This window comes from Epilithonimonas zeae (assembly GCF_900141765.1).
GTDB lineage: Bacteria > Bacteroidota > Bacteroidia > Flavobacteriales > Weeksellaceae > Epilithonimonas > Epilithonimonas zeae.
In genome coordinates this window covers 2,249,185-2,364,527 of the sequence record NZ_FSRK01000001.1, presented here as the reverse complement: position 1 = coordinate 2,364,527, position 115,343 = coordinate 2,249,185, and the positions used below count along the sequence as shown (strand labels likewise).

Below are 115,343 nucleotides of genomic sequence, written 5' to 3'. Positions count from 1 at the left end.
TTACGAATTACTGAAACCAGAAGACATCGTGATTTTAGATTACGATGCCAATGTCGTTGAAGGAAATTTAAGACCATCTTCCGATACCAAAACCCACGCTTATCTCTATAAAAACTGGGACAAAATCGGCGGAATCTCACATACACACGCCATCTATTCCGTAGCTTGGGCACAGGCACAGTTGGACATCCCGATTTTCGGAACGACCCACGCAGACCATCTGACAACAGATATTCCTTGCGCACCGCCGATGCGAGACGATTTAATCGAAGGAAATTATGAATACAATACGGGAATCCAGATTCTCGACTGTTTTAAAGAAAAAGATTTGTCTTACGAAGAAGTGGAAATGGTACTCATAGGAAATCACGGACCGTTCACCTGGGGTAAAAATGCAGACAAAGCCGTTTACAACAGCAAAGTTCTCGAAACCATTGCAGAAATGGCGTATCGCACAAAACAAATCAACCCGGATGCACCACGCCTTAAAGATTCGCTCATCAAAAAACATTACGAACGAAAACACGGCAAAAACGCCTATTACGGACAGTAAACGGCTATTAGCTTTTGGCAATTAGCATCTAGATTTTAAAATCAATCAACAATCAACCAAAAACCATCAACTAAATATATGTTAACACCTCTCAATACAAAAGAAATCTGGTTCATTACCGGAAGCCAGCATTTATACGGACCTGAAACCTTAGCTCAGGTTGCGGAACATTCAGCAAGAATCGTAGAAGCACTCAATGCTTCTTCACAAATTCCTGTAAAAGTTATTTTAAAGCCAACGGTAAAAACAACAGAAGAAATTTTCGAAACATTAACTGCCGCCAATTTCTCAAAAGACTGCATCGGAATTGTAACCTGGATGCACACATTCTCACCCGCAAAAATGTGGATTCGCGGACTGACCGCTTTACAAAAACCAATGTTGCATCTTCACACACAGTTCAATCAGGATATTCCTTGGGCTACGATGGATATGGACTTTATGAACCTTAATCAGGCAGCGCACGGCGACAGGGAGTTCGGATTTATGGTAAGCCGTCTGCGTAAAAACAGAAAAGTAGTCGTAGGACATTGGGCTGAAGAAAGAGTTCAGAAACAAATTGGAGAATGGAGTAGAGTTGCCGCAGGCTGGGATGATTGGCAAGGTGCAAAGTTCGCCCGTTTTGGGGATAATATGAGATTTGTAGCCGTTACCGACGGAGATAAAGTAGAAGCGGAAACCCAGTTTGGTTTTTCGGTAAACACTTGGGGAATCGGGGATTTGGTAAGCGTTGTCAATTCAATTGGTGATGGCGAAATCAAAACCTTAATTGAAGAATATGAGGCTTCATACAAAATGGCAGAATCCCTTCTTTCCGGAGGTTCAAACAGAAAATCTCTGGAAGTTGCTGCAAGAATTGAATTAGGTTTAGAAAAATTCCTGAAAGACGGAAATTTCAAAGGTTTTTCCGATACTTTCGAAGACCTTCACGGTTTAGAACAATTGCCAGGAATTGCCGTTCAGAGATTAATGCAAAAAGGTTACGGATTTGCCGGAGAAGGCGATTGGAAAACTGCCGCTTTGGTTCGTGCGATGAAAACGATGGGACAAGGCCTTGAAGGCGGAAATGCCTTTATGGAAGATTATACATATCATTTAAATCCTTCAAATCCTTCGATTTTAGGTTCGCATATGTTGGAAGTTGACCCTGTTTTGGCGATTGACAAACCATCTTGTGAAATTCATCCATTGGGAATTGGCGGAAAAGCTGATCCGGTTCGTTTGGTTTTCAATTCAAGAGGAAATATCGATTCTTTAAATGCCGCTTTGATGGATTTCGGAAATCATTTCAGACTTTTAATCAATAAAACAAAAGCGTTGGAAATTACCGAAGAATTGCCAAAACTTCCTGTTGCGAGAGTTCTTTGGAAACCGCTTCCTGACCTGTACACGGCAGCTGAAGTCTGGATTTTGGCAGGTGGAGCGCATCACACGTGTTACAGTGAGAATATCAGCGTGGAACAATTGGAAGATTTTGCGGAGATTGCAGGTATCGAATCGCTTGTTATTGATGAAGATACAAAAATCCGTGATTTTAAGAACACTCTTCGCTGGAATGAAATATATTATCGTTAAACTTGCAAAACTTCTAAAAAATGAGAAAAACAAGTATAAACTTGATAATTCTTTTTGCCGTTTTATGTATTTTCGGGTGCAATAAAAAAGAAAATCAATCAAAAACTCAACCGGAAACAATGGAAAACATACAGGTTTCAGATTACGGAGTCACATCAAAGGGGGATTCTATCAAAAAATACACTTTAACCAACAAAAACGGGATGAAGGTGGAAGTCATTAACTTCGGTGGAATTATCACTTCACTTACTGCTCCCGATAAAAACGGAAAATACGAAGATGTTGTTTTAGGATTTACCAAACCTGAAGATTATTTTAACGGAAATCCTTACTATTTTGGAGCATTAATTGGTCGTTACGGAAACAGAATTGCCAATGCCAAATTCACTTTGGAAGGTAAATCGTATGACATCGACAAAAACGACGGTCTGAACAGTCTTCACGGCGGAAAAGAAGGATTCCATACCAAATTCTGGAATATCGAATCGGTGAAAGATGCCAAGTTCCCAACCTTGAAACTGACTTACACCAGCGCAGACGGTGAAGAAGGCTATCCTGGAAAATTAACGACAACGGTTTTGTATACTTTGACGGACGACAACGCTTTGGAAATTTTTTACGAAGCGGAAACCGATAAACCGACTGTGGTGAATTTGACTCAGCATTCGTATTTCAATCTTTCAGGGAATTTTTCAAAAACCATTCTTGACCACGAATTGCAGATTAATGCAGATAAATTTTTACCGGTAAATGAAACTTTGATTCCTACAGGTGAACAAAAAGCCGTGAAAGGAAGTGCATTCGATTTCACAGTTTCAAAAGCTATTGGAAGAGACATCAATGCTGATGACGACCAACTGAAAAAAGGAAAAGGTTACGACCACAACTGGATTCTGAACGGAAGCGGATTGAGAAGCATTGCCAAAGTTTACCACCCGGAATCGGGGAGAGTAATGGAAGTTTTGACGGATGAACCGGGCGTCCAGTTCTATTCCGGAAACTTTTTGGATGGAAAATTTGATACAAAGACAGGCGGAAAAAATGAATTCAGAACAGGTTTTTGCTTGGAAACACAACATTTTCCGGATTCACCAAACCAGACTTCTTTCCCTTCTACAGAACTGAAGCCGGGACAAAAATACCAGTCGAAAACAATTTACAAATTCTCAGTTAAACAATAAAGTATGGGAAATTTAGCAACTATTGATATCATTATATTTCTGATTTATTTTGTGGTGGTAGCCGGTTACGGAATCTGGATTTATAACAAAAAAAAATCAGCAGCAACAGGCAGTAAAGATTATTTCCTTGCGGAAGGTTCACTAACCTGGTGGGCGATTGGAGCGAGTTTGATTGCTTCCAACATTTCGGCAGAACAGTTCATCGGGATGTCCGGTGAAGGGTTTTTCGTCGGCGTAGCAGTGGCAGCTTATGAATGGATTGCAGCATTGGCGCTCATCATTATTGCCATTTGGTTCATTCCGATTTATCTTAAAAACAAAATTTATACGATGCCGCAATTTTTGGAAACCCGTTACAACAAATCGGTTTCCCTGATTATGGCGGTGTTCTGGCTGTTTTTATATGTGATTGTCAACCTTACTTCCATTCTTTATTTAGGAGCTTTGGCTATTGATACGCTGTTGGGCGGCGGTCATCTTCATATCATTATGATTGGATTGCTTTTAATGGCATTATTAATCGGTCTTGGCGGAATGAAAGTAATCGGTTACACCGACGTAATTCAGGTGGCGGTTTTAATTATCGGAGGTTTTGCTACGGTTTATATGGCACTTCAGATTGTTGACCAGAGAATCAACGGAGCGGCTGTAGGAAATGCTTTGACAGGTTTTCAGACCTTGATGAACGAAGCACCACAACATTTCAAATTAATGCTTGAAAAACCGGTTAAAACAACGACAACTTTAGCAATGCCTGAAAATTTGGACGTTCAGAAATATGTTGTCCTTCCGGGCTTAGCAATGTATTTTGCAGGACAGTGGATTGTTAATTTAAATTATTGGGGTTGTAACCAGTACATCACACAAAGAGCTCTGGGAGCTGATTTGAAAACAGCGAGAACTGGGATTTTATTCGCAGGATTCCTTAAATTATTTATGCCGATTATCGTAATGCTTCCGGGAATTGCGGCTTACGTTTTGTATACGAAAGGTCACTTACCTGGTTTTAACGGAGTGAAAGACGGAGCATATTCTGCAATATTAGGTTTTTTACCGGTTGGTCTGAAAGGTCTTGCTGTAGCAGCTTTGACGGCAGCAATCGTTGCTTCACTGGCAGGAAAAGTAAACAGTATCTCAACGATTTTCACATTAGATATTTATAAAAAATATTTGAAGGCTGATGCGACGGAAATTCAAATGGTAAGAACCGGAAGATGGGCGATTATTATTGCAATGTTTGTAGCTTTGGCATTTACCTGGACAGATGTTTTAGGTATCGGTGGTGAAGGTGGATTTACTTTCATTCAGAAATATACAGGATTTATCAGTCCGGGCGTTTTTGCGATGTTCCTTTTAGGAATGTTCTGGAAAAGAACAACCGGAACTGCAGCTTTGGTAGGCGTAATTTTAGGATTTGTTCTGGCAATTTTCTTCAATAGTTTTGCTGTGGAAATTTTCGGAAAAGAAACTTGGCTATACACAGCTTTTACTTATGAAAAACTGGAAAATGGTGTAGTTCATACCATTACTGAAATTCCGTTCCTGATTAATATGGGCTGGTCATTCTTTTTCACGATTGTAGCAATGATCCTGATAAGTCTTGTAGGACCGAAAGTGAACCCGAAAGCATTTGCAATCGATGCATCAATGTTCAAAGTGGATAACAGAACATTGGTTTTAATTGTTGTAACGTTACTTTTATTAACTGCACTTTACGTGAGATTTTGGTAAATTTTAAGGTATTATAAAAAAGATGTCATTTGAGGCATCCTTTTTTATTTTTTTATAATTTTGATTGTATTTTGAAAACCTATTTTCTTTTCATCGATACCGAAACTACGGGAATCCCGAAACGATGGAGTCTGCCTTATTCTGAGAAAGATAATTGGCCTTCCGCAGTTCAGGTGGCCTGGGTTATTTATGACGAAAATGCCCAGGAAGTTAAACGTGAAAATTTTTATATTTTTAATGAGGATTTGAAAATCAGTTCGAAGTCATTGAAAATCCACGGTATTACCAAAGAATTCTTAAGTAAAAACGGACAGGAAAGAACGTTGGTTTTAGAAAAGCTTTCAACGGATATAAAAGAATTTCAACCATTGATTACGGGACATTTTACAGAGTTTGATATTCACACACTAAGCGCCGATTTTTACAGGGCAAACCTGGAAAATCCTTTTCTGCATAGTCATTTCTACTGCACAATGCTTAAAAGTAAAGGGTATGCTGTTAATCCGGAAGCTGATTATTTTAAACTGCCTCAGCTTTACGAGTTTCTTTTTAATGAAAAAATGGAACATCTCCACAATGCGATGATCGATGCAGAAATAACTGCAAAATGTTTTTTTGAAATCCGGAAAAGGGGAGAGATTTCAGAAGCTGACTTTCAGAATATTCATCAGAAAATCGAATCCGGTTTAAAGTTTTTAACCCATAAAATGAAATAACTATGATGCAGGAAAAAATTATTTCACTTTTAAAAATAACAGAACCTTTTCACCTTTTACCCGAAACCGTTCTTGCAGAAATCTCAGAAACGCTCACAAAAACGGAATTTTCTAAAGATACGTTGGTCTATCGTCAGGAAGTGACGGAAATGAGAGGGGTAGACATTATTGAATCCGGAGAATACGAAACATTTTTTTTCGATGCAGCGGAAAACAAAAGATGTATTTCGATACACGATTCGCCTTATTGTTTTGGGGGAATATCTGTGGTTCTGAACAGAATACGTGCATTGAAATCGGCGATTGCCAAAAAGGGAACTGTTGTTTATACATTGCCAAAAAAGGAATTCTACGAGCTGTGTAACGCGTATGAAGACTTTTTCCACTATTTTACATCAGATTTCGGCAAAAAAATGCTGGATGAAGAATTTTCTCATTTTGTGAAAACCCCTGCAACGTTTGAAGAAAGTTATTTTGCGGCCGACCAGCTTTATTCCAGAAAAATAAAAGGAATTACCTACAAAAGTATCGTTTCCTGCGAAGAAAATACTCCTGTTTTTGAGGCGGCTCAAATGATGGCAACTCATAAAGTAAGCTGCATCTTTGTGAAAAAATCAGCAAATGAGGAAATTATCGGCTATGCGACAGATATTACCTTGCGAGATAATGTTATTGCCCGCTGCCTGGATTCCAGAATTGCAATTTATGAGGTGATGGATAATCCCATTGTAAGTATTTCAATCGACGCTTATCTTTATGAAGCGGTTCTGATGATGTTTAAAACTAAATCAAGATATCTTCTTGTAAAAGATAATGGCGAGTATGTAGGTTTTCTGAGCAGAAATCGCCTGTTGAGCGAGCAAGGGCAGAGTCCGCTTGTTTTTATACAATCTGTAAAACAGGCTGAAAGTGTAGAAGAACTTAAGAAAAAATGGAAACAGGTTCCGGATATTATTACTCAATTATTGGGAAGGGGAGTGCACGGGGAGATTGCCAGTCAGGTCATCACAACAATTGCTGATACAATAACAGGAAAAGTAATAGAAAAAGTTATCAGGCAGATAGGAAAACCTCCTGCAAAATTTGCGTTTATCGTGACCGGGAGCGAAGGCCGGAAAGAACAGACTCTAAGCACAGACCAGGACAACGGAATTATCTACGAGGATAAAGCCAATGAACACCGTGAAATGGTAAGGGAATATTTTCTGGATTTTGCCAAAAAAGTTTCGGATGATCTCAATACTATTGGGTTTGAATACTGCAAAGGAAATTTTATGGCAAGCAATCCCAAATGGACTCATTCTCTTTCTCACTGGAAAAGAAATTACAACCAATGGATCGAAGAATCGGTGCCGGAAACCGCAATGAAGCTTTCCACTTTTTTCGATTTCCGTTTTATTTATGGTGAAGAAAATATTGTGAAAGAACTGAAAACCTTTATTAAGGAAAAATTGGTTTCGCCCAATCAGCTGTTTTTTGCTCATATTGCTAAAAATGCTCTACAGTACGAACCGCCTTTGACTTTTCTCAAAAGAATTAAAACCCAGACCATCGGGAAATCAGAGGTTTTTGATATCAAAACTGCGATGTCGCCAATTGTAGATTTACTCCGTGTGTATGCGTTGAAAAACCAGTTGGAAATAGAGAATACCGGCGAACGAATGAAAAAACTGACGGAAATAGGAGTTTTCACGCAACAGCAATACAATGAAATGCATCAGTCTTACTATTATCTGATGGCACTTCGGCTAAAAAATCAGGCAAACCAGATCAATATTGATAAAAAGCATCCTGATAATTATATCGAAATCAGTAAACTTACCAAAATAGAGCGTGTCACTTTAATCGAAATTTTTAAAACCATTGCTAATTTCCAGCTGGGAATCAAAGTGAAGTTTACAGGAAGTTTTTAAGTTTAAATCTTAAACATAAATCCTTCCGCAATTTTCTTATTGTATTTTTCTTCGTCAAAAGTGTAAAGAAAAGAACCTTTTTTAGACGAACTCATATCTTTTCCTTCCGTTTTCACAAGAATATCCAGCGCATTGATTTTGCTGATGAAATTCCGCTTGTCATACTGTTCGTTGAAGATGGCTTCGTATAAAGTCTGCAGATCTTTCATCGTGAATTTTTCCGGCAGAAGCTCAAAACCGATAGGTCTTGTAGATGCTCTTCTTCTCAGCCTCAGAACCGCATCTTTCACCATTTCATTATGGTCGAAAATTAAGGTCGGAAAATCCTGCAGGTCAAACCATTTTGCGCTATATTTTTCATTGATCTGAATATTTTTTTCAATATTGATCAGTGCATAATATGAAATCGACATAATTCTCGCCGTCGGTTCACGGTCGATTTGAGTGTAGGAATTAAGCTGTTCAAGATAGATATTTTCCAGTCCGGTAAGTGTGTTCAGGACACGCTGTGCCGCTTCATCAGAGGTTTCTTCGTCCCCGATAAAACCGCCCATTAATGACCATTCTCCCATTTTCGGTTCAAAATTCCTTTGTACCAGAAGGATTTTAAGATTTTCGCCATCGAACCCGAAAATAATGCAGTCAACAGCTACCAGATGTCGTGGAAAATGAGAATAGTCTTGTGTCATCGATTATAATTTTTATGCAAAGTTAATGCTTTTAGGCGTTGATTTTACAGTTGAAACCACATAAATGTATTTTATACACTTTATTTTATTTTTTATTTTTAAAAAATCCAATTTTCATCATTTACCTTAATATTTTGGGAGCAATTATTAGCTCTGAAGCTTACATTTTATTCACTAAAAACATTAAAAACAGATGAACTCAACGTTAAAAATATGTTAAAATTAAGTTTCCTTTCATTTTAAATTTACCCAAAAACTATAGTCAAGGCTTAGTCTTAAAAATACGATAAGTTATTTATATAAATTACTGACGCCTTCACTCGGTATTCCGTATTCATTTTTATACAAGCGATTTAGCCGTATGGTTCTGATTATCGTGATTTTTAATAATCTTAATTTTTATGATAAGTCTTTGCTGTTTTTAGCTTTTTTCTAAGACTTTAAAATATACTTTTTTTTGATTCTATCGGCTTATTCTGCAAAATTCTTTGCCATATTGATTCTTTCTTTTATTTTTAAAAATGTTGAATAGACATTTATTAATGAACAAAAAATCACTGATATTATTTTTAAGCTTTACTTCGCTTGCTTTTGGGCAGGTAAAGAAAAATGTTAGCTACTTTCCGCTTAACAAGGTTCATCTGTCCAAAAGTGTTTTCAGCAAGGCAATGCAGACCGATGAAAAATATATCCTTTCGATGGATGCAGACCGACTTCTTGCACCTTATCTAAAAGAAGCAGGACTGAAACCTAAAAAAGAAAACTATCCCAATTGGGAAAATACTGGGCTTGACGGTCATATCGGCGGTCATTACATTTCAGCTTTGGCGTTAATGTATGCTTCCACAGGCGATCCAAAAGTCAAGCAGCGTTTGGATTATATGATTAATGAATTGGAACGTTGCCAGAATCTTTCAGAAAACGGTTATCTTTCAGGTGTTCCGAACGGTAAAAAAATCTGGAAGGAAATTGCCGATGGAAACATTCGTGCTGCAACTTTCGGTTTGAACGACCGTTGGGTTCCTTTATATAATATTCATAAGATTTATTCAGGTTTGCGCGATGCCTATTGGTATGCAGATAGTGAGAAAGCAAAAAAAATGCTGATAAAACTCACGGATTGGATGGCTGATGAAGTTTCCGGACTTTCCGATGAACAGATTCAGGATATGTTGCGCAGCGAGCACGGCGGTCTGAATGAAGTTTTTGCCGACGTTTACGACATCACAAAAAATCCGAAATACCTCAAGCTTGCCCATCGTTTTTCACATCTCGCCATTTTAAACCCATTGCTGAATGGTGAAGACAAACTCACAGGAATCCACGCTAATACACAGATTCCGAAAGTGATTGGTTTCAAAAGAATTGCAGATTTAGAAAATAATAAAGAATGGAGCAATGCTGCCGATTTTTTCTGGACGAATGTCACGCAAAAAAGATCAGCGATTATCGGAGGAAACAGTGTGAGCGAGCATTTCAATCCCATCAATGATTTCAGCGGAATGATTAAAAGTATCGAAGGTCCCGAAACCTGCAATACGTATAATATGCTGAAACTTTCCAAAGAATTGTATGTGACAAATCCAAAATCATCTTACGTAGATTATTACGAAAGAGCTTTGTACAATCATATTCTTTCCACCCAAAATCCCGAAAAAGGCGGTTTTGTCTATTTCACGCCGATGCGTCCCGGCCATTACAGGGTTTATTCCCAGCCGGAAACCAGCTTTTGGTGCTGCGTAGGTTCGGGAATGGAAAATCACGCCAAATACGGTGAAATGATTTATGCTTATTCTGATGAAGATTTATACGTGAATCTATTTATTCCTTCCATTTTAAAGTGGTCTGAAAAGAAATTGGTTTTGAGACAGGAAAATAATTTCCCTGAAAATCCATCGACAAAATTAGTTTTTGATGTTGCTCCGAAATCAAATATAAATTTAAAATTAAGATCTCCTGAATGGGCAAATGCTTCTGAAATTACAATTTCAATCAATGGTAAAAATATCAATGTTCCGGTTGATGCCGAAGGCTATTTTACCATTAATAAAAAATGGAAAAAAGGAGATGTTATCGAAATGAAAATGCCGATGCATCTTTCCGCAGAGCAGCTTCCTGATCATTCGGACTATTTTGCGTTTAAATATGGCCCGATTGTTTTGGCTGCGAGATACGGAAAAGAAAATCAGGACGGACTTTTCGCTGATGACAGCAGAGGCGGACATATCGCGCACGGACCACAAATTCCTTTGAATGAAATTCCTGCCATTTTGGGAAGTTCAGATTCGGTTTTAAGCCATTTGGAAACGGTGAATGATAAGGATTTGACTTTCAGATTAAAAGGTTTGTATCCTCAGAATAAGTTCAGTAACGGATTAGAATTGGTTCCGTTTTATAAAATTCAGGAAGAACGTTATATTATTTATTTTCCGCAGGCGAATCAGGATAAAATCGAAATGATTCAGAAACAAAAAGCCAAAGAAGAAGAGGAAATCAGAAAACTGGACAACATCACAACTGATAAAATTCAGTTAGGAGAACAGCAGCCGGAATCCGACCATTTCATCGACAGTAAAGATTCCAACACCGGTTATATGGAGGACCGCCATTTCCGTGAGGCAAAAGGTTGGTTCAGCTATCAGATGAGAAACAAAGATAAGAATGCAAAGTACCTTTATCTTATTTATTTTGATGCCAACAATAACAGAACTTTAAATGTAGAAATCAATGGAAAAAAAGCAATTTCTAAAAATTTCGACGGAAAAATGGGTGGCTCTCCACAATCATTATTAATCCCGATTCCTGAATCTGAAAGTAGGAAAGAGATTCTTAATGTAAAATTTAATACAAATGAAAAATCGCTTACACCGAAAATCATCGAGGTAAGATTGCTGACCCAAATGCCAGATAAAAACTAAAAATAAACTGCAGAATTCAAACTTGCTATGAAAAATAGAATCTTTTTTAAAATATTAATTTTATTCGTAGGCTCATTATGCATTTCGTTCATTGAAGCCAAAATCACACTTCCGGCACTGGTTTCAGATGGAATGGTTTTACAGCGCAACCAGAAATTAAATATCTGGGGAAAAGCCGATGCCGGAGAAAAAGTGGAAGTGAAATTCCTCAATAAAAATTACAAAATCACCGCTGACCAAACCGGAAACTGGAAAATCTCACTTCCCGAACAGAAAGCCGGAGGTCCTTACACGATGACCATCAATGAAATTATATTGAAAGATATTCTGATTGGTGACGTTTGGCTCGCTTCCGGACAATCGAATATGGAATTGCCAATGCGCAGACTGACTCCGCTTTACGCCGATGAAATTAAAAATGCAAATAACCAGAACATCAGGTTTTTTACAGTTCCTCAAAAATATAATTTTAAGTCACCTCAGACCGAGCTTGATGGCGGAAAATGGGAAGCTACAAATCCACAAACGATTCTTAATTTTTCCGGAGTTGCCTATTTTTTTGCTAAAGAATTAAGTCAGAAAAATAAAGTGGCCATTGGAATTATCCACGCAAGTTTGGGTGGTTCTCCGATTCAGGCGTGGATGGATGAAAATTCTCTGAAAAAATACCCTGAATATCTGGACGAAGCCAAAAAATGGCAAAATGATGATTTGATAAAATCTACCGAATCTAGCGAACAGGCCTTGAGCAAAGCTTGGTACACAGAGCTCGACCAAAGCGATATCGGATTAAACCAACATTGGGAAAATTTCGACCTAAACGATTCTGACTGGAAAACAATGAATATTCCCGGTTCTTGGGAAGATAAAGAGGGTTCTTTCGAAGGCTCGGTTTGGTTCCGAAAAGAAATTAATTTAACTAAAAATCAGGCAGGAAAAGCCGCTTTTTTAAATTTAGGAAGAATAAAAGATGCGGATGTTACCTACATCAACGGCGTAAAAGTAGGAAATGTAACCTATGAATATCCGCCGCGTTGGTACGATATTCCGGCAGGAGTTTTAAAAGAAGGTAAAAACGTCATTGCTGTAAGGATTACCAACGGGAGCGGAAAAGGACAGTTCATTGCAGACAAACCTTATTACCTCGAAATTGACGGAAATAAAATCGATTTAAAAACCGAATGGAAATATAAAATCGGTGCTAAAATGGGAAAAATGGCTCCCGGAACTACTTTTATCCGCTGGAAACCTACAGGGCTGTACAATGCAATGATTAATCCGATCATCAATTATAATATTAAAGGGGCAATTTGGTACCAAGGGGAAAGCAATACCGGAAAACCAAAAGAATACGGCGATTTGCTGACCACAATGATTCTGGATTGGCGAAATAAATGGAATCAGAAAGAGATGCCTTTTTTCACCGTACAATTAGCCAATTTTATGGAGCCAAAAGCGCAGCCTATTGAAAGCAATTGGGCAGAATTAAGAGACCAGCAGCGTCAGGTTTCGCTGAAAGTTCCGAACACAGGATTGGCTGTAATTATTGATATAGGAGAGTGGAGCGACATTCATCCATTAAATAAGAAAACAGTCGGTGACCGATTGGCTTTACAGGCGCTGAAAGTTGCCGATAAGAAAAATATCATCGCAGACGGACCGATTTATCAGTCGATGAAAGTGGAAGGAAATAAAATTATTCTTTCCTTTAAAAATGGAACTGATGATTTTGCACCGGTTTCAGAACTGAAAGGCTTCGCCATCAAAGGAAAAGACGGAAAATACGAATGGGCAAAAGCAAAAATGGAAGGCAATAAAATTATTGTCTGGAACGAGACTATTTCAAATCCAGTTTCAGTAAGATACGACTGGGCAGACAATCCAGACGGAAATCTGAAAAATAAAACCGGACTCCCCGCTTCACCATTTACTACAGAATAATCAATTATCATTTATCAATTATAAATTATTAAAATGAACAACTCATCTCAAAAAATATCTGTCGTTGAAAAAATCGGCTACAGTTTAGGCGATTTAGCCGCCAATCTGGTTTTCCAGACTTTGGTAACGTATTTAGCCTATTTTTATACAGATATTTACGGATTAAAACCGGAAGATGCATCCATCATTACACTTACGGTCGGTTTATTGGCTGGTTTTGTTTTTAATCCGATGGTTGGAGCTTTGGCAGACAGAACCCGCACAAAATGGGGGAAATTCCGTCCTTGGATTTTATTAACGGCAATTCCGTTGGGTGCTGCGGCACTTTTTGCGTTCAGCACACCCGATTTTTCTTATAAAGGAAAAATGATTTATGCAGCAGTTACTTACTCTGTTTTATTATTGCTTTATGCAGCCAATAATTTACCTTACGCAGCTCTAAGTGGCGTAATTACAGGTGATATGAGCGAAAGAAACAGTATTTCTTCCTATCGTTTTGTTGCCGTTATGTTTGCGCAGTTTTTTGTTCAGGTATTTATGTTGCCGATTATTTTGTCTGCGGGACACGGTGACAAAGCAGCCGGAATCGAGGTGGTAATGACCTGGCTTGCAATTATCGGAACGGTAATGTTGCTCATCACTTTTCTCACAACTAAAGAAAGAGTGATTCCAAAACCGGAGCAGGAATCTACTTTAGGAGCTGATTTAAAAGATTTAAAGAAAAACAAGCCGTGGATTATTATGTTAACGGTTACTGCGTTGATTTTCATTACATTGGCAATGAAAGGCGGTTCGTATGTGTATTATTTTAACAATTATGTAGATGAAACTTCGCTTCAGCAATTTATATCACCGATTACCAATTTCTTCAATTCCATTGGGATGAATTTCTTCGGAGAAGACCCTCGTTCAGCAGGTTTCGGGTTATTCAATGCAGGTGGAATCATTATGATGATTGTTGGAATCACTTTCTCGAAAAAGTTTGCAGATAAATATGGCAAAAGAGATGCATTCATCGCTTCACTTTTTATTTCAACACTATTCGTTTTAGCATTTATCTTTTATCCGCCAAAATCAGTCGGATTGATGTTTTTATCCCAGATTTTACACGGTTTCTTCTACGGAACCGGAACACCATTACTTTGGGCGATGATTGCCGACGTTGCCGATTATTCAGAATGGAAGAACAACAGACGTGCGACAGCAATTATTTTCTCGGCAATGATGGTCGGTTTGAAAGTTGGTTTAAGCATTGGAAGTTCATTAGTTGCATTAATTATCGGAAAATATGGTTACATTTCCTCAGAAGGTACAGTCAACGTGATACAGCCGGAAACCGTTTCCACAGGTGCCAAAATGCTGGTCAGCGTATTCCCGTCAATCCCATTCTTTTTAGCGTGCGGATTGCTGATGTTCTACGAAATCAATAAGAAGAAAGAAATCGAAATCGAGCACGACCTTAAAGAAAGAAGAAAAGCGAAAGATTAATGATATAATAAAAATTTGGGCAGCTTTTCCGTCTTCCACTCCTAATCTTTTTTGCCAAAGTTTTTCCAGCCGCAAAAAAAGGATTTCCGTTCAAGCCGGGCTGCGAGTGATTCGTATTCAAAAAATCGTGATAAGATTAATTGGAAAATCAATAGGAACGGGCTTTAGCCCGTTTAATACAAGACAAGGAAAAAGGCTTTAGCCAAAATTTATAATAAGTTTCGGCTAAAAGCCAAATGAAAATAAGAATTTTATGAAAAAAATAGCAACATTATTAGGAATTTTAACCTTAACTGTTTCGTGCAAGACAGCCAACACGGCAACTTCCAACGATTCCCTGAAAAATGCATTCAAAAATAAATTCTATATCGGAACAGCGATGAGTCTTCCGCAGATTTATGAGAAAGATGTAAGGTCTGTAGAAATTATTAAAAATCAGTTCAGTTCCATTGTTGCCGAAAACTGTATGAAATCGATGTTTTTGCAGCCGGAGGAAGGAAAGTTCTTTTTTGATGATGCCGATAAATTTGTGGCTTTTGGGGAGAAAAACAAAATGTTCATCATCGGTCATACTTTGATTTGGCATTCGCAGTTACCCAAATGGTTTTTCGTAGACAAAGACGGAAAAGATGTTTCTCCGGAAGTTTTAAAACAAAGAATGAAAAATCATATTACCACTGTTGTTACCAGATACAAAGGCCGAGTAAAAGGCTGGGATGTGGTTAATGAAGCTATTATGGAAGATGGAACTTACCGTAAAAGTAAATTTTATGAGATCCTTGGCGAAGAATTTATTCCGTTGGCTTTCCAATATGCGCAGGAAGCAGACCCGAATGCAGAACTCTATTACAATGATTATAACGAATGGCATCCCGGAAAAGTTAAAACTGTAAGCAAAATGGTTCAGACTTTAAAATCCAGGGGAATCCGAATCGATGGAGTAGGAATGCAGACCCACGTTGGTCTTGATACACCAACCCTTGACGAATACGAAAAAGCAATTCTTGACTACACAGCAAACGGCGTAAAAGTAAATATTACTGAAATGGAAATCAGCGCACTTCCTTCTCCTTGGGGAACTTCTGCCAACGTTTCCGATAAAGTAGAATATGAAGCAAAAATGAATCCTTATACGGCCGGACTTCCCGAAAATGTAAAAACAGAATGGGAAAACCGTTATCTGGATTTTTTCAGATTATTCCTGAAACATCAGGATAAAATCAGAAGAGTAACCTTGTGGGGAACTACTGATGCACAATCCTGGAAAAACGATTTTCCGGTAAAAGGCAGAACCGATTATCCGTTACTTTTCGACCGGAATAATCAGGCAAAACCTGTAGTAGAAAAAATCATTCAGTTAACAAAAGAAAAATAATGCAGCTTCAAACCTTATAGGTTTTCAATACCTATAAGGTTAAAAAATAATCTGCAAATCACAAAAATATTTCTCTCGCAGACTTAGCAAATTAAGTAGATTTTTATTTAAATAATCTGAAAAACTGCGAGAAAATAAAATCTATCAGTCTATTATCTTAACATCTAAATTAAAATGAAAAAAGCAAAATATCTATTCCCGAAAGATTATATGGCAGACCCGTCCGTACACGTTTTTGAAGGCAAAATTTACATTTATCCATCACACGACCGTGAAAGCGGCATCGAAGAAAATGACAACGGAGACCATTTCGATATGAACGATTATCACGTTTTCTCGTTGGATGATGTAGAAAACGGCGAAATCACAGACCACGGTGTTGTCCTTTCGGTAAAAGATATTCCTTGGTCGGGAAGGCAATTGTGGGATTGTGATGTGGCATTCAAAAATGGAAAATATTATATGTATTTTCCGTTAAAAGATAAAAATGACATCTTCAGAATCGGTGTTGCGGTAAGTGACAAACCTTACGGACCATTTATTCCGGAGAAACATCCGATGTTGGGAAGTTATAGCATCGACCCTTGTATTTTTGAAGAAAACGGAAGACATTATATGTATTTTGGTGGAATCTGGGGTGGACAATTGCAGCGTTACAGAAACAACAAAGCCTTAGAATCTGCAGTAATTCCAAATGATAACGAACCGGCAATTCCTTCAAAAGTTGTTTTATTGAGCGATGATATGCTGGAGTTTGAAGAAGAGCCGAAAGATGTTTTAATTCTTGACGAAAATGGAAATCCATTGCTTCACGGCGACAAACACCGCTTTTTCGAAGCGTCCTGGATGCATAAATACAACAGCAAATATTATTTCTCATATTCTACCGGCGATACGCATTTGATTTGTTATGCCACAGGCGACAGTCCTTATGGTCCCTTTACTTTTCAGGGAGAAATTCTGACGCCTGTCATTGGATGGACAACTCATCACAGCATTGCTGAATTCAAAGGAAAATGGTATCTGTTTTTCCACGACTCTGTTCCGAGTGAAGGAAAAACCTGGCTCAGAAGTATGAAGGTAATCGAATTGGAATATGACAACGATGGTAAAATTAAAACCATTGAAGGTTTAGAAGAATAATCTATAAAAAGTCCCGAAGGGACGATTTAACGAAGGATAGGATGAAATCCTATTATCAATAGGAACGGGCTTTAGCCCGTTTAAAGATGAAGAGATACAATTTGGCTTTAGCCAAAACTTATTTAAATAAAAATTAAAAGAAAATCTAATGCGCTATTTCCGACTGTATATCCTATTATTTCTAATGATTCCATTAACCATTTTCGCAGAAGACGGCAGTCAGCTTTGGCTTCGGTTTCCGGCAAGGAACGGAATTTCGACAGAGAAAATTATTTCCAAAGGAAACAATCCGACTTTGAATGTCGCCAAAAAAGAATTAATGAATCATTGGCAAGGTCAGGAAATTGAACTTCGAACCGACAAATCATTAAAAAATCTGAAAGGCGGTTATACCATAAAATCAGTTCAGAATAAACTGGTCATTTCTGCCGAAAAAGAAATCGGATTGTTGTATGGGGTTTATCATATTTTACGTTTGCAGCAAACAAAATCTGGATTAACAAATCTGAATATTACCGAAAAACCTTCCTACGATGTCAGAATTCTCAACCATTGGGATAATCTTGACGGAACGATTGAGCGTGGTTATGCAGGACATTCGCTTTGGAAATGGGAAGATTTGCCGAATGCAATTTCTCCGAGATACGAAGAATATGCTAGAGCAAATGCCTCAATCGGGATTAATGCAACTGTTCTCAACAACGTGAATGCTTCACCAAATATGCTCCGCAAAGACTATCTTGAAAAAGTAAAAATTCTCGCAGATATTTTCAGACCTTACGGAATCAAAGTTTATTTATCAGTCAATTTTTCGTCGCCTAAAGTTTTGGACGGATTGGAAAATTCTGATCCTTTAAATAAAGATGTTCAAAAATGGTGGAAAGACAAAGCATCAGAAATTTATAAATTAATTCCTGACTTCGGAGGATTTTTAGTGAAAGCCAATTCGGAAGGACAGCCGGGACCGCAGGATTACGGAAGAACGCACGCTGATGGCGCTAATATGATGGCAGATGTCTTGAAGCCTTATGGCGGAATTGTAATGTGGAGAGCGTTTGTGTACAGTCCGAGTAAAGAAGACCGAGCAAAACAGGCTTATCTGGAATTTGTTCCGCTAGACGGGAAATTCAGAGATAATGTGATTGTTCAGATTAAAAACGGACCTGTTGATTTTCAGCCTCGTGAAGCTTTTAATCCACTTTTCGGAGCATTGAAAAAAACTTCCGAAATGGTAGAGTTCCAAATTACTCAGGAATATTTAGGGCAAGCCAATCATCTTGTTTACCTTGCTCCTTTATTCAAGGAAACTTTGGACAGTGATACGTATTCTGACGGAAAAGGTTCTACAATTGCGAAAATTACAGACGGAACTTTAAGACCTGCAAAAATTTCGGCTATTTCGGCAGTTGCCAATATTGGAGAAGATAAAAACTGGACGGGACATCATTTTGCACAGGCCAATTGGTATGCTTTCGGACGTTTAGCTTGGAACCACGATTTGACTTCGGAACAGATTGCCGACGAATGGATTAAAATGACCTTCACTGACAACGAAAAATTCCTCAATCCTGTAAAACAAATGATGCTCACTTCAAGGGAAACGGCGGTAGATTATATGATGCCACTTGGTTTACACCATATTTTTGCCGGAATGCACCATTACGGACCGGAACCGTGGGGTGACTATAAAGGTACGAGAGCAGACTGGTCACCGGTATACTATCATCAGGCAAATACGCAGGGTTTAGGTTTTGACAGAACCAAAACGGGAAGCAATGCTGTTTCACAATATTTTCCTCCACTCAACGACATCTACGGAAATATCAAAACGACTCCCGAAAACCTTATTCTCTGGTTTCATCACGTTCCGTGGGATTATCAGATGAAAGACGGTAAAACTTTGTGGGAAGAACTATCATACAAATATGATACAGGTGTAAAAAATGTCAGAGATTATCAGAAAATCTGGGACAAAATGCAGCCTTATGTTGATGAAAAAAGATTTACCGAAGTTCAATCAAAATTAAAGATTCAGGCAAAAGATGCCGTTTGGTGGAAAGATGCGTGTCTGCTGTATTTCCAGACGTTTTCAAAAATGCCGATTCCTTATGATATCGAAAGACCCTTGAACGAACTGGAAGATTTGAAGAAAATCAAACTCCCAATGGGTCATCACAATTAAATAAAAATTTAAGCAACAACTTTCTGAATCTTTTTAAGACAGGAAATTGTTTGTTTTATTTATTAAGTGTAAATTTAACACTTAAAATACAATTTAAAATATAAACATTCACTTTGATAAATTATAATCAAATTTCAACAACACCTTTGTCATTCCGTAGGAATCTAAACTGCTTTATTCTTGCTGTGTTGAGATTCCTACGGAATGACAAAAGAGTGCTGAATGGAATGAAATAATCAAACCTAATAACTGAACTAATAACAAATAAAAATCTACATATGAAATTTTTTATCGACACTGCCAATTTAGAGCAGATTAGAGAAGCTAACGACCTTGGAATTCTGGATGGCGTTACAACTAATCCATCCTTGATGGCAAAAGAAGGAATCAGCGGAACAGAAGCTATCTTGCAACATTACAAATATATTTGCGAGATTGTAGACGGAGATATTTCTGCGGAAGTCTTATCCACAACTTACGAAGAAATGATTGCCGAAGGCGAAATTCTTGCCGCAATTCATCCAAATATCGTTGTGAAAATTCCAATGATAAAAGATGGTGTAAAAGCTCTCAAATATTTTTCCAGCAAAGGAATCAAAACCAATTGCACCTTGATTTTCTCTGCCGGACAAGCTCTTTTAGCCGCAAAAGCAGGTGCGAGTTACGTTTCTCCGTTTTTGGGAAGACTGGATGATATTTCAACAGACAGTTTGAATCTTATTGAAGAAATCCGTCTTATTTTTGATAATTATGGTTACGAAACAGAAATTTTGGCAGCCTCTGTAAGACACAGTATGCACATCATCAATTGTGCAAAAATCGGCGCTGATGTCGTGACTTGTCCGATTCAGCCGATTCTTTCCTTGCTAAAACATCCCTTGACAGATTCGGGATTGGAGCAGTTCATCAAAGATTCACAAAAAATGCAATAATTTATGCAGCACGATATTTCAAAACTTAATCACATCGCTTCGCAGGTCAGAAGGGATATTGTAAGAATGGTTCACGCCTGTCAATCCGGTCATCCCGGCGGTTCGTTGGGTTGCACAGACTTTCTGGTCGCTCTTTATTTTGATGCGATGAAAAGAAAAGAAGGATTCGATATGAAGGGTAAAGATGAAGACGTTTTTTACCTGTCCAACGGTCATATTTCGCCTGTTTTTTACAGTGTTTTGGCGCACGCAGGTTATTTTGATAAGTCAGAACTGGCAACTTTCAGAAAACTGAATTCAAGATTACAGGGACATCCCACCACGCACGAGCATCTTCCGGGCGTTCGTATTGCTTCCGGTTCTCTGGGGCAAGGAATGTCTGTGGCAATTGGTCACGCAGTCGGAAAAAAAATAAATAAAGATAAAAATCTTGTGTTCACCCTTCACGGCGACGGCGAATTGCAGGAAGGGCAGAACTGGGAAGCCATAATGTATGCCTCTCACAATAAGGTTGATAATTTGATTGCAACCATCGATTACAATGGTCAGCAGATTGATGGCCCGACTTCAAAAGTCCTTTCTTTGGGTAATCTTAAAACCAAATTCGAAGCCTTCGACTGGAAAGTTCTCGAAGTGGAAAACGGAAACGATATGGAAGAAATTCTTAACGTTCTGGACGAAGCAAAATCATTGACCGGACAAGGGCAGCCGATTTGTATTCTCCTGAAAACCGGAATGGGTCACGGTGTCGATTATATGATGGGAAGCCACGCGTGGCACGGAAAAGCGCCTAACGATGAGCAACTGGCAAAAGCATTAGACCAGTTAGAGGAAACTTTAGGCGATTATTAGACTTTAAATTATTTGGGCAGCTTTATCCGCCTTCCGCTCCCGCTTTTTTGCAAATTCCCAAGGCTTTTTCCATTGTTGAATTTGCAAAAAGAGCTCCACTCAAGTCGGGCTGCGAGCGATTCGCTGTTCAAAAAAATATCTAACATCTAAAGATTAAATTCCTTTGCTGAGCGAAGCGCCTTTGCGAACGAAAAATATTCCCAATAAGCTAAAAAAATCTTTGCGCTCTTTGCGTTTAAATAACCATCAACAGATAAAAACAATGAAAAAATATACATACACAGAAAAAAAAGACACCAGAAGTGGTTTCGGAGCCGGTCTTGCAGAACTGGCGGACAAAAATCCTGATGTCGTAGCACTTTGCGCCGACCTTATCGGTTCTTTGAAAATGGAAAAATTCATCGAAAAAGTACCGGAACGTTTTTTCCAGATCGGAATTGCCGAAGCCAATATGATTGGAATCGCCGCAGGATTAGCCATTGAAGGAAAAATTCCATTCACAGGAACTTTTGCCAACTTTTCTACCGGAAGAGTGTACGACCAGATTCGTCAGTCCGTGGCGTATTCTGATAAAAACGTAAAAATCTGTGCTTCTCACGCCGGATTGACTTTAGGTGAAGATGGTGCAACACACCAGATTCTGGAAGACATCGGATTAATGAAAATGCTTCCCGGAATGACAGTCATCAACACTTGCGATTACAACCAGACCAAAGCGGCAACAATTGCCATTGCTGATTATGAAGGTCCGGTTTATCTGCGTTTCGGAAGACCTGTGATTCCTGTTTTTACAGACGAAAATCAAACATTCGAAATAGGGAAAGCCTGGATGGTCAACGAAGGAAAAGACGTAACCATAATCGCCACTGGACATTTGGTTTGGGAAGCGATAAAAGCCGGGGAAATCCTGGAAGAGCAGGGAATTGATGCCGAAATTATTAATATCCATACCATCAAACCTTTGGATACTGAAGCAATTTTAAAATCAGTAAAGAAAACAGGTTGCGTTGTAACTGCCGAAGAACACAACAGATTAGGCGGTTTAGGCGACAGCGTTGCTCAACTTTTGATTACAGAATATCTTGCACCTCAGGAATATGTAGCTGTAAACGACAGCTTCGGAGAAAGCGGAACTCCAGACCAACTGATGGAAAAATATGGATTGACCGCCAATGACATTGTTGAAGCCGCAAAAAAAGTAATGAAAAGGAAATAATAATTTTTAAATATTGATTACTAATAATACACAAAGGCTTCGATAAGCTCAGCGTGACATTTCTACTACAAGCATCCGATTTTAAGCGGTGTCAGGCTGAGCTTGTCGAAGCCTTATGCGTTTTTCTATTTAAACATTACTAGAATATCAATAGAAACGGGCTTTAGCCTGTTTTTAATATGAATAATTAAATTGGCTTTAGCCAAAATATATTATAAAAAAGCCATAAATTGCAGTCATCTATGAAGGAGAAATTAATCAATCATACAACAGAAGCATTCCAGACTTTCTTCCAATCAGAACCGGAAAATATTTTTCTGGCACCGGGAAGAATTAATATTATCGGTGAACACGTTGATTACAGCGATGGCTTCGTACTTCCTGCCGCCATCGACAAACATATTTGTTTTGCTGTCAAAAAGGTGGAAGACTCAGAAATCTGTACTTTTTTTGCAAAAGATTTTAATGAATTCTTCAGTTTTAATATTCATCAAAAGCAGACTCCGGTTGAGCAAACCTGGGCTAATTATTTGCTGGGTGTTTTCAACGCAATCCAGGAAAGCGGTAAAGAGATTGGCGGTTTGCAGGTTGCCTTCAGCAGTACGATTCCGATGGGTTCCGGCTTGTCGTCTTCGGCAGCTTTGGAATGTGGGTTTGCCTATATTCTTAATCAGGTTTTCGATTTAAATTTATCTAAAAAAGATTTGGCGCTGATTGGTCAGAAATCCGAACATACCTTTGTTGGTGTAAAGTGCGGAATTATGGACCAATTTGCATCCGTTTTCGGTAAAGAACACCAAGTAATTATGCTCGACTGCAATTCTCTGGAACATCAGTATTTTGAAGCTAATATCGAAGGTTACAGTCTGGTGCTTTTCGACAGTTGTGTAAAACATACGCATCTTACTTCCGGCTACAACGACCGAAGAAAAGATGTTGATAACGGGAAAAAAGTTTTGTGGGAAAAGTTTCCTGAAATAGAGAAATTCAGAGATTTCAGCTTTTCAATGCTGGATGAAGTGAGGGCAGAAATAGGAGAGACGTCTTACAAAAGATGCCTTTATCTTCTAAAAGAAATAAAAAGAGTAGAAAAAGCTGCAAAAGCTTTATCAGAAGGCGATGTGGAATATTTAGGAGAACTTCTTATCGAAACGCATTCCGGACTTTCTACTGAATTTGAAGTGAGTTGTGAAGAACTCGATTTTATGGTGGAAGAAACTTTAAAAGAAAACGGCGTTTTGGGTGCAAGAATAATGGGCGGTGGTTTCGGCGGATGCAGCATCAATCTTATAAAAGATGAAAATGTGGATGAAGTGATTAAAAACATCAGCGCAAAATACAAAGCAGATTTTGCCATCGAAATGAAAGTGTACCGTGTAAAAATATCAGATGGAATTAGAGAATACAAAAGAAATGAATTCGTCGTTTAATCAAAAGCAGCACCCTCACAGAAGATACAATCCGCTTTTGGATGAGTGGATTTTGGTGTCTCCGCAAAGAGCCAACCGACCTTGGCAGGGACAAACTGAAAAAGTTACCGAAGAAAAACTTCCTTCTCACGACCCAAATTGCTACTTGTGTTCAGGAAATGTACGTGTGAATGGTGATAAAAATCCTGATTACAAAGGTGTTTTTGTTTTCGAAAATGACTTCGGTTCTTTGATGAAAGATAATGTTGAATTCTCTTATGAAAAGTCTGATTTTTTTACATTAAAACCGGAGCGAGGAATTAATAGAGTCATTTGCTTTTCTGAAAATCATAGCCTTACTTTGCCTGAAATGGAAGTTGATGATATCAAAAAAGTGGTAGATGTCTGGCAAGAGCAATATAAAGATTTAGGTTCTGAAGATTACATCAACCACGTGCAGATTTTTGAAAATAAAGGAAGCGTGATGGGATGCAGCAATCCGCATCCGCACGGACAAATCTGGGCGCAGTCTTCGATTCCTTCGACAGTTTTGAGAACACAGGAAAATCTGAAAAAATACTTTGATAAAAACGGAAGGTCACTATTAGAAGACTATGTTAAAAAAGAATTAGAAGCCGAAGAAAGAATCATTCTTGAAAATGAAGATTTTGTCGTATTAGTTCCGTTTTGGGCAGTATGGCCCTACGAAACAATGATTATCAGCAAAAGAAAAGCAGAAAATATCCTTGAGTTTTCGGATTCGGAAAAGTTTTCATTGGCTGAGATTATTAAAAATTTAACCACAAAATATGACAATCTTTTTGAGATTTCTTTTCCATATTCAGCAGGGATTCACCAATCAGCAACCGATGGAAAACCCCATCCAGAGTGGCATTTTCATATGCATTTCTACCCGCCTTTGCTACGTAATGCAGAAGTCAAAAAATTTATGGTAGGCTACGAAATGCTGGCAGAACCGCAACGAGACATTACACCTGAACAAAGCGCTGAAATCTTAAATAATCTTTCCACCATTCATTATAAAAGTATGTAAAAAGATAGTTTTATCTTTGTGTAGCTTTTATTAATCATAGAAAATCAGGCGATTTTTCTATAAAATTAAATTTATGAACGACATTAAACTGATTGTCACCGATATGGACGGGACTTTTCTTAATTCTCAATATGAAGTAAGTCCTGATTTTCCTCGGATTTACCAAGAATTGAAAAAAAGAAATATCCTTTTCGTGCCTGCAAGCGGAAGACAAATGCCCGGAATTACGCAGTATTTTACAGAAATTGAAGATGAAATCGGTTTTATTGCGGAAAACGGCGGTTATGTGGTTTATAAAAATGAAGAATTGTTTGCAGACAAATTAGAACATCAATTTGTCATCGATATCATTAAAACAATTCGTGAAATTCCTGGCGCAAGAGCGGTGCTTTCTGCGAAGAAAAAAGCGTATTATGAAAGTGATGATAAGACATTTGTTAATTATTTCACTAGATATTACACAGAAAATCAGAAGGTTGATGATTTGACTTTGGAAGTTGATGATGATGCTTTTAAAATTGCCATCTATCATCCGGAAGGTGCTGAGAAAAATATTTATCCATATTTAAAACATTTCGAAGATGAAAATCTGGAAGTTGTAGTTTCGGGGCAATATTGGGTTGATATAATGAATAGAAATATTAATAAAGGAAAAGCTTTAGAAATAATCCAAAAAAAACTGAATATCCTTCCGTCTCAAACAATGGCTTTTGGTGATTATATGAATGATATCGAAATGCTTAAAAATTCAAAATATTCTTATGCGATGCAAAATGCACATCCTTCTGTGAAAGAAGCTGCCAATTATGAGGCTGGAAATAATGATAGTTTTGGGGTTTTAGAAGTTATTAGTGCGTATCTAAATCTTGATTATAAAAGAGTAATAAAAGTCTGAATTAAAAAATATAGAGACAGCGACAGAAGCTGATGTTAAAGTTCAAAATAAAAATGAATTTAGAATAGTGTTGATTGAAAATTTTGGTAACTATCTACTACCCTAAAAATGAAAAACCTCTTAAAATCAAAGATTTAAGAAGTTTTTTGTACCCAGTGCCGGAATCGAACCGGCACATCTTTCGATACTAGAGTTTGAGTCTAGCGCGTCTACCAATTCCGCCAACTGGGCCGATGTTTGTTTTAAATTGGTGTGCAAATATAGGATTATTTTCTAACCGATGAAAATGAATTTGAATTATTTTTCTCATTAATTCGTAACATTGTGTTAATCAGAAAAATATTTTTATCAAAATTCTATTTCCAAACCATCATAAGCCAAATGAATATGGTCCGGAAGCTCGTTTTCGACTTCCTCGTGGAAACCAAGATGATGACTAATGTGAATCAAATATGTTTTTTTCGGTTGAAGTTCTTCTACCAATTCCAAAACCTGTGGCAAAATAAAATGTGAATGATGAGGTTCTGTTTTTCTCAGGCAATTAATAATAAAAAAATCTAAGTCCTTCAGTTTCTCTTTTTCCTTATCATCAATTTTACTTGCATCTGTTATGTAAGCTAGATTTTTAAATTTAAAACCAAGAATATTTATCTCAGAATGGATAATATCAATTGGCTGAACTTTCACTTCATCAAAAAGTGTAAACTGATTATCAATTTCAAATAAATCGAAACTTGGTGCTCCTGGATATTTGTGGTCTTGAAAAGCGTAAGGAAAACGGTCTTTGATTTCTTTAGCAACACGGGAATTACAATAAATTGGCATTGAAGCTTTGTTTTTGAAAATCAAAGGTCGCAAGTCATCAAGACCAATTATATGGTCATTATGTTCGTGCGTAATCAGCACCGCATCGATTTGCTCCTCCTGATTCGTCAACATTTGCTGACGAAAATCGGGACCACAATCAATTAATATTTTCTTTCCAGAGTCGGAAGTTACGATGGCAGAAGTGCGTAAACGCTTATCTTTTTGGTCTTTTGAAAGACAGACAGGATGATGGCTACCAATAACAGGAATGCCTTGTGAAGTACCAGTTCCTAAAAATTTTAAAAGCATTTTTGTTTTTGCTGTTATTTTGGTAAATTTACAAAATAAATCTAATTCTTTGTGATAAAGCCAAAACTTACCCCAAAACAGAAAGCTTTAGCTATTAATCTCGATTCTTCAATTTACGGAACTTTTGCAGAGATAGGCGCGGGACAGGAAACTGTTCGTCATTTTTTCAGAGCTGGCGGCGCTTCTCAAACTATTGCAAAGGCGATGTCTGCTTACGATAAGGACTTTTCTGATGCCATCTATGGTAAGGAAGCTAAAAACCGATACGTAACTCAGAACAGACTCAGAAAAATGTTGCGTTATGAGGTGGCGCTTATTGAGGAAAGAATCCCAAGAGAGAACAATCCCGGTAAAAAATTCTTTTCTTATGCCAATACCGTTACAACCATCAATTTTGATAAAACGACCAAAGGTCACGGTTGGGTAGGAGTAAGGTTTCAAAATTCTGAAAATGAGGAGTATAACGAAATAATCATCCACGTAAAATTCAAAGAAACCAATCCGACTTTGCAACAGGAAACATTGGGAAGTTTGGGTGTTAATTTGATTTATGGTGCTTATTTTTATACAGATAATCCCAGAATTCTTGTAGAATCTTTGTACGACGACCTTTCTTTGGACAGACTAGAGATTGATATGATAGATTTCAGCGGACCGGCTTTCAAATATGTTGACAATCGTTTGATGAGTCTTCAGCTGGTGAAATTGGGGATGACAGATGCTGTTATTTTCAATTCTGAGGGAAACAATATGTTACCGGCGGATATTCTTTACAAGAAAAATATTTTTGCGGTAAGAGGTAGTTTTCGACCCGTAACACGAGTGAATATTGATATGTTTGAGCACGGTTTGGAAATGTTCAATCAGGATAATTCCTGCGACCACGAGAATACACAGATTCTTTTCGAAATTACGATTTCGAATCTACGAGCTGCTGGAGATATTGACGAAAGAGATTTCTTAGATAGAGTTGATATTTTGGGAACTTTGGGCTACACAGTAATGATTTCCAATTTCTCAGAGTATTACCGAATGGTAGATTATTTCTCTACATTTACCAATCAGCATATTGGTGTTGCAATGGGAGTTAATAACCTTTTAGATGTTTTCGATGAGGAATATTACAAAAATCTTCCGGGAGGAATTTTGGAGGCGTTTGGTAAGTTCTTCAAAAAGGATATGCGCGTTTATCTTTATCCTTACAAAAACCCTGAAGATGGCGAGTTGCTGACTTCTGAAAATCTGAAAGTTCAGGATAATCTGAAAGAATTATACAAATATTTCAAACTCAATAAGAGAATTGTAGACATTCATAATTACAATCCAAAATTCCTGGAAATCTATTCCAGAGAGATTCTTAAAAAAATCGTTACACACGAATTGGGTTGGGAAGAAGAGTTGCCGAAAAGTGTGGCAGAAATGATAAAAGAACGCGGAATGTTCGGTTACAAAGAATTAACTTTTGAAGGATTAAATTAACAACAATGGTAGAACTTAAAAAAAGACTTTCAGTAATCTTGGAAAGTCCACAAGATACAAACGTAAAACTTCTGAAAATCTGTCAGCTTTTGGATAAAGAAATTGATTATTACAACTGGACAGGTTTCTATTTTAAAAACGGCGACAAAGACGAGTTAGCTCTTGGACCTTATGTTGGCGCAGTTACAGATCATGTGATTATTCCTTTTGGAAAAGGGATTTGTGGGCAAGTAGCGGTTTCAGGAGAGACTTTCGTAGTTCCGGATGTTCATTCTCAGGATAATTATTTGTCTTGCTCCATTGATACAAAAGCAGAAATTGTAGTTCCAATCTTCAAAAACGGAGAAAATATTGGACAAATCGATATCGATTCTCATACCATTGACCCATTTACAAAAGAAGATGAAGAAATGCTGAAATGGCTTTGTGACGAGGTTGCGAAGATTTTGTAATTAAATTTTCTATAAAATATTAAAGTCGCATCTACTGCGACTTTTTTATTGATTGATTTTTGTCAAAAGGTCTCGATAATATTCCCCACACTTCGCAAGATGTGTCCCATACCAAGAAAAAGCTTCGCCGTCAACAATCCTAATTTTTTGATTTTGACAAACTTCTTTGATTTCATCAATATGTTTTTCTTTGAAAGGAAAAGGCTCTGACGAAAGAAAAATCAAATCTGCATCTTTCAAATCTTCTAACTGGATTTCCAGATATCGTTTCTGGTTTTTAAACAAATTCTCAAATCCCAGCTCGTCTAAAATCCTAGAAATAAAAGTATCGCCACCAACTGTCATATAGGGATTTTTCCAGATCAAATAAGCAACTTTTAACCTTTTTCCGGATTTAATAATATCAAAAGCTTCATAAGTTTTCAGGTTGAAAAACTGCGCTTTTTCTTCTTTCCCGAATAGATGCCCGAGTTGTTTCAGTAAATAATAATTGTCTTCCAAAGTTTCAACATTCGTGACTAAAACTTTGAAATCTTTCATCAATTCCTCAACTTGTTCTTTGGTATTTTCCTCTTTGTTGGCAATGATGAAGTCTGGTTTTAGTGATTTGATTTTATCTAGGTTAAGGTTTTTTGTACCACCAATCATTTCAACTTTATCAACCACATCTTTTGGATGGATGCAGAATTTTGTCCGACCAACAATTTCGTCAGTCGTCAAACCCAAATCAAACAAAGCTTCCGTAATCGAAGGAACTAATGAAATAATTCTCATAAATAAAACGCTTTGATTTCGCTCAGTGTGACAATAATTAATTTCTCGAGATTGAGGCTCTCGAAGACCTTAAATATAAAAAAAACTCTCTCGAAAACAAGAATTTCTGAGAGAGTTTAATATTGTAAAATTAATAATGATAAATGAATTGAGGAATTTTCAAATCATCAAATCAACTTATTATCATATCAAATTAATCTTCTTTTTTAGTCGCTTTTTTAGCAGCAGGCTTTTTAGCTGAGGCTTTTTCTTCTTTAGCTTCTTCTGTTTTTTCAGCAGTCTTTTTTGCAGGAGCTTTTTTAGCAGCAGGTTTTTTCTCTGCTTTTTCAGCTTTCTCTTCAGCTTTTGGCTCTTCAGCAACTTCTACAGAAGGAGTTTCAGGTTTTACAAAACTTTCAGGTGTGATGTAACCCGCTTTTTGAAGCAAGTTGTACCATTGAGCCAATTTTTTGATATCAGACTCATAAACTCTTTCTACATCATAGTTAGGAAGAGATTCAGCCATAAAAGCTCTTAATTCTTCACTGGAAGATTTGTGGTTAATCGTTGGTTTGTAGTCGTATTTTTTTGCAATATTTTCAAAAACTTCGAACAAAGGAACTTCTTTATCAAATGTGAACATTGCGATGTTGTCAAGAAGACTTACTTGGCTAGAGTTCGAGATGCTCGCTTTTTTCTTAGTCGTGATGTCCTCAACGATAAAACCGTTTTTAAGTTGAGAAACCAATTTGAAAAGTCCCGGTTTTCCGGAGATTGAAATAATTTTTTCTAACTGCATTTTAATATTTTTCTTTAGTATATTTTATTTTAATTTGTCTGATGTTCGATGATGGATATAAGATGTTTTCTAAGTTACAGGCTTCAACCTTACTTCGGAAATCTCATTTTATAACTCACTGATACTTCGCCATTAGCAATTTTCTGAAGTTTTCCTTTCACGATTTTTTTCTTCAATGCACTCAGGTGGTCTGTAAAAAGAATTCCCTCGATGTGGTCATATTCGTGTTGAATAACTCTTGCCCTGATGTCGGAAAATGTATCGGTATGTTTAACGAAATTTTCGTCGTAATATTCTATTTTGATGGTCGATTTACGTTTCACATCTTCTCGAACCTCTGGGATGCTTAAACAACCTTCGTTGAATTTCCATTCTTCTCCAGATTCTTCTAGAATTTTAGCATTGATGAAAACCTTTTTGAAGTCTTTCAGTTCATCAGCAATATCTTCGTAATCTTCGTCATCTGAAAGTGGAGAAACATCCACAATGAAAAGTCTGATGTCCAAACCAACTTGAGGCGCAGCCAAACCAATTCCGTTCGCTCCGTTCATCGTTTCAAACATATTATCGATTAGGGTTTGCAACTCAGGATAATCTTTTTCGATTTCGTGAGCTTTTTTTCTCAAAACGTTGTCGCCAAAGGCTCTAATTGGTAGAATCATCTTTTCTGGTCTAAAAAATTTTGCAACAATATCGTCGCACTTACTTTGTCAATCAATCCTTTTTCCTGTCTTTGTTTTTTGTTTTTTCCGCTTTGACTAATATAAAAAGAAGCCATTTTGGAAGTAAAACGTTCATCCAGACGATTGATTTTTTTATCCGGGAAATCCTTTTCAAACACTGAAATAAATTTCTGAATATCAGTTTCGATTTCGGACATATTTCCTTTCAAATCTGTGGGAAGTCCTATGACAACTTCGTCTACACTATTTTCAGAAAAATACTTTTTCAGAAAATCGACAAGTTTCGGAGTTTCAACCGTCGTCAGCCCGCTTGCAATAATTTGTAAGTCGTCTGTTGCAGCAATTCCTGTTCTTGCTTTTCCGTAGTCTATTGCTAGGATTTGTCCCATAAGTCTGCAAATTTACAAAAATTTTCAGCTTATGAAAATTAAAAAAAGCCCTGTAAAGTTGATAGGCTTTACAGAGCTTTTTGCTAGATGGATTTGAGTTAATTTTGTTTCATTTCCTCAACCAACAATTTGATTTTATCGATGTATTTTCCATAAAAATGTCTAAACCACCAGTTTCCAATAAAATATAGCAAAGACAATCCAAAAAGAACTGACCCGATAAAAACTAATGTTAAATAACCATTGGTGTAATGATGTGTATGTGGAATAGACTCTATCACGATAATCATTTCACAAACGAAAAATGGGACAAAGCTTAAGTAAAAAGACAAATAATATTGTTTGTTCAGTTCAAATTGATGCAATAAATCTTTTAACGAATCGTAAGTTCCCAAAGTCGGATTACTTATTTCCTTATACAGCTTAAAGAATTTGCCAAAGAAAAATACAGTTACCAAAACCATAGAAACAACCAAAATTTCGATGTATAAAGTGAATCTAAAAGGCAGCGGGAAAAACCAGATAGCAATCAAAACAAAAGGCATCAAAACTACAGTTGACCAAAATTCATAGCGCATATTTTTCCTAATCCTTTCCAAAGGATGGTGTATTTGTCTCTGTTTTTCTGGCGAAATCTCCGGTGTCTCGGAAACATCTTCTTTATTCCAAAGGGTTTTAAGATTATCTAGGTCCATATCTTTGATAGTTGATAGTTGATAGTTGATAGTTGATAGTTGATAGTTGATAGTTGTTTGCTGTTAGGCTGAGGCTCTCGAAGCCTGTTTATTAATTAATTCCTTTAACTTTTCTTTCGCACGGTTCAGTTTTACTCTTGCATTGCCTTCCGAGATTCCCATTTGTTCCGCCATTTCTTTTCCTGAAAAATCTTCCAGATAATAGAAAATCAAAGCTTTGTCAATTGGGTTCAGTTGTTGGATAGATTCATACATCAGCTTTAGGTTTTGTTCGTCTTCAAAGTTGTATTCCTCTTCTTTTATTTTGTAGAGCGAGACATCATCGTTTTGGATAAAAGTCCGTCTTTTCTTAGATTTCAGGAAGATGATTGCTGTGTTCAGAGCGATTCTGTAAAGCCAAGTCGAGAATTCTGCTTTTCCTTCAAAACTCGAAAAAGACTTCCAAACCTGATAAACAATTTCCTGAAAAAGGTCATTCTGGTCATCACGATTATCCATATACATTTTAGAAATCTTAAAGATGATTCCTTTATGCTTATCGACTTTCTCTAAAAATTCTTTCTCAGACGAACCCATTTTTGTTTAACTCTATTCGGTTAGTAATGATATCAAAAATTTGTTACAAAAAATAATTCTTGAATTTGATTTGGGCGCCTTTATCCGCCCTCCGTTCCCGCTTTTTTCTTTTTTCTCAAAAAAGAAAAAGAGCTCCACTCAGGTCGGGGCGCGCTTCGCCAAGTTTAAACATTTGTCTTTCAATTGACATTTTCTCAACTATCCAGGTTTTCATATCCTTAATCATAATATTTGTCCGTAGGAACCTCAACCGTTTAGATTCTTTCAGAATGACAAGGTTTGCGTTTAATTCTTCTCTGAGCGAAGCGTCTTTGCGAATCTTAAATAGTTTCAATCAATTCAAATAATCTTTGCGGACTTTGCGTTCAAAAAGATGCAGTAATTTTCATATTTTTGTAAAGATTAAAAATCACTCATAACTCATCACTCATAACTAACTCGATGTCTTTAAAAATTTCAGGACTTACCAAAAAATTCGGAGAACAAGTTGCTCTCAATGATATCAATATAACAATCGCTAACAACGAAATCATCGGATTACTCGGCCCAAACGGTGCTGGAAAATCCACCTTGATGAAATCCATCACAGGTGTTCTGAAAATCGATGAAGGCGAAATTCTCCTCGATGAAAAAAACATTTCAGAAAACGAAATCGAATCGAAAAAGAAAATCGGTTTCCTTCCGGAGAACAATCCACTTTACAACGAGATGTTTGTGAAAGAATATTTGCAATTCGTGGCGAATCTTCATAATATTAAAAAAGAAAGAGTAGAACAGGTCATAAATTTGGTTGGAATTACGCCGGAAAAATCAAAGAAAATTGGTCAGCTTTCCAAAGGTTACAAACAACGTGTTGGATTAGCGCAAGCCATTCTTCACGAACCGGATTTATTGATTCTCGACGAACCAACCAACGGACTCGACCCCAATCAAATTGTAGAAATCCGAAATGTCATCAAAGAAATCGGAAAAGCAAAAACTGTGATTCTTTCTACACACATTATGCAGGAAGTTGAAGCACTTTGTTCACGTGTGATTTTAATTCATCAAGGTAATATCATCCAAGATTCTCCGATTTCAGAATTCAAAGGAAAATTTGCAAGTCTGGAAGAAGCTTTCCAAAGTTATACAGTTTAATTATCGTTTAAACGCTTCGACTCCGCTCAGCGTGAAAATGCTAAATAATCAACTTGATTTCTTGTCAGTCCGAGCGGAGTCGAAGACTTTTAATATATCTCATTAATTTACCATAATCAATCAAAATTGCAATTTGCTCAAATCATTCTTCCACTCAATCTCAAAGGAACTTTCACGTACAAAGTTCCAGCAGATTTTTTGGATAAAATCGAAGTTGGAATGCGGGTTTTGGTTCCGTTTCGTGGAAAGAAAATCTACACGGGAATTGTTGCGGAATTGTTCAACGATTTTGAAGAAACTTTTGTTCCAAAAGAAATCATCAATCTGTTAGACAATAAACCGATTGTTCCAAAACAACAATTGGATTTTTGGAATTGGATGAGTTCTTATTATCTCTGCAATTTGGGCGAAATTTACCGTTTGGCTTTTCCTTCTTCTCTTAAATTGGAAAGTGAAACTTATGTCAGATTATTGTCAGAAAGAACAATTGATTGGCAAAATCTGGATGCAAACGAAACTTATCTTCTACAAGCTTTGGAAGTTCGACAAATTTTGAATTTACAAGAAATTGAAGCCTTCATTCCAAAAAAAGAAATCATCAAAACCATCAATGCGCTGATTGATGAACGATATATTTCTGTTGACGAAAAAATAACAGAAAAATATAAGGCAAAAGAAATTGCTTACCTGAAAATCAATGATGAAGCTTTGGTTTCAGAGAATTTGGCAATGATTCTTTTAAAGCTTGATAAAGCTAAAAAACAAAAAGACCTTTTCCTCAATATTCTTTCAAAACAAATTGATAATCCTGAAAATCCAATTCGCAAATCTTTGGTTTTTGATGAAGGGAATTTTGTTAATCAACAACTCAAATCCTTGATAGAAAAAGGTTGGGTTACAGAATATTATCTGGAAAAAGACAGAATCGATTCTTATGACGGCGAAATCGAAGAAATCGAGGAACTGACAGATAATCAGAAATCAGCAATTTCGGAAATCAATCGGGCTTTTGATGAAGATAAAAATGTTTTGCTTCACGGTGTGACTTCGTCTGGGAAAACGCATATTTATCTTGAGAAAATTGAAGATTGTATCAATGCTGGGCAAAATGTGCTATTGCTTTTGCCGGAAATTGCTTTGACCAAACAAATTACAATTCGTCTCGAAAAAAAATATGGTAAAAAACTCGGGTTTTATCATAATAAATTGACGGATTTTGAAAGAGTAGAAGTCTGGAGAAAAATCAAGAAAAATGAACTTAATATACTGATTGGAACTCGAAATTCTTTGTTTTTACCTTTTGAAAATCTGGGATTGATTATTGTGGACGAAGAACACGATTCGGCTTACAGACCAAGAGACCAGCACTTCTTTTTCAATGCGAAAGATTCAGCAATGATGTTGGCAGAATTTTATAATTCAAGAGTTATTCTCGGTTCGGCAACGCCTTCTTTGGAAAGTTATGATTTGGCGATGAGAGATAAATTGCGTTATGTTTCTATTAATGAAAGGTTTGGGAAAGTTGATTTGCCAAAATTTGAAATTATTGATGTTAAAGAAGCGCAAAATCAGAAAAAGATTGTCGGAAATTTCAGTCAAAAAATGGTTGACGAAATCAATCTTCAATTAGACCATAAAAAACAAACGATTATTCTTCACAATCGCCGTGGTTATGCCAATGTCATCGAATGTGAAACTTGTGGTCACGTGACTTATTGCAGTAATTGTGATGTTGTGATGACCTATCACAAAGCTTCGAATGAGCTGAAATGTCACTATTGCGGACATCGTGCAGGAAAACCAACCAATTGCCCAAGCTGTAACAGCGACAATCTGAATACAAAAGGCGTTGGGGTAGAACAAATCGAAGAGGAAACGCAAAAGATATTTTCTAATGCCGAAGTTGACAGAATGGACGTTGACGTGATGCGAAAGAAATTCGCTTACGAAAAACTTTACGAAAAATTGGAAAACGGAGAAACCGATATTTTGGTTGGAACACAGATGATTTCCAAAGGTTTGGACTTTGATAACATAGAATTGGTGGCGATTCCAAAAGCCGATTCTTTGATTCACGTTCAAGATTTCCGTGCGGAAGAACGAGCTTACCAATTGATTACGCAGGTTGCAGGGCGAGCAGGAAGAACTTCTGGAAATGGGAAAATTCTGATCCAGACCTATAATCCGTCGCATTCTGTTTTTGAATTAATTAAAAATCAGAATGTTAAAGAGATTTATAATTATTTTCTTGATGAAAGGAAAAAGTTTCTCTATCCGCCATTTGTGAAATTAATAATGATTGAACTGAAACACAGGAAAGAAGATAAAATCAACAGAGCCTCTCAGTTCTTGGGTTCGATTCTTAGAAAATATATTCCGGAAGAATGTATTCTTGGACCGGAGAAATCGCCTATTGCAAGGCTAAACAATCTTTATCAATATCAGATCCTTCTTAAATTTCCAAAAAACAAAAACTACAGAATCTATAAAGAATTACTTCTGAAGTCTTTTGATGAATTTGATGAAATCACGGCTTATAAATCTGTGAAAAAGGATTTATTTGTTGATTTTTAACAATTTTTAACGGCTTTTCAGATTTTTTATTACGGTTAAACCATAAATCGACGGCAATATTCTCTAACTTTACTTAGTTATGATAAAAAGATTAGACAATCTTAAACCTTAATTAATAAAAATTCAATAAAAATTGTAATTGTTTTGAGAATGAATAAAATCAAAAATTATTTTTCAATCATCGCAATTGGTTTTTCCTCATTTGTATTTTCGCAAGGGAGCGTCGCAGTTTCTACATTTCCACAAGTTGCTGATCAGCAAAGTCTTGTAAAGGATATTACCGCAGAAAAGGCGCTGTTGTCTCCGAAAGAACAAATTGAGTTCAATATCAATAAGATGTTTACAGACCCGGTTCTGAGAAATGCCAATTGGGGGTTTGTGGTTTACGACCCCAAAACAGAAAAAATTGTAACGGCGTACAACGAAACAGCACCGCTGATTCCTGCTTCTACAACCAAATTATTAACAACAGAAACGGCATTTTCTTTATTAGGAACGCAGTACAGATGGAACACCCAGTTGGAATATTCTGGCAGTATTGATGTTGAAGGCGTGTTGACAGGAAATCTCTATATCGTCGGAAGTGGCGACCCTTCTTTAGGTGGAAATAGAGGCGGCGCAGCAAGTTATACGCAGATTGTTAATCAGTATCTTGATGCTATCAAAGAAAAGGGTATTAGAAAAGTTACGGGAGATATTATCATCCAGACGGCAATTTTCAAAGAGAATAAAAAGCAGGAACTTCCGCAAAATATCGTTTGGTTAGAGCAGGCTAATTATTTTCTACCAGTTGGAACAACCAAAGATATTGATCCGAAAAATGAAAAGTTACTTATTAGTCAATCTAATAATCCATTTAATCAAGCAAAAAAGTATTTCTATGTTTCGCCTTATACCAACAAGGCTGTCTATGCCGATAAATTTGAAGGTGCTTGGGTAACGACAAAAGTGGCTGAACCACCTGCTTTTTTGGCTAATAAATTGAGAGAAGGTCTTGTTAAAAATAAAATCACCGTTTCTGGAAAAGTGACTCCCAAAATTGTTGACAGAGAACCGGAACCAAGAGAAATTTTGACGATTTATAAATCGCCGACTTTAGCTGAAATTGTTAATTATACCAACCAAAGAAGTGATAATGGTTATGCAGAGGCTTTGTTGAAGTCTAACGGCTTTCAGAAATTAGGCGACCAAACGGTAGAATCTGGAAGATTAGCTGTAACTGACCATTTGCAATCTATTGGTTTTGATTTGAATGGCCTTAATTTTATGGATGGAAGCGGACTTTCAAAAGCTCATACTGTTACGCCAATTTCACAAGCTAAGTTTTTAGCTAAAATGATGAAGTCACCTTACTATAAAGAATATTTTGAATCACTACCAATTGCTGGACAATCCGGAACGTTGAAACATATGTTTATGGTGAATTCCAATGGACAGATTTTTGCTAAAACAGGAACTTTAAATGGTGTGAAATGTTTAGCAGGATATATCAAAACAAGAAATAACAAAACGCTTGCTTTTTCTTTATTGATTAACAAATTTTCAGGTTCTGTTGCTCAAGTAAAGGACAGAATGGAACAGTTGCTGGATCCGACTTTAGATTTGTAATAATCAATGTTTTATAAATTAAAAACTCATCTCGTCGGGATGAGTTTTTTTTGTAGATTTGAGGTAAAATTTTTAAATAAAATGAAACATTTTTACACATTAATAATTACTTGTTTAACGATTAATATTATTTTTGGACAAATTCATAATATTGATCGAAAAGGTTTGATAGAATCTGAAAAAAAATCTGCCTCCCGCTCGATTTTGGATGTAAATGTGAATCCGAATACATTAAATTATGATTTACAATATGTTAGAGTAGAATTTGATCTTGATCCCACTCAGCAGTTCGTTTCCGGAACTATGACTTCCCATTTTAAGATGCTAGCGAATTCCGCTACTATTTATTTTGACTTGGCAAAGATTCTGACAGTTTCTACGGTAAAATATCACGGTCAGAATTTAACCTTTCAGCAATTGAGTTCAGATGAAATTAAAATTAATTTCCCGGTAGCTTTAACAGCCCAGACTACAGATTCTTTATCAATAACATATAGCGGAGTTCCTGTCAATACAGGTGCCTTTGCCAGTTTTGAAGCAGGAACTACACCTGCCGGAGATCCGGTTTTAGCAACATTGTCTGAGCCTTATGGGGCAAAAGGTTGGTGGCCAACCAAACAAAGTATGAATGATAAAATAGAGAAAATGGATATCAAAGTGACCACTCCTGCTCAATATACAGTAGGTTCAAATGGAAAACTGATGTCTGAAACTATCTTAGGAAACGGAAAAAAGCTGACTTATTGGCAAACTAATTATCCAATTCCTGCTTATCTTTTTGCGTTAGGAATTTCCAATTATACAAAAATGAATTCCACTATTACAACTACAGAAAGTTCTTTTCCTTTCCTGAATTACGTTTATCCAGCTTATGCGAATGCAAATACCCAAGCAAGTCTCGACTGGACTACAAGTTCTATGCAAACTTTTGAAGACCATTTTGGATTATACCCTTACAGAAATGAAAAATATGGTCATATGATGTTTAACTGGGGCGGAGGAATGGAACATGCAACAATGACATCTATGGTTAATTTTGGGCAGGGATTGATTGCTCATGAGTTGGCTCATCAATGGTTTGGAGATAAATTGACATGTGGTGCATGGAATGACATCTGGCTTAATGAAGGTTTTGCAACATTTGGTGAGCATTTGACTTATGAAAAATTATTAATGAGCTCTTCTCAGTTTCAAAATTATCTTGCAAATGAGATAAGTGATATTACAAGTAGCCCTGGCGGAAGTGTATACGTTCCTGATGCTGGATTGAGTGATATCGGCAGAGTTTTCGACGGAAGATTAACTTATGCTAAAGGAGGTTTTGTTTTAAGGATGATAAAATGGATTCTTGGTGATAGCCAGTTCTATGCGATGTTAAAAGCTTATCAGAACAATCCTGCTTTTGCTTACAATTATGTAAAGACTAATGATTTCAGAGATTTTTTAAGTTCTTTTACAGGAAAAGATTTCACAGAATTTTTTAATGACTGGATCTATGGTGAAGGTTATCCGAGCTATCAGATCAGGTGGACTCAGAATACCACAACCAAAAAACTGACTTTCCGTGTCGGGCAGACAAGAAGCAGTTCTACTGTCAGCTTTTTTGAGATGCCGCTTCCAATCAAAGTGACAGGATCTGGAGGACAGACCGCTTATTTTGTTTTGGATCATACTTCCAACAATCAATATTTCACACAAGATGTGACTTTTGATGTGACAAGTGTTGAATTTAATTATGAAAAACAAATCATTACAAAAGGTTCTACGGTGACCAAAGATAATAATCTGGCTGTTAATGACATTAATCAAAAAAACATCAGTGTCTATCCAAATCCGGCAAAATCTTTCATCAAAATTTCTGGTTTACAAAAATCAACAGATTATGAAATTCTTTCAATCGATGGAAAATTAATCAAGAAGGGAATTTCAAATCCAGATTCAGAAATCAATATTTCTACCTTAGTTAAAGGAACTTACATTTTGAAATTTAATAATCAATCAGTTAAAATTATTAAAGAATAACTCAAAAGATAATTTATTAAAAAAAAGCACTTTATTACAGTGCTTTTTTTATTTTTGTTAAAATCGAAAATCAATAAAAATGATATCACAAAAATTTCTTGAGAACATCACAAACGAATTAACAAACATAGAAAACGACGGACTTTTCAAAAGAGAAAGAATCATCACATCACAACAGAGTGCCGAGATAGAAGTTGCTGGGAAAAAACTTTTGAACTTTTGTGCCAACAATTATTTGGGATTATCCAATAATCCGGAGGTGATGAAAGCTTCTCAAGATGCTATAGAATCTCACGGTTATGGGATGTCGTCGGTTCGTTTCATTTGTGGAACACAGGATATTCATAAAGATTTGGAAGCTAAGATTTCCAATTTCTTAGGAATGGAAGATACCATTCTTTATGCCGCTTGTTTTGATGCGAATGGCGGTGTTTTCGAACCATTATTCTCAGAAGAGGACGCAATCATTTCCGATGAACTGAATCACGCTTCGATTATCGATGGAGTAAGGTTGTGTAAATCTGCAAGATACCGTTACAAAAACAATAATATGGAAGATTTGGAAGCACAATTGATTGCCGCTTCTGAAAAAAATCACAGATTTAAAATCATTGTGACTGATGGTGTTTTCTCAATGGACGGAATTGTTGCAGACCTAAAAGGTGTTTGTGATTTAGCGGATAAATATGATGCTTTAGTTATGGTAGATGATTCTCACGCAACAGGGTTCATTGGAAAAACAGGTCGTGGAACGCACGAGGCGAATGATGTGATCGGAAGAGTCGATATCATTACTTCAACTTTGGGAAAAGCTTTAGGTGGTGCTTTAGGTGGATTTACTTCTGGGAAAAAGGAAATTATTGATATGTTGAGACAACGTTCTCGTCCTTATTTATTCTCAAATTCATTAGCACCCGGAATCGTCGGAGCGGCTTCCAAAGTTTTGGATATGATTTCTGATGACACTTCTTTGAGAGATAAAGTGATGGAAAACGCAGAATATTTCCGAAAAGAAATGAAGGCTAAAGGTTTTGATATTCCGGATGGCGATGCAGCGATTGTTCCGGTTATGCTTTATGATGCGAAATTATCTCAGGAAATGGCCGAGAAACTTCTGGCAGAAGGGATTTACGTTATCGGATTCTTCTATCCGGTTGTTCCGAAAGGAAAGGCGAGAATTAGAGTTCAGTTATCTGCAGCTCATACCAGAGAACATTTGGACAAAGCTATTGCAGGTTTTGAAAAAGTAGGGAAAGAGTTAGGAATTATCTAAGATAAAAGGAAAGCTTACAAAAATTTGTAAGCTTTTATTTCACAAAAAAACCAGCAAATAGTTTTGCTGGTTTTGTATTTTTCGAGAAAGTCTCAAGATTATTTCTTAGCGTAAGACTTATCCTTGATTCTTGCTTTCTTACCTCTAAGATCACGGAAGTAGTAGATTCTAGCTCTTCTAACTTTACCTTGTCTGTTAACTTCAATTTTCTGAAGTGCAGGCATGTTGATTGGGAAAACTCTCTCTACTCCAACATCACCAGACATTTTTCTGATTGTGAAAGTTTTTGTAGCTCCAGTTCCTCTCAATTGGATAACAACACCTTTGAAGAACTGAGTTCTGGTTTTGTTACCCTCTTTAATTTCTGTGTACACAGTGATGGTGTCACCGGCTTTGAATTCTGGGAATTCTTTTTTCGTAATGTACTTATCTTGTACGTACTTTAATAAATCCATTTTTTATAATAAAAAATTTGTTTTGTCAAGCTAAGCAACATTCACGTCCTTCGTCAGAGGTTGATTAACAGGTTGCAAAAATATAAATAATTTTCATAACTGCAATACAATCTGAGAATTAAATTCTAATTATTTAATTTCCAATAACTCCACGTCAAAAACCAAAGTACTGTTGGGACCAATTTCTTTGCTGACTTCCTGCTGTCCATAAGCCAAATGTGGCGGAATCGTAAACCTGAATTTACTTCCAACAGACATCAACTGCAAACCTTCTGTCCAACCTTTGATAACTCTATTAAGAGGGAATGATGCTGGTTTTCCACGTTTTACAGAACTGTCAAAAACTTTGCTTGTAATGGTCGTCCCGTGATAATGACATTTCACTGTGCTTTTAGCTGTTGGTTTTGGACCTTCTGTTTCTACAAGGATTTCGTATTGCAAACCGCTTGGTAAAATCGTTACACTTTCTCTTTTTCCATTTTCAACCAAATAATCCTGACCATCTCTCAAGTTTTTTTCGGCCAATTCTTTTTTTCTTTTCAATAATAAATCCGCTACACCCATTTCTAAATTTTTTCCAAAGGTATTTATTCTCAGTCGATTCATCAAAAAATTGCAATTATTTCCCGTAACTTTGATGAGATAAGAAAAGATAAAGCAATAAATTAGGAGCTTAATCCCGCTGTCCACTATATCTTTTTTATTTTTTTACAAGTTTTGTCACTTCGATTGAATCGAAGTCCATAAAAAATAAAAAAGGATGCCGTTTCCATCGGGGCTAGGTGTTTCGTCAACGATTCAAGTTTTGTTATTAATAGTAAGATTTGTCAAAAGATTAAAATTAAAAAGCATTAAAAAGTCAAAATCAACAACCAGTTTGTCATTAAGTTTTACGTCTTCGCGAGCCTTAAAAATATTTTCAATAATGTCCAAAAAATCTTTGCGGACTTTGCATTAAAATTATTAGATTATACATTATGAACAAAGAAACCGAAAACAAACTCATCCACAAAAATACCAAACCAACAAGTATGAGAATTCTGGTCTACGATTTTCTGAGTTCCCAACCATTTGCCACCTCACTATCCGAAATCGAAAACCATTTTCAGAATGCCGACCGAACCACCATTTACCGAACCTTGAAAACCTTCGAAGAAAAAGGAATCGTTCACAGCATTCAGGAAAATGCAACCACAAAATATAAGCTTTGCCACGATGATTGTGACGAGAAAACACACAAAGACTGGCATCTCCATTTCTACTGCAAAATCTGCAAACAGACCACCTGCAAAGAAGATATTTCGTTCCCCGAAAGTATGAAAACCAATTTCAGGATTGATGAAATCAGACTTTTCGCTAAAGGCATCTGCGAAAATTGCCTCGAATCGACTTTCAACAATTAAGTAATTTGTATAAGTCTGAGGCCCTCGAAGATATTATTCCATAAAACTTTGCAATAGCATTGCATTTGCAATAGCAATATCTTTGTTAAAAATTATTTCGATATGGAAGAGTGTTGCAGTACAAAACCGAAGAAAGAGCACAACCACGGAGCTCACGACCACAGTGACCACGACCATTCTCACGGTAATTCAAAAATTGCATTATACATCAGTTTAATCATATTTTTCTCTGGACTCATTTTAGATTTCTGGATTAAAGCCGATTGGTTTACCAACAACGTTTGGCTGAGATTTAGCTGGTATTTCGTGTCTTATATATTAGTGGCGTTCACAGTTTTCAAAGAAGCGTTGGAACTGGCAAAGAATTTAGATTTCTTCAATGAGTTTTCATTGATGGGAATTGCAACAATTGGCGCTTTTGCAATTGGCGAATTTCCCGAAGGTGTTGCCGTGATGCTATTTTATACAATCGGCGAAATGTTCCAGGAATCTGCAGTTAACAGAGCTCGAAATAATATCAAATCATTATTAGATGTTCGTCCGAAAGAAGCCACCGTTTTCCGAGATGGAAATTGGAAAACTATTGCTCCAGATGATGTCAAAATCGGGGAAAAGATTCAGGTGAAAGTAGGAGAGAAGATTCCGTTGGATGGTGTTTTGTTGTCGGAAAAAGCAAGTCTCAACACATCAGCTTTAACAGGAGAAAGTAAACCCTCATCAATCCAAAAATTGGAAGAAGTTCTTGCCGGAATGCTGAACTTAGACCAAGTCATCGAAATCGAAACAACCAAATTATTCGAGAATAGTTCGATTGTCAGGATTCTTCAAATGGTTCAGGATGCAAGTTCCAGAAAAGCCAAAACCGAATTGTTCATCAGACGATTTGCAAAGATTTATACGCCAATTGTTTTCGTTTTAGCTCTTTTGGTAACACTTGTTCCATATCTCTTTGTAGAAAATTATGTTTTCAAAGATTGGCTTTACAGAGGTTTGGTTTTCTTGGTGATTTCTTGTCCTTGCGCACTGGTTATTTCAATTCCGTTGGGGTATTTTGGTGGAATTGGCGCCGCTTCCAGAAACGGAATTTTGTTCAAAGGTTCTAATTTCCTCGATATTATTGCGAATGTAACAACAGTTGTAATGGATAAAACCGGAACGTTGACAAAAGGTGTTTTCAAAGTTCAGGATATTGTTCCGGAGAACATTTCGAAAGAAGATTTTCTTTCCATTTTATCATCGGTTGAAAGTCATTCTACACATCCTATTGCGAAAGCCGTTTCAGAATTTCATCCTTCCAATCAGATTCCGGAATCTGTAGAAGAGATTTCCGGAAAAGGAATAAAAGCGGTTATTAATCAACAAAGAGTTCTTGCAGGAAATACAAAACTTCTGAAAACTTTTAATATCAATTATCCGGAATTCTTGGAAGAAATTGTAGAAACAACTGTTGTTTTAGCTATTGATAATGAATATAAAGGTTACATCACGATTTCCGATGAGGTTAAAGAAGATTCGGAATTGGCGATTAGTAATTTGAAAAATAACAACATCAAAACCATGATGTTAAGCGGTGATAAAGACTCTCTAACTCAAAATATTTCTAAAAAATTAGGAATCGATTCTGCTTTCGGTGGTCTGCTTCCCGAAGGAAAAGTTGAGAAATTGGAAAATCTGAAAAGTAATCCAAAAGAAGTTGTTGCTTTTGTTGGAGACGGAATCAATGATGCGCCGGTTTTGGCTTTGAGTGATGTTGGAATGGCGATGGGCGGATTAGGTTCCGATGCTGCGATTGAAACTGCGGATGTAGTTATTCAAACAGACCAGCCTTCGAAAATTGCAACTGCGATCAAAATCGGAAAAGCGACGAAGAAAATTGTTTATCAAAATATAGGGTTAGCTTTTGGAGTCAAAGTGATTGTTCTGATTCTTGGAGCCGGAGGATTAGCCAATATGTGGGAAGCCGTTTTTGCAGATGTTGGTGTGGCACTTTTAGCAATTTTAAATGCAGTTAGAATTCAGAATATGAAGTTCAATTAATCAATTTTAACAAATTTATTTTTTGCTAACAAAATAGTATTATCTTAGTAAAAAATGAAAATATGTTAAGAACTACCGTTTTATGCGCTTTATTATTGTCTCAATTTGGGAACGCTCAAGGCTTTCTGAAAACTCAGGGTCAAAAAATTGTCAATTCTAAAGGTGAAAATATTTATTTGAAAGGTCTTGGATTGGGCGGTTGGATGCTTCAGGAAGGTTATATGCTTAAGACGGCTGATTTTGCCGGACCACAATATCAAATCAAAGAAAAAATTGCAGAAGTAGCAGGCGAAGATGGAAAAAACGAATTCTACAAAGCTTATCTCAAAAACGGAATTACCAAAAAAGACATCGATTCTTTAGCAAAATGGGGATTCAATTCCATCAGGCTTCCGATGCATTATAATCTTTACACTTTACCAATAGAAAAAGAACCTGTAAAAGGACAAAATACTTGGTTGGAAGAAGGTTTCCAAATGACGGATAATCTTTTGAAATGGTGCGAGGATAACAAAATCTATTTGATTCTTGACCTTCACGCGGTACCTGGTGGACAAGGAAACGACGCCAATATTTCCGATAATGACAAATCAAAACCGAATCTTTGGGAAAGCGAGGAGAATCAGAAAAAGACAATTGCACTTTGGAAAAAGCTGGCAGAACGCTATAAAGATAAGGAATGGATTGGCGGCTACGATTTGATTAACGAACCTAACTATCCGTTCACAGGAAAAAATCCGAATGGAACCGACGAGATGTCCAACGCGCCACTTTGGAAGCTTCAGAAAGATATTACGGAAGCCATTCGCCAGGTCGATAAAAAGCACATTATCATTTTGGAAGGTAACGGTTGGGGAAATAATTACAATGGTTTACCGAAACTTTGGGATGATAATTTGGTTTTAAGTTTTCACAAATATTGGACAACTAATTCTCAAGATGCTATCCAGAATATTATCGATTTAAGAGAAAAACTAAATGTTCCAGCTTGGTTAGGCGAAACGGGCGAAAATTCTAATGTCTGGTTTACAGAACTGAACCAATTGTTATTGAAAAATAACATCGGTTACGCTTATTGGCCAATGAAAAAGATTGATAATATCGCTGGAGTAACCAATGTGAAAATCACTCCGGATTATCAAAAGCTATTAAATTATTGGAAAAATGGCGGAACTAAACCAACGAAAGAATTTGCCAAGAAAACATTGATGAAGATTGCTTATAATTATAAATTGGAAAATGTAGAAGTTAAAAAAGATGTTATCGATGCATTGTTCCGTCAGGTAAATGATGAAAGCACAAGACCTTATAAAAATCACATTGCGCCGGGAAGAATCTTTGCGACAGAATATGATTTGGGAAGATTTGGCAGTGCTTATTCTGATAACGATTTCCAAAACCTTTGGGTGAGTAATGGAACTCATACAGAATGGAACTCCGGAAATAAAATGAGAAATGATGGTGTTGATATCTACGCTTGTAATGATAAAATCACCAACAAATATTATGTGGGGAAAACTGAAAAAGGAGAGTGGCTACAATATACGGTGAATAGCAATCTGGCTAAGAAATATAAATTGAACATTAGATATAATAATGATTCTGCTCAAGCTTCAGAATTGGTCATCAAAACAGAAAATGGCGATGATTTGGGCAATATAAAATTAGCTCCAACAGGAAAAGCTTGGAAAACAGTTTCTGTAAATAACATCAACTTGGTAAAAGGAGAAAATAAATTGAGATTGTACTTTGAAGCTGGAAATGCTAACCTTAATTACTTCGAACTTCAATAAAAATTGAATTTAAACTAAAACTAATAAAACCGAATGTTGAAAAATGTTCGGTTTTTTCTTTGTAAGACAAACTTTGGCTTGATATTGTATAAGGTAATTTGTTGTAATAAATTAATTTGTAAATTAGAAAGAAGAAATTTCGTAACAATACCGGTAATTTTTTGACTACTTAATAAAACTAAACTATGAACAAAATCTTTTCTTTAATCTTTCTGTTCTGTTTTTCATTTGTTTTTTCTCAAAGCACGCTGAGTGTTTTTAGAGCGGACAATCATAAACCCATCAAAGGCGCAAAAATCTATTGTAATAACCAATACATAACGGAAACCGATGAGAAAGGTGTGGCAACTTTCACAACCAAATGTTCCAAAGTAGATGTGGAAATCAACGGATTTATCGGGGATGAAGTGGTTGTTGACAAAATAATGGAATTGGAACTGGACAGACAAAACGCCAAGACACACGAGATAGAAGGCGTTGTACTTTCCAACGAAAGCGACCCTAGAGCTTTGGCAATCATAGATAAAGTTTTCCGAAATTTTAAAGATAATTCTCCTAATGCATTAGATTCTTATTCCTACAAGTCGTATGAAAAAATGTCTTATGATGTGGATGAGGACAGCATTAGAGAGTACAGAAAGTTCATAGATGCTAGAGAAGATTCATTGTCGAAGCTTCCTAATCGTGAGTTTGCCCAGAAAGATAAAAAGAAAAAAGATTCTATAGAAGGTGAACAGATGATGTCGGTTATCAAGGACAGCAAAATGTTTCTTTGGGAACGTGCGATGCAGTTTTTGTATTCTAAGAAATATGGCGAGAAAGTCAATATCCTGGATAACAGAATCTCCGGTTTGAAAAATCCTGTTTACGAAATGCTGGCTCTGAGATCCAACAGAGACAAAATCCCAAGAGAAATTCTTCCTGAAAACAGAAGCCTTTATAGATATTTCTTGACAGACTCTATCGAGATTGATGGCAGAGAGAATTTCGTCATCCGTTTCCGTCAGGTAGATTACAAAGTCCCTGTTAACCGTAGAAAATACAACGGTTATCTGTACATCGACAAAGAAACTTATGCCATCAAAAAAATCGAGAGTAATAGCAAAGTAAGAACAGACGGAAGCATCACTTCGGTTTGGATTCCGATTCAAAACAAATGGTTTCTGAAGACCGAGAACCTTAAAATCAAAATGGGTTCATCAGAGTTTTCGACAGTTAAGAAAAAAGATAACGAAACGGCTGAAGAGAAAAAAGAGCGATTATCCAAAACCAAAAGATTTGGGAATTATGCTTATATGAAAGCCGATTATTTCGATTTCCAAACGCCTGTAGAGCTCAAAGCATCGCAGTTTAGTGGCTATACAATGGGCGTTCAGAACGCAGATGGAACATTGTTGGATCAATACAGAACAGACAGTCTCACTACAAGAGAAAAGCAGACTTATGTGAAGATTGACAGTCTGGGGAAAAAATATACATTGGATAGCAAAGTCAAAGTTTTAACAGCATTACTAAGAGGGAAATTCACGGTGGGACTGGTAGATATTGATCCTTTACAAACCAAATATAACCGTTACGAAGGTTTCAGATTAGGTGCTGGTTTTAAGATGAATGAGCGTTTCAACCGTTACATTTCGCCAGATGTTTATTTGGCTTACGGCTTCAAAGACAGAGGTTGGAAATACGGTGCAGGGATCGATTTCCGAACAACTTTGGAAAGAAACTCTTTCTTCCGGATCGAATATTTCCACGATGTGGCCGCTTCGGGGAGGTTCAGTCAGAATCTTTGGAATATGAAGATGTCCATCAATAATACCGGAATGTCTATCCAGAATGATAAATATTACAAGTATGACGGTTTCCGCGCAGGTTATGAAATCGATCTTTCTAATTCTCTGACCCTGAATGTCTCTGCAAAAAGACAGACCGAAGAGGCAGGATTTGATTATCGGTTTATGAATCAGTCCGGCCAGTTTACGACATTCAGCTCTTTGGCGACGATCAAATTCTCTCCGAATAGTAAAAACATAATGACGCCTTCCGGAAAATATACTTTTGATCAGAACTTCCCGGAGGTTTATTTTAATTATGAACAAGGCTACAAAACTCTGGGCGGCGATTTCAATTACAGCAGATTGGACGTTTTATACACACATCAGTTCAGAACCATTTTAGGAAATACTGGGACAAGAGTTTATGGTGGTTATTATCTTGGCGAAGCACCAATATGGCACGCTTTCGAGATGGGCGGTTTGGATTCTAATAAGAATACGGGCATCTTATCCAATTTCAATTTCACGACATATCTTGGATTCGCTACGATGACTGCAGGGAAATATTTTAATGATAAGTTTGCAGGATATTTTATCACACATCGCATTCCGTGGTATTTCAAAAGTTTTGGTAAGAATACATCCAGCTTCGATTTTATCTATAAAGGGGTGATTGGTAATATGAAAAATCCGGAGTATCATCAGTTTGAGTTTTCGCCTTTGGATCATCTGTATCAAGAAGTCGGTTTGGAATATAATAACTTCCTGAGCTCACGATTTAACTTAGGTTTCTTTTACAGAGTCGGGCATTATGCCAACAATAATTTTAAAGATAATTTTGCTGTGCAGCTAAAGCTTAAACTTCTAGAATTTTAACAATGAACGATCTATTCAAGCAACAGGTTTATGAAGTCACCAGACTGATTCCCAAAGGTAGAGTTTCCACCTACGGCGCTATTGCAAAAGCAGTGGGTTATCCCAATCATTCCCGCCACGTAGGCAATGCGATGGGCAATTGTCCAAAAGATGTTCCGGCACACAGGGTTATTAGCAGTTCCGGAAAGTTATCGGTTCCATCGTTCCGGGAAAGGTTGGAAAAAGAAAATGTGGTTGTACAGGAAAACTGGAAGATCAAAGACTTTAAATCCCTCTTTTGGGATCCATTGAAGGAATTATAATTAATAAATGTCCCTTAGTTACGAGCTAAGGGATTTTCTTTTTTTATAATTAATGACAAAAATTGACTCCGATTTTTAATGAAATTAATCTCAAAAAATGCCCTTCTGCAAGTCCTATGAATAGGGCATTTGCGTAGGTGGCCCAAAACACACGAGAGTTTTCATCAAAACACACGAGAGTTTTCATCAAAAGACACGTGTGTTTTAAAGAAAAGACACGAGAGTTTTTAACAGAATACACGTGTGTTTTATATCGTATTTGTAGATTTTTATCTATAGATGGAAAATATTAATTCAATTTACTTTTTTGTTTAATTAAAATTTATACTTTTATCTCATTCAATAAAATTTAATTTTTAATTAAAAACACAAACAATGTCAATTAAATTTAGTGTGGTTCAAAGAGCCAATCCTCAAAAAAGAGATGATCCTGCAAAGTATTACGCCAATATCATAGGTGATGGTAAAACCACTTTGTCTGATCTTGCAAAGCACGCCAGCACAATGTCCACTGTTTCAAAAGCTGATATCCTTGCCGTCTTGGAAAGTACTTTCGAGAAGATCGCACAGGATGTAGCCGATGGTAAAATTGTTTACGTAGGAGAATATTTCACCTTGCAAGCTGGCGGATCCAGTGTGGGTGCAGAAACAGAGAAGGAAGTGACTGCTGCCAATATCAAAACTGTAAAAGCGGTGTTCCGCCCCGGTAAAATGATAAAAGATGCTTTGAAGCTGGCCACGTTCCAGAAGAAAGGCTAAGTTTTTGGTTGATGATTTTCCTGCAGATCTCATAGTATTGGTTGGTGGATTGTACTGTCTTAATCATTTGTGTTTTTTTGCTATTTTGGTCTGCGGGATTTATTTCTTAAAATATAATTTAATAAAAAAGCCATCTCAATTGAGATGGCTTTTTTATTGATATTCGTGATGAGACTTTATTTAAAAGCTTCAATTGTTTTGTTAATGGCGTTAATCTGTTGATTAATCGTTGGGCTGTTCGGATTGTTTTTCAGAACTTCCATTTTCTTGTTCAGTCCGTCTTTCAGCATTTGTACAATCATCATTTTCACTTGTGGATTGTCTGGCATTTGAGATTTTGCCTGAACCAGAACTTTAGTTACTTTTTCGGTTGCTTTCAGGTTGTCAGAACTCATAATCCAATTGTATCCTTCCTCAGCAGATTTGCCTAAAGTCGGATCCTGGAATTTGATGAAAGGGTAGAAGGCAACCGTTGTCCCGATAGCCGGCATTTGTTTCTCAATCTTATTCTTCACAATGATTGGAAGCAGCTTCGAAATCAAATCATCCGAAGCACCGTTCAGATCAATGTTTTCAATAGATGTTGCTGCTTTTGACGGATCCAATTCTGCAATTCCTGCCAATGAAGAACCTTTTACAGCATTAGAAACGGCATTCAATCCTTTTTCATAGATAGAACTGTACTTAGCATTTTTAGTTTTTGCTAAAGCTGAAATTGCTGCTGCCTGAACCAGAGTTTTCGGATCATTAGAAGCCAATTTTTCAACCTCAACAGTCAAAGCTTTTGCCTGATCCGGAATGGTTAAATCAATTTGCTCCAATGCCTGTTCTCTGATTCTGAAGAAAGGATCTTTCAATGCTGCTGCCAACAATTTGATACCTGCAGGATTTTTTCCAGCTTCTTCTTTAATATTACTCAGCGCAATAGATTTGCTTTTGTATTCTTTAGATCCCGTGAACTGAAGGAAACTTTGTTCTGGTGTTTTAGTCTCCGTAATATCTGCAACCAAGATTCCGTCAGCATTAATATTAATCAAGTCAGGTGTTTTAGAAGAATCAAAAGTGAACGTATTTTTCGCCTTGGCATCTACCCAAACTTGTTTTCTGATTGGTTTTCCGCTATCATAAACATCGATCGTTAAAGGAAACTCGAAAGGCTGATCCTGAGATTGATTGATGACCACAGTCACTTGCTTTTTAACAGGTTCGTAAGTTGAAGTATAGCTCAATTTTGGATGTCCGCTTCCGAAATACCATTGATTGAAGAACCAGTTCAAATCTTTTCCGGATACTTTTTCGAATGCTAATCTTAACTGATGCGCTTCGGCGTTACCATATTCATACGTTTTTAGATAGTCATTCATTCCGGCAAAGAAAGCATCATCACCAAGATAATTTCTCAACATATGAAGGATTCCGCCGCCTTTCTGATAAGTAACCAAATCAAAAACATCTTCACGAGAAGCGTAATCGAATCTCACCAAATTCTTTTTGAAATCTGCAGGATTATGAATGTAATGGTTCACATCTTCCATCTGGTGATAATCGGCTTGATCTTTTCCGTACTTATACTCGTTCCAAAGATATTCGGAATAGTTAGCAAAAGACTCGTTAACAGTTAAATTACTCCAGCTTTCTGCCGTTACTAAATCTCCAAACCAATGATGAAATAATTCGTGAGCGATGGTGTCTTCCCATTTATTCTCATCGATTAATTGTCCAGGTTTCTGAAGAATATCACTTCCGTGAAGAGTCGCTGTTGTATTTTCCATTGCTCCGGAAACATAATCTCTTCCCGAGATTTGCGCATATTTTGCCCAAGGATAATCGTAGCCTAACTTCTTAGAAAAGAACTCAATCATTTCTGGAGTGTTTCCGTAAATCTGTTTTGCATAAGGTTCATATTCCTTTTCGATGTAATAATCGACAGGAATATTTCTCCATTTATCCTTCACAATAGCGTACTCTCCAACGCCCATAAAGAAAAGGTAAGTCGAATGTCTCTTATCCATCACCCAATGGTCGGTTCTCATATTTCCGGATTCTTTTTGAGAATCTTTCAGAATACCGTTGGAAAGGGTAACATATTTATCAGGAACAGTCATATAGATTTCCTGAGTTGTTTTTTGGTTGGATTTATCAATTGTCGGGAACCAAGCAGATGAAGATTCTGTTTCTCCCTGCGTCCATATTTGAGTTGGTTTATCCGGGTCTTTGCCCTGCGCATTGATGAAATAAAGACCTTTTGCATCGCTGATTGCTTTGCTTCCCTCTTGTTTTACTTCATTCGGACGGGCTGTATATTTGATGTAAACCGTGTAATCCTGATTTTTTTGATAAGTTTTATCAAGTGTGATTTTCAACTCATCATTTTTATAATCGAATTTTAAAGGCGACTTAGAACCATTTTTGTCCAAAGCCACTTCGTGAATCAGCATTCCTTTTGCATCAAGAACCAACTCGTTGGTTGCATAGAAGAAAGGACTTGCTGTAAGCCATTCTTCACCATTCATTTGCTCTTTCTGATAATCGAAATTGACTTTCAGTTTGGTGTGTTTAAGTTCTGTGGTTTTGGTGTGTGTTGCTCTATAAGGAACATTTCTACCTGAAGTTTCTGTCTGTGCAAAAGCAACATTTGAATTAAAAATTGCACCCAAGAAAAGTGCAGCTATGAATATCTTTTTCATTCTTACGAATTTATAATCGATGTTATTTTAAAGTTTATAAGTCTTGATTTTTAGAGGATTGTTACAAAAAAAGTGGGAATTACCCACTTAATTTTATATCGCCACTGGTGCTTTAATCCCCGGATGCGGGTCATAATTTTCCAAAGTAAAATCTTCAAAATCAAAATCAAAAATATCTTTGATATCAGGATTCAGTTTCATTGTTGGTAAAGGTCTTGTTTCTCGGGAAAGCTGTCTGTTGACTTGCTCAAAATGATTGTTATAAATATGGACATCACCAAAAGTGTGAACATAATCTCCAACTTCAAGTCCAGTAACTTGCGCAACCATCATCAATAAAAGCGCATAACTCGCAATGTTGAAAGGAACTCCTAGGAAAACATCCGCACTTCTTTGATATAACTGAAGCGACAATTTTCCATCTGCCACATAAAACTGAAACAAAGCGTGACAAGGTGCCAAAGCCATATTAGGAATTTCTGCGGCGTTCCAAGCGGAAACTATTAATCTGCGGGAATCTGGATTTTTTTTGATTTGTTCAATTACTTCAGAAAACTGGTCAACCACTTTTCCATCGGCTCCGCTCCAACTTCTCCATTGTGCGCCGTAAACTGGACCTAAATCTCCATTTTCATCCGCCCATTCATTCCAAATTGAAACCCCATTATCAGTCAGATATTTCGTATTCGTATCACCTTTAATAAACCAAAGCAATTCATAAATAATAGATTTCAAATGCACTTTCTTTGTAGTAACCAAAGGAAATCCTTTCGACAAATCATAACGTAATTGGTAACCGAAAACGCTTCGTGTTCCCGTTCCTGTTCTGTCGGTTTTATCGGTTCCGTTGTCTAAAATATGCTGAAGTAAATCAAGGTAGTTTTGCATTTTGAATTCTTAATTGAAGAGTCAAATTTATTAAAAATGAGTCAGTTTTCTATTGAAATATATTAATTAAGTTACTAACATCTATTATTTTTTTCATTCTTATTTTACTTGGATAATCTTTGTAAATCCAAATCCTGAAAATCAAAACTAAAATCGATATTCGGAGAGATGCCTTTCATTTTTATACTTTGTCCTTTTCCTTCTTCATCCAATGTGAAAATGGCGAAGGCATCGGCGTCAAAACCTCTATATTCCCATTGGATGGCGAAGGTGTTAGCTTTATAGAATTTCATCGGGCCATTAAGTTTTGGAGAACGATAAGACTTGAACCATAGTTGATTATCTTTCATAAAAACCTCACATTTTCCAAACCATTTATCTTCATAGATTCCGATATAATCTTCATTTTTTATTTTCACATTTTTGTTATCAGCTACAGTTTTCCAAACTTTATCAGTAATTGCATCTCCTTCTTTTAAACGGTTTTTGAATCTCGCAGAATATTTTGAAATCCAGTCTTCTTTAGGCACATTCAGAATATAATCGGTTAGTATATTTGCAACGGCATAATCTAGGTAGATTCCACCATCTTGCGTATTAGTAAGAACAATAATCCCGAATTTTTTATCAGGAATCATTCTCACAATTGACAACATTCCATCCAATCCTCCCGTATGTTCTACTACAAAACTTCCGTTCATATCGGATAAATCGAAACCTAATCCATAACCTGAAAAATGTGTTTTGTAACGTTCTTCGAAATGAGAATCCATTACAGTATGGATTTTCCACATCTCGTTTTGACGGTCTTTTGTAAATAGTGTTTTATCGGATTTTTCGCCATATTTTCCACCATTCAACTGGAGCTGAACCCATTTTGCCATATCATTTACATTAGAAAAAATGCTTCCGGCAGCACCGTTCATCTTACTACCAAAATCATAAAGAGGAACAGTTGTTTTCTCTTTTAAATTAACAATATGGGGTGTTGCAATATTTGAAAAGTCTTTGATATAAGAATTGGCAGGATAAGAATTCGTCATTTGTAAAGGTTGAAAAATTCTCGTTTGTATAAAATCTTCCCAAGACATTCCGCTAACTCTTTTAATCAATTCTCCTGCAACAAAATATAACTGATTGTCATAATCCCACTTAGTTCTAAACGGCGAAACGGGTTTGAAATGCTGTAAGTTTGTAATAACGTCATTAATCCCAAAATCGCTTCCCGCAGGAAATTCCATCAAATCGCCGGCTCCCATTCCGAGTCCGCTTCTGTGGCACAAAAGGTCTTCAATAATAAAATTTTCAGTGACGTAATTATTATACATTTTGAACTCAGGAATGTATTTTGTGACCTTGTCATCCCATTTTATTTTTCCTTCATCTACCAAAATAGAAAGTGCGGCAGTCGTAAAAGCCTTACTATTAGAAGCAATCTGGAAATTGGTAAATTGATTTACAGGTTCTTTTGTAGTTAGAGATTTCATCCCGTAACCTTTTTCAAGAACAATTTTTCCGTTTTCGATAACAGCAATAGAAGCACCTACAACATTGAATTCTTTCATTGATTTTTCCATCAAAGAATCAATTTTTCTTGGAGAAATCTGGGCAAAGGCTACTTGAAAAAAAGAAGTAGAAAATAGAGTAAATGTTATGATTTGATTTTTCATAGGTTAAGATTGTTTTGTAAATATCATAAAAAAAGCATTCACTTTTAATGAATGCTTCTAATATTTTTATTTGTCTAAATCTTAAACCGCCGTATAACCACCATCAACAAGATAATAACCGCCAGTCATAAAAGAAGATTTATCAGAACTTAGGAAAAGAACCAATTCTGCAACTTCCTCAGGTCTTCCTAATCTTCCCATTGGATGTTTAGCTATTAATGCTTCTTTCATATCGCCACTTGCACTTTCCAAAAGTGGCGTTTCGATATAAGCTGGACCAACTGCATTACAACGGATATTTTTCTGTCCATATTCCGCACCGATATTTTTGGTTAATCCGACAACTGCGTGTTTTGAAGTTGTGTAAGCCGAAGAAAGTGGCGCGGCTACTGTTCCGTGGATAGATGCGATGTTGACGATAATGCCGCCTCCGTTTTTCTCCATTTGAGTTAATTCATATTTACAGCCGTAGAAAACACCGTCAAGATTCACGTCAAGAACTTTTTTCCAACTGTCGATGCTGTAATCTCCTGTTAGTTTTTGCTCGCCACCGATTCCCGCATTATTGCAGGCGATGTCCAATCTTCCGTAGGCGTCAACTGTTGCTTTTATTAAGGCTTCAACTTGCTCTGGATTTGATGTGTCTGCTTTTACAAAAGTCGCTTCTCCACCTTCCGATTTGATTTCTTCAACAGCTGATTTTCCGTGTTCTTCATTGATGTCGGAAACCACAACTTTTGCGCCTTCTTTAGCGTATAATTTTGCGATGGCAAGTCCAATTCCTGAACCTGCGCCTGTAACCAAAGCTACTTTATTGTCTAGAATTTTCATAATAAATGAAATTTTAATTTGTTTATTGATGCCTTATTTAAAGCAAAAATGATGCAAAGCAAATGTCTCTGACAGTTAATTATTTCTTAAATGTTTCATACTGAATCAATGATGAAATTTCTTATCGAAACAATCTTGACTTTCTTCTATAAAATCCCTCAGTTAGTCTATTAGATTTGATATTATTTTCTATATGAGACAACTTTGTTCCCGTAAAACAGACGAACAATGCGAAAATATATCATCATATTGCTTTTCATCGGAATCCTTGCTCCGGCTCAAAAAGTCTGGACACTTGAGGATTGTCTTGATTACGCTGTACAAAACAACATTACCGTAAAGAAAACGGTTTTGGACAAGACGACCGCATCGTTGAATTATCAACAGCAGAAGAACAACAAACTTCCGACAATTTATGGGACAACTTCTTTGGGTTTGACGAATGGTTCCAGTATCGACCCGATTACGAGTTCATTTGTGAATCAGAATATTTTGTCAAATAGTTTCGGTTTAAGTGGAAATATGACAATTTATCAAGGAAATAAACTGAATCTTCAAATCGAACAGAACAAAATGATTCTCGACCAGTCTTCATTATATCAAAAACAAGCTGAAAATAATATCGTTTTGAACGTTCTGAATGCTTATTTGCAGGCTTTATATTATTATGAAGGCATCGAAAGTGCAAAATATACAGCAAGTTCTTCCGCTCAGGAATTGAAATTAACTCAGACCAAATTTAAAAACGGAGCGATTTCAAAATTGGATTTGGCGGATGTTGAAACTCAGGATGCGCAGAATCAATACACGGTTGTGAACAGCGAAAACCTTTACAATCAGCAGGTTTTGAAACTAAAACAATTATTGGAACTTGACCCAAGTATTGATTTTCAAATCGAAAAGATAAAACTGACCGATTTAATGGAATCCATTCCGGATAAACAACAAGTTTTTGCTCAAGCAATCGAAAATCTTCCTGATTTGAAAATTTATGATTCTCAGAACGAGATTCTTGCAAAAGCACTTCAAATTACGAAAGCTGGTTACAAACCGACACTTTCTGCCGCTGCAGGTTTGAATACAGGTTTTACGAGCACTCAAGATTACAGCTATTTCAATCAGTTTAAAAACAATTTCAACAAGTCGGTTGGCTTGTCTCTGAATGTCCCGATTTTCTCGAAAAAGCAAAACGATACGAATGTCAAATTAGCTCAAATCGATATCGAACAAAATAAACTCGATAAAATAAGTGCAAGCAAGACTTTGTATTCATCCATCGAAACCGCTTGGCAGAACGCAATCGCCAATCAAGCTCAGCAAAAATCATCGAAAGTGGCGAGAGACAATGCAAAGCTCGCTTATGATTTAGCCAGTAAAAAATATGAATTCGGAGGTTTGACAACAACGGAATTGGCCGTTAGCAGAAACACTTATTTGACGAATGAACAAACTTACCTTCAATCAAAATATATGTCGGTTTTGTACACTCAACTGCTGAATTTCTATCAAGGAAAAGCATTAACTGCCAATTAAAAATAACAGGAAAAACATCAAGATTATGAATCCAAAATATAAAAAATACTTCAAAAATTCTATTATCGTTCTTGTTTCAGCGATTGTTATTTTCTTCGTTTATAAATATTTTACAACAGAAAAAACGAGCAATATTGCGGTTCAAACGGTAAAATTAACAAAGCAGAATGTTACAACTTCGGTTACTGCAACCGGAACTGTAGAACCTGTTGACCAAGTAGATGTGGGAACGCAGGTTTCGGGAATCATCAATAATATTTATGTTGATTATAATTCTCAGGTTAAAAAAGGTCAGCTTTTGGCAGAATTGGACAAAACCAATCTTCAGGAATCTGTGAACAATGCTTTAGCGCAATATAACGCATCACTAAACGAACTAAATTATTACCAGCAAAACTTTAATCGTCAAAGTAATATGTTCAAATCCGGAGTGATTAGCAAGGCAGATTACGAGCAGGCTTTTTATCAGGTTAAGAACTCTCAGGAAACCGTAAGTCAGAGAAAAACAGCTTTGGCGCAGGCGAGAACCAATTTGAGTTATGCCAATATTTATGCTCCGATTGACGGCATTATTTTGAGTAGAGAAGTGGAAGAAGGGCAAACTGTACAGGCAAGTATGACAACGCCAACGCTTTTCACCATTGCAAAAGATATTACCAAAATGCAGGTGGAAGCGGATGTGGATGAAGCAGATATTGGTGGAGTAGAAGTTGGTCAGCGTGTGAGTTTCACGGTGGATGCCTATCCTCAGGAAGATTTCAGTGGTCGAGTTCGTCAGGTTCGTTTGTCCGCAACTACAGAATCCAATGTTGTGACTTACACCGTCATCATCGATGCCGATAATCCTGAACAAAAACTGAAACCAAGTTTGACAGCAACCATCACAATTTTCACTCAGGAATTAAAAGATACCAATACAATTCCGGCTTCGGCAATCGCTTTCACTCCTGATACGGAAACTTTGCAGAAATATTATCAGCAAAATCAAATCACGGCAAAAATTCCCGAAATCAAAACCGGAAAAAACAAGGAAAAATATATTTGGATTAAAAATAACGACGGAAGTCTTTCCCAGAAACAAATCACAATCGGAATTAATGACGGAATCAATATTCAGGTGGTCAACGGACTTTCAGGAAACGAACAAATCGTAACCTCACTTGACGAGCAGACAGAACCTATTACAAAATCGAGCGGAGACGGAAGCAGTCCATTTATGCCGAAAAGACCAAATAATAACAACAAAAAATCAAGTTCAAGCCAAGGTCCACCGAATTAAAATTTAGTATTCAGTTATTTAGTTAATTAGTTTTAAGCTAATCAGTTATTAACGAAACAACGATTTATCGATTTTACAAATCAAATATTTAACTAAAAAACTGACAACTAATTAACTAACCAACAAATCAACTACAATGAAACCCATTATCAAAATAGAAAACCTGAAACGCGAATTCAAAATGGGCGACGAAATCGTTCACGCTTTGAAAGGCATCGATTTGACTATCAACGAAGGTGAATTTGTGACGATTATGGGAACCAGTGGTTCGGGAAAATCAACATTCCTCAATGTTTTGGGATGTCTCGACCAGCCAACTTCGGGAACTTACGAACTCGATGGTGTTTTGGTCAAAGATTTAAACAAAAACCAACTGGCGGAAATCAGGAATACAAAAATCGGATTCATATTTCAATCATACAATTTATTGGCTAGAACCAGCGCGCTGGAAAACGTAGAGTTGCCTTTGCTCTACAATTCCAAAGTGTCGGCGGAAGAGAGAAGGGAGCGCGCTGTGAAAGCCTTGAAACAGGTCGGTTTGGAAAGCAGAATGGGACACGTTCCGAGTCAGCTTTCAGGCGGACAACAGCAGAGAGTTGCGATTGCGAGAGCTTTGGTTAATCATCCGATAATCCTTTTGGCAGATGAGGCAACGGGGAATCTCGACACCAGAACGTCCTACGAAGTGATGAATCTTTTTCAGGAACTCAATGACCAAGGAATCACGATTGGATTCGTAACCCACGAGGATGACATTGCGAGATTCAGCAAACGAACTGTGATTTTGCGAGACGGAATCATCAAAGAAGACAAGCAAGTAGAAAACCGACTGATTGCCAAAGATGAATTAGTAAAACTTCCAAAAGCAGAATAGTTTTTTGACTCCGTCGAACCACTTTGTTAGGTTTGGGTAGCTAATCCGCCTTCCGCTCCAAATCTTTTTTGCGGACGATTTCAGTCTAAATAGAACTTGAAGTTTGGCAAAAAAGGATTTCCGCTCAAGTCGGGCTACGATTGATTCAATGTTAAAAAGAAACTTGTTCAAATATATATTTAGAAATCTCAATGAAGATGAATTAATGAAGTAAACTTTTGTAAACCTACAATGAAGACCGAAATGCAGATGCAATGAAGACGTAAAATGAAACCGACAATGAAAAGATAATGAAGAGGTTGGTTTACAAAAGTTTTATTAAAGAAGTCGTAGACTTCAATGTGAGTAGCCTCGGGTGAAACCCGTGGATTAAAAGATCAAATTCAACGAACCCGAAGGGTTCAATATCAATAGCAGTAGGTTTTAACCTATGGAAAAAAATGAAGAGGAATTAATGTTGTGAACTTTTTGCAAACCTGCAATGCAGACGAAAATGCAGACGCAATGAAGCTGAAAAAATGAACCCGACAATGAAAAGAATAATGAAGAAGTCAGGTTTGCAAAAAGTTTTTTTAAAAGAAGTCGTAGACTTCAATTTGAGTAGCCGTAGGTAAAACCTATGGAAAAAAATCCCGAATCTTCGGTAACAAAAAATCAAGAAAATGAATTTCACCAATTTATTAAAAATAGCCTGGAAAGCGATTCTCCTCAATAAAACCAGAGCAATGCTGACAATGCTCGGAATCATCATTGGTGTGGCTTCCGTGATTGCGATGCTGGCAATTGGAGAAGGTTCCAAAGAAAGCATCAAAAAGAACATTTCCAGTATGGGCGCGAACCTCATCACTATTCGTCCAGGAGCGGGAATGATGGGTGGCGTTCGTTCAGACCCTTCAGCGATGCAGACTTTGACTTTGGCAGATTACAATGTTCTTAAATCTCAAGCCAAACTCATCAAAGAAATTTCGCCTTTGGTCAACGGGAGCGGACAAAGTATCGCTGGTTCCAATAACTGGCCAACTTCAATTTATGGCACTTCTCCAGAATATCTGAAAATCCGTGATTGGGGCGTAGATGAAGGCTCGATGTTTACAGAAGACGATGTTGAAGCCTATTCGAAAGTTGCCGTCATCGGAAAAACGGTTCGGGAAAATCTCTTCCCTAATGAAAATCCGATTGGAAAAATGATTCGTTTCAAAAATATTCCTTTCAAAGTGATTGGCGTTTTGAAAGAAAAGGGCGAAAATACTTTCGGGCAAGACCAAGACGATATTATCATTGCGCCTTACACGGCTGTTCAGAAAAGGATTTTGGCACAGACCTATCTTCAGTCGATTGTCGCTTCATCCTTGAGCGAGGAAGATTCTGAAAACGCAGTGAATGAAATCAAATCCATTATGGAAACTCAACATAAGATAAAATCTGATGAAGACAATGATTTCAATGTCTCTTCTCAGCAGGAGATTATCTCGATGTTCAGCTCCACAAGCGAAATGTTGACGATTCTTCTCGTTGCGATTGCAAGTATTTCTTTACTCGTAGGCGGAATCGGAATTATGAATATTATGTACGTTTCCGTAAAAGAAAGAACCAAAGAAATCGGTTTGAGAATGGCGATTGGAGCCAAAGGAAATGACATCTTGATGCAGTTTTTGATTGAGTCGGTTTTGATTTCCATCACAGGCGGAGTTCTCGGTGTTTTGATTGGCTTGATTTCTACATTTTGTATTCAGCAATTTGCAGGCTGGCCGGTAAGTGTTACAGCGAGTTCAATTGTGATTTCCTTTGTGGTTTGTACAATTACAGGTGTATTTTTCGGTTGGTATCCTGCGAGAAAAGCGGCGCAGAGTGACCCGATTAATGCATTGAGATACGAATAATCGTTGATGGTTTTTGATTGATAGTTGTTGGTAATTTTAAAAATGAAAAAGAATTATGCTGGAAAAAATCTTAAATTCACTTCTTGAAAACTTTCACAAATCCAATATTTTTAAGGGTTTGAACAAATTCAAGTTTTAAAAAATCAACAATGTGTCTGAATTTATTTAAGTTATTTTCTCGCTGATTTAACAGATTTTTTAAATGACAATATTTGAAAATCTGCGTAATTTGCATAATCTGCGAGAGCTTTTAACAAATTTAAAAAATTCTAATCTGCAATTTTTTAATCTAATTTAAAAATGATAAACCTTAAAAATAAAAACCTCGAAATCAGCCTTCATCTTTTGATTTGGCTGGTTTTGTTCTTTCTTCCAGCGGCGTTTACAATTGGTTCAGAGACGGATTGGAGTGCGATTTTCAGACACTTTTGGTTGCAGTTATTTTTCCTTGCGATTATATTTTATCTCAATTATTTTATCATTGTCAAATGGCTTTTTGAAGATAAAAGATTATGGTTTTTCACATCCAATTTTTTACTGCTTGTTATACTTATCGTTGTTAAAAGCCAGATTTTCGAACTGCTTGAACCAGACCGACCAAAAATGTTGGGAAAACGTCCGCCAGAAGGAATGCGTTATTTTTTCGATTTCCTGATTTATCTTATTCCTGTTGCGTTTTCGATTGCCATTAATGCCAGTAAAAAAATGCAGAAAGCAGAAGAAATGAAAATCGAAGCCGATAATATCAAACTTCAATCTGAACTTAAACATTTGAAATATCAGTTACAACCGCACTTTTTCTTCAATTCGCTTAATAATATTTATTCCTTAATTGATTTTGATTCCGAGAAGGCAAAACAAAGTGTTCATAGTTTGAGTAAATTGATGCGACATCTTTTATACAAAACCGATGTCGATAAAATCAGTCTTTCGGAAGAAATTGATTTTTTGAATAAATACATCGACTTGATGTCATTAAGATTAAATGACAAAACGAAAGTTTACACTAATTTTCCAACGAAAATTCCGAGTTTGGAAGTTGCGCCGTTGTTATTTATTTCGATTGTGGAAAATGCTTTTAAACACGGCGTTTCTGCCACACAACATTCGGATATCAGTTTTAAAATGGAAATTGTTGAAGACGAAATTCACTTCACAGCGTCCAATTCAAATTTCCCAAAAACGGATACGGACAAAAGCGGTTCAGGAATTGGCGTCGAAAATTTACAAAAAAGACTTAACTTGCTTTATCACGAAAAGCACGAGTTTCATTCTTGTTTGAATGACGGAATGTACATCGCGGAAGTGAAATTGAAAACGAAATAATATTCAACTTATGAAAAAACTTTCGACATTATTTTCATTATTGATTTTGATTGGATGTTCAAAATCTGAATTTAATATTGAAGAAAGAAACGAAGACATAAATTCAATTATTAATTCTGTTCTGAATAAGAACAATATTGATGTCAGTAAAAATAATGTTGAAAATAATAAAATTGTACAATTTCTCAGAAAGGTTAAAATTGTCATTCCTAATCCGGATAAAAATATTATAACACCTCCAGATAGAAATGAAATCGAAATAAATTAATTATTAGATTTTGAGTTTAAAAAATATTTTAACAAAAATGATTCTCTTTATTTATTATCTCAAAATATAAATCCAGATAGTTTAGAGATAAATAAAGTTCTGAAAGAAAGATATAATTATTCTGAACTTTCTAAAATTTCAAATGATAGAAATAAAAGAAATTATTATCAATATTATGAATTTACAATTCCCTTTTTTTCAAAAGATGGAAAAACGGCTTATATTGAATTAAATTATCAATCTAAAGGTTATTTTGGAAATGGAATTGCTTATATTCTTAAAAAGGAAAATGACAAATGGAAAGTTTTTGATACAAGAGCAACTTGGATAAATTAAAACATAGATAATGAAAAAAATAACCTGTCTAATCGCCGACGACGAACCAATGGCTTTGACCTTAATCGAAAGTTACGTTCTCAAAACTCCTTTTCTGGAACTAAAAGCCAAATGCAACAGCGCAATTGAAGCAATGCAGGTTTTGGAAGAACAAAAAGACATTGATTTGTTTTTCCTTGATATTCAAATGCCAGATTTGACAGGTCTGGAATTTTCGAAACTGCTTCCTCAAAACAGTCGAGTGATTTTCACAACAGCTTTTGACCAATATGCGATTGACGGCTACAAAGTGAATGCTTTGGATTATCTGTTGAAACCTTTCGATTATAATGAATTCTTAAATGCTTCTACAAAAGCCAGAAATTATTTTGAATCTCAGCAATCTGTCTCAGTTACAAAACCAGAAAGAAAGCAAGAGTTTTTTTTCGTAAAATCTGAGTATAAACAAATCAAAATCAATTTCTCAGAAATCCTTTATATCGAAGGTTTGAAAGATTATGTGAAAATTTATTTGAAAGACAATCCAAAACCAATTCTGACTTTAATGAGCCTGAAAAAATTGGAAGAAGAATTACCTTCCGATAATTTTATGAGAATTCATCGCTCTTTTATCATTGGATTGGATAAAATCGAAGCGATTGAAAGAAACCACATCGTCATCGGAAAAGAACAAATTGCCATTGCTCCAAATTATAAAGATTCGCTGATGGAATATATTGGAGGGAAGAGTCTTTAAAAGAAATTAGATATTAGAAGTTAGAAATTAGATTCATTCGATATCTAAAATTTTCTGGTTCATATTATTCAAAGAAAAAATCTCACCTTTTATTTTCGAATTCATCGCCTTTGCCAATGGAGATTCTGGAGAAATACAAATGATTTTCTCATTCTCAACTTTGATTTCGCCTAAAGAAACCGAAATGAAAAACAAACCTTTTTCAGTTTTTACAATCGCTCCTTTTTCAGCTTTATCAGAAGGTTTTGGTAAGACAGTTTTAAGGAAATCCTTTTGTTTCAAAATCTCATTCAGTTGAACCTGCAGATTGTTGATTTCCTGCTGAAGCATTTCTCTTCCGGTTTCGTATTTGTCGCCCATCGAGCTTTTGGTGTCGTTGCTGGATGCGCGCGTTTCGGCTATAAGATTCTCGAAATTTTGGATTTTTTCAGAGAGTTTAATTCGGATAAGCTGTAATAAGTTTGATTTCTCCATAGAGATTTTTAAAGTTATAATTCTCGCTGATTTGTCAGATTAAGCAGATTAAGCAGATTTTTTTAACTATTTGAATTCCTTATGCTATTTTTAATTTGATATTTTAAAAAGAATATTTCTGAAATTCCAAAAAGCCACCAAGTAGGAAATCTAAAATAAGTATATAAAAAAGTAAAGCTATCAATTTCTTTGATGTTTTTACTCGCATTTTTTATTTCAAAATCAATAGAGAAAAAAGGAATTATAAATCCAAATAGAAGAAAAATGGACAAATAAAGAATTTTACTTCCTTTCTTAATTATTTTATATTTCCAAACTCCAATATTGAAAATTAAAATGACTACTAATAATATATAATCGAATATTCCTAAAAGCATTTCATTGCTATTTTACCAAAGTCAATCCTAATTTCTCAGCTTCATTAATCACAAATTCTCTCGCTTCTGTTTTATCATTCTGAATTTCGCCTTCCAAAATCGCTTCCTTCACTTTTTCTTTCAAAATTCCGATTTCTCTTCCAGGTTGCAATCCAAAAAGTTCCATAATTTCTTCCCCTGAAATTGGTGGTTGGAAATTACGAACTTGGTCCTTTTCTTCAACTTCTTTTATTTTCGTGGCAACGTATTCAAAATTCTTTTTGAATTTGGCTTGTTTAGAATAATTCTTGGTTGTAATGTCGGATTTGCATAATGTAAACAAATCTTCCAAATCTTCCCCAGAATCAAAAAGCAAACGTCGCAACGCCGAATCCGAAGCATCATCCGTAATCAATGCAATTGGTCTGGCGTGCATTTTTACCAATTTTTCCACATATTTTTGCTCTTGCCCAAGAGGAAGTTTCAGACGTTTGAAGATAGGTTTTATCATTTTCGAACCAAGGAATTCGTGACCGTGGAAAGTCCAGCCGATGCCTTCCACAAACTTTTTCGTAGGTGCTTTTCCTATGTCGTGGAGTAGAGCTGACCAACGCAACCAAAGCTTATCGGTGCTTTCAGAAATATTATCGACAACAGCCAAAGTATGATAGAAATTATCTTTATGCGTCTGTCCGTCGATATCTTCGATGCCTTTTAATGCGGTAAGTTCTGGTAGAATATATTTTAACAGTGAAGTTTCTTCAAGAAGTTTCAATCCTTTTGAAGGTCTGTCGGAAAGCATTATTTTATTGAATTCCACCATTATTCTTTCCATCGAAACGATTTTCATTCTTTCCGCTTCGTCTCTGATGGCTTTCAAAGAATTTTCTTCGATATCGAAATCCAAAGTTGTTGCAAAACGAATCGCTCTCATCATTCTCAAAGGGTCATCAGAATAAGTTTGATGAGGTTCCAACGGCGTTCTCAGAATTTTATTAGATAAATCCTGCATTCCGCCAAATGGGTCAATCAGTTCTCCAAAATTATCTTTGTTAAGGGAAATCGCCATCGCATTGATGGTAAAATCTCTGCGTTTCTGGTCATCCTCAATGGTTCCAATTTCCACGGAAGGTTTTCTGGAATCCTCACTGTAACTTTCTTTTCTGGCGCCAACAAATTCCAGTTCCAAATCTTTGTAACGAAACATTGCTGTCCCATAGGTTTTGAAAACGGCGACTTTTATTTTTGGGTCGATTTCCTTTGCAATAGCTTCTGCCAATTCTATTCCGCTGGATTCTGTTACAAAATCGATGTCGGTTGAAGCTTTTCTTTTCATTAATAAATCTCTTACGAATCCACCCACTGCGTAAACGGTTTGTCCGTTTCTGTCGGCAACTTCAGAAATGATTTTGAAAAGTTTGAGATTTTTATTTTGGTTTAAGTTTATGAACATTACTAAAATTAAGAAATGAAATCCTTATATATAAGGACTCCTTTATTAAGGTACAAAGATAATTGTTTTTAAAGTTATCGCCTTGTTTATTGAAAGTCAGGACTTTTTGTCTTTTTTAGCCTGTTTGAGCTATTGAAAATCAGACATTTTGCTATAAAAATAGGAGCGGTATTCTTTTTGAGATTATGGTAAATACAAAAAGTAGTTTTTTTTCATAGTTTATTTTTCCGGCGGATGGTCTTGCAAGAGGTCATCCGCTGGTTTTTTTATTCACGAAGAACTTTAATTTGATTATTATTCCAGACTTTGATGACGGACGAACCGGAAAACTCCGAAACCTTATCGTGATTATCTTCTACTATATAGTCAACCGAATTTTTAATTTCCTCAGAGATATCACTAAATTTCATTGGAGATTTTTGTCCGCTGAGATTAGCAGATGTTGAAACGAGAGGTTTGTTAAGTTTTGAGATCAGTTTTTTGCAATATTCGTTCTTCACGATTCGGATTCCAACGCTTCCGTCTTCTGCCAGCAATTCTTTTGGAAGATTTTTTGGGTTTTCGTAAACAATAGTTACTGGTTTTTCGCTCAAATCGATAATTTGCCAAGCCATCTCGGGAACGTCCACCAAATCCTGCAGTCTTTTTTCAGACTCTACTAATATAATAAGAGATTTGTTTTGCTCTCTTTTTTTGATGTCAAATATCTTTTTAATCGCTTCCGGATTGGTCGCATCACAACCAATTCCCCAGATTGTATCTGTTGGGTAAAGTAGGGTTCCGCCGGATTGTAAAGTTTCTATTGCCCGAGTTAAGTCCATTTGAGTGCAAATTTTGGTAAAAATCAAATATTAATGACTGTTAAAGTTTTTAATTGATTGATTTCCATTGGTTTGATTGGTTTGGGTGAAATTTCCAGATAAAATTATCTGCCGCAAATTTAACAAATAATGAACAGACTTTTAAAACTCATTAACCTGTTAAACTTGATTTAACATAATATGTTTTTTCGTAACGCTTAATTAAAGAATATTTAAAAAATCTTATACATTACGATTGCTTTCCATATCATTTCTTTGGCAACGAAGAAAAAGGAAAGTAAAAAAAATGAAAGCAAAAACTATAAGCATTAGTGCTTTGTTTCTTTGTATGTCAACCACAGTTCTGTTGGCGCAAAATACCCAAGATACTCTGAAGGGCGAAAAGAAAATCGATGAGGTTAAAATCATCGGGAATACTAAAAAAAGTACAGAGGCCAATATCATTACCGTGCAGAAAAAATCCGTAGAGGTAATTGAAAGAGTAGGAGCTGCACAGCTATCCAAACAAGGTGTTGGAGATGTTGCTACTGCTGTGACCAAAGCCACTGGGACTGTAAAACAAGAAGGCGGAAACACTATTTCTGTAAGAGGTTTACTAGATCGTTACAACGCGACAACTCTTAACGGATTGGTTATCCCATCAGATGATCCAGAAAATAAAAATATTGACTTATCATTACTCAAAACCGATATCATAGACTATATCTCTTTGGAAAAAGTCTTTAATCCAAGGTTGATGGGAGATTTTGGAGGTGCTAATATTAACATCGTTTCCAAAGAATATTCTGGAAAAGGTTATATCTATCTTGGAATGGATAGTGGGTATAATCTGCAAAATTCTAAAACAGATAAATTCTTACTACAGGATGGGCCTAATTATTTTGGAACCAAAGTGATGAAAGTTCCAGCTAATGCTCTTTCTGCTTATAACTACAAAACAAGCTGGAACTTCAAAGATGCATTTGGACCATCTATGACAATGCCAATTAATACTGGTTTGAATCTACAAGCCGGAAAATCTTTCAAAATCGGAGATCAGGGTAGATTGAATACGTTTGCTTATGTAGGCTTCAATAATGATTTTACTTACAGAGAAGGATCTGAAGGGCAATTTGGACAGGAAACTGTATTTAAAGATTTTGATAAAGTTCAAAAGTATGGTTACACTACCAACTCTACAGGTTTGTTAAATCTTTTCTATAGAATCAATGCAAATCATCAGTTAAAATTGATTACCAATTATATCCACTCAACCAATCAGGAAGCCAAGATCTATGAAGGTGAACTTCGGGATTACGCAGAAAACGGGGGTGCTTATGTAAGAAGGGCAGATTATAAAGTTACCAATACTTTAGTTAATCAATTAGGAGGAGATCACAAATTTGGAGAAAGGTTCTCAATCAACTGGATTGCAGGTTACAATTATCTTAATAGTCAGAGACCAGATAGAATTACCAATACTTTGGTACGAAATGATGAAGGAACCTACACAGTAACCAGAGAATCGGGTCTCAACAATCGTTATTATGACAATCTGGATGACAAAGAATACACTGGGAACATCACCTTCAACTATAATTTGAAGGATCAGTCCAAAATAGCTTTTGGATACCAAGGAAGATTCAAAAAAAGAACATTCTTCTCAAAACAGATGGATTTCAAATGGGATAACGAGATTGCAACACCAGCAATAGTTGCAGATCCTAATAATCTGGATGCTATCTTTAACGCTTATAACTATTCGAAAGGCTTCTTCAATATTACCAGTAACTTTGGAGACGCAGGCACTTTGAAACCTGTGATTTACAATGGCAATCAGGATATCAATTCAGGATTTGCAAACGTAGACTATAAATTTTCTGAAAAATTTATGGCGCAGTTAGGGGTAAGGTACGACCGTATCAGACAATATATCGAATGGGATGTACAATTCTATACACCGATTAATAATATCGAGAAGGTTTACAACAAATTTTTGCCGGCATTTAACCTAAAATATTCTATCAATGATAGACAAAACTTACGATTAGCTGCTTCAAGAACCTACACCTTACCACAAATGAAGGAAATGGCACCCTACATTTATGTAGATGTTACAGAGACTACACAAGGTAACTATTATTTGAAACCATCTGATAACAATAATCTGGATCTTAAATGGGAATATTTCCCAAAAGCAGGCGAAGTAATCTCCCTTACAGGTTTTGGGAAATACATACAAAATCCTATTGCTAAAACATTTATCAATTCCTCAGATCCTTTCTTTTCTTATCTGAATACTGGTGATTGGGCATATGTTTATGGTTTCGAAGCAGAGCTTAGAAAAGACATCATTAGTTTTGGTAACGGTTCCAAACTGTACACGTTTGTAAACGCAACATATATGGACTCAAAAGCTGAACTCAATGGAGATAAAGTTGCCAAAGATACTTACAACCAGGATTCTGGTAATAGCTTGTTGGCGGTTAACTTTGATGTGAAAGAAGATAAATTACAGGGTGCAACAGATTTTGTAGGAAATGGTAATCTTGGTTTCAACCACAAGTTCAGCCGAGGAAGCGAAATGGATTTGGTAGCTTCCTACTCTTACATCGGCAGTTACATCTATTCCATCAGTACAAATAAAATTGGAAATATTGTTCAGAAGCCGGTCAATATGCTGGATTTTACAGCGAAGTTCAGATTTCAAAACAACATAGATTTTGGAGTGTCTGTTAAAAATATTTTAAATCCCTCAATTAGAAGAGTTCAGGAAAACTTCAACAACTCAGAAACTTATAACTTCAAAAGAGGTCAGGTAATTGGTGTCAACGTTGGGTACAAATTTTAATAAATAATAATATAATAAAAATAAACAAAAGTAATTACAATGAAAAAGTTCATCTCAAGCGCATTAGTACTTTGCACACTATCGCTTACAACAGTAGCAGTTTTCAATTCTTGCTCTTCTGACGAGGACACAACTATTACCCCTAATCCAAGTAATGTAACAATTGATCCAAACAATTTTAAATTAGCTTTGAAATCTGGAGATAAATTGGTCCTTGATGCTAATATAGTTTACCGTATGAACGGTCCGGTGATCGTAAACAATGGTGCAGAATTGACAATTCCTGCAGGTACAAAAATCCTTTGTTCTGGCGGTACAGATACTTACTTAGCAGTAGCTCAAGGTGGTAAAATTTTTATCAATGGTACAGCATCCAGTCCTGTGGTCTTCACTTCAGGAGCTGCAACACCTAAGAAAGCAGATTGGGGCGGTATTGTAATTTGTGGAAAAGCACCTATCAATGCTGGTACAACTGCTGCTTCAGAAGTGGGAGGTAGCCTTCCTTACGGCGGTACGGTTTCTGATGATAATAGCGGATCTATCACTTACACGCAGATTAGATGGGCTGGAGCAAGATTTAATGATGCTAAAGAATACAACGGACTCTCTCTCTTTGGAGTAGGTAACGGAACTAAAATAGACGGTGTTTCAATACTAGACGGAGCAGATGACGGAATCGAATTCTTCGGTGGTACAGTGAATGTGAGCAATATTCTCTCTATCAATAATGACGACGATGCATTCGACTGGACAGAAGGATGGAACGGTAATGCAACAAATATCTATGCTAAGAGAAATGCAGCAAATGTTGGAAACAGAGGGATAGAGGCAGATAACAATTCTGGGAATCAGACTGCAACACCTATGTCAAATCCTACAATCAAAAATGCAACATTTATCGGATTCACTACAACAGATAATGAAGGAGCTGGTACAAACTTATTCAGAGTAGGAACAGGCGCAACTTTGGACAATGTTGTATTTTCTGGTTGGGCTACAGCTATCACAATTCAACACGATACAACTATTGCAAACCTGAATGGTAAAAATAAGTTTACAAACATCAAATTTGATAACGTTGGAGCCAACGCTGTAACAATCGCTTCAGCAACAGGTTCTGTTGCTCAGCCAGCAGCAGCAGGCACTTACACAGAAAATGCAAATGCTACTGGTGCAGGAAATGGGACATCTACACCATCTTGGGCTAATGGATGGGCAGGATTGTAAAATCCTAATTTAGAAAATTCTTTTTTCTTCATATCAAATCAAAAAATTATTTGAACCTGCAGATCCTCTGCAGGTTTTTTTTATTAGAAAGGCATTACGAGAGATATTTTTGTAATCTGGTTTTCAATTCTGAAAATACGGTTTTACATTGTTTCATTTTAGTTTTCACTTTCTGCAGTTTAGTTTTATAGTATTATAATATATTTTTCATTTATTACGATCTGATTTTATATTGTTACAACTTAGTTTTATATTCTTACACTATAATTCTATATTGCCTTAATAAATTTTTCTTTAATTAGCATATAGTTTTCTATTCTTGCGATACTGTTTTCTATTCTTACATATTACGCCTGGCATTTTTTTGCAATTCAACCCTTACCTCCAATAGAATTTTCCATTTATTAAAAAACATTTACCGAAATTTGCTGCCAGCAAATCAACAAATCAACCAATGAACATCATCCTCGCATCCACATCCACACTCTTCGGTGGTCAATATTTAGAATATCTCAAACCAGAACTCCAGATTCTTTTTAATGGAATTGAAGAATTAATTTTTATTCCTTTTGCAAGACCAGGCGGAATCTCCCACGAAGATTATACAGCCAAAGCAAAAGAATTTTTTGCGACAATTAATATCAATGTTAGAGGTCTTCACGAGTTCGATGATAAAGAAGAAGCAATTAATTCGGGCAAAGCTTTTTTCACCGGCGGCGGCAACACCTTTCTCTTAGTTAAAACACTTCATGAATTAGGGTTAATGACTGTTTTAAAACAAAATGTAGAGTCGGGGAAACCTTATCTTGGGTGCAGTGCAGGAAGTAACATCGGCGGAATCAATATGAAAACAACCAACGATATGCCGATTGTCTATCCACCAAGTTTTGATTGCATGGGATTAGTACCTTTTAATATCAATCCTCATTATCTTGACCCAAATCCCCAAATCAAACATAATGGAGAAACCAGAGAAACCAGAATCAAAGAATTCTTGACTCAGAACGATATCAAAGTTATTGGGCTGAGAGAAGGAAATTGGATCAGAAAGATAGATGATAAGATCACTGTAGAAGGGTCTGAGTTGACTAAAATCTTCGAAGTAGGAAAAGAACCTTATGAAGTAGAATCAGGAACCGAATTATAAAACCGGGTCAATGAAAAAAAATATAGGATTTATATTAGTGTCAATTGGTCAATTGTATTTGGCTCAAAATCAATTCAAGATCAGGGATGGTTCAAAACAATTCGATGCAAGGATCACAGTCCAGAATTGTGAGGGCGATACTTGTAGCGGAGAAGGCGTCGTAGAATTAATTAATAAAAAATCGAAAAAAAATTTCCAAACACTCAGATCGGATGACCTTTATTTTTATTTGAACAAAAATCAAAAGCCAAGCGTCAATGTTATCCAATTGTACAATGAGCAGAGTCCGCTGATATTTGATGATTTCAATTTTGACGGAACAGAAGATATTGCTGTAAGGAACGGAAATCAAAGTGGTTATGGCGGACCATCTTATGATATTTACGTTTACAATTCTACCAGGAAACAATTTGTTCCTAGCGAAGAATTAACAGCCTTGGCCTACGAAAACCTCGGAATGTTCCAGACAGATCACAAACGTAAACGCATTATTACTTTTGCAAAAGACGGTTGTTGTTGGCACATTACCACAGAATATGCAGTAATTCCCAAGAAGGGACTCCAGAAAGTCTATGAGTTTGAAGAAGATGCGATGGACGGCGAGTATGTGACAGTCACTACGAGAAATCTCATCAATAATAAGTGGACAAGTAGATCAAAAAAATATAAGATCAAAGATTATTACAAAGATTAAAAAATGAAGATACAGAAAGAAATAGATTTCATCCTGGCTGTTGATGCCTTGAAAAATGTACAGAGAAGAAATTACAATGCGGACGATTCCCGAAGAGAGAATACGGCAGAACACAGTTGGCAGATCATTATATTGGCACAAATTCTTTATCCTTATGCCAAAAACAATACGGAAATTAATTTGTTGAGAGTTATCAGAATGTTGTCGATTCACGATTTGGTAGAGATAGATGCTGGAGATACATTTCTTTTTGACGAAGAAGGAATGAAGGGCAAATTCGAAAGAGAAAAATTAGCTGCTAAAAAAATCTTCGGTATCTTGGATGAACCAATTTCAGCTGAGTTCTACAATCTTTGGATAGAATTTGAAGAAGAAGAAACACCAGACGCTATTTTTGCTTGTGCTATTGATAGGATTATGCCTTTCATTCTTAATTCTTATACATCCGGTAAAAGCTGGACAGAAGCCGGTGTTACAGAAAAGCAAGTTAGAAATATGTTAGAAAACGCCATCTGCAGAGCTTCAGACGATATGGGAGATTGTTTCCAATTACTGATGAAAAAATGCTTCGATGAGAATAAGTTTTCTTAAAACAATATAAAAAACGCTTCCAAATTGGAAGCGTTTCTATTTTATAAATAAGTCTTAATTATTTAGTCGCTGGAGTTTGTGTAGCAGGAGTACTATTTGCTGGTGTTTTTACAGGCGCTTCAGATTTCGCTGGTGTAGGAATAGAGGGTGCTGTTTGCGATGGCTTTCCTGTAAGGATGATACTTAGGAAAATCAAAACTACGATTGTAGTTCCTAAAGTCCAAGTTGCTTTTTCCATAAAATCATTGGTTCTCTGAACCCCGAAATTAGCAGCAGAAGCACCTCCGAAAGTTCCGGAAAGTCCGCCTCCTTTTGGATTTTGCGCCATAATGATGATAACTAATAAAATGCTAGCAATGATAATTAGAATCATAAACAGCGTAAATATTGTGCTCATAGTATTGTCTTGATAATAAATTTTGAAGCGCAAATATAGGGATTATAAATCAATAAATAAAAACTTATTTCTTAATAAACTTCACAATATTAGTTTCGTTGTCTAATGATTTTAGTTTGATGAAATAAAGACCCGCCTTCAAATTACTAATATCAATTTTAGAAGATTTGAAATCCTTATTCAAGATTAATTTTCCAGACTCGTCAATAATTTCGTAGGCAATGAAATTTTTATCCGATTCTATATTCACATAATCCTGCACTGGATTTGGAAAAATTTTAACAATAGCAATTTTTTTCGATGGGTCATTTACAGCTAATAAACAAGCTGGTGGATTAGAAATTGGTCCTTCAGAATAATCATAGAAAATAGTATCTTCTGAAGTGATTGTAAATTTATCATAATCAGGAAATATCATCCCACTGAAAGCTTTACAATTATTAAACTCAATATAGGCTTTATTAAAAGCATAAGTTGTTTTGTACCAACCCTCGCAAGCACTTGCCATCTGATTGCCTGGAGGAAAAAAATCGATTGTAACGACTGGGTCAATGTAATTCATGAAAGAACATACATTTGTCCAGTTTGCCGGTGGTTTAAAATAAATTGTTCTATTGGGCAGATTATCAGATTGTGCAAAATTTAATTGAGAAACAGCTAGTAATAAAAAGAGTAAAAGTTTTTTCATAAAAATTAGTTTTAATTGGTTAAACCCAAATTTACTTAAATTTTTAATAACTTCGTCCGAGTTTTTTCAAAATGATAATTATAAATAGATGAAAATCAAACATTTCATGGTTGCAGCTGCAACAGCGCCTTTTATGATGAATGCACAACAGGTAATGACGCCTGAAATAATGTGGACACTCAATCGCCTTGGTGTTCAGGCCGTTTCGCCGGATAATTCTTCTCTGATTTACAAAATCAGCAAAACAGACCTTAAAACAGAAAAATCAAATTCCGAAGCTTTTTGGCTTGATGTTTCCGGAAAATCAACCAAGATTGATTTAGGAAAGAAAAATCTTATTCAATGGGATAGTAATGGGATTTATGCTCTTGAAAATAATAAGATTTTCTTGTCAAAAGATTCAGGAAAAACTTGGTCAGAATTTTATGATGTTGGCGAAGTTGATAATATCGTAATTTCTCCGGATGGGAAAAAAGTAGCTTTTAGTAAAGCTATTCATATCGAAAATCTTCTTGGAAAAGATAAATACAAAGACCTTCCAAAAACAACGGCTCAAATCTATACAGACCTCAATCACCGTCATTGGGACACTTGGAACGAAGGTTCTTACAATCACGTTTTTGTAGTTAATACAACAGAAACTGCAGAATTTGCAAAAGATTTGTTGGAAGGCAAAGCTTTTGATTCGCCGCAGAAACCTTTTGGCGGAGCGGAAGATTTTGTTTGGAGTCCGGATTCTTCGGAATTACTTTATGTAACCAAAGCAAAGTCAGGTGCAGAATATGCTCAAAGTACCAACACAGATATTTTTGCTTACAATCTTGCTTCCGGGAAAACTACAAATTTAACAGAAGGAATGAAAGGTTACGATGTCAATCCAAAATTCAGTAATGATGGAAAACTTCTCCTTTGGAATTCTATGGAAAGAGACGGTTTTGAAGCTGATAAGAACGATATCGTAATTATGGATTGGAAGTCGAAAGCAAAAACCAATTTGACCAAAACTTGGGACGAAAGTGTGACGGGCGATGTAAAATGGGCTTCGGACTCCAAATTAATTTATTTCACTTCGGCTTTCAGAGGGACAAAACAATTGTTCTCTGTTGATGTTAAAAACAAAACGGTAAAACAAATCACAAAAGGCGATTTTGATATTAATGATGTTGTTTTGGAAAACAAAGGCAAACTTTGGGTTACAAAAACCGACATCAATCATAATGCGGATTTATTTGAAGTTGATTTGAAAAGTTCAGCTTTGAAGCAGATTACTGATATTAATAAAGATAATTACTCCAAATTAGTCACAGGAAAATCTGAACTGAAAATGGTAAAGACAACGGACGGAAAAGAAATGGGCGTTTGGTTCCATTATCCTCCGAACTTTGACCCAAATAAAAAATATCCGACTTTGGTATATTGTCAAGGTGGACCACAATCCGGATTGACACAATTTTTCTCCACAAGATGGAATTTCGCTTTGATGGCTGCTAACGGTTATATCGTAGTCGCTCCAAACAGAAGAGGAATGCCAGGTTGGGGCGTGAAATGGAATGAAGAAATCAGTGGCGATTGGGGCGGACAACCAATTAAAGATTATTTGTCAGCCACCGATTTTGCAAAAACTTTACCTTATGTAGATGGAAATAGAGTAGCAGCTGTAGGCGCAAGTTACGGAGGTTATTCGGTATTTATGCTGGCTGGTTTTCACGAGAACAGATTCAAAACATTTATTGCACACGATGGTTTGTTTGATATGAAATCTTGGTACGGAACGACTGAGGAACTTTGGTTTGCCAATTGGGATTTGGGCGGAAGCTATTGGCAGAAACCAACTCCGAAAGCTTATTCGGAATTCAATCCGAGTAATTTTGTGGACAAATGGAACAAGCCGATTATGGTCATCCAAGGCGGAATAGATTTCCGAGTTCCTTACGAGCAAGGTCAGGAAGCTTTCCAAGCAGCAAAACTGAAAGGTCTGAAAACAAAGTTCCTTTACTTCCCGAACGAAAATCACTGGGTTCTACATCCCCAAAATGGTTTGGTTTGGCAGAGAGAATTCTTTGATTGGTTGAAGGAAACTTTGTAGTGAATAATTACAAATGAATAATTAAATTGCAGTTGAATTTTTTCAGCTGCAATTTTTTATTTTAGCTGAGTATGAAAAACACAAATATGAAAATTTTATTACCAATGATGTTCATAGGAACATTGATGAACGCACAGGTTTCTAATATCGTAAGAAACCCGGATTCCTACAAGAATTTCCCTTATGAAGGGACAAGGATTATTCAAGTTGATGAAGCAAATTCTCCTGACAATGAGGACAATGTTTTCATTTTTTCTAAAATCGAGAAAGGTGCGAAACCCGATAAAATGACGTTTCAGAGATTTACCAAAGTTGGTGGAGACTGGAAAGTGGTTGCCAAAAAACAAATCAATTATGACGGCATCATCAGCGCTTGGGGGCAACGCAAAGCCTTTGCAGATTATGATAAAGACAAGAGCATTGATGCTTTATTCATCTACGCCTTGAACGATTATAATCTAAAGCAACAATCTGTTCACTTGATTTTTTCTAAGAAAGATAAACTTTACGAGATTTCGACTTCTGCAGAAAGTGGTTATACAAAAGATGTTTATTCCAACAATTTCAAAACTTTGCCAGAAAGTATCAAAAGTGAAATTTTAGAATATTGGAACAAGTTGGATAAAGAATAAATTAAAGATAGCTTTTGACTTGGTCGAAAGCTATTTTATTTGATTTTAATCAATTGTTTTTCTTCTTTTGAGATGTTTTTTAATCTTACAGATACATTTGTACTTGTAAAGCTTGCTTTTCCAAATTCTATATAAATATCATTGTTTGAAGAATTAAGATTAAATGTTTTTAAATCTTTAGTATCTAAATCGTTTCCATCAGAAAAAACTATAATACAAGTGTATATTTTTACTCCAACAATTTTGTAAAATCCTATAATAACAAATGCATTGTCAAAAAAATATAAATCAGATTTTCTAAAGTGGTATCTGTGATTTTTTAATCCAACTGTAAACGTTTCACTTTTTACATTTTCTTTTATTAATACAATTTTCTCTTCTAAATTCAATATTTTTTGAAGTTTGTTTTTTACTGCTTTATGCATCATATATCTATCAAGAAATATGATTAATAAGAATAAAGAAAATGCAAAAAAGATTAGAAACGCCATTAATTCATTTTTTTAATTACTCAATCTCAACCGCCCAATCAGCCTTCCAATCTTGATGCTTCTCCAATTTCAAAATCCCAAATTTCTCAGTCAATTCCTGATTATGGTTTTCCAAATCCGCAATTCCCTGCCAAGGCTCCAGACAAACAAAATCCGCATTTTTAGCTGCCCAAATCCCGAAGTAAGGAAAATTTGAAAAAGTGAAAATGACTTTGTGATTATTTTTATTATTTCTCAAAATCAATTCTCTGCTTTTCATTGTGGTCATTACCAAAGCATCTTTAGAAAAAAGTTCGTAAGACAATAAAAGCGTTTTATTATCAAGTTCGATGGTTTGAGTTTCATTGCTGATGAGATTATCAACTAAAGGATGAATTTCTAGTTTTTCATCATCAGAAAAAGAAATTTCGTAATCGTTGTAATTCAAACCATTTTCTGTATCGATTGCAAATCCCGGATGTGCGCCTAATGAAAAATACATTTCTTTTTCAGAAAGGTTTTTAACTTGATAAGAAACCGTCAGTTTTTTCTCAACCAAAGTATATTTGATTTCCAAACTGAATTCGAAAGGATAGATTTTTAAAGATTCTTCATCAGATTTTAATTCAAAATTAACCTCATTGTCGGATGAATTTTTCACATTAAAAGTTCGTCTTCTTGCAAAACCGTGGCGAGGCAATTCATAAGTTTGACCTTCAAAAATATATTGTTCATTTTTCAAAGCTCCAACTATCGGAAAGAGCACAGGACTTTGTCCGCCCCAAAAATCTGGATTGCCATTCCATATTATTTCTTTCTCAGTCTCAAGATTGATGAGAGAAATCAATTCTGCTCCAAGTTCGTTGAAATTCGCTTTTAGTTTATTATTCTGAATCGTTATCATTTTTTAATTTTTTTTGAATACAAATATCTAAATTAATCTTGATTTCCAGTCTAATTTCTAATGTCTAAAATCTAACCTCTAATTTTATATAATAAATTCCTAAATTGCCGTTTTATAAGCATTAATGAAAGGACTTAATTTTCTGAAACGTATCAATAGCTGGGTTGTATATTTTATATTGACCTCAATTGTTGCAGGAATTATAATCTCCTCCAATTTCCTGATTCAGCATCTTAGAAGTAAAGAAACTGAAAGAATTAAGTCTTTGGCAACAGCAATGCGTTATCTTCAGGATACCGATGTAGATTCGAGATTCAGCGAGTTAGCACTTTATGTCATTAGTGAGAATGAAGATTTGCCCATCATTGTTACCAACAAAAAAAGAGAAGTTTTAGAAAGCCGAGGTATTTCCGAAGAGATTCTTAAAGACAAAGAAAAACTAAAGGCAAAAATGACTGAAATGGAAAACAAATATCCGCCATTCGAGATTCAGTTGCCGGATTTTAATAATCAATATTTGTATTATGATAATTCGGATTTGATGAATTATCTTCGTTATTATCCACTTTTGTTGGCAATTTTCATTTCGCTTTATCTTGTTTTTTCATTTTGGTTTTTACGATTACTGAAGAAAACCGACGAAGGTTTTGTTTGGGCAGGTTTAGCCAAAGAAACAGCGCATCAGATTGGAACGCCTCTTTCCTCAATGATTGGTTGGGTTGAGATTATGAAGCTCGAAGATGAAAATGGAATGGGTGTAAAAGAATTGGAAATGGATGTCAACAGACTCAAAACTATTTCCGAAAGATTCTCAAAAATTGGTTCTATTCCAACACTTAATGATTTGGATATCAATGAAACCGTTCAGCAAAATTTTGATTATTTAAAATCCAGAATTTCAACTAAGGTTGAATTTACCTTAAGAAAAACTTACGAACCGGTTTTGGTTCCACACAGCCAGATTCTGATGAGCTGGGTCATCGAAAATCTTGTAAAAAATGCAGTTGATGCAATGAAAGGTGAAGGTAAACTGGAATTGTCGCTTTACAAAAAAAATAAAAACGTCTACATCGACGTGACCGACACTGGTTGCGGAATGACTAAACAACAAATCCGAAATGCCTTCAAACCTGGATTTTCTACCAAAAAACGGGGATGGGGATTAGGATTGTCTTTGACGAAAAGAGTAGTGTCAGAATATCACAAAGGCGACGTGAGAATTGCAAACTCTGAAGTTGGGAAAGGAACGACTTTCAGGATTATTTTGAAGGAAGAGCAAAAATCGTAATTCATAACCATATAGATGCAGAGTTTTTGATTTTATTCTATGTGTCCAAGTGGTAAAAAAAATATCAGAAGTGATTAACTATTAGTTGATAATCCTCCCTTGATTTCAAAATCCATATCTTTGCCGGATGAAAACCACTTTTGCAGACTTCGATTTACCGGAAAAGATTCTAGACGTTTTAGCTGATCTCAACCTTTTTGAGCCAACACCTATTCAGGAAAAAAGCATCAGTCCGATACTTTCTGGACGTGATGTAATGGGAATTGCCCAAACCGGAACGGGAAAAACTTTGGCCTATCTGCTTCCTGTTCTTAAAAATTGGAAATATAACAAATCCGGAAATCCTACAATTTTGGTTCTGGTTCCTACAAGAGAATTGGTGGTTCAGGTAACGGAAGTTTTAACGACGCTGACACAAAATCTTACTGCAAGAGTGATCGGAATCTACGGTGGAAAAAACATCAATACACAAAAATTATTGTTCAATGACGGTTGTGATATTTTGGTAGGAACGCCTGGTAGAGTAATGGATCTAGCGATTGACAATGCAATTTCATTGAAAGAAGTAAACAAATTGATCATCGATGAATTTGATGAAATGCTGAATCTTGGTTTCCGCCCCCAACTGACGCATATCTTCGAAATGATGAAGGAGAAAAGACAAAACATCCTTTTTTCTGCAACGATGACAGATGCTGTAGATGCTTTGCTGAACGAATATTTCGCTGGTCCAATTGAGATCTCATTGGCAAGATCAGGAACGCCTTTGGAGAAGATTGCACAGTCTGCAGTTCCGGTTGAGAATTTCAACACGAAACTGAATTTATTAATTCACCTCTTAAAAACAGAAACGGATTTAGAAAAAATCTTAATTTTCGCTAATAATAAGAAACATGCAGACCTGATCTTCGAAAAACTGAATATTGAATTTCCTGACCAATTTGGTGTGATTCACTCCAACAAATCTCAGAATTTTCGTTTGAGAGTGATGCAGGAGTTTTCTAATGAAGAACTGCGTGGCGTGATTACAACAGATATTATGGCGAGAGGTTTGGATATTCCGGATATTTCTCATGTTTTCAACTTCGAAGTTCCAGAAGTTCCGGAACAATACATCCACAGAATCGGTAGAACTGGGCGTGCAGATAAAGATGGAATTGCGGTAACTTTCTATACCAAAAAAGAAGAAGCTCAACTTTTGGATATCGAATTGTTGATGGACAAAGAAATTGCCAAATCTGAATTCCCAGAAGAAGTAACTATTTCGAAAGTCAAAATTGCTTCTGAACAGGATGAAGTGAAAATGAAATTCCTAACAAGTGCCAAACTCAATGAAGGCGAATCTGCTTTCCACGAGAAAAAAGATAAGAACAAGAAAATCAATCTTGGAGGACCGAGTAAACGTAAAGCACCTAAGAAATTCGGAGCGAATAGAGCACAGCAGAAACAAAAGTCAAAAGCTAAGAAAAAGAAATAAATAAAAACCTCAGAATTTTCTGAGGTTTTTTGTTTTTATTGTTTAATGTAAATGCTGAAAATTCTATCAGGAGTTCCATCTCCATCTTGATCCATTTGATCATTCATTAAAATTTGCATTTCAGTTTTAGTTAGGGAATTCACATTTAGAATATCTTGAGTAATTCCGTCAATCTTGTAAGAAATAGTTTTAGAAGATTCATTATAAACGTAATCCATCTCTTCTAAAAAAGCTTTATTACCACATTCTCCAGTATTCGGATCCCGAAAATATTCTCCAATGTATTTCCCATTATTTTTATAATTGTAGTTTGATTTTCTTTTACAATCATTTTCAGGAATTGTATTTGAATAAATAACTGAGCCATCTTTTCCGGAAACAGAACGATAATCAATAAGTTTCCAAGTTCCAGTAATTATCGATTCTGATTTTTCATCATCATCTTTTCGACAAGAAATAATGAATAACAAAATAAGAGCTAATAAAGTAAGTTTTTTCACATTATTAATTTTCCACAAATAAAATGAAAATTTTCAATAAAGAAAATCAACTCCTGATCCACTTCCAGATCTCCTTCAAAGTTGCCTTATTTCCGTACATCAAAATTCCCACTCTGTAGATTTTCGCGGCAATATAAACCATCAATAGAGTAGAAGCGATCAATAGAAAAATCGATAACAGAATCTCCCAAAGCGGCACACCAAACGGAATCCTGGCGATCATCGCAACAGGCGACGTAAACGGAATAATGGACAACCAAAACGCCATCGGTCCATCTGGATTATTCATAATCGTGAAACTTCCGTAAAGTCCTATCATCAAAGGAATAATGGCAAACATTGTGAACTGCTGAGTTTCTGTTTCATTGTCAACTGCACTTCCAATCGCTGCATACATCGAGCTATAAAAGATGTATCCAAACAAAAAGAAAAATACAAAAACGCTGATGATTCCGATATAATTCATATCCAAAAGAACGTGGGAAACTTCAGTAGCGATTTGTTGAAAATCAAAATTTTTCATCATTTCACCTTGTTCCGCGGGCATATTTTTTTGCATTGCAGAGAATCCAGTATTTAAGAAAAGAGCAGCAGTCACAGACATCGCAATCCAAACGATAAACTGGGTCAAAGCCACCAAAGTCACACCTAAGATTTTCCCCATCATTAGCTCAAATGGTTTCACAGATGAGATGATGATTTCCACAACACGGTTGTTTTTCTCCTCGAGCACGCTTCTCATTACTCTGACACCGTAAATAATGATGAACATAAAAACCACGTACATCAATCCAAAACTCAACGCCGTTCTGATTCCGAAAGCGAGGTCACTTTCTGGTCGGTCGCTTTCCGTTACATTTTGAGAAATGATTTTAAAATTTTTATCAAGATTGACGATTCTGTCTTCTGAGATTCCCAACATTTTGATTTTCTCTTTCTTCAGAATATTGCTTAGGTCAGAAGAAACAGCAACTTTGGTATCAACACCAATTTTTTTGTTGGTTAATAATTTTGTTCCACTTTCCAAAGCATCAAAATTCTTGTCTATCAGTTCCGGAATGATAAGAATTCCGTCTGAACCTTTCAGTTCTTTTAGATTTTTAACCAAAGTATTTTCGGTGTTGGTCGGAACAAAAGTGTAAGTAATGTCTTTTGTCGATTTCAATTGACCAGCAAAAATTCCGCTTTTATCAACCACTTCGAATTTGTATTCCGCTTCATTAGCTTTGAACATAAACCCAATCAAAGCACCAAATCCAACAATCATCAGCGGCGCCAAAAGCGTTAAAATAATAAAAGATTTTTTCTTTACCTGCGTCAGAAATTCTCTTTTGGTAATTAAATATATATTTTTCATTTATTGTAAAAAAAGTAAAATGTATTAAGTAGAATCATTTATCAATTATGATTGCACCGCATTAATGAAAACCTCGTTCATACTAGGAATCTTCTCATTGAAAGTTCGTATTGTTCCAGTTTTCAAAAGGTCTTGCAAAAGAATATTTTGATTCTCTGTATTTTTCAATTCAAAATTGAACAAACCGTTCGCAGTTCCAATGTTTTCGATTTGATATTTTCTTGTTAATTCCTCAAGGTTTTCAGAGTTCACATCCGACAAAACCACCGAAAAAACATTCTGTTTAAACTGTTCACGGACATCAAAAACTTTCCCGTCCAGAACTTTCTTAGAGTTATTAATCAACGCTACAAAATCACACATTTCCTCCACACTTTCCATTCGGTGCGTTGATAAGATGATTGTCGTTCCCTCATTTTTCAACCGGATGATTTGGTCTTTGATGAGATTCGCATTCACAGGGTCAAAACCGGAAAAAGGCTCATCCAGAATCAACAATTTCGGGCGGTGCAAAACCGTCACTACAAACTGGATTTTCTGCGCCATTCCTTTTGAAAGTTCACTCAGTTTTTTCTTCCACCATTGGTCGATGTTCAGTTGTTCAAACCAGAATTTCGCCTGCGAAAGTGCTTCCTGACGGGACATTCCTTTCAACTCACCAAAATACAGAAGCTGGTCGCCCACCGTCATATTCTTATAAAGTCCGCGTTCCTCCGGCATATAACCAATGTTTCGGATGTGTTCCGGATTCAGTTCCTGGCCGTCAATCCAAACCTTACCTTCATCTGCCTGCGTAATTTGGTTGATGATACGGATAAATGACGTTTTTCCGGCGCCGTTCGGTCCCAAAAGCCCGTAAACACTTGCAGTAGGAACTTCAATAGAAAAGTCCTGAAGTGCGATTTTCTTTCCGGCGTTGTATGTTTTTTTGATATTTTCTGCTTTCAGCATACAGATGTTTTTTATTTTTAGAAGCAACAAGATTTGTCCTTCGATTCAATATTCCGACCCGCTGTCCGCTATATCTTTTTTTGCAAAAAAGGATGTCGCTACCATCGGGGCTATGTTGAGGTTTTGTCTTTCTTTTCAACGATTTTTAAAGCCTCACAAAATTAGTTTAAAAAAGACAAAAATGTTACAGAATATGAAGTTCAAAATATGATATTAATTCTTTGATGAGCGTCAGCGTCTTTGCGAGCCTTAAAAATGTTTGCAATAAGTTCAAAAAATCTTTGTGGACTTTGCGTTCAAAATTCCCATAAACAACTATTTTATTTTAAATTTGCCAAAGCCAAAAGCCAAACCTATGACTCAAGAATTTTTGGGAAATTCCCAATTTCAGATATCCAATCAACTCGTCTCCTCAAGCTGTCCCTCTAATATTGCACTCATCAAATATTGGGGGAAGTACGAAAATCAGATTCCTGCCAATCCAAGTGTCAGCTATACTTTGAACCATTGCAGAACCAATACAACAATGGAGTTTTTTGCCGGAGAAGATTTTTCGGTGAAGACTTTTTTATCAGGAAATGAAGAAAAAAAATTCGCTGAGAAAATCGAAAAATATTTCAAAAATATCGAGCAATATCTACCTTGGATTCTAAAAGGAAAATACATCATCAAAACTGAAAATACGTTTCCGCACAGTTCAGGAATTGCAAGTTCAGCTTCAGGTTTCGGAGCGATTGCTAAATGTTTGATGAACCTAGATAATATTTTCTCAGGAAATTCAGACTCCGATTTTAAAACAAAAAAAGCAAGCTTTTTGGCAAGATTAGGAAGCGGAAGTGCTTGCAGAAGTCTTTATGAAGGTTTGGTGGTTTGGGGGAAAACTGAAGAAGTGGAAGGAAGTTCGGATTTATTCGCTGTTCAATATCCGGATGAGGAAATCCATCCGATTTTCAAAAACTTCAACGATTGGGTTTTGCTGATTCACGAAGGTCAGAAATCGGTTTCTTCAACGGTTGGTCACGGCTTGATGAACACCAATCCTTATGCAGAAAGACGTTTCCAAGAAGCACACGAGAATTTTACCAAACTGAAAACGATTCTTTCATCAGGTGATATGGAAGGTTTCATCAAATTGGCTGAACACGAAGCATTGACACTTCACGCAATGATGATGATGAGCGAACCTGCTTTTATCCTGATGCAGACTGGAACTTTGCAGGTCATTAATAAGATTTGGGATTTTAGAAGAATTACGGGCTTGTCTTTGTTTTTCACTTTAGACGCTGGAGCTAATGTTCATTTGCTTTTTCCAAATGATATTGACAACGACAGAATCACAGATTTCATCAAAACAGAACTGATTCCATTGACGCAAAAAGGTGGAGTAGTGAAAGATGTGATGAGATTTTAAAAAGCCGGAAGATGGAAGCTGGAGGTCGGAAGTGAAATTATAATGCAAAAGTTAACCCACATTTTTGTCATTCCGGAGGAATCTCAATATAGAAAAATATAACAGTTTAGATTCCTTCGGAATAACAATAATCTGGAAATATTTTATGATAAAAACACAAACAAATGATTGAATTTCCAGAAGGAGCTTACACGTTTTATGTTTATATTTTAACCAATAAAAGAAGAACAGTTCTTTACACGGGGGTTACAAACAATCTTCATATTAGATTGCATCAACATAAAACTAAAACAAATTCAAATAGCTTTACAGCAAAATATAATGTTGAGTTTTTAGTTTATTATGAAAAGTTTGGTTGGATTCAACACGCTATTGAACGAGAAAAAGAAATAAAGGATTTATCAAGAAATAAAAAATTAGAATTTATAAGAATTCAGAATCCTAATTTGGAATTTTTAAATCATTTGTTTTAACAACAATTTTAATTAACCACATTTTTGTCATTCCGGAGGAATCTAGACCGCTGAGATTCCTCCGGAATGACAAAAATGTGGATAATAACTATTCTTATTTATGAAAAGACTCACAATATTATTCCTATTAATCATTTCCTTTTTCGGAAATGCACAAACCGTAACAGAACCAAAAAATAATCCTGAAAAATGGTCTCAACCTTATGAGCCGTTCAGAATTGTCGGGAATTTGTATTATGTCGGGACTTACGATTTGGCCTCATATCTCATTGTTACAAATAAGGGAAATATCCTTATCAATACTGGTCTGGCAGATTCTGATCCTCAAATCAAAGCGAATATTGAGAAATTAGGATTCAAATATAAAAATATTAAAATTCTAACTTTGACTCAAGCGCATTTTGACCACATGGGCGCAATGGCTGATATCAAAAAAGAAACTGGCGCCAAACTTTATGTTGACGAAGCCGAATTAGCCGAACTCAAATCCGGCGGAAAATCTGACTACGAATTAGGGAAGTATGGAGTGACTTTCAAGCCATTGAACCCAGATTTTCTTTTGAAAAATAATGACAAAATCAAATTAGGAAATACGACTTTAACTTTGCTTCATCATCCTGGACACACAAAAGGTTCCTGCAGTTTTATCTTCGAAACCAAAGATAAAGACAGAACTTATAAAGTTTTAATTGCGAATATGCCTTCCATTATTATTGACCACAAATTCTCTGATGTTCAAGCTTATCCAAATATGCAAAAAGATTATGCCTATACTTTGGATGCGATGAAAAAATTGGATTTTGATGTTTGGGTCGCTTCGCACGCAAGCCAGTTCGATTTGCACGAGAAACGTAGATCTGGAGATGTTTACAATCCAAAATTGTTTATGGATAAGGAGAATTACTTCAAACAACTGAAAGAATTGGAAAATGATTATTTGGAGAAATTGAAAGAGGAATCAAAATAAAATACTTTATACTTAATACATTCTACTTTTTACAATTACACTATGCAAATCCACCACATCGCCATCATCTGTTCCAATTACGAAGTTTCAAAAAAATTTTATACAGAAGTTTTAGGTCTTAATATTATTCGTGAAGTTTATCGTGAAGAAAGACAGTCTTACAAACTGGATTTAGCAATCGGAGAACATTATGTGATTGAATTATTTTCTTTTCCAAATCCGCCAGCTCGACCTTCAAGACCAGAAAGTTGTGGCCTTCGTCATTTGGCTTTTTCAGTAGATAGTGTGGAAGAAAAACGAAATGAATTAGTAGAAAAAGGTTTGGATTGTGAAGAAATCAGAATCGATGAATTTACCGATAAACAATTCTTTTTTACAACTGACCCAGATAATTTACCTTTAGAGTTTTATGAGAATTAATGGGCATATCCTGTTAAAAAACTCACGGTCATAATTGCCAAAACAATTAGAGAAATTATAACATAAACATAGTCTTTTTCTTTAAGATAACCAATCAATGCAAAAATAATTCTAACCAATGGCGTTAAAATAAGAAACAAAATCCCAAGTTGAATGATAGCCATTCCTTCGCCTTTCATCAACGAATTCCAAAACTGACCCCAGACTTTTTCAGAGGAATCTCCCATTTCCAAAAGCCGGTATTTTCTTGGCATTACAAAACCTTCCGTAAAAAGCTTTACAAATCCCACCAAAGAAGTGACTACGGAAAGTAGAACACCCAATCTTAGGAGATTTCCCACGGAACGATTTAAATCAACGTCTGTAAATGGTTTTGTTCTCATTAATGGAAATTTTTATTGACACCGTTGTACATCATATAAATTGAAAGAATCGTGATTACGATTGCGAAAAATACTTTCAATTTCTTTGTTTTGGAAATCATCAAAGTTTTCGAACCTATGAAACTTCCAACCACCACACCTATCAAAACCGGCGCGGCAATAACAGGAATAATCTGCCCTCTTTGAAAATAAATCAACGCACCTGCAACAGCGGTCACGCCAATCATAAAATTACTTGTCGTAGTGGAAACTTTGAAAGGTAATTTCATCATATTATCCATTGCCAAAACCTTCAAAGCGCCAGAACCGATTCCTAAAAGTCCGGACATTGCGCCTGCAAAAACCATCATCAAAAATCCTGGAATTGTATTTCTGGAAGCGTAACGTTTGATGCCGTCTTTATCTGGAAATGTTCCGTAAAGCTTGAGTTTATCTGCCAAACTTCCTTTAATTAATTCTTCCTGGTGGTCAGGTTTTCCTTTAAGATTTAAAAGAACGGTAAGAATTAAGATACTCGCAAAAATAATCCCGATTGTATTCGGATTCAGAAATCCTGAAACCAAAGCTCCTGAAACTGCTCCAGTTGTGGTTGCAATTTCCAAGAACATTCCGATTCGCATATTGGTAAAACCTTCTTTCACAAAAGCTACTGCTGCACCCGAAGAAGTCCCAATGACCGAGATGAGAGAAGCGCCAATTGCATAATGCATCGGAACACCGAAACCAAGCGTAAGAAGAGGAATAATGATGACACCGCCACCCAGACCTGTAAGAGAACCCATCAATCCGGCAGCAATTGCTCCAATAAAGAGAATTATGATTTCTGACATCCCGCAAATATAAAACGTTTGCGACGAATTTTATTGTTAAATCACATAAATTTCAATGTTTTTGATTCCTATAAGTTATACCAAATTCGTAGGAAATGAACACTTTAAGATTCAATTTTATCTTGATTTTAAAAAGCAACAACCACAAAAAAACTCTACTTTTGTAGAAAATATTGACAGATGAAAATCAGATTTTTGTTATTGAGTATTCTTCCAATTTTTGGGTTTTCTCAGACTTCGGAAGAGGATTTGGTTAAGTCAACGGTTAATCAATTATTTAATGGAATGAAAACTTCTGATTCTGTATTGATTAGAAAATCGTTTTCTAAAAATGCTGTTTTGCAAACGATAACTAAGGCTGGAGAAGTTAAAAATGAAAATATTAATGATTTTGTATTAAGTATTTCTAAAGCTGAAAAGCAAAGTCTGGATGAGAGAATCATATTTTCAAATATCTTGATTGATGGAAATCTGGCTTCGGTTTGGACGCCCTATGAGTTTTATTACAAAGGTAACTTCTCGCATTGTGGCGTCAATTCTTTTCAATTGGTAAAGTTGAATAACGAATGGAAAATTCAATACATTATCGATACGAGAAGAAAGGATAATTGTAGGAAATAAATATCAATAGAAATGGGCTTTAGCCCATTTTTTTAATTTAAAAATCAATTGACTTTAGTCAAAAAATAATTTGCGAAATTTGCATTAAAATAAATCTAAAAGAAAGTAAAAAAAATGAAAATCGGAATTTTAGGGGGTGGACAATTGGGGCGAATGTTCATTCAAGAAGCATTGAAATATGATGATGAGTTTTATGTTCTTGACCCAAATCCAGAATGTTCTTGTGCCGGCATTTCTCATTTTACAAGAGGGAATTTCAATGATTATAATGATGTTCTTGAGTTTGGAAAAGACAAAGATGTTATAACGATTGAGATTGAACACGTGAATACGGATGCGCTGGAAGAACTGGAAAATCAAGGTGTAAGAGTCGTTCCGAGTTCTAAGATTATCAAAATCATTCAGCAGAAGATTTTGCAGAAACAATTTTATGAGGAGAATAGAATTCCGTCTCCAGAATTCGAAATTATGGATGGAAGTGAAGACGAAATCAAAATCCAAATTCCGTTTGTTCAGAAATTGAATACAGGAGGTTACGACGGAAAAGGCGTTCAGTTACTTCGTTCAAATGACGATTGGAGAAACCTTTGGACTCAGGAATCTGTTTTGGAAAATCTGGTTGATATCGACAAAGAATTATCTGTGATTGTTGCTAAAAATGAAAACGGAGAAATAAAAACATTTCCAGTAACAGAAATGGTTGCCGATCCAAAACTGAATCTCCTCGATTTTAATATTTGCCCGGCTGATATTTCTGAGGAAACTCAAAGACAGATTGATGTGATTGCTAATCAATTCATCCGAAGTGCAGATTCTGCAGGGCTTTTCGCCATCGAATTATTCCTCGATAAAATTGGAAAAGTTTGGGTGAATGAGACGGCGCCGAGACTTCATAATTCTGGACATCAATCACAGGAAGGAAACTCAAATTCTCAGTTTGAACAATTTTACAGAGTCGTGACAAACTCACCCTTAGCTGATACAGAAGCTTTCGGATTTTCAGGAATGCTGAATCTTGTTGGTGAAGAAAATTATTCTGGAAAAGTAAAATATGAAGGATTGGAAGAAGTTTTAAAATTACCAAAAACCTACGTTCACCTCTACGGAAAAACAGAAACAAAGCCTGGACGAAAAATGGGGCATATCAATGTTTTGGCAGATTCCAGAGAAGAATTGATGGCGAAATTGATTCACATCAAATCTTTAGTAAGAGTTATAGCATAAAAAAAGGTCAGAGATTTCTGACCTTTTTTTGTTTTAATTTACTTTGCTTTTGCTTTGTCCAAAGCGTTATTGTAAGCATCTTTTGCATCTTCGGTTGCTTTTTTTGTCGCTTCTTTGGCGTCTTTTGCAGCAGCTTTCATATCTTGCTTCGCATCTTGTGCTGCCACTTTTGTTTTGTCAACAGCATTATCAACGCCTTCTTTCACATCTTTAGCTGCGTTGCCTACGGCAGTCTTAGTATCGTTCCAAACTGTGTTAGCATCTGCTAAAGCTTTTCTGGCAGCAGTTTCAGCTTGTTTGTCTCCCTTTTTTATAGCGGCATCCAAATCTGCTTGGGCTTTATCTACTGCAGCTTTTGCATCAACCTCTGTAAGTGTTTTTGTTTCAGTTGTTACTACAGCAACCGTGTCATTATTCTGGTCGGTTACAATAGTTTGTTCTTGTTTTTTGCAGGATGTCGCAATCAATAAAATAGCTGAAGAAGCTATTAGAATTGTCTTTTTCATAGTGATTTATATTTTAGGTTTATCTAACATTATCAATTTAGTTGCCAGAATAAATCTAAGAATAAATTTTGTTATTTGTTTGCTCTTCTCAACATTCCGGGTTTATAATTAATGATAAAAACTCCGCTGATAATTAATGCTGTAGCGATAATGAATTTTTCCGAAATCGATTCTCCAAGAATTAACCAGCTCAAGAAAATACTGATAATCGTATTCACGTAAGACAGCATAGAAACCTGTGTTGGAAGTAATGTTTTTAAAAGATAATTATAAGCAAAGAAAGCTAACACAGAACCGAAAACTGCCAAATAAATAATCGCAGAAATACTTTTAACAGACCAAGTTTCAACTTCGATTTTATCTGAAAAAGAAAAGGCGAAAATCAACTGGATAATTCCTGCCCAAGCAAATTGGTAGAAGAGATTCAGGAAAAGATTGTTATTCTGAACGTGAAGTTTCTTGGTATAAATTGTTCCGGTTGCCCAGCCTAAAAGTGCCAGAATCATCACAATCAAACCATTTCTGTAATCTGGATTGGAAAGTTCACTCAATCCGTCCCAGAAAATAAAAATCACTCCCGAAAATCCCATTAACAAACCAACTAAAGTTCGGATAGTGAATTTTTCCATTCCGATAATCATACTTCCAATAAAGATAAAAACCGGCGAAAGTGCACTAATTAAGGAAGCTAAACTGCTCGTTAAGTTTTTCTCCGCAACGGTTGTTAAACCATTCGCACCAATTAAAAGTAAGGATGACAAAGTCAATTGAATTCTAAAATTCTTCCAGCCAATCCATTTCATATTTTTTGTAAAAATTAAAAATGGTAAAAGAATCAATGATGCTAAAAATTGACGAAATCCTGCAACAAACCAAGGTGGAACAGTTTCCACTCCGATTTTGATACCAAGGAAAGTTGTGCCCCAAACAATGGCAACAATTAGAATAGCGATAATGGTTTTGGAATTCAAATCTGGAAAATTAAGAAACAAAGATATTCCAAAAAACTCGATTTTATTGATAAATCTTTATCTTTGAGCATCTAATAGAAATTGAAATGGTCGGAATAATAATGGGCAGTCAAAGCGATTTGCCAATAATGCAGCAAGCTGCAGATTTTCTAAAATCTCTGGAAATTCCTTACGAATTAACAGTCGTTTCTGCGCACAGAACGCCGGAAAGAATGTTTGATTACGCGAAAACTGCTAAAGAAAGAGGTTTGAAGGTTATTGTTGCTGGAGCTGGAGGCGCGGCTCATCTTCCTGGAATGGTTGCCAGCTGTACGACTTTGCCTGTGATTGGCGTTCCGATTTTGTCCAGCAATTCTATTGACGGTTGGGATTCAGTTTTGTCAATTCTTCAGATGCCTTCTGGGATTCCTGTGGCAACGGTTGCTCTTAATGGTGCTTCAAATGCCGGAATTCTCGCAGCAAAAATTATAGGGACTTCCGATTCTGGAGTCTCTGAAAAACTGCAAAAATATCAGGATTCGCTGAAAGATAAAGTTCTTGGAACCGTGGATGATATTAAGAAATTACATCCGAATCAATTTGATAAATAAATGTACTTTCTAAATGAAAATATTGTTTAAAATTCTTTTTACGATTTTCATTTTTATTATGACAGACATTTTCGCAAGCCCGCAAATGCCTGATTATATTATTTATAAGAAAGATACAATTCCAACGTATAATTTAATTTTAGAACAATATCTTCAAAAACAAAATCCTGATGAAGAAAAATTATTTGGATTAAGTTTTAGAGGTTCTGAAAAACTCGGTGTCCCATTAAATTGTTGGAGAGGTTATCAAGCAATATATGAAGTTATTGATGATAAATTATATCTGACAAAAATTATTTCCTGTGGAGCATTGAAAGATAAAACTTCAATTAGTGCAGATGATTCTACAAAAAAAATTAAAAAAATATTTGGAGATAAGACTCGGGATAACCGAGTGTTGATAGATTGGTTTTCTGGTATTATTAATTTTCCTCAAAAAATCAAAAATAATAGACAACTTCGCTGGGACGGTGTTTTTTATAAAATATTTGAATATGAAACTGTGTTGGAATTTAGTAGCGGAAATTTAGTAAGACAAGAAGAAGTTCATAATTATCAAAAAGTACCGAAATCAATAAATAGAATTGATAAAGATAAAATTTCAGATGTTCTTTTTAAGAGATTAAAGAAAGAAAAATGGCAAAATGAAAATGATTGTTCAGAAAGATATCTTGTTACGATTGGTGGAAATGGTAAGGTTTCCCAAATTAGAATGACGTATTCTGAAAAAGAAATTGAGGAGTTTTTTGAGAAAGAAGAATATAGCTATTGTATTAAAAAATTCGAGAATGCTCTAAAAGATTTAAATTTTGACATTATTAAAGATAAAGGTAAACCAATGTCAGAGGATGTTTATATTGAAATATGGCAAAAAGAAAATGGAAAACTTGAAAATTGGACTCATTAAGAATATTTTAGTTTTCCATTTAGATTGTTTTCTATTTATCCAAAATCCCCCGAATCTTATTCGCATTCCTAATCAATTCCTCCAAGTAATCAAAATTCTCTTTCTCCAAAGCAGATTTGAATTTTCTAAGCTGTGAAATATGTTCATTAAGAACATCCAAAACGTTTTCTTTGTTCTGACGGAAAATGGGAACCCACATTTCAGGATGAGATTTTGCCAGACGAACGGTACTTGAAAAACCGGAACTTGCCAATTGGAAAATCGTATCCTCTTCTCGTTCCTTTTCCAAAACAGTATTGGCCAAAGCGTAAGAAGTAATGTGCGAAATATGCGAAATATAAGCCGTGTGAATATCGTGTACATCGGCATTCATATAAATCGGATGCATTTCCAAAGCCTCAATAACTTGTTCTACAATTTCCAAGGCATTTTCGTCAGATTCTTCTTTGTTGCAAATCACGGCAGCTTTTCCTGTAAAACTGTCTTTAGTTGCCGCATTTGGACCAGAATTTTCCGTTCCCCACATCGGGTGAAAAGCGACAAATCGTTTTCTGTTTAAATGATTTTTAATTGAATCTACAATGCCTGATTTTGTAGAACCAACGTCCATTACGACTTGATTTTCATTAATCAAATCCAAAACATCGGGTAATATTTTCTTCGCAGAATCCACCGGAATCGAAATGATAATTAATTCAGAATTTTTGATTCCTAATTCTAAATCTGCCTTTTCATCAATGATATTGAGCTCGAGAGCTTTGTTTAGATTTTCTTCGTTTTGGTCAATTCCATAAACAAATTCTGCGAAGTTTTTCTCTTTTAATTTCAATGCAATGGAACCTCCAATTAATCCGGTTCCAATAATTCCTATTTTCATCTGTAAATACTTATTTTTTTATTCTGTCAGATGGAACGCAAAGCGTTTCATTTATAATATTTTTCTATTAATAATTTAAAACAAAAAACCCCGTCATTAGGACGAGGTTTTGATATTTGTACATACGAATCCTAATCCTGTTTCAGGGTCAAAATTGCATAATAATATGTTCTGTTTATTTTTTTCACAAAACGAAGATAGAAATTAATTTTCTAAAATTCAAAAAAAATTATGGATTCGAAACAATTAAAGTGGATGGAATGTCTGATAACCAAAGACTTTTTGTATCAATCAGATTTTTCCAGCTTTTGCTGCTGATCAACATCAAATCCTGAGATTCTAGGAATTCTTTTTCGATTGTTTTTTCATTGTAAAGCGTAATGTGATTCGGCGCGATATGTTCGATATTTCTTATCAATTCACGGATTTCTGTATTCTTACGGATTTGTCCTGCTGCGTCCAAAATGATAACCTGAGAGTCGTTATTATTGATCAATCGTTTAGCATATTCAACCAGATAAAAATCGCTCAAATCAAAAATTGGGATAAAGATTCTGTCTGCACTTTCAAAGTTTTTGTCCACCATTATCCCAACAGGAATATTGGTTTTATCGATAATACTTAATGTGAAATCATCAAAAGGGGAGTTGTTGAAAATATATGATTTTCCAGTAACCGTATTGAGTAATTTACTTGGATTGATGATTTTGGTCGTGAAACCAAGCAATTTTCCAAGCAAAGTTCCTTCGTAAATGGATTTTCCTAACATTATCAAAAGCAAATCATAATTACCTTTGTTAGTAATATTAACTAAATCACTTTGTGTATCTGTGGAAGCTTTGAAAAGTGTCGTTACTTCCAGTTTTAAGGCCTGAGAAGTATCAATCACATCTTCAAATAGTTCTTTTTCATAATCTTCGATGTCAAAAGCGTGCAATTCATCAAGAGGAGCAATGTTCATTGCTGTTACGCTTTTATTACCGTTCATTTTATGGGTAAAATTATCAGCTAATTTCAACAATGTACTTCCGGATTCCGGCGTTTCAAATGATAAAAGAACTTTATATTTTTCATCATTATCATTGTCGTCTTCTTCCAGACTTGATTTTTTTCCTTTGAAGAAATAATTGATCATATCAAGACAAGGACCTGTCATAAAAGTTGTGAATAGCGCCATTATCACAAGCATCGCAAATAATTCAGGGCCTAAAACACCTAAGTCATAACCGATATTAAGAACAATCAGTTCAGTCAAACCTCTTGTATTCATCAAAGCACCGATGGTGAGACTGTCTTTCCAATTTAATCTTAGAAATTTAGCAGTCAATGCGCTTCCTACAAATTTACCGATAACCGCCGTCAAGATAATCAATCCACCGATTTTCCAGAGATGGGGGTCGTTCAATAATCCGATTTGTGTTCTAAGTCCTGTGAATACAAAGAATAATGGAAGTAACAAAACCAAAGCGACGTCTTCAACTTTCTCGATGAAAAGGTTTCTGAATTTCACATTTTCAGGCATTATCGCTCCAGCCATAAACGCTCCGAAAAGTGCATGAATCCCGATAACTTCTGTCAAATAAGATGAGATAATCAATATCAAAAAGAAAACGGCAACCAATGCTTTGTTGATGAATCCTTTTCCTTTTTGTGATTCGGCAATTCTTGTAAGGAAAGGTTTTACCAATCTTATCATCAAGAAAACGTAAACAATTGCCATTATAATGACAAAAATAGAACCCGAAAAAGAGCCTGCTTTTACAACTGCAATTACGGCTGCTAAGATGCACCAGGCCGTAATGTCATCGGCTGCAGCACAAGTAATTACAACGGTTCCAATTTTGGTTTTATGGAGATTCCTTTCCTGAACAATTCTTGCAAGAACTGGAAATGCTGTGATACTCATCGCAATCGCCATAAATAAGGCAAACGAACTGAATTGAATTCCGTCAGGCGCAAATTCTTTATAGATAAAGTAAGCCAGTCCAACACCCAAAGCAAAAGGAATGATAATACTTGCGTGGCTGATAACAACCGCATCGTGTGCTTTTTTTCTCAGAACGCTCAAATCCAGCTCCATCCCCACGATATACATGAAGAGAATCAAACCAATCTGACTTAGAAATTGTAAGTTAGGAAGCGATTCTTTTGGGAACATAAACGCTGAAAATTCTGGAAAATATAATCCTACAAGTGATGGTCCAAGGACAATACCTGCAATCATCTCGCCAATTACAGATGGTTGTTTCAGCTTAACACAAATCCATCCGAAAAACTTAGCAACAACAATTATGGTAACAATTTGTGCCAAAAGAAGTGCCAATGGATGATGAAGATTTTCTAAGAATGATGTAGCGAAAGTGTCCCACATCGTTCCGCCAGTTACTTTAGTCGGCGCAATACTTTCTCCAATTTCCAAAGTTTTTCCTTCTACAAAAAACCAATACATCAAACAAGAGAAAAACGCAATTGTAAGGACGTAAAAGATAATATTTCTGTACTTTTTCATAATCAAATTCATTTCACAAATCGGTAACTTGAATTGTACTGATTTCAGGATGTAAATTTGAGAAGTTTTGATGAATCAAAAGTTAATTCAATTCAGAAATGTAATGAAAGCAGTAAATTCTGCGCTGAAATTATCTTGACAATTTTTCAGAAATTTGATTTTTGAAAATATCGCTGACACCCAATTTTAAAGGAATTCCGTCTGATGAAACCATATCCAGAATAATTTCCGAAGAAGAAAAAACCTGAATATGCTGAATGTTAACCATTTCCTTTTTATTAATTTGAACAAACAATTTTTCAGGTAATAATTCAGATAAATTTTTGAAGCTCAGATTTTTAAGTGTGATTTCTGAATTGTTTTTCAGCATTAAGTCTTTGTCGCGGCTGTCTATGTCAGAAGTTTTGATGTAAACCACATCACTGACAAAAATTCGGGTTTTTCCGAGATTGGTATTCCACTCAAAAAACTGATTTTTTTTCTGCTCGCCGAGTAATTTTTCAGCCTTTTCAAAAGCTTGTTGAAGACGTTCTTTTTTGATAGGTTTCCGTACATAATCTACCACATCAAGGTCAAAAGCTTCTGCCGCATATTCTTTGTAAGCGGTTGTGAAAATGATTTTTTTGTTTTTGATTAATTCCGCGACTTGAAGTCCATTCATTCCAGGCATTTCGATATCAAGAATGCAGACATCACAGTCGATATCATTGATTTCTTGCAAAAATATTTTCGGATTGTTGAAAGCTTTCACAACTTCTATACCTTCAATCTGGTCGCAGAGAAGTTTCAGGTAGCTGATTGCCAATAATTCATCGTCCAGAATAACGCATTTTATCATAAAATTCTGAAAGATTAATGGTTAAATGGGCGACGTAATTTCCGTTGGTGATATTTTTGTTCAGCTTGTAATGGTCTTTGTAAATCAGTTTCAATCTTTGGTCAAATGATTTGCTTCCGAATCCGCTGTTTTCCTTTTTTAATGGTGTTTTTTCGGAGATTTTGTTGGAGACTTTCATCTCAAATTTCCCGTCATCTAAAATTAAATTCACGGCAATAAAAGAATCCTCAGCCAAAAAATCGGTGTGTTTAAAAGCATTTTCAATCAAATCAACAGAAATCAATGGGGCAAAAACTTTCTCCAGATATATAGAATCTTCTTTATTAATTTTCGTTTTAATTCTAAAATCGAACAAAGGATTGATTTTGATTTTATTGATTTCGATAAGGTTCATTGCAAAATCCAATTCCTCTTTTGGACTCACGAATTTGTTGCTGCTTTCATAAAGAATATAATCCAGAATACTCGCCAATTTATCCAACGAAATATAAGTCTGATAAGCGTGTGATTGAACCGAATTGAGAATGTTTTTGAAAAGATGCGGATTGAGTTTGGTCTCGATATGTTCTAAGCGTACATTGTCGAGTTTGCTTTCAATCGCTTTGTAATTGTCTTCTAAAATTTTATTTTTCGCTTTTGACGATTTGTATTTCCCATAAAGGAAGAAAGTTAAAACCAGCAAAAAAAAGATGACGAAAATCCCACCAAACAGAAAATAATCCGGAAGTAAGAGATTTTTGCCAGACATATTATTTCAGTTTTTTCAAGCTGGTAAATTCAGCATTTTCCTTGCATTTAGAATAATTAATTTCGAATCTCGGATTGTTTTTCGGATAAACCAAAACGTATTTTGGACAAGGTTTCTCTTGTGCTTTGCTTCGGTCAAAATCAATTTTTCCACCAGCGATGATGCTGTCTTTCAAGAATTGTTCTGAGATTTTGTTGAGCTCCATCTCCGTTTGGAAAGCTGGAGAATAGGTGAAATCTTTTGTCAACGTTTCAGCAATTACCCTGTCATTAGGGAAATAAGAGCAACTTGTACCTTTTTGATTGAGTATGAAAAATACGATTAACAAGCCTGGAACCAGACCGATAGCGTAGAATTTTAATTTTTTTAGCATTAATGAGATTTAGAAAATCAAAAGATTGATATCATGATAAGGAAGGTCGAACTTGTTGCAAATCAATTGTTTCGTATGTCTTCCTTTGTACATATAAAGAGATTGTTTGATTTCGTTTTTATGAATCAGCATATTTTCGAAACCGCCCTCTTCGTCATAACCTAACAGATAGCTTAGGAAGAAATTGCTCACAGCTTTCGTTGTCGTTCTCGGCATTCTTGAAGTCAAATTCGGTAAACCACAGTGGATAACGTCGTGTTTTACAATGAATGGTTTTTCTGTTGTTGTCAGCTCTGAGGTTTCAATCACCTTTCCATTATCGATTGTGATATCGATGATGACACTTCCTTTTTTCATTTTCATTACCATATCTTCGGTAACGATTGGAGGAAGATTCAACCTTGGTAAAGCTCCGATAACAACATCGGCTCTTCTAAGCGATTTTGTTAATTCTTTCGGGTCGATGACCGATGTTGGAACACGACTGTCCACCAAAGTATGAAGTCTTCGAAGCTTCGACAATGAATTATCAAAAACTTTGACACTCGCTCCAAGTCCTATAGCAGCTTTTGTCGCGAATTCTCCAACGATTCCCGCTCCAAGAATTACAACTTCCGTAGGACGAACACCAGTGATTCCGCCAAGCATCAATCCGTTGGACATTGCCAATAATTCTGAGGCGTAAAGGATGGAAACACTTCCAGCAATTTCACCAATTAATCTTACCAATGACAATTGTTTGTATTCATCCATTATGAATTCGAAAGCAATCGCATTGACTTTTTTGCAAGCTAATTTCAGGAAATAATCTTTGTCTCTAAGATTGATTTGTAAAGCCGAAATTAAATAAGTCATCGGTCTCAAGTAATCGATTTCCTCTTCGGTTGGTGGATTTATTTTTAGAACCAAGTCTTGAGAAAAAGCGACTTTGGGGTCGTTTGTAATCTCTGCACCAGCTTCGGAGTATAAAATATCAGAAAAGTGTGAGCCTTCTCCGGCGCCACTTTCTATAATGACTTTGTGTCCATTATTTACCAAAATCTGAACTGCATCCGGAATGATACACGTTCTTTTTTCGTTCAGACAAGTTTCTTTTGGAATACCAATGCTAAAGGTTTTTCCTTTTTTTACAACTTCTAGTTTTTCCTCTTTAGGAATCAGTTCTTCTTCTGTAAAAGGCGTAAATATGGTTGATGTACTGCTCATATAAAACGAATCATTGTTCAAAATCTAAAGCAAAGATAAAACAAATTACTATTATGTTTAATTAAACTCGATTTCTCTTCCGGATTCTGTATTGGTGATGGTCATTTCGTGAAAATCGTAACCTTCAAGCTCGTCCATATAGATTTCCGGCCATTCTATAATTGACAAAAATCCATTGTCAAGATATTCCTCAATCCCGAAATCATAAGCTTCTTCCACAGATTTTAATCGGTACAAATCAAAATGAAAAACTTTTCCTTTTGGTGTATCATACTCATTCACAATAGAGTAGGTTGGAGATGAGATTTCGTCTGAGCTTCCCAATTCCTGAAGCAAAAACTGAGAAAAAGTGGTTTTTCCTGCGCCCAGATTGCCTTTGAGAAGAAGAATATTATGTTGAAGATTTGGAATGATTTGATTGACAATGTCTTTCCATTCTTCAAGCTGATGAATTGTAAATTGCATCTTAAATTTTTTACAAAAATAAGGTTTCTGCAGATTTTATTTCAGAATAAAAATTAAAACTAATTATTACCTTTACATCGTGATTACGAAAGAGACGATTGATAAAATATTTTCTACCATCCGTGTAGAAGAGATCATTGGTGAATATGTTCAGTTGAAAAGGGCAGGCTCTAACTTCAAGGGTTTGAGTCCTTTTCACGAGGAAAAATCACCAAGTTTTGTAGTTTCTCCTAGTAAGCAGATCTGGAAAGACTTCTCGACAGGAAAAGGAGGAACAGCTATTTCTTTTTTAATGGAAATCGAGAATTTCACTTATCCCGAAGCACTTCGCCACGCGGCGAAAAAATATGGGATAGAGATAGAGGAAAATATCCGAGAATATTCTGAAGAAGAAAAACAATCACAAACCGAGCGTGATTTGCTTTATAAGATCCACGAGGTTGCCAATGATTTTTTCCAAGATCAGCTTTGGGAATCGGAAGAAGGCAAAATGATTGCTTATTCTTATTTTAAAGAAAGAGAACTTCGGGATGATATTATCAAAAAATTCCAATTAGGTTATTCTCCTGAAAAGAAAAATGCGTTTACAGAGTTCGCTCTTGGAAAAGCTTATTCCAAAGATATTCTTGAAAAATCAGGGTTGTCCATATTTCCGGAAAATACACCTTCAGGAATAGATAGATTCCGTGATAGAGTAGTGTTTCCGATTCACAGTTTTTCGGGAAGAGTTCTTGGTTTTGGTGCAAGAATTCTCAAGAATAATGTCAAAACTGCGAAATACCTCAACTCTCCGGAAACCGAAATTTACCATAAATCCAATGTTCTTTATGGTCTGAATCAAAGCAAACAATCCATTTCCAGAAAAAACCTTTGTCTTTTGGTGGAAGGTTATATGGATGTGGTTTCGCTTCATCAGTCAGGAATTGAAAATGTTGTGGCAAGTTCAGGAACGTCTTTGACAACGGAACAGATCAAATTAATAAAAAGATTAACTGAAAACGTAACGATTCTTTTCGATGGTGATAAAGCAGGAATCAAAGCGAGTTTCCGAAGCATCGATATGTTACTTTCCGAAGGAATGAACATTCGTGTTCTTCTCTTTCCAGATGGTGATGATCCCGATTCTTTTGCAAGAAAACATCCGCAGGAATATGTTGAGAATTTCATTGATAAAGAAGCCAAAGATTTCATCGATTTCAAAGCTGAGATTCTTCTGAAAGATGCAGGCAATGACCCCATCAGAAAAGCAGAATCAATCCGTGATATTGTAAAATCGGTTGCGTTTGTGCAAAATGCTTTGAAACGTGAAGTTTATTTGAAAGAAGTTTCGAATAAATTTGGATTGAGTGAGCAAAGTTTGTTTAATGAACTTCAGATTCAGACCAATGTCACACAACAGCAGGAATCAAAACCTAAGTTTGAAGAGAAAAAGGCTGCTCCAAAATTAGAAATTGTTCAGGAAAATACTTTTTCTGTCAATCCATTGTTGCTTCAGGAAGAAAAATTGGTTGATTTGATGTTGAAATATGGTGATTTCGTCTTAGACAGAAAAGATGCTGATGGAAACGCTTACAAAATTACAGTCATAGAAGAAATTCTGAATCATTTGGAAGAAGATGAATGCGAGATTCAGCTGGATATTCATAAAACAATTATTTCTGAAATCAAAGAAGGTATTCTTCAAAACGAAATAAGATCAGGTAATTTTTTCTTCAATATGATGGATGAGGAAATCTCTGGTAAACTAGCGAATGCACTTATAGAAAACTATCACACAAGCAACTGGAACAAGTTCAATATTTATTTCAGTTCAGAAGAGGAGGTTGTTCCGAAGCTTGTTTCGGATATTGTTTTAAGACATAAAAGAGAATATGTTGTTAAGTTAATCAACGACCTGAAGAATACAACAGATAATGAGCAAGATAATACGCATATTTATCAAAATATCATTCTCTTGACTCAACTCAAAAACAAATTAGACAGCGAATTATTTCGTATTTTGTGACAGAATGACTTACTTTAGCAAAGGAATAGAAATTGCAAACTCAATATAGATTTAAAAATAACCAAATATAATATGGACATTAAAAAAGAATTCAGAGATTTCTCGGTAAAACATATGGGAAACAATGGTCTTGTTACAGACCAATATATGGGAATGTTCAACCCAACCAATCTTACGCCTTACATTATGGAGGAAAGAAGAATGAACGTTGCACAGATGGACGTTTTTTCTAGATTGATGATGGACAGAATCATTTTCCTCGGAACAGGAATCGACGATCAGGTTGCGAATATCATCACTGCGCAGTTATTGTTCTTAGAGAGTTCAGACTCTGCGAAGGATATTCAGATTTACATCAATTCTCCTGGCGGAAGCGTTTACGCAGGATTGGGGATCTATGATACGATGCAAATCATCAAACCGGATGTAGCAACAATCTGTACCGGAATTGCGGCTTCTATGGGCGCAGTTCTTTTGGTAGCGGGCGAAAAAGGAAAACGTTCTGCTTTGAAGCATTCTCGAGTGATGATTCACCAGCCTTCTGGTGGTGCACAAGGTGTAGCTTCTGATATGGAGATCAACCTAAGAGAGATGTTGAAACTGAAAAAAGAATTGTATGACATTATTTCAGAACATTCTGGTCAAACTTACGAGTGGGTAGAAAAAGCGTCCGACAGAGATTACTGGATGACATCTAGCGAAGCCAAAGAATACGGAATGGTAGACGAAGTTCTCGAAAGAAAAAAATAGAACAACAACCTGATTCATTTGAGTCAGGTTTTTTTATTTTAAACTCTCAAACCCGGTTCTCTCCAATTTAATTATTTGGGCGCCTTTATCCGCCCTCCGTTCCCGCTTTTTTCTGTCATTGCGAACAAAGAGAAGCAATCTGTCGGCCTTTTGTACAATCGCAATAACAGAAAAAGAGCTCCACTCAGGTCGGGGCGCGCTTCGCAAAGTAGAAATATTGATCTTTGGATTTTAGTTTTGAAATAAGATCGAGGTGAATTAATTAGACTTATTATATAATACATTTGTATAATATACATTTTACAAAAATAATTTTGCAGAAAATCTCAATTTCACTACTTTTGACACGTTAAATAATAAAAAATGAAAAAATCTGTAATATTGTTGGCTTCTGCTATCTTAGTTGTGTCTTGTGATCTTCCTGCTGGTGGGAACAAAGGACGTTTGAAAAAAACGGATGAAGTGGTAAGATATGACGATCCTAATGCACCTCACGGAACTTATCATCCAACTGCAGATTCTACAAAAGCTGTTTCTCATGTTGTAGCAGATTCTGCAAAGACAGTGACATCAGAAGTTAAACCAGCTGCAACAGCCGAAGCTCCAGCTGAGCACCACTAAGAATTTTATAAAAATATTATAATAAAAAATGTCTTGCGTTTGCAGGACATTTTTTATTTTTACGAACCTTACTTTTTCATTTTTGACAAAGTTTAAAATCATTTATCAATCATCATTTATCATTAATAAATAAAATGAGTAATACACAAAATTACATTCAGGAGAACAAACAACGTTTTCTTGATGAATTATTTGATATCCTTAGAATTGCTTCTATCAGTGCAGATCCGGCTTACAAATCAGAGGTTCTGAAATGTGCTGATGAGGTAGCAAAACATCTTAAAGTTGCCGGAGCAGATAACGTAGAAATCCTTGAGACCAAAGGTTATCCAATCGTTTTCGGAGAGAAAATCATCGATGCTAATTTGCCAACAGTTTTGGTTTACGGACATTATGACGTTCAACCAGCTGATCCTTTAGAATTATGGACAAGCGATCCTTTCGAACCGTTTGTTAAAGCAACGGAACTTCATCCGGAAGGTGCGATTTTCGCAAGAGGTTCCGCAGATGACAAAGGGCAATTCTTTATGCACGTCAAAGCTTTCGAAGCAATGATAAAAACAGATTCTTTGCCTTGTAATGTCAAGTTTTTGATTGAAGGTGAAGAAGAAGTGGGTTCTGCAAGTTTGGCAGATTTCCTTGAAGAAAATAAGGAAAAACTGAGTTGTGATGTAATCTTGATTTCTGATACGCATATTTATTCTAATGAGCAGCCAACGGTTACGACAGGTTTGCGCGGATTGAGTTATGTTGAGGTTGAAGTAGAAGGCCCGAATCGTGATTTACATTCAGGACTTTATGGTGGTGCAGTCCCGAATCCAATTAATGTTCTTGCAAAAATGATTGGCGATTTAATTGATGACAAAGGTCACATTACAATCGACGGTTTTTATGACAATGTTCTAGTTGTTTCCGACGAAGACAGAAAGGAAATGAACAAATTAAAAGACGACCCAGAAGCTTATAAGAAATCAATCAACCTTAACGATATTCAGGGAGAAGAAGGTTACACAACTTTGGAAAGAGCTTCTATCAGACCAACTTTAGATGTTAACGGAATTTGGGGCGGTTACACTGGTGAAGGTGCAAAAACAGTAATTGCTTCCAAAGCTTTTGCTAAGATCTCAATGAGACTTGTTCCCAATCAAACACCGGAAGAAATCACTGAAAAATTCACAAAGTATTTTGAGAAAATCGCTCCAAAAAGTGTGAAAGTAAAAGTAACGCCACATCACGGCGGAATGCCTTATGTTTTGGAAAGCAACACCAAAGAATTTTTGGCTGCTAAAAAAGCAATGGAAAAAGCATTTGGTAAAGAAGTTTTGCCTTACAGAAGTGGTGGAAGTATTCCTATTACATCTTTGTTCGAGAAAGTGTTGGGCGCAAAATCTGTATTGATGGGATTTGGTTTGGATTCCGATGCTATCCATTCACCGAACGAACATTACGGATTGTATAATTATTACAAAGGAATAGAAAGCATACCTTATTTCTTTGAATTTTATGCTAAAGGTTAAAAAAATAAAGACAGTTTAGGCTGTCTTTTTTATTAATATTAATCGTTAATGAAGCCATATAGATAGATAGAGAATTAGTTATATTTTAGAAGAGATCAAATAGAATAACTTAAAATTTCTTCAAAAAAACTTATGGAGTCTATATAGTTAAAATAAAATTTATAAAATTTATGTCAAAAGTTATATACATCACAGGCGGAACCAAGGGAATAGGTTTCGGAATTGCAGAAGTTTTATTGAAAAACGGTCACAAAGTAGCCATCAGCGGACGAAAACAAGAAGATGTGGACAAAGCTGTTTCGGAACTTAAAGTCATTTCAGAAAGTATTTTTGGAGTAAGTTCAGACGTTCGGAATTTTGCAGATGAAGAAAACGCAGTTTCCAAAATCACAGAAAGATTTGGCAAGCTGGATGTTGTTATCGCCAACGCTGGTTTGGGAGTTTTTAAGCCAGTTGATGAGTTAAGTATTGAAGACTGGAACGCGATGCAGGAAACCAATCTGACAGGTTGTTTCTATTCACTAAAAGCCTCGGTTGAAGAACTGAAAAAATCTCAAGGTTATTACATTACGATTGCAAGTCTTGCCGGAACTAATTTCTTTGAAAATGGAGCAGGTTATAACGCTTCGAAGTTTGGCGTTGTTGGTTTTACGCAGGCCGCAATGATTGACCTTAGAAAATATAATATTAAAGTTTCAACCATAATGCCAGGTTCAGTAGCGACTTATTTCAATGGCAATGTTCCTTCCGAAAAAGATGATTGGAAAATCCAGCCGGAAGATATGGGAAATCTTGTCCTCGATATGTTGAATATGAATCCACGAGTTTTGCCAAGCAAAATAGAATTCAGAGCAAGTCAGGTAAAAAAGTGAAATTTATTGATTTTTTGAAAATTCGATAATTTGACCCAGATATTTGTTAAGTCCAAATTCTGCAAAATTGGCTTCAAATGGATAAAATTATTTATAAAGAATCTAAATACCCTTTTATTAAAGCAGTTTTAGATGTTATTTAATAAATAACAATAAATTATGCATGCATAGTATTTTTTATATATATTAGCCAGACTTAGTAACATCAAATGTTATCGTTAAGATCGATTCTTATTGATAATTAATTAAAATATATTTAACAGATGAAAATATTAGTTTGTATCAGTAGTGTTCCGGATACTACAAGTAAAATTAATTTTACAGCAGATAAATCTGCTTTTGACAAAAATGGAATCCAATGGGTGATTAATCCATTAGATGAGTTTGCTTTAACAAAAGCTATAAAATTACAAGAATCTCAAGGGGCGACTGTAACAGTTGTGAATGTTGGAGATGCAGGAACAGAAGCAGTTATCAGAAAAGCTTTGGCAATCGGAGCGAACGATGCTGTAAGAGTTAACACAGAGGCGAAAGACAGCTTCTCTGTAGCAAAAGAAATTGCGAGAATTGCTCAAGATGGTAATTACGATTTGGTTCTGACAGGAAAAGAATCGATTGATTATAATGGTGGTGCTGTTCCGGGAATGGTTGCTCAGTTGTTGAATTATGCTTTCGTTAATGCAGCGGTTGGTTTGGATGTAAATGGCTCAGAGGCTACTGCAGTTAGAGAAATAGAAGGTGGTAAAGAAACGATTTCGGTTAAGTTACCAGCTGTTGTTGCAGGACAAAAAGGCTTGGTGGATGAAAAAGATTTGATTATCCCAAATATGAGAGGAATTATGTCTGCAAGAACAAAACCTCTCAATGTTGTAGAACCTTCCAATTCTGAAGTGAAAGTGGAAGCTGTTTCTTTTGACAGTGTTGCTCCAAGAGCAGCAGTGAAGTTGGTTTCTGCGGATAACCTAGACGAGTTGGTAAGATTACTTCACGAAGAAGCGAAAGTAATTTAATTCTTAATCCTTAAATCAAACAAAATGGCAGTATTCGTATACGCAGAAAATATAAACGGAGTTTACAAAAAAGCAGCATTTGAAGCAGTTTCTTATGCAAAAGCTATTGCAGGAAAAACTGGAGATTCAGTGACTGCAATTTCTATCAATCCTACAGATTCTTCTGATTTGCTTTACAAATATGGAGCAGATAAAGTAGTGAATGTAAAAGATGCAGGTCTTAAGAACTTCAGTGCTAAGGCTTATGCAGAAGCAGTTAACCAAATTGCTGACGGAAATATTATCGTTTTTCCTCATACAACAGATGCTTCTTCTGTAGCGCCAATGTTGGCAATTCAGAAAAATTATTCGTTGATTACGAATGTGATTGATGTTCCTGAAAGCACCTCGCCTTTCCAAGTTAAGAGAAAAGCTTTCTCTGGAAAAGGTTTTATGCACGCAAAAGCTGATGCAGATGGTGTGATTGTAACCGTTTCTCAAAATGCTTTCGGAGTTAAGGAAAATGCAGTTTCAGGTTCGGAGGAAGTGAAAGAATTGAGCATTGCCAATGAAGATACAAAAGTTATTAATCACGAGCAGTCTTCAGGAAAACTTGACCTTAAAGAAGCGGAAATCGTAGTTTCTGCCGGAAGAGGAATGAAAGGTCCGGAAAATTGGGGAATGATTGAGGATTTGGCAAATGTTCTTGGCGCAGCAACAGCTTGTTCAAAACCGGTTTCCGATATAGGTTGGAGACCTCATACGGAGCACGTTGGACAAACTGGAAAAGCAATTTCTCCCAATCTTTACATTGCAGTTGGTATTTCCGGTGCCATTCAGCATTTGGCAGGCGTTAACAGTTCTAAAACCATTGTTGTAATCAACAACGATGCAGAAGCACCTTTCTTCAAATCTGCGGATTATGGCGTAGTAGGAGACGCTTTCCAAATTATTCCTGCATTGACAGAGAAAATCAAAGCATTGAAAGCTTAACCTAATTTTCATAAAAATATAAACCTGGGTCATTGATTCAGGTTTTTTTGTTATAATAAGTTTCATTATTTGGGCAGCTTTATCCGCCTTCCGCTCCCACTTTTTTCTTTTTTGACAAAAAAATAAAAAGAGCTCCGTTCAAACCTAACGAAGTGGTTCATCGATTCAAATAAAAAAATAAATGTAATTGAGATAAGTCGGGCTGCTGCAATTCAACGCTTTAAGGATTCGGAAAGTGAAATACTGAATTATTTAATGATTTTATAACCTAAACAATGTAAAAATCAACAAATCCTAAATGAAAATTAACAAAAAATTTTATATTTGCTAAATGGATTATAAAAAATTAATCATTAGAGGGATCTCATACAGCCAGACTCAATCGGGAGCTTATGCGCTGTTGTTGGAACATGAAGAAACATCGGTCAAATTACCAGTTGTTATCGGGAATTTTGAAGCGCAATCCATTTCTTTAGGATTAGAGAAAGATATCAATCCGCCTCGTCCTTTGACGCACGATCTTTTCGCTCAGTTCGTAAAAAATACAGGTTTTAAACTGGAGTCTGTTATTATTTATCAAATCAAAGACGGCGTTTTCTTCTCCAATATAAATTTCAAAAATCCGTTAACAGAAGAAGAACTGATTTTGGATGCAAGAACTTCTGATGCGGTTGCAATGGCTGTTCGTTTCGATTCGCCTATTTATACGACTTCAGATGTTCTGAACGAAGCTGGAATTTTATTAGAACTCGAAGAAACTCAAAAAGTAGGAGTAGAAGAAGAGGAAGAAATTTCAACAGATTTCAATGATCTGTCAGGTGTTTCTTTGGAAGAATTAAACCAATTGCTGAATGATGCGGTAAAAGAAGAAGATTATGATACAGCACTCAGATTGCAGGAAGAAATCAAACGCAGAAATAAAAAAATAGAATAAATATATATTATCATTTTAAGATATGAATTTAAAATTACGACTGACAATACTTAGCTTTCTTCAGTTTTTTGTTTGGGGAGCTTGGCTAATTACAATGGCTAACTTCTGGTTTGGAACAAAACATTGGGACGGCGCTCAGTTTGGAGCGGTTTTCGGAACAATGGGTATTGCCTCGATTTTCATGCCAACGATCACAGGAATTATTGCTGACCGTTGGGTGAATGCAGAAAGAATTTATTCTGTTTTACAAATTTTATATGGCGCGGTTCTTTTTATTTTACCTCACGCAGAAACGCCAAACTCATTTTTCTCCATAATGTTGGTTGCAATGTGTTTCTATATGCCGACAATTGCATTAACCAATTCGATTTCATATACAATTCTGAAAAACAGTCATTTGGATGTTGTTAAGGATTTTCCACCCATCAGAGTTTGGGGAACTGTAGGTTTCATCGTCGCCATGTGGATTACGAATTTAACAGGTAACAAGGCTACAGAAGGACAGTTTTATATTGCTGGTGTAGCTGCAATTGCTTTAGGTATTTACGCATTAACATTACCAAAATGTCCACCTCAAAAATTAATTGATAAAAACGCACCGCTTTCTGAGCAATTAGGTTTGAATGCCTTCAAATTATTCGGGAATTTTAAAATGGCACTGTTCTTTTTATTCTCAATGTTATTGGGTGCTGCATTGCAATTGACTAATGCTTACGGCGATGTTTTCCTGAGTGAGTTTGCTCATTTTCCAAAATATGCGAACTCAATAGTTGTTGAAAAATCAACGATAATTATGTCAATTTCTCAGATTTCGGAAACCTTATTTATTTTGGCAATCCCGTTTTTCCTGAGAAGATATGGTATCAAAAAAGTAATGTTAATCAGTATGCTGGCTTGGGTTCTTAGATTTGGACTTTTTGCTTACGGAGATCCTGTGAATGGACTTTGGATGATTATCTTATCTTGTGTGGTTTACGGGATGGCATTTGATTTTTTCAATATTTCGGGTTCTCTTTTTGTGGAAACTACGACAGATAAAAAGATCAGATCATCTGCTCAAGGTTTGTTTATGATGATGACCAATGGTTTTGGAGCTGTTTTGGGAAGTTACATTGCAGGTTGGGCTATTGATAAGTTTTTCACGATTAAATTTACGACAGCTTCAGAGTTATCATCATACTTAGAAACTACTCCAACAGATTCTACCTTCATAGAAATTTTGAAAAATTCTTTTAACGCTGTAGTTAATCCGGATGGGACTTTATCTAATGTAGTAATGGTGAAAAACTGGCCACATATCTGGCTTTATTTTGCAGGCTATGCTTTGATTATTGCTGTTTTATTTGGCGTATTTTTCAAGCATAAACATTCTGCGGAAGATGTTAAAAATATAACGCACTAATCTTTGGGCGAATATTTGATAATAAAATAATAAATAAAAGAAATGAAAAAATTAATCATAAGTACTCTGGCGGTTTCTACTTTAATTGTAGGATTAATTAGTATGAATAGTTGCAGCAAGGTCGAGGATATAATAGATGATATTACCATTCCGGTTCCATTTTCAATTCCGTTTGATGTTGAAACTACAATTCCTTTTGCTGTAACAACAGAACCAATCAAATATCCTGCAATCCCTCTTAATCTTGATTTAGATGCAAAAATCAGAGAGCAGTTTAACGGAGCGACGATTGATAATGTAAAATCTGCAAAGTTGTCTAGTTTTGTAGTGAATTTTGTTTCTTCCTCTGATTCAGATTCGATTAAATTAGATAAAGTTCAAGATGCGAAGATCTATATCAAAACACCTACTCTTGCAGAAATTGAAATTGCAGCAGTTGTTAATAATGTAAGCCCGACGGCACTTAATTTTACACCAGCAGATAAAGAGTTGATGGAATATTTGAAATCCAAAGATGTTTCTATTGCATTAGAATTAAAAGGTAAAGAGTTGGAGCCAGTTGTAACTCAAATGAAAATAAGGATCAATTCAGGTTTTAAAATTCAAGTAGGATTATAAAATAAAAGATGACTTAACGGTCATCTTTTTTTGTGTAATCTTCATAAGGATTCTCTTGTGAGAAGAGGATATTTAGAATCATTCCTATAATGACTATAATATTAATGATGACTTGGATAAGGTTATGAATTGGAAGCCCAATAAAAGGATTGTAAAGCAGTGCAAGAACAACAAAGATTTTGACATCCAAAGAATCTTTTCTTTGAAACGCATCATAAGCTAACCAGCCAAATCCAGCAAACAACCCATAACCGGAAAGTCTGTAAAACATGTAAGGCATTTTTAAAAAACACAAGATAAGAACGGCTATCAAGATTAACTTTAAAAGCTGATTCATATTATCGATTTGTCGTAAAAATACTAATTAAATGTTTATAATTTAAATTTTTGATATAATTTTTGATTAATTATTAATATTTGTGTTTTATTGTAATTGAATAATTAGTCTTAATCAATAAATTATATTTATTCGAAAATCAAATTATTTTGGATGGCAAGAGATTTAAGTTCTGTTTCTTCCCATTCTTTTTGAGCGTCACTTTTTAATGTGATTCCACCACCTACAAACAGAAAAGCATAATTTTTAAAGAAGCTGGCACATCTAAGATTTACGAAGTAATAAATAAAATCTTCAGTTTCTACCTTGATATAGCCTGCGTAAAATTCTCTGTTAAAATGTTCGATACTCTTGATACCTTGCGCACAAAGTTCTTTTGGAAAGCCACAAACGGCTGGCGTTGGATGTAATTCAGAAATAATTTTATCCAGACTTTCCGGACTTATTTCTGCAGAAAAATCAGTTTTCAAATGTTTGATGTTTCCTGAAATCAAATCTTTTGTTGAGGAAACCTTAAGGTTAGAAGAGAATTTTCTAAGAATGGACTGAATATATTCTGTAACGGCTTTTTGTTCTTCTATTTCTTTATCAGTCCAGTTTTCATCCAGTGGAAGCGTTCCCGCAACACTCATTGTTTCAAAAGAATTATTTCTCTTATCGAATTTTCCTAAAATCTCAGAAAATCCTCCCATCCAAATTTCACCATTTTTTTCAAACAAATAGCAGAAAGCAGAAGGGTAGCTGTCGCAGAATTTCAGAAAACTTTTTGTTAAAGACAATTTTTTTTCAGAATCGATGTCAAGATACATCAGTAGTTTTCTTCTGGAAAGAACTAGTTTTTTAAGCTCATTTTTCTCAATAAAATCTTTTGCCTGAGAAATTTTTAAAGCGTAAGATTCTTGAGTTTCTTTACCGATTTCTATTAATGAACTTTTACTTTTTGGTGAAATATTTTGTTCCTCGATTTCTTTTTTTGATATTTCTTTGATAGAACCTTTAAAATCCAAAACCGTTTTGGTGTCAAAGCTTACGAACGAAACCAGCTTTTCCTGAGAATTCTCTATTGTATAAAAGGAATCTGAATCAGGTAATTTGAAAATGAGCATTATTCTTAAAAATAAATTAGACTTTCCCTACTGGGACAATATTATTGGTCATCGTTGTATGATTAATCAGATTTCCTTTCTCATCTCGGATTTCTATTTGCGAAACATGCATCGTATTTCCTTTTCGGATAAATGTTGCCGTTCCTTTCACAACTCCTTCTCGTATTGCTCGTAGATGATTACTGTTGATGTTAGTGCCGACAGGAACCGATTTCGTAACATCCAGATTGATCAATGAAAGGCAAGAGCCCAAAGTTTCTGCCAGAACGCAGCTTGCCCCGCCGTGCATAATTCCATAAGGTTGATGAACTCTAGAGTTGACAGGCATTGTGGCAGAAAGATGTTTATCAGAAACATCTGTGTAAATAATGTCTAAAGTTTCTCCAAGTGTATTTTTACTTGCTTTATTTAATTGGTCTAATATTTCGATTTTTTTAGCTTCGTCCATTTATTAAAATTGAAAATTAATAAGATAATTAATTCCTATCGATTAGTATATTTGTGGATTCCAGTTTTCCGGAATTTTCGGAGTAATGTCATATTTGATATAAAAATCTTGGATTTCCTGCATAATTTCTTCATAAGTATGTGTTTCCAATTTTTCATAAGGGATTTTATAACCCAAATTGATGGTTTTTCTTTTATAATCGCCGCCAGCTAAAACAATCGGTACTTTTGCTGCTAAAGCCATATTATAAAACCCTTTTCGCCACTTTTCTACACGGCTTCTTGTTCCTTCCGGCGTAATTACAAGACTGAAATCATCTTTCTTGAACTCGTTAGCTACAAAATTTATAAGATCATTTTTCTGAGATCTGTCGATCCCAATTCCACCGATACTCTTTACAATACTTCCGTACCATGCTTTTGTATGAGCATCTTTGATAATGATTTTTAGTTTTTTTCCTAAAGTCCAATAGGCTAGATTACCAAGTAGATATTCACTATTGTGGGTGTGAGGTGCAACTACCAGAATACATCTGTCAAGATTGCTGGCATCGCCTTGGAGAACAACTTTCCACCCAATGATTTTAAGAATAATTTTTGCTAATATTTTTTTCATAGATTAATTTTCATTTTAGATTGTCAGAAAATGCAATTTCATAGACAAAAAAATAAAGTATAACCGCTGGCTATACTTTACAAATTTACAAAATATGTTTATTTTTTAAGAAATATCTGGATATTCTTTACAGTCTAAAATAGGCTACTGATAAAATCGACTAACTTGATTACGATTTCTATAACTAATTGTATCATTTTTTTGTGGTTTTGGTGTTAGAAAATTATTTCTGAAACAAATTTAATAATTATTTTGTTTAATATTGATTTTAAGTTTAAAAATTTGTGAATTATTTAATTATTTTTAGGATAAATTACAGCTGTGGTCAAATCTAAAGGATTGTAACTTTTCAAAATATGATTTTGCATCACTTTTGCCATTTCTTTGAATTGGTCTTTGCTGGTAATTTTAGTGCCTCCAACTTGGAACGTTCCTGGTGGTACATCATCG

Annotated in this window: 106 protein-coding genes and 1 tRNA gene (2 of these 107 only partly in view); 65 read left to right on the top strand and 42 right to left on the bottom strand. The window is 35.8% G+C overall.

All coding sequences use genetic code 11. The annotated features are described in order from the left end of the window. From BUR19_RS10835 to BUR19_RS10810, 6 genes are all read left to right on the top strand, one after another. On the top strand, positions 1-553 hold the 3' portion of the coding sequence (locus BUR19_RS10835) for an L-ribulose-5-phosphate 4-epimerase (RefSeq protein ID WP_074235339.1). 146 nt of this gene lie to the left of the window's left edge; 553 of the gene's 699 nt are visible here — the last part of the coding sequence; its start codon lies off the left edge, out of view; its stop codon occupies positions 551-553. A gap of 78 nt (positions 554-631) precedes the next feature. Continuing rightward, positions 632-2,128 carry an L-arabinose isomerase gene (araA, locus tag BUR19_RS10830; protein WP_074235338.1) on the top strand — a complete coding sequence of 499 codons (1,497 nt, stop codon included), beginning with the start codon at positions 632-634 and terminating at the stop codon, positions 2,126-2,128. Between the two features lie 20 nt (positions 2,129-2,148). Beyond that, positions 2,149-3,309 carry an aldose epimerase family protein gene (locus BUR19_RS10825; RefSeq protein ID WP_074235337.1) on the top strand — a complete coding sequence of 387 codons (1,161 nt, stop codon included), beginning with the start codon at positions 2,149-2,151 and terminating at the stop codon, positions 3,307-3,309. A 3-nt stretch (positions 3,310-3,312) separates the two neighbouring features. Continuing rightward, positions 3,313-5,040 carry a sodium:solute symporter family transporter gene (locus BUR19_RS10820; RefSeq protein WP_074235336.1) on the top strand — a complete coding sequence of 576 codons (1,728 nt, stop codon included), beginning with the start codon at positions 3,313-3,315 and terminating at the stop codon, positions 5,038-5,040. Positions 5,041-5,111: 71 nt separating this feature from the next. Beyond that, complete coding sequence (locus BUR19_RS10815; RefSeq protein WP_074235335.1) at positions 5,112-5,756, top strand: 3'-5' exonuclease; 645 nt, start codon at positions 5,112-5,114, stop codon at positions 5,754-5,756. A 2-nt stretch (positions 5,757-5,758) separates the two neighbouring features. Continuing rightward, positions 5,759-7,669: a DUF294 nucleotidyltransferase-like domain-containing protein gene (locus BUR19_RS10810; protein WP_245799056.1), complete on the top strand. Its 1,911-nt coding sequence runs from the start codon at positions 5,759-5,761 to the stop codon at positions 7,667-7,669. A 2-nt stretch (positions 7,670-7,671) separates the two neighbouring features. Here the strand turns inward: BUR19_RS10810 and BUR19_RS10805 are convergent, their stop codons facing one another. Continuing rightward, complete coding sequence (locus BUR19_RS10805; protein WP_074235334.1) at positions 7,672-8,358, bottom strand: NUDIX hydrolase; 687 nt, start codon at positions 8,356-8,358, stop codon at positions 7,672-7,674. 542 nt (positions 8,359-8,900) lie between these two features. On the opposite strand from BUR19_RS10805, the gene BUR19_RS10800 reads away from it, so the two are divergent. The 12 genes from BUR19_RS10800 (at position 8,901) to BUR19_RS10745 (ending at position 25,763) form a co-directional block, all read left to right on the top strand. Then, complete coding sequence (locus BUR19_RS10800) at positions 8,901-11,276, top strand: glycoside hydrolase family 127 protein (RefSeq protein ID WP_074235645.1); 2,376 nt, start codon at positions 8,901-8,903, stop codon at positions 11,274-11,276. A gap of 27 nt (positions 11,277-11,303) precedes the next feature. After that, complete coding sequence (locus tag BUR19_RS10795) at positions 11,304-13,217, top strand: sialate O-acetylesterase (protein WP_083600740.1); 1,914 nt, start codon at positions 11,304-11,306, stop codon at positions 13,215-13,217. Between the two features lie 33 nt (positions 13,218-13,250). Then, complete coding sequence (locus BUR19_RS10790) at positions 13,251-14,705, top strand: MFS transporter (protein ID WP_074235333.1); 1,455 nt, start codon at positions 13,251-13,253, stop codon at positions 14,703-14,705. Between the two features lie 253 nt (positions 14,706-14,958). Further along, a complete protein-coding gene (locus tag BUR19_RS10785) occupies positions 14,959-16,080 on the top strand; it encodes an endo-1,4-beta-xylanase (RefSeq protein ID WP_074235332.1) in 1,122 nt (373 codons plus the stop codon). A 174-nt stretch (positions 16,081-16,254) separates the two neighbouring features. Beyond that, the gene (locus BUR19_RS10780) at positions 16,255-17,223 is read left to right on the top strand and encodes a glycoside hydrolase family 43 protein (protein ID WP_074235331.1); all 969 of its coding nucleotides are present in this window, start codon (positions 16,255-16,257) and stop codon (positions 17,221-17,223) included. 148 nt (positions 17,224-17,371) lie between these two features. Further along, on the top strand, positions 17,372-19,405 hold the full coding sequence (locus tag BUR19_RS10775; RefSeq protein WP_074235330.1) for an alpha-glucuronidase: 2,034 nt from the start codon (positions 17,372-17,374) through the stop codon (positions 19,403-19,405). Positions 19,406-19,683: 278 nt separating this feature from the next. Continuing rightward, positions 19,684-20,337, top strand: a complete 654-nt coding sequence (gene fsa / locus BUR19_RS10770; protein ID WP_074235329.1) for a fructose-6-phosphate aldolase — start codon at positions 19,684-19,686, stop codon at positions 20,335-20,337. A 3-nt stretch (positions 20,338-20,340) separates the two neighbouring features. Next, positions 20,341-21,189: a transketolase gene (locus BUR19_RS10765; protein WP_074235328.1), complete on the top strand. Its 849-nt coding sequence runs from the start codon at positions 20,341-20,343 to the stop codon at positions 21,187-21,189. 262 nt (positions 21,190-21,451) lie between these two features. Then, positions 21,452-22,405 (top strand): transketolase family protein, encoded by a 954-nt coding sequence (locus tag BUR19_RS10760; RefSeq protein ID WP_074235327.1) that lies wholly within the window; start codon positions 21,452-21,454, stop codon positions 22,403-22,405. Between the two features lie 242 nt (positions 22,406-22,647). Then, positions 22,648-23,835, top strand: coding sequence for a galactokinase (gene galK, locus BUR19_RS10755; protein ID WP_074235326.1), 1,188 nt, complete (start codon positions 22,648-22,650; stop codon positions 23,833-23,835). Then, entirely contained in the window at positions 23,795-24,868 is a 1,074-nt protein-coding gene (locus BUR19_RS10750) for a UDP-glucose--hexose-1-phosphate uridylyltransferase (protein ID WP_074235325.1), read from the top strand. Before galK ends, BUR19_RS10750 begins: the two co-directional genes overlap by 41 nt. Before the next feature lie 73 nt (positions 24,869-24,941). After that, positions 24,942-25,763 (top strand): Cof-type HAD-IIB family hydrolase, encoded by an 822-nt coding sequence (locus BUR19_RS10745; RefSeq protein ID WP_074235324.1) that lies wholly within the window; start codon positions 24,942-24,944, stop codon positions 25,761-25,763. A gap of 149 nt (positions 25,764-25,912) precedes the next feature. On the opposite strand, the gene BUR19_RS10740 is transcribed toward BUR19_RS10745, so the two are convergent. Further along, positions 25,913-25,994 (bottom strand) — tRNA-Leu (locus BUR19_RS10740). A gap of 117 nt (positions 25,995-26,111) precedes the next feature. Then, positions 26,112-26,879, bottom strand: coding sequence for an MBL fold metallo-hydrolase (locus BUR19_RS10735; protein WP_074235323.1), 768 nt, complete (start codon positions 26,877-26,879; stop codon positions 26,112-26,114). A gap of 54 nt (positions 26,880-26,933) precedes the next feature. On the opposite strand from BUR19_RS10735, the gene BUR19_RS10730 reads away from it, so the two are divergent. After that, complete coding sequence (locus BUR19_RS10730) at positions 26,934-28,358, top strand: nicotinate-nucleotide adenylyltransferase (protein WP_074235643.1); 1,425 nt, start codon at positions 26,934-26,936, stop codon at positions 28,356-28,358. Between the two features lie 5 nt (positions 28,359-28,363). Continuing rightward, positions 28,364-28,810, top strand: a complete 447-nt coding sequence (locus tag BUR19_RS10725; protein WP_074235322.1) for a GAF domain-containing protein — start codon at positions 28,364-28,366, stop codon at positions 28,808-28,810. 45 nt (positions 28,811-28,855) lie between these two features. On the opposite strand, the gene BUR19_RS10720 is transcribed toward BUR19_RS10725, so the two are convergent. The 6 genes from BUR19_RS10720 to BUR19_RS10695 form a co-directional block, all read right to left on the bottom strand. After that, on the bottom strand, positions 28,856-29,584 hold the full coding sequence (locus BUR19_RS10720) for an ABC transporter substrate-binding protein (RefSeq protein WP_074235321.1): 729 nt from the start codon (positions 29,582-29,584) through the stop codon (positions 28,856-28,858). Between the two features lie 193 nt (positions 29,585-29,777). After that, on the bottom strand, positions 29,778-30,362 hold the full coding sequence (locus BUR19_RS10715) for a DUF5606 family protein (protein ID WP_074235320.1): 585 nt from the start codon (positions 30,360-30,362) through the stop codon (positions 29,778-29,780). A gap of 89 nt (positions 30,363-30,451) precedes the next feature. After that, positions 30,452-31,024, bottom strand: coding sequence for a peptide deformylase (def, locus tag BUR19_RS10710; RefSeq protein WP_074235319.1), 573 nt, complete (start codon positions 31,022-31,024; stop codon positions 30,452-30,454). Continuing rightward, positions 31,021-31,434, bottom strand: a complete 414-nt coding sequence (gene ruvX, locus BUR19_RS10705) for a Holliday junction resolvase RuvX (protein ID WP_074235318.1) — start codon at positions 31,432-31,434, stop codon at positions 31,021-31,023. Before ruvX ends, def begins: the two co-directional genes overlap by 4 nt. Positions 31,435-31,532: 98 nt before the next feature. After that, positions 31,533-32,129 (bottom strand): hypothetical protein, encoded by a 597-nt coding sequence (locus BUR19_RS10700; protein WP_074235317.1) that lies wholly within the window; start codon positions 32,127-32,129, stop codon positions 31,533-31,535. 63 nt (positions 32,130-32,192) lie between these two features. Then, on the bottom strand, positions 32,193-32,705 hold the full coding sequence (locus BUR19_RS10695) for an RNA polymerase sigma factor (RefSeq protein WP_074235316.1): 513 nt from the start codon (positions 32,703-32,705) through the stop codon (positions 32,193-32,195). Between the two features lie 441 nt (positions 32,706-33,146). Between BUR19_RS10695 and BUR19_RS10685 the strand changes: the two genes are divergently transcribed. The 5 genes from BUR19_RS10685 (at position 33,147) to kbl (ending at position 41,319) form a co-directional block, all read left to right on the top strand. After that, positions 33,147-33,842, top strand: coding sequence for an ABC transporter ATP-binding protein (locus BUR19_RS10685; protein ID WP_074235314.1), 696 nt, complete (start codon positions 33,147-33,149; stop codon positions 33,840-33,842). Between the two features lie 126 nt (positions 33,843-33,968). Beyond that, positions 33,969-36,416, top strand: coding sequence for a replication restart helicase PriA (gene priA, locus BUR19_RS10680; protein WP_074235313.1), 2,448 nt, complete (start codon positions 33,969-33,971; stop codon positions 36,414-36,416). Between the two features lie 150 nt (positions 36,417-36,566). After that, positions 36,567-38,024: a D-alanyl-D-alanine carboxypeptidase/D-alanyl-D-alanine endopeptidase gene (gene dacB / locus BUR19_RS10675; protein WP_074235312.1), complete on the top strand. Its 1,458-nt coding sequence runs from the start codon at positions 36,567-36,569 to the stop codon at positions 38,022-38,024. A gap of 81 nt (positions 38,025-38,105) precedes the next feature. Then, positions 38,106-40,046, top strand: a complete 1,941-nt coding sequence (locus BUR19_RS10670; RefSeq protein ID WP_074235311.1) for a M1 family aminopeptidase — start codon at positions 38,106-38,108, stop codon at positions 40,044-40,046. A gap of 79 nt (positions 40,047-40,125) precedes the next feature. Continuing rightward, positions 40,126-41,319: a glycine C-acetyltransferase gene (gene kbl / locus BUR19_RS10665; protein ID WP_074235310.1), complete on the top strand. Its 1,194-nt coding sequence runs from the start codon at positions 40,126-40,128 to the stop codon at positions 41,317-41,319. Positions 41,320-41,417: 98 nt separating this feature from the next. Here the strand turns inward: kbl and rplS are convergent, their stop codons facing one another. Further along, the gene (rplS, locus tag BUR19_RS10660; protein ID WP_074235309.1) at positions 41,418-41,774 is read right to left on the bottom strand and encodes a 50S ribosomal protein L19; all 357 of its coding nucleotides are present in this window, start codon (positions 41,772-41,774) and stop codon (positions 41,418-41,420) included. A gap of 129 nt (positions 41,775-41,903) precedes the next feature. Continuing rightward, positions 41,904-42,338: an FKBP-type peptidyl-prolyl cis-trans isomerase gene (locus BUR19_RS10655; protein WP_074235642.1), complete on the bottom strand. Its 435-nt coding sequence runs from the start codon at positions 42,336-42,338 to the stop codon at positions 41,904-41,906. 413 nt (positions 42,339-42,751) lie between these two features. On the opposite strand from BUR19_RS10655, the gene BUR19_RS10650 reads away from it, so the two are divergent. The 6 genes from BUR19_RS10650 (at position 42,752) to BUR19_RS10625 (ending at position 50,716) form a co-directional block, all read left to right on the top strand. Further along, positions 42,752-43,177, top strand: coding sequence for a Fur family transcriptional regulator (locus BUR19_RS10650; protein ID WP_074235308.1), 426 nt, complete (start codon positions 42,752-42,754; stop codon positions 43,175-43,177). Between the two features lie 102 nt (positions 43,178-43,279). Continuing rightward, positions 43,280-45,214 (top strand): heavy metal translocating P-type ATPase, encoded by a 1,935-nt coding sequence (locus tag BUR19_RS10645; RefSeq protein ID WP_074235307.1) that lies wholly within the window; start codon positions 43,280-43,282, stop codon positions 45,212-45,214. A gap of 62 nt (positions 45,215-45,276) precedes the next feature. Beyond that, complete coding sequence (locus tag BUR19_RS10640) at positions 45,277-47,007, top strand: cellulase family glycosylhydrolase (RefSeq protein WP_074235306.1); 1,731 nt, start codon at positions 45,277-45,279, stop codon at positions 47,005-47,007. A gap of 185 nt (positions 47,008-47,192) precedes the next feature. Beyond that, positions 47,193-49,655: a hypothetical protein gene (locus BUR19_RS10635; protein WP_074235305.1), complete on the top strand. Its 2,463-nt coding sequence runs from the start codon at positions 47,193-47,195 to the stop codon at positions 49,653-49,655. 2 nt (positions 49,656-49,657) lie between these two features. Continuing rightward, the gene (locus BUR19_RS10630; protein WP_074235304.1) at positions 49,658-49,957 is read left to right on the top strand and encodes an MGMT family protein; all 300 of its coding nucleotides are present in this window, start codon (positions 49,658-49,660) and stop codon (positions 49,955-49,957) included. Between the two features lie 375 nt (positions 49,958-50,332). Further along, on the top strand, positions 50,333-50,716 hold the full coding sequence (locus tag BUR19_RS10625; RefSeq protein ID WP_074235303.1) for an HU family DNA-binding protein: 384 nt from the start codon (positions 50,333-50,335) through the stop codon (positions 50,714-50,716). A 176-nt stretch (positions 50,717-50,892) separates the two neighbouring features. Here the strand turns inward: BUR19_RS10625 and BUR19_RS10620 are convergent, their stop codons facing one another. The 4 genes from BUR19_RS10620 to BUR19_RS10605 form a co-directional block, all read right to left on the bottom strand. Further along, a complete protein-coding gene (locus tag BUR19_RS10620; protein ID WP_074235302.1) occupies positions 50,893-53,403 on the bottom strand; it encodes a M1 family metallopeptidase in 2,511 nt (836 codons plus the stop codon). 93 nt (positions 53,404-53,496) lie between these two features. Beyond that, positions 53,497-54,291, bottom strand: coding sequence for a thymidylate synthase (locus tag BUR19_RS10615; protein ID WP_074235301.1), 795 nt, complete (start codon positions 54,289-54,291; stop codon positions 53,497-53,499). Between the two features lie 104 nt (positions 54,292-54,395). Beyond that, the gene (locus BUR19_RS10610; protein WP_074235300.1) at positions 54,396-55,961 is read right to left on the bottom strand and encodes a serine hydrolase; all 1,566 of its coding nucleotides are present in this window, start codon (positions 55,959-55,961) and stop codon (positions 54,396-54,398) included. Positions 55,962-56,042: 81 nt separating this feature from the next. Beyond that, on the bottom strand, positions 56,043-56,792 hold the full coding sequence (locus tag BUR19_RS10605; protein ID WP_074235299.1) for an SDR family NAD(P)-dependent oxidoreductase: 750 nt from the start codon (positions 56,790-56,792) through the stop codon (positions 56,043-56,045). A 228-nt stretch (positions 56,793-57,020) separates the two neighbouring features. Between BUR19_RS10605 and BUR19_RS10600 the strand changes: the two genes are divergently transcribed. The 7 genes from BUR19_RS10600 (at position 57,021) to BUR19_RS10570 (ending at position 65,024) form a co-directional block, all read left to right on the top strand. Continuing rightward, positions 57,021-58,325 (top strand): TolC family protein, encoded by a 1,305-nt coding sequence (locus tag BUR19_RS10600; RefSeq protein ID WP_074235298.1) that lies wholly within the window; start codon positions 57,021-57,023, stop codon positions 58,323-58,325. A gap of 25 nt (positions 58,326-58,350) precedes the next feature. After that, positions 58,351-59,604, top strand: coding sequence for an efflux RND transporter periplasmic adaptor subunit (locus tag BUR19_RS10595; RefSeq protein ID WP_074235297.1), 1,254 nt, complete (start codon positions 58,351-58,353; stop codon positions 59,602-59,604). A gap of 136 nt (positions 59,605-59,740) precedes the next feature. Beyond that, complete coding sequence (locus BUR19_RS10590) at positions 59,741-60,478, top strand: ABC transporter ATP-binding protein (protein ID WP_074235296.1); 738 nt, start codon at positions 59,741-59,743, stop codon at positions 60,476-60,478. A 662-nt stretch (positions 60,479-61,140) separates the two neighbouring features. Then, positions 61,141-62,358, top strand: coding sequence for an ABC transporter permease (locus BUR19_RS10585; protein WP_074235295.1), 1,218 nt, complete (start codon positions 61,141-61,143; stop codon positions 62,356-62,358). Between the two features lie 300 nt (positions 62,359-62,658). Continuing rightward, complete coding sequence (locus tag BUR19_RS10580) at positions 62,659-63,684, top strand: sensor histidine kinase (RefSeq protein WP_074235294.1); 1,026 nt, start codon at positions 62,659-62,661, stop codon at positions 63,682-63,684. 10 nt (positions 63,685-63,694) lie between these two features. Continuing rightward, a complete protein-coding gene (locus tag BUR19_RS10575) occupies positions 63,695-63,952 on the top strand; it encodes a hypothetical protein (protein ID WP_074235293.1) in 258 nt (85 codons plus the stop codon). Positions 63,953-64,298: 346 nt separating this feature from the next. Next, the gene (locus BUR19_RS10570; protein WP_074235292.1) at positions 64,299-65,024 is read left to right on the top strand and encodes a LytR/AlgR family response regulator transcription factor; all 726 of its coding nucleotides are present in this window, start codon (positions 64,299-64,301) and stop codon (positions 65,022-65,024) included. 33 nt (positions 65,025-65,057) lie between these two features. On the opposite strand, the gene BUR19_RS10565 is transcribed toward BUR19_RS10570, so the two are convergent. The 4 genes from BUR19_RS10565 to BUR19_RS10550 form a co-directional block, all read right to left on the bottom strand. Next, positions 65,058-65,498, bottom strand: a complete 441-nt coding sequence (locus tag BUR19_RS10565; protein ID WP_074235291.1) for a hypothetical protein — start codon at positions 65,496-65,498, stop codon at positions 65,058-65,060. Between the two features lie 62 nt (positions 65,499-65,560). Beyond that, positions 65,561-65,875, bottom strand: coding sequence for a hypothetical protein (locus tag BUR19_RS10560; protein ID WP_074235290.1), 315 nt, complete (start codon positions 65,873-65,875; stop codon positions 65,561-65,563). Positions 65,876-65,882: 7 nt separating this feature from the next. Then, positions 65,883-67,307: a CCA tRNA nucleotidyltransferase gene (locus BUR19_RS10555; RefSeq protein WP_074235289.1), complete on the bottom strand. Its 1,425-nt coding sequence runs from the start codon at positions 67,305-67,307 to the stop codon at positions 65,883-65,885. A 266-nt stretch (positions 67,308-67,573) separates the two neighbouring features. After that, positions 67,574-68,128 carry an L-threonylcarbamoyladenylate synthase gene (locus tag BUR19_RS10550; RefSeq protein WP_074235288.1) on the bottom strand — a complete coding sequence of 185 codons (555 nt, stop codon included), beginning with the start codon at positions 68,126-68,128 and terminating at the stop codon, positions 67,574-67,576. A gap of 286 nt (positions 68,129-68,414) precedes the next feature. Here BUR19_RS10550 and BUR19_RS10545 point away from each other — a divergent pair, with 286 nt between their 5' ends. The 5 genes from BUR19_RS10545 (at position 68,415) to BUR19_RS10525 (ending at position 74,617) form a co-directional block, all read left to right on the top strand. Beyond that, entirely contained in the window at positions 68,415-70,958 is a 2,544-nt protein-coding gene (locus BUR19_RS10545) for a TonB-dependent receptor domain-containing protein (RefSeq protein WP_083600739.1), read from the top strand. 39 nt (positions 70,959-70,997) lie between these two features. Beyond that, entirely contained in the window at positions 70,998-72,185 is a 1,188-nt protein-coding gene (locus tag BUR19_RS10540; protein ID WP_074235286.1) for a hypothetical protein, read from the top strand. A gap of 454 nt (positions 72,186-72,639) precedes the next feature. Beyond that, positions 72,640-73,332 carry a dipeptidase PepE gene (pepE, locus tag BUR19_RS10535; RefSeq protein WP_074235285.1) on the top strand — a complete coding sequence of 231 codons (693 nt, stop codon included), beginning with the start codon at positions 72,640-72,642 and terminating at the stop codon, positions 73,330-73,332. A 10-nt stretch (positions 73,333-73,342) separates the two neighbouring features. Further along, the gene (locus BUR19_RS10530) at positions 73,343-74,026 is read left to right on the top strand and encodes an XAC2610-related protein (protein WP_074235284.1); all 684 of its coding nucleotides are present in this window, start codon (positions 73,343-73,345) and stop codon (positions 74,024-74,026) included. Positions 74,027-74,029: 3 nt separating this feature from the next. Further along, positions 74,030-74,617, top strand: coding sequence for an HD domain-containing protein (locus BUR19_RS10525; protein WP_074235283.1), 588 nt, complete (start codon positions 74,030-74,032; stop codon positions 74,615-74,617). 58 nt (positions 74,618-74,675) lie between these two features. On the opposite strand, the gene secG is transcribed toward BUR19_RS10525, so the two are convergent. Both secG and BUR19_RS10515 read right to left on the bottom strand, forming a co-directional pair. Further along, on the bottom strand, positions 74,676-75,014 hold the full coding sequence (secG, locus tag BUR19_RS10520; RefSeq protein WP_074235282.1) for a preprotein translocase subunit SecG: 339 nt from the start codon (positions 75,012-75,014) through the stop codon (positions 74,676-74,678). Positions 75,015-75,078: 64 nt separating this feature from the next. Beyond that, on the bottom strand, positions 75,079-75,702 hold the full coding sequence (locus BUR19_RS10515; RefSeq protein ID WP_074235281.1) for a T9SS type A sorting domain-containing protein: 624 nt from the start codon (positions 75,700-75,702) through the stop codon (positions 75,079-75,081). Positions 75,703-75,790: 88 nt separating this feature from the next. Here BUR19_RS10515 and BUR19_RS10510 point away from each other — a divergent pair, with 88 nt between their 5' ends. Together BUR19_RS10510 and BUR19_RS10505 are read left to right on the top strand one after the other, a co-directional pair. Continuing rightward, positions 75,791-77,788, top strand: coding sequence for a S9 family peptidase (locus tag BUR19_RS10510; RefSeq protein WP_074235280.1), 1,998 nt, complete (start codon positions 75,791-75,793; stop codon positions 77,786-77,788). An 86-nt stretch (positions 77,789-77,874) separates the two neighbouring features. Beyond that, the gene (locus tag BUR19_RS10505; RefSeq protein ID WP_139297314.1) at positions 77,875-78,420 is read left to right on the top strand and encodes a hypothetical protein; all 546 of its coding nucleotides are present in this window, start codon (positions 77,875-77,877) and stop codon (positions 78,418-78,420) included. A gap of 35 nt (positions 78,421-78,455) precedes the next feature. On the opposite strand, the gene BUR19_RS10500 is transcribed toward BUR19_RS10505, so the two are convergent. Both BUR19_RS10500 and BUR19_RS10495 read right to left on the bottom strand, forming a co-directional pair. After that, a complete protein-coding gene (locus BUR19_RS10500; protein WP_139297313.1) occupies positions 78,456-78,911 on the bottom strand; it encodes a hypothetical protein in 456 nt (151 codons plus the stop codon). Between the two features lie 16 nt (positions 78,912-78,927). Further along, the gene (locus BUR19_RS10495; protein ID WP_074235277.1) at positions 78,928-79,794 is read right to left on the bottom strand and encodes an aldose 1-epimerase family protein; all 867 of its coding nucleotides are present in this window, start codon (positions 79,792-79,794) and stop codon (positions 78,928-78,930) included. Positions 79,795-79,918: 124 nt separating this feature from the next. On the opposite strand from BUR19_RS10495, the gene BUR19_RS10490 reads away from it, so the two are divergent. After that, positions 79,919-81,082 (top strand): sensor histidine kinase, encoded by a 1,164-nt coding sequence (locus BUR19_RS10490; protein WP_074235276.1) that lies wholly within the window; start codon positions 79,919-79,921, stop codon positions 81,080-81,082. 127 nt (positions 81,083-81,209) lie between these two features. Next, positions 81,210-82,559 carry a DEAD/DEAH box helicase gene (locus BUR19_RS10485; protein ID WP_074235275.1) on the top strand — a complete coding sequence of 450 codons (1,350 nt, stop codon included), beginning with the start codon at positions 81,210-81,212 and terminating at the stop codon, positions 82,557-82,559. A gap of 35 nt (positions 82,560-82,594) precedes the next feature. Here the strand turns inward: BUR19_RS10485 and BUR19_RS10480 are convergent, their stop codons facing one another. From BUR19_RS10480 to BUR19_RS10470, 3 genes are read right to left on the bottom strand one after another with little or no spacing between them, the layout of a single operon-like run. Continuing rightward, entirely contained in the window at positions 82,595-83,059 is a 465-nt protein-coding gene (locus BUR19_RS10480; protein WP_175565895.1) for a lipocalin family protein, read from the bottom strand. Positions 83,060-83,105: 46 nt separating this feature from the next. Continuing rightward, entirely contained in the window at positions 83,106-84,416 is a 1,311-nt protein-coding gene (locus tag BUR19_RS10475; RefSeq protein ID WP_074235273.1) for an ABC transporter permease, read from the bottom strand. 45 nt (positions 84,417-84,461) lie between these two features. Next, positions 84,462-85,367: an ABC transporter ATP-binding protein gene (locus BUR19_RS10470; RefSeq protein ID WP_074235272.1), complete on the bottom strand. Its 906-nt coding sequence runs from the start codon at positions 85,365-85,367 to the stop codon at positions 84,462-84,464. 355 nt (positions 85,368-85,722) lie between these two features. Between BUR19_RS10470 and BUR19_RS10460 the strand changes: the two genes are divergently transcribed. The 4 genes from BUR19_RS10460 (at position 85,723) to gloA2 (ending at position 88,638) form a co-directional block, all read left to right on the top strand. After that, entirely contained in the window at positions 85,723-86,778 is a 1,056-nt protein-coding gene (locus tag BUR19_RS10460; protein ID WP_074235641.1) for a diphosphomevalonate/mevalonate 3,5-bisphosphate decarboxylase family protein, read from the top strand. A 164-nt stretch (positions 86,779-86,942) separates the two neighbouring features. After that, positions 86,943-87,251, top strand: a complete 309-nt coding sequence (locus tag BUR19_RS10455) for a GIY-YIG nuclease family protein (protein ID WP_074235270.1) — start codon at positions 86,943-86,945, stop codon at positions 87,249-87,251. Positions 87,252-87,351: 100 nt separating this feature from the next. Then, entirely contained in the window at positions 87,352-88,218 is an 867-nt protein-coding gene (gene bla / locus BUR19_RS10450) for a subclass B3 metallo-beta-lactamase (protein ID WP_074235269.1), read from the top strand. 42 nt (positions 88,219-88,260) lie between these two features. Beyond that, on the top strand, positions 88,261-88,638 hold the full coding sequence (gloA2, locus tag BUR19_RS10445) for an SMU1112c/YaeR family gloxylase I-like metalloprotein (RefSeq protein ID WP_074235268.1): 378 nt from the start codon (positions 88,261-88,263) through the stop codon (positions 88,636-88,638). Here gloA2 and BUR19_RS10440 read toward each other — a convergent pair. Then, a complete protein-coding gene (locus BUR19_RS10440) occupies positions 88,635-89,021 on the bottom strand; it encodes a DUF1634 domain-containing protein (RefSeq protein ID WP_074235267.1) in 387 nt (128 codons plus the stop codon). The two genes, gloA2 and BUR19_RS10440, sit on opposite strands and share 4 nt — an antisense overlap. Then, positions 89,021-89,851 carry a sulfite exporter TauE/SafE family protein gene (locus BUR19_RS10435; protein WP_074235266.1) on the bottom strand — a complete coding sequence of 277 codons (831 nt, stop codon included), beginning with the start codon at positions 89,849-89,851 and terminating at the stop codon, positions 89,021-89,023. Before BUR19_RS10435 ends, BUR19_RS10440 begins: the two co-directional genes overlap by 1 nt. Positions 89,852-90,031: 180 nt before the next feature. Here BUR19_RS10435 and BUR19_RS10430 point away from each other — a divergent pair, with 180 nt between their 5' ends. Together BUR19_RS10430 and BUR19_RS10425 are read left to right on the top strand one after the other, a co-directional pair. Then, a complete protein-coding gene (locus BUR19_RS10430; RefSeq protein ID WP_074235265.1) occupies positions 90,032-90,472 on the top strand; it encodes a nuclear transport factor 2 family protein in 441 nt (146 codons plus the stop codon). A gap of 114 nt (positions 90,473-90,586) precedes the next feature. Continuing rightward, positions 90,587-91,696, top strand: a complete 1,110-nt coding sequence (locus tag BUR19_RS10425; protein WP_074235264.1) for a 5-(carboxyamino)imidazole ribonucleotide synthase — start codon at positions 90,587-90,589, stop codon at positions 91,694-91,696. A 38-nt stretch (positions 91,697-91,734) separates the two neighbouring features. Here the strand turns inward: BUR19_RS10425 and BUR19_RS10420 are convergent, their stop codons facing one another. Together BUR19_RS10420 and BUR19_RS10415 are read right to left on the bottom strand one after the other, a co-directional pair. After that, a complete protein-coding gene (locus tag BUR19_RS10420; RefSeq protein ID WP_074235263.1) occupies positions 91,735-92,202 on the bottom strand; it encodes a hypothetical protein in 468 nt (155 codons plus the stop codon). A 71-nt stretch (positions 92,203-92,273) separates the two neighbouring features. After that, a complete protein-coding gene (locus BUR19_RS10415) occupies positions 92,274-93,173 on the bottom strand; it encodes a DMT family transporter (protein WP_074235640.1) in 900 nt (299 codons plus the stop codon). A gap of 86 nt (positions 93,174-93,259) precedes the next feature. On the opposite strand from BUR19_RS10415, the gene purE reads away from it, so the two are divergent. Together purE and BUR19_RS10405 are read left to right on the top strand one after the other, a co-directional pair. Continuing rightward, positions 93,260-93,763, top strand: coding sequence for a 5-(carboxyamino)imidazole ribonucleotide mutase (gene purE, locus BUR19_RS10410; protein ID WP_074235262.1), 504 nt, complete (start codon positions 93,260-93,262; stop codon positions 93,761-93,763). 58 nt (positions 93,764-93,821) lie between these two features. Then, the gene (locus BUR19_RS10405; protein WP_139297312.1) at positions 93,822-94,670 is read left to right on the top strand and encodes a hypothetical protein; all 849 of its coding nucleotides are present in this window, start codon (positions 93,822-93,824) and stop codon (positions 94,668-94,670) included. Positions 94,671-94,701: 31 nt separating this feature from the next. Here the strand turns inward: BUR19_RS10405 and BUR19_RS10400 are convergent, their stop codons facing one another. From BUR19_RS10400 to tsaE, 7 genes are all read right to left on the bottom strand, one after another. Continuing rightward, positions 94,702-95,547 carry a prephenate dehydrogenase gene (locus BUR19_RS10400; protein ID WP_074235260.1) on the bottom strand — a complete coding sequence of 282 codons (846 nt, stop codon included), beginning with the start codon at positions 95,545-95,547 and terminating at the stop codon, positions 94,702-94,704. Positions 95,548-95,776: 229 nt separating this feature from the next. Then, positions 95,777-98,056: a cation:proton antiporter gene (locus BUR19_RS10395; protein ID WP_074235639.1), complete on the bottom strand. Its 2,280-nt coding sequence runs from the start codon at positions 98,054-98,056 to the stop codon at positions 95,777-95,779. Positions 98,057-98,186: 130 nt separating this feature from the next. Beyond that, on the bottom strand, positions 98,187-98,894 hold the full coding sequence (locus BUR19_RS10390) for a LytR/AlgR family response regulator transcription factor (RefSeq protein WP_074235259.1): 708 nt from the start codon (positions 98,892-98,894) through the stop codon (positions 98,187-98,189). Next, positions 98,866-99,642, bottom strand: coding sequence for a histidine kinase (locus BUR19_RS10385; RefSeq protein WP_074235258.1), 777 nt, complete (start codon positions 99,640-99,642; stop codon positions 98,866-98,868). Before BUR19_RS10385 ends, BUR19_RS10390 begins: the two co-directional genes overlap by 29 nt. Before the next feature lies 1 nt (position 99,643). Further along, the gene (locus BUR19_RS10380) at positions 99,644-100,015 is read right to left on the bottom strand and encodes a hypothetical protein (protein WP_074235257.1); all 372 of its coding nucleotides are present in this window, start codon (positions 100,013-100,015) and stop codon (positions 99,644-99,646) included. Positions 100,016-100,024: 9 nt separating this feature from the next. Continuing rightward, positions 100,025-101,221: an alanine dehydrogenase gene (locus tag BUR19_RS10375; RefSeq protein WP_074235256.1), complete on the bottom strand. Its 1,197-nt coding sequence runs from the start codon at positions 101,219-101,221 to the stop codon at positions 100,025-100,027. 57 nt (positions 101,222-101,278) lie between these two features. Continuing rightward, on the bottom strand, positions 101,279-101,686 hold the full coding sequence (gene tsaE / locus BUR19_RS10370) for a tRNA (adenosine(37)-N6)-threonylcarbamoyltransferase complex ATPase subunit type 1 TsaE (protein ID WP_074235255.1): 408 nt from the start codon (positions 101,684-101,686) through the stop codon (positions 101,279-101,281). Positions 101,687-101,765: 79 nt separating this feature from the next. On the opposite strand from tsaE, the gene dnaG reads away from it, so the two are divergent. The 10 genes from dnaG to BUR19_RS10320 all read left to right on the top strand — a co-directional run bounded on the left by dnaG (position 101,766) and on the right by BUR19_RS10320 (position 112,387). Then, a complete protein-coding gene (dnaG, locus tag BUR19_RS10365) occupies positions 101,766-103,691 on the top strand; it encodes a DNA primase (protein WP_074235254.1) in 1,926 nt (641 codons plus the stop codon). A gap of 72 nt (positions 103,692-103,763) precedes the next feature. Next, entirely contained in the window at positions 103,764-104,441 is a 678-nt protein-coding gene (gene clpP / locus BUR19_RS10360) for an ATP-dependent Clp endopeptidase proteolytic subunit ClpP (protein ID WP_074235253.1), read from the top strand. A gap of 363 nt (positions 104,442-104,804) precedes the next feature. Next, positions 104,805-105,062, top strand: a complete 258-nt coding sequence (locus BUR19_RS10355) for a hypothetical protein (RefSeq protein ID WP_074235252.1) — start codon at positions 104,805-104,807, stop codon at positions 105,060-105,062. 134 nt (positions 105,063-105,196) lie between these two features. Next, the gene (locus BUR19_RS10350) at positions 105,197-106,579 is read left to right on the top strand and encodes a dipeptidase (RefSeq protein ID WP_074235251.1); all 1,383 of its coding nucleotides are present in this window, start codon (positions 105,197-105,199) and stop codon (positions 106,577-106,579) included. A gap of 170 nt (positions 106,580-106,749) precedes the next feature. Then, positions 106,750-107,451 (top strand): SDR family oxidoreductase, encoded by a 702-nt coding sequence (locus BUR19_RS10345; protein ID WP_074235250.1) that lies wholly within the window; start codon positions 106,750-106,752, stop codon positions 107,449-107,451. A 263-nt stretch (positions 107,452-107,714) separates the two neighbouring features. Beyond that, positions 107,715-108,461: an electron transfer flavoprotein subunit beta/FixA family protein gene (locus BUR19_RS10340; RefSeq protein ID WP_074235249.1), complete on the top strand. Its 747-nt coding sequence runs from the start codon at positions 107,715-107,717 to the stop codon at positions 108,459-108,461. A gap of 24 nt (positions 108,462-108,485) precedes the next feature. Next, on the top strand, positions 108,486-109,433 hold the full coding sequence (locus BUR19_RS10335; RefSeq protein ID WP_074235248.1) for an electron transfer flavoprotein subunit alpha/FixB family protein: 948 nt from the start codon (positions 108,486-108,488) through the stop codon (positions 109,431-109,433). Between the two features lie 331 nt (positions 109,434-109,764). Beyond that, positions 109,765-110,367: a bifunctional nuclease family protein gene (locus tag BUR19_RS10330; protein WP_074235247.1), complete on the top strand. Its 603-nt coding sequence runs from the start codon at positions 109,765-109,767 to the stop codon at positions 110,365-110,367. Positions 110,368-110,389: 22 nt separating this feature from the next. Further along, positions 110,390-111,769: a nucleoside permease gene (locus BUR19_RS10325; RefSeq protein WP_074235246.1), complete on the top strand. Its 1,380-nt coding sequence runs from the start codon at positions 110,390-110,392 to the stop codon at positions 111,767-111,769. Positions 111,770-111,811: 42 nt separating this feature from the next. Next, positions 111,812-112,387, top strand: a complete 576-nt coding sequence (locus BUR19_RS10320; RefSeq protein WP_074235245.1) for a hypothetical protein — start codon at positions 111,812-111,814, stop codon at positions 112,385-112,387. A 13-nt stretch (positions 112,388-112,400) separates the two neighbouring features. On the opposite strand, the gene BUR19_RS10315 is transcribed toward BUR19_RS10320, so the two are convergent. The 5 genes from BUR19_RS10315 to BUR19_RS10295 form a co-directional block, all read right to left on the bottom strand. Next, entirely contained in the window at positions 112,401-112,724 is a 324-nt protein-coding gene (locus tag BUR19_RS10315) for a DUF6804 family protein (protein WP_074235244.1), read from the bottom strand. A 128-nt stretch (positions 112,725-112,852) separates the two neighbouring features. Continuing rightward, positions 112,853-113,830: a chorismate-binding protein gene (locus BUR19_RS10310; protein WP_074235243.1), complete on the bottom strand. Its 978-nt coding sequence runs from the start codon at positions 113,828-113,830 to the stop codon at positions 112,853-112,855. A 16-nt stretch (positions 113,831-113,846) separates the two neighbouring features. Continuing rightward, on the bottom strand, positions 113,847-114,278 hold the full coding sequence (locus BUR19_RS10305; protein WP_074235242.1) for a PaaI family thioesterase: 432 nt from the start codon (positions 114,276-114,278) through the stop codon (positions 113,847-113,849). A gap of 42 nt (positions 114,279-114,320) precedes the next feature. Then, entirely contained in the window at positions 114,321-114,893 is a 573-nt protein-coding gene (locus BUR19_RS10300) for a 1-acyl-sn-glycerol-3-phosphate acyltransferase (RefSeq protein ID WP_074235241.1), read from the bottom strand. Between the two features lie 293 nt (positions 114,894-115,186). Next, positions 115,187-115,343: the end of a GLPGLI family protein gene (locus BUR19_RS10295; protein ID WP_074235638.1), read on the bottom strand. 674 nt of this gene lie beyond the right edge of the window; the window shows 157 of its 831 coding nt (coding positions 675-831); the start codon falls outside the window, past its right edge; the stop codon is at positions 115,187-115,189.

Bases quoted from the DNA above. Each gene is read 5' to 3' on its own strand.
- purE (WP_074235262.1), top strand. From the start codon at position 93,260: ATGGTCGGAATAATAATGGGCAGTCAAAGCGATTTGCCAATAATGCAG.
- BUR19_RS10490 (WP_074235276.1), top strand. From the start codon at position 79,919: ATGAAAGGACTTAATTTTCTGAAACGTATCAATAGCTGGGTTGTATAT.
- BUR19_RS10420 (WP_074235263.1), bottom strand. From the start codon at position 92,202: ATGAAAAAGACAATTCTAATAGCTTCTTCAGCTATTTTATTGATTGCG.
- BUR19_RS10720 (WP_074235321.1), bottom strand. From the start codon at position 29,584: ATGAGAATTATTTCATTAGTTCCTTCGATTACGGAAGCTTTGTTTGAT.
- BUR19_RS10300 (WP_074235241.1), bottom strand. From the start codon at position 114,893: ATGAAAAAAATATTAGCAAAAATTATTCTTAAAATCATTGGGTGGAAA.
- araA (WP_074235338.1), top strand. From the start codon at position 632: ATGTTAACACCTCTCAATACAAAAGAAATCTGGTTCATTACCGGAAGC.
- BUR19_RS10425 (WP_074235264.1), top strand. From the start codon at position 90,587: ATGAAAATCGGAATTTTAGGGGGTGGACAATTGGGGCGAATGTTCATT.
- BUR19_RS10335 (WP_074235248.1), top strand. From the start codon at position 108,486: ATGGCAGTATTCGTATACGCAGAAAATATAAACGGAGTTTACAAAAAA.
- galK (WP_074235326.1), top strand. From the start codon at position 22,648: ATGAAGGAGAAATTAATCAATCATACAACAGAAGCATTCCAGACTTTC.
- BUR19_RS10820 (WP_074235336.1), top strand. From the start codon at position 3,313: ATGGGAAATTTAGCAACTATTGATATCATTATATTTCTGATTTATTTT.
- BUR19_RS10485 (WP_074235275.1), top strand. From the start codon at position 81,210: ATGAAAACCACTTTTGCAGACTTCGATTTACCGGAAAAGATTCTAGAC.
- BUR19_RS10315 (WP_074235244.1), bottom strand. From the start codon at position 112,724: ATGAATCAGCTTTTAAAGTTAATCTTGATAGCCGTTCTTATCTTGTGT.
- bla (WP_074235269.1), top strand. From the start codon at position 87,352: ATGAAAAGACTCACAATATTATTCCTATTAATCATTTCCTTTTTCGGA.
- BUR19_RS10695 (WP_074235316.1), bottom strand. From the start codon at position 32,705: ATGGGTTCGTCTGAGAAAGAATTTTTAGAGAAAGTCGATAAGCATAAA.
- BUR19_RS10495 (WP_074235277.1), bottom strand. From the start codon at position 79,794: ATGATAACGATTCAGAATAATAAACTAAAAGCGAATTTCAACGAACTT.
- BUR19_RS10355 (WP_074235252.1), top strand. From the start codon at position 104,805: ATGAAAAAATCTGTAATATTGTTGGCTTCTGCTATCTTAGTTGTGTCT.
- BUR19_RS10505 (WP_139297314.1), top strand. From the start codon at position 77,875: ATGAAAATTTTATTACCAATGATGTTCATAGGAACATTGATGAACGCA.
- BUR19_RS10375 (WP_074235256.1), bottom strand. From the start codon at position 101,221: ATGAGCAGTACATCAACCATATTTACGCCTTTTACAGAAGAAGAACTG.
- BUR19_RS10725 (WP_074235322.1), top strand. From the start codon at position 28,364: ATGGTAGAACTTAAAAAAAGACTTTCAGTAATCTTGGAAAGTCCACAA.
- BUR19_RS10385 (WP_074235258.1), bottom strand. From the start codon at position 99,642: ATGTCTGGCAAAAATCTCTTACTTCCGGATTATTTTCTGTTTGGTGGG.
- BUR19_RS10545 (WP_083600739.1), top strand. From the start codon at position 68,415: ATGAAAGCAAAAACTATAAGCATTAGTGCTTTGTTTCTTTGTATGTCA.
- BUR19_RS10625 (WP_074235303.1), top strand. From the start codon at position 50,333: ATGTCAATTAAATTTAGTGTGGTTCAAAGAGCCAATCCTCAAAAAAGA.
- BUR19_RS10595 (WP_074235297.1), top strand. From the start codon at position 58,351: ATGAATCCAAAATATAAAAAATACTTCAAAAATTCTATTATCGTTCTT.
- BUR19_RS10555 (WP_074235289.1), bottom strand. From the start codon at position 67,307: ATGTTCATAAACTTAAACCAAAATAAAAATCTCAAACTTTTCAAAATC.
- BUR19_RS10575 (WP_074235293.1), top strand. From the start codon at position 63,695: ATGAAAAAACTTTCGACATTATTTTCATTATTGATTTTGATTGGATGT.
- BUR19_RS10460 (WP_074235641.1), top strand. From the start codon at position 85,723: ATGACTCAAGAATTTTTGGGAAATTCCCAATTTCAGATATCCAATCAA.
- BUR19_RS10570 (WP_074235292.1), top strand. From the start codon at position 64,299: ATGAAAAAAATAACCTGTCTAATCGCCGACGACGAACCAATGGCTTTG.
- BUR19_RS10305 (WP_074235242.1), bottom strand. From the start codon at position 114,278: ATGGACGAAGCTAAAAAAATCGAAATATTAGACCAATTAAATAAAGCA.
- BUR19_RS10810 (WP_245799056.1), top strand. From the start codon at position 5,759: ATGATGCAGGAAAAAATTATTTCACTTTTAAAAATAACAGAACCTTTT.
- BUR19_RS10620 (WP_074235302.1), bottom strand. From the start codon at position 53,403: ATGAAAAAGATATTCATAGCTGCACTTTTCTTGGGTGCAATTTTTAAT.
- BUR19_RS10395 (WP_074235639.1), bottom strand. From the start codon at position 98,056: ATGAAAAAGTACAGAAATATTATCTTTTACGTCCTTACAATTGCGTTT.
- BUR19_RS10775 (WP_074235330.1), top strand. From the start codon at position 17,372: ATGCGCTATTTCCGACTGTATATCCTATTATTTCTAATGATTCCATTA.
- BUR19_RS10795 (WP_083600740.1), top strand. From the start codon at position 11,304: ATGAAAAATAGAATCTTTTTTAAAATATTAATTTTATTCGTAGGCTCA.
- BUR19_RS10345 (WP_074235250.1), top strand. From the start codon at position 106,750: ATGTCAAAAGTTATATACATCACAGGCGGAACCAAGGGAATAGGTTTC.
- BUR19_RS10610 (WP_074235300.1), bottom strand. From the start codon at position 55,961: ATGAAAAATCAAATCATAACATTTACTCTATTTTCTACTTCTTTTTTT.
- BUR19_RS10640 (WP_074235306.1), top strand. From the start codon at position 45,277: ATGTTAAGAACTACCGTTTTATGCGCTTTATTATTGTCTCAATTTGGG.
- BUR19_RS10735 (WP_074235323.1), bottom strand. From the start codon at position 26,879: ATGCTTTTAAAATTTTTAGGAACTGGTACTTCACAAGGCATTCCTGTT.
- BUR19_RS10700 (WP_074235317.1), bottom strand. From the start codon at position 32,129: ATGGACCTAGATAATCTTAAAACCCTTTGGAATAAAGAAGATGTTTCC.
- BUR19_RS10340 (WP_074235249.1), top strand. From the start codon at position 107,715: ATGAAAATATTAGTTTGTATCAGTAGTGTTCCGGATACTACAAGTAAA.
- BUR19_RS10455 (WP_074235270.1), top strand. From the start codon at position 86,943: ATGATTGAATTTCCAGAAGGAGCTTACACGTTTTATGTTTATATTTTA.
- BUR19_RS10645 (WP_074235307.1), top strand. From the start codon at position 43,280: ATGGAAGAGTGTTGCAGTACAAAACCGAAGAAAGAGCACAACCACGGA.
- ruvX (WP_074235318.1), bottom strand. From the start codon at position 31,434: ATGGGACAAATCCTAGCAATAGACTACGGAAAAGCAAGAACAGGAATT.
- clpP (WP_074235253.1), top strand. From the start codon at position 103,764: ATGGACATTAAAAAAGAATTCAGAGATTTCTCGGTAAAACATATGGGA.
- BUR19_RS10605 (WP_074235299.1), bottom strand. From the start codon at position 56,792: ATGAAAATTCTAGACAATAAAGTAGCTTTGGTTACAGGCGCAGGTTCA.
- BUR19_RS10430 (WP_074235265.1), top strand. From the start codon at position 90,032: ATGAAAATCAGATTTTTGTTATTGAGTATTCTTCCAATTTTTGGGTTT.
- BUR19_RS10380 (WP_074235257.1), bottom strand. From the start codon at position 100,015: ATGCTAAAAAAATTAAAATTCTACGCTATCGGTCTGGTTCCAGGCTTG.
- secG (WP_074235282.1), bottom strand. From the start codon at position 75,014: ATGAGCACAATATTTACGCTGTTTATGATTCTAATTATCATTGCTAGC.
- BUR19_RS10390 (WP_074235259.1), bottom strand. From the start codon at position 98,894: ATGATAAAATGCGTTATTCTGGACGATGAATTATTGGCAATCAGCTAC.
- BUR19_RS10715 (WP_074235320.1), bottom strand. From the start codon at position 30,362: ATGCAGTTAGAAAAAATTATTTCAATCTCCGGAAAACCGGGACTTTTC.
- BUR19_RS10585 (WP_074235295.1), top strand. From the start codon at position 61,141: ATGAATTTCACCAATTTATTAAAAATAGCCTGGAAAGCGATTCTCCTC.
- BUR19_RS10470 (WP_074235272.1), bottom strand. From the start codon at position 85,367: ATGCTGAAAGCAGAAAATATCAAAAAAACATACAACGCCGGAAAGAAA.
- BUR19_RS10435 (WP_074235266.1), bottom strand. From the start codon at position 89,851: ATGTCAGAAATCATAATTCTCTTTATTGGAGCAATTGCTGCCGGATTG.
- BUR19_RS10780 (WP_074235331.1), top strand. From the start codon at position 16,255: ATGAAAAAAGCAAAATATCTATTCCCGAAAGATTATATGGCAGACCCG.
- pepE (WP_074235285.1), top strand. From the start codon at position 72,640: ATGAACATCATCCTCGCATCCACATCCACACTCTTCGGTGGTCAATAT.
- BUR19_RS10350 (WP_074235251.1), top strand. From the start codon at position 105,197: ATGAGTAATACACAAAATTACATTCAGGAGAACAAACAACGTTTTCTT.
- BUR19_RS10670 (WP_074235311.1), top strand. From the start codon at position 38,106: ATGAAACATTTTTACACATTAATAATTACTTGTTTAACGATTAATATT.
- BUR19_RS10325 (WP_074235246.1), top strand. From the start codon at position 110,390: ATGAATTTAAAATTACGACTGACAATACTTAGCTTTCTTCAGTTTTTT.
- BUR19_RS10825 (WP_074235337.1), top strand. From the start codon at position 2,149: ATGAGAAAAACAAGTATAAACTTGATAATTCTTTTTGCCGTTTTATGT.
- BUR19_RS10685 (WP_074235314.1), top strand. From the start codon at position 33,147: ATGTCTTTAAAAATTTCAGGACTTACCAAAAAATTCGGAGAACAAGTT.
- BUR19_RS10550 (WP_074235288.1), bottom strand. From the start codon at position 68,128: ATGGACTTAACTCGGGCAATAGAAACTTTACAATCCGGCGGAACCCTA.
- BUR19_RS10510 (WP_074235280.1), top strand. From the start codon at position 75,791: ATGAAAATCAAACATTTCATGGTTGCAGCTGCAACAGCGCCTTTTATG.
- kbl (WP_074235310.1), top strand. From the start codon at position 40,126: ATGATATCACAAAAATTTCTTGAGAACATCACAAACGAATTAACAAAC.
- BUR19_RS10590 (WP_074235296.1), top strand. From the start codon at position 59,741: ATGAAACCCATTATCAAAATAGAAAACCTGAAACGCGAATTCAAAATG.
- BUR19_RS10750 (WP_074235325.1), top strand. From the start codon at position 23,795: ATGGAATTAGAGAATACAAAAGAAATGAATTCGTCGTTTAATCAAAAG.
- BUR19_RS10600 (WP_074235298.1), top strand. From the start codon at position 57,021: ATGCGAAAATATATCATCATATTGCTTTTCATCGGAATCCTTGCTCCG.
- BUR19_RS10400 (WP_074235260.1), bottom strand. From the start codon at position 95,547: ATGAAAATAGGAATTATTGGAACCGGATTAATTGGAGGTTCCATTGCA.
- BUR19_RS10805 (WP_074235334.1), bottom strand. From the start codon at position 8,358: ATGACACAAGACTATTCTCATTTTCCACGACATCTGGTAGCTGTTGAC.
- rplS (WP_074235309.1), bottom strand. From the start codon at position 41,774: ATGGATTTATTAAAGTACGTACAAGATAAGTACATTACGAAAAAAGAA.
- BUR19_RS10565 (WP_074235291.1), bottom strand. From the start codon at position 65,498: ATGGAGAAATCAAACTTATTACAGCTTATCCGAATTAAACTCTCTGAA.
- tsaE (WP_074235255.1), bottom strand. From the start codon at position 101,686: ATGCAATTTACAATTCATCAGCTTGAAGAATGGAAAGACATTGTCAAT.
- BUR19_RS10765 (WP_074235328.1), top strand. From the start codon at position 20,341: ATGCAGCACGATATTTCAAAACTTAATCACATCGCTTCGCAGGTCAGA.
- BUR19_RS10655 (WP_074235642.1), bottom strand. From the start codon at position 42,338: ATGGGTGTAGCGGATTTATTATTGAAAAGAAAAAAAGAATTGGCCGAA.
- BUR19_RS10440 (WP_074235267.1), bottom strand. From the start codon at position 89,021: ATGAGAACAAAACCATTTACAGACGTTGATTTAAATCGTTCCGTGGGA.
- BUR19_RS10800 (WP_074235645.1), top strand. From the start codon at position 8,901: ATGAACAAAAAATCACTGATATTATTTTTAAGCTTTACTTCGCTTGCT.
- BUR19_RS10525 (WP_074235283.1), top strand. From the start codon at position 74,030: ATGAAGATACAGAAAGAAATAGATTTCATCCTGGCTGTTGATGCCTTG.
- BUR19_RS10560 (WP_074235290.1), bottom strand. From the start codon at position 65,875: ATGCTTTTAGGAATATTCGATTATATATTATTAGTAGTCATTTTAATT.
- BUR19_RS10320 (WP_074235245.1), top strand. From the start codon at position 111,812: ATGAAAAAATTAATCATAAGTACTCTGGCGGTTTCTACTTTAATTGTA.
- gloA2 (WP_074235268.1), top strand. From the start codon at position 88,261: ATGCAAATCCACCACATCGCCATCATCTGTTCCAATTACGAAGTTTCA.
- def (WP_074235319.1), bottom strand. From the start codon at position 31,024: ATGATTCTACCAATTAGAGCCTTTGGCGACAACGTTTTGAGAAAAAAA.
- BUR19_RS10540 (WP_074235286.1), top strand. From the start codon at position 70,998: ATGAAAAAGTTCATCTCAAGCGCATTAGTACTTTGCACACTATCGCTT.
- fsa (WP_074235329.1), top strand. From the start codon at position 19,684: ATGAAATTTTTTATCGACACTGCCAATTTAGAGCAGATTAGAGAAGCT.
- BUR19_RS10330 (WP_074235247.1), top strand. From the start codon at position 109,765: ATGGATTATAAAAAATTAATCATTAGAGGGATCTCATACAGCCAGACT.
- BUR19_RS10650 (WP_074235308.1), top strand. From the start codon at position 42,752: ATGAACAAAGAAACCGAAAACAAACTCATCCACAAAAATACCAAACCA.
- BUR19_RS10790 (WP_074235333.1), top strand. From the start codon at position 13,251: ATGAACAACTCATCTCAAAAAATATCTGTCGTTGAAAAAATCGGCTAC.
- BUR19_RS10615 (WP_074235301.1), bottom strand. From the start codon at position 54,291: ATGCAAAACTACCTTGATTTACTTCAGCATATTTTAGACAACGGAACC.
- BUR19_RS10630 (WP_074235304.1), top strand. From the start codon at position 49,658: ATGAACGATCTATTCAAGCAACAGGTTTATGAAGTCACCAGACTGATT.
- BUR19_RS10475 (WP_074235273.1), bottom strand. From the start codon at position 84,416: ATGAAAAATATATATTTAATTACCAAAAGAGAATTTCTGACGCAGGTA.
- BUR19_RS10530 (WP_074235284.1), top strand. From the start codon at position 73,343: ATGAAAAAAAATATAGGATTTATATTAGTGTCAATTGGTCAATTGTAT.
- BUR19_RS10635 (WP_074235305.1), top strand. From the start codon at position 47,193: ATGAACAAAATCTTTTCTTTAATCTTTCTGTTCTGTTTTTCATTTGTT.
- BUR19_RS10500 (WP_139297313.1), bottom strand. From the start codon at position 78,911: ATGGCGTTTCTAATCTTTTTTGCATTTTCTTTATTCTTATTAATCATA.
- BUR19_RS10760 (WP_074235327.1), top strand. From the start codon at position 21,452: ATGAAAAAATATACATACACAGAAAAAAAAGACACCAGAAGTGGTTTC.
- BUR19_RS10785 (WP_074235332.1), top strand. From the start codon at position 14,959: ATGAAAAAAATAGCAACATTATTAGGAATTTTAACCTTAACTGTTTCG.
- dacB (WP_074235312.1), top strand. From the start codon at position 36,567: ATGAATAAAATCAAAAATTATTTTTCAATCATCGCAATTGGTTTTTCC.
- BUR19_RS10580 (WP_074235294.1), top strand. From the start codon at position 62,659: ATGATAAACCTTAAAAATAAAAACCTCGAAATCAGCCTTCATCTTTTG.
- BUR19_RS10515 (WP_074235281.1), bottom strand. From the start codon at position 75,702: ATGAAAAAACTTTTACTCTTTTTATTACTAGCTGTTTCTCAATTAAAT.
- BUR19_RS10310 (WP_074235243.1), bottom strand. From the start codon at position 113,830: ATGCTCATTTTCAAATTACCTGATTCAGATTCCTTTTATACAATAGAG.
- BUR19_RS10745 (WP_074235324.1), top strand. From the start codon at position 24,942: ATGAACGACATTAAACTGATTGTCACCGATATGGACGGGACTTTTCTT.
- BUR19_RS10405 (WP_139297312.1), top strand. From the start codon at position 93,822: ATGACAGACATTTTCGCAAGCCCGCAAATGCCTGATTATATTATTTAT.